The organism is Ensifer sp. M14, from assembly GCF_003355565.1.
Classification (GTDB): domain Bacteria; phylum Pseudomonadota; class Alphaproteobacteria; order Rhizobiales; family Rhizobiaceae; genus Ensifer.
This window is the reverse complement of the sequence record NZ_QJNR01000004.1, coordinates 3,357,137-3,470,453: the sequence shown is the minus strand read 5'-3', so window position 1 is coordinate 3,470,453 and position 113,317 is coordinate 3,357,137. Positions and strand designations below refer to the sequence as shown.

103 protein-coding genes, 4 tRNA genes, 1 pseudogene and 1 riboswitch (1 of these 109 only partly in view) are annotated in these 113,317 nt (G+C 61.1%); of the genes and pseudogenes, 65 read left to right on the top strand and 43 right to left on the bottom strand.

Features of this window, described 5'->3' with window-relative positions:
• Positions 1–1,169: the 5' portion of a glycosyltransferase family 4 protein gene (locus tag BLJAPNOD_RS16880; RefSeq protein WP_115420557.1), read on the bottom strand. 4 nt of this gene lie to the left of the window's left edge; 1,169 of the gene's 1,173 nt are visible here — the first part of the coding sequence; it begins with the start codon at positions 1,167–1,169; its stop codon lies beyond the left edge, outside the window.
• A 5-nt stretch (positions 1,170–1,174) separates the two neighbouring features.
• Positions 1,175–1,750: a polysaccharide biosynthesis/export family protein gene (locus BLJAPNOD_RS16875; protein ID WP_077498522.1), complete on the bottom strand. Its 576-nt coding sequence runs from the start codon at positions 1,748–1,750 to the stop codon at positions 1,175–1,177.
• Between the two features lie 207 nt (positions 1,751–1,957).
• Here BLJAPNOD_RS16875 and BLJAPNOD_RS16870 point away from each other — a divergent pair, with 207 nt between their 5' ends.
• A complete protein-coding gene (locus BLJAPNOD_RS16870) occupies positions 1,958–4,147 on the top strand; it encodes an exopolysaccharide transport family protein (RefSeq protein ID WP_115420556.1) in 2,190 nt (729 codons plus the stop codon).
• 55 nt (positions 4,148–4,202) lie between these two features.
• Here the strand turns inward: BLJAPNOD_RS16870 and BLJAPNOD_RS16865 are convergent, their stop codons facing one another.
• From BLJAPNOD_RS16865 to BLJAPNOD_RS16855, 3 genes are all read right to left on the bottom strand, one after another.
• Positions 4,203–5,486 carry a GNAT family N-acetyltransferase gene (locus BLJAPNOD_RS16865; protein WP_244610955.1) on the bottom strand — a complete coding sequence of 428 codons (1,284 nt, stop codon included), beginning with the start codon at positions 5,484–5,486 and terminating at the stop codon, positions 4,203–4,205.
• A 103-nt stretch (positions 5,487–5,589) separates the two neighbouring features.
• The gene (locus BLJAPNOD_RS16860; protein ID WP_115420555.1) at positions 5,590–6,333 is read right to left on the bottom strand and encodes a metallophosphoesterase family protein; all 744 of its coding nucleotides are present in this window, start codon (positions 6,331–6,333) and stop codon (positions 5,590–5,592) included.
• Between the two features lie 17 nt (positions 6,334–6,350).
• A complete protein-coding gene (locus BLJAPNOD_RS16855) occupies positions 6,351–6,563 on the bottom strand; it encodes a DUF2842 domain-containing protein (protein ID WP_115420554.1) in 213 nt (70 codons plus the stop codon).
• 164 nt (positions 6,564–6,727) lie between these two features.
• On the opposite strand from BLJAPNOD_RS16855, the gene BLJAPNOD_RS16850 reads away from it, so the two are divergent.
• On the top strand, positions 6,728–7,831 hold the full coding sequence (locus BLJAPNOD_RS16850) for a COX15/CtaA family protein (protein WP_115421326.1): 1,104 nt from the start codon (positions 6,728–6,730) through the stop codon (positions 7,829–7,831).
• 71 nt (positions 7,832–7,902) lie between these two features.
• Here BLJAPNOD_RS16850 and argC read toward each other — a convergent pair whose 3' ends face one another.
• Complete coding sequence (argC, locus tag BLJAPNOD_RS16845; RefSeq protein ID WP_115420553.1) at positions 7,903–8,835, bottom strand: N-acetyl-gamma-glutamyl-phosphate reductase; 933 nt, start codon at positions 8,833–8,835, stop codon at positions 7,903–7,905.
• Between the two features lie 302 nt (positions 8,836–9,137).
• Between argC and BLJAPNOD_RS16840 the strand changes: the two genes are divergently transcribed.
• Entirely contained in the window at positions 9,138–10,820 is a 1,683-nt protein-coding gene (locus BLJAPNOD_RS16840; RefSeq protein WP_115420552.1) for a sulfatase-like hydrolase/transferase, read from the top strand.
• An 11-nt stretch (positions 10,821–10,831) separates the two neighbouring features.
• Here BLJAPNOD_RS16840 and speB read toward each other — a convergent pair whose 3' ends face one another.
• Both speB and BLJAPNOD_RS16830 read right to left on the bottom strand, forming a co-directional pair.
• On the bottom strand, positions 10,832–11,794 hold the full coding sequence (gene speB / locus BLJAPNOD_RS16835; protein ID WP_077498516.1) for an agmatinase: 963 nt from the start codon (positions 11,792–11,794) through the stop codon (positions 10,832–10,834).
• Between the two features lie 183 nt (positions 11,795–11,977).
• On the bottom strand, positions 11,978–12,769 hold the full coding sequence (locus BLJAPNOD_RS16830) for a phenylalanine 4-monooxygenase (protein ID WP_077498515.1): 792 nt from the start codon (positions 12,767–12,769) through the stop codon (positions 11,978–11,980).
• 111 nt (positions 12,770–12,880) lie between these two features.
• On the opposite strand from BLJAPNOD_RS16830, the gene BLJAPNOD_RS16825 reads away from it, so the two are divergent.
• Positions 12,881–13,354: an Lrp/AsnC family transcriptional regulator gene (locus tag BLJAPNOD_RS16825; protein ID WP_077498514.1), complete on the top strand. Its 474-nt coding sequence runs from the start codon at positions 12,881–12,883 to the stop codon at positions 13,352–13,354.
• A 54-nt stretch (positions 13,355–13,408) separates the two neighbouring features.
• On the opposite strand, the gene rpsI is transcribed toward BLJAPNOD_RS16825, so the two are convergent.
• From rpsI to BLJAPNOD_RS16810, 3 genes are all read right to left on the bottom strand, one after another.
• Positions 13,409–13,876 carry a 30S ribosomal protein S9 gene (gene rpsI / locus BLJAPNOD_RS16820; protein ID WP_053247012.1) on the bottom strand — a complete coding sequence of 156 codons (468 nt, stop codon included), beginning with the start codon at positions 13,874–13,876 and terminating at the stop codon, positions 13,409–13,411.
• On the bottom strand, positions 13,876–14,340 hold the full coding sequence (rplM, locus tag BLJAPNOD_RS16815) for a 50S ribosomal protein L13 (RefSeq protein ID WP_115420551.1): 465 nt from the start codon (positions 14,338–14,340) through the stop codon (positions 13,876–13,878). The genes rpsI and rplM overlap by 1 nt, the downstream gene beginning before the upstream one ends.
• A gap of 225 nt (positions 14,341–14,565) precedes the next feature.
• The gene (locus tag BLJAPNOD_RS16810) at positions 14,566–14,997 is read right to left on the bottom strand and encodes a PaaI family thioesterase (protein WP_077498512.1); all 432 of its coding nucleotides are present in this window, start codon (positions 14,995–14,997) and stop codon (positions 14,566–14,568) included.
• A 171-nt stretch (positions 14,998–15,168) separates the two neighbouring features.
• Here BLJAPNOD_RS16810 and BLJAPNOD_RS16805 point away from each other — a divergent pair, with 171 nt between their 5' ends.
• Positions 15,169–15,990: an enoyl-CoA hydratase gene (locus tag BLJAPNOD_RS16805; RefSeq protein ID WP_115420550.1), complete on the top strand. Its 822-nt coding sequence runs from the start codon at positions 15,169–15,171 to the stop codon at positions 15,988–15,990.
• A 3-nt stretch (positions 15,991–15,993) separates the two neighbouring features.
• Here BLJAPNOD_RS16805 and BLJAPNOD_RS16800 read toward each other — a convergent pair whose 3' ends face one another.
• Entirely contained in the window at positions 15,994–16,830 is an 837-nt protein-coding gene (locus BLJAPNOD_RS16800) for a DMT family transporter (protein ID WP_115421325.1), read from the bottom strand.
• Between the two features lie 195 nt (positions 16,831–17,025).
• Between BLJAPNOD_RS16800 and BLJAPNOD_RS16795 the strand changes: the two genes are divergently transcribed.
• Together BLJAPNOD_RS16795 and BLJAPNOD_RS16790 are read left to right on the top strand one after the other, a co-directional pair.
• Positions 17,026–17,454: a CoA-binding protein gene (locus tag BLJAPNOD_RS16795; RefSeq protein WP_115420549.1), complete on the top strand. Its 429-nt coding sequence runs from the start codon at positions 17,026–17,028 to the stop codon at positions 17,452–17,454.
• A gap of 305 nt (positions 17,455–17,759) precedes the next feature.
• The gene (locus BLJAPNOD_RS16790; protein WP_147294555.1) at positions 17,760–17,990 is read left to right on the top strand and encodes a hypothetical protein; all 231 of its coding nucleotides are present in this window, start codon (positions 17,760–17,762) and stop codon (positions 17,988–17,990) included.
• A 402-nt stretch (positions 17,991–18,392) separates the two neighbouring features.
• Here the strand turns inward: BLJAPNOD_RS16790 and BLJAPNOD_RS16785 are convergent.
• A pseudogene (locus BLJAPNOD_RS16785) lies at positions 18,393–19,343 on the bottom strand (IS1595 family transposase); the annotation flags it as partial.
• A 255-nt stretch (positions 19,344–19,598) separates the two neighbouring features.
• On the opposite strand from BLJAPNOD_RS16785, the gene BLJAPNOD_RS16780 reads away from it, so the two are divergent.
• Complete coding sequence (locus tag BLJAPNOD_RS16780; protein ID WP_115420547.1) at positions 19,599–20,882, top strand: O-acetylhomoserine aminocarboxypropyltransferase; 1,284 nt, start codon at positions 19,599–19,601, stop codon at positions 20,880–20,882.
• Positions 20,883–20,941: 59 nt separating this feature from the next.
• Positions 20,942–21,286, top strand: a complete 345-nt coding sequence (locus BLJAPNOD_RS16775) for a cupin domain-containing protein (protein ID WP_115420546.1) — start codon at positions 20,942–20,944, stop codon at positions 21,284–21,286.
• Positions 21,287–21,294: 8 nt separating this feature from the next.
• Here BLJAPNOD_RS16775 and BLJAPNOD_RS16770 read toward each other — a convergent pair whose 3' ends face one another.
• Complete coding sequence (locus BLJAPNOD_RS16770; protein ID WP_115420545.1) at positions 21,295–21,780, bottom strand: MarR family winged helix-turn-helix transcriptional regulator; 486 nt, start codon at positions 21,778–21,780, stop codon at positions 21,295–21,297.
• A gap of 127 nt (positions 21,781–21,907) precedes the next feature.
• Here BLJAPNOD_RS16770 and BLJAPNOD_RS16765 point away from each other — a divergent pair, with 127 nt between their 5' ends.
• Complete coding sequence (locus BLJAPNOD_RS16765; protein WP_115420544.1) at positions 21,908–22,726, top strand: SDR family oxidoreductase; 819 nt, start codon at positions 21,908–21,910, stop codon at positions 22,724–22,726.
• A 95-nt stretch (positions 22,727–22,821) separates the two neighbouring features.
• On the opposite strand, the gene BLJAPNOD_RS16760 is transcribed toward BLJAPNOD_RS16765, so the two are convergent.
• The gene (locus tag BLJAPNOD_RS16760) at positions 22,822–24,069 is read right to left on the bottom strand and encodes a cytochrome P450 (protein ID WP_115421324.1); all 1,248 of its coding nucleotides are present in this window, start codon (positions 24,067–24,069) and stop codon (positions 22,822–22,824) included.
• Between the two features lie 258 nt (positions 24,070–24,327).
• Here BLJAPNOD_RS16760 and BLJAPNOD_RS16755 point away from each other — a divergent pair, with 258 nt between their 5' ends.
• The 9 genes from BLJAPNOD_RS16755 to BLJAPNOD_RS16715 all read left to right on the top strand — a co-directional run bounded on the left by BLJAPNOD_RS16755 (position 24,328) and on the right by BLJAPNOD_RS16715 (position 37,005).
• Positions 24,328–24,975 (top strand): VOC family protein, encoded by a 648-nt coding sequence (locus tag BLJAPNOD_RS16755; RefSeq protein ID WP_115420543.1) that lies wholly within the window; start codon positions 24,328–24,330, stop codon positions 24,973–24,975.
• A 249-nt stretch (positions 24,976–25,224) separates the two neighbouring features.
• Positions 25,225–26,082, top strand: coding sequence for an endonuclease/exonuclease/phosphatase family protein (locus tag BLJAPNOD_RS16750; protein ID WP_115421323.1), 858 nt, complete (start codon positions 25,225–25,227; stop codon positions 26,080–26,082).
• Positions 26,083–26,104: 22 nt separating this feature from the next.
• Positions 26,105–27,667, top strand: coding sequence for a phospholipase D family protein (locus tag BLJAPNOD_RS16745; protein ID WP_115420542.1), 1,563 nt, complete (start codon positions 26,105–26,107; stop codon positions 27,665–27,667).
• Between the two features lie 291 nt (positions 27,668–27,958).
• The gene (clpP, locus tag BLJAPNOD_RS16740; protein ID WP_025426569.1) at positions 27,959–28,591 is read left to right on the top strand and encodes an ATP-dependent Clp endopeptidase proteolytic subunit ClpP; all 633 of its coding nucleotides are present in this window, start codon (positions 27,959–27,961) and stop codon (positions 28,589–28,591) included.
• Between the two features lie 293 nt (positions 28,592–28,884).
• Entirely contained in the window at positions 28,885–30,162 is a 1,278-nt protein-coding gene (gene clpX, locus BLJAPNOD_RS16735; RefSeq protein ID WP_053247031.1) for an ATP-dependent Clp protease ATP-binding subunit ClpX, read from the top strand.
• A 377-nt stretch (positions 30,163–30,539) separates the two neighbouring features.
• Positions 30,540–32,960 carry an endopeptidase La gene (gene lon / locus BLJAPNOD_RS16730; protein WP_077498502.1) on the top strand — a complete coding sequence of 807 codons (2,421 nt, stop codon included), beginning with the start codon at positions 30,540–30,542 and terminating at the stop codon, positions 32,958–32,960.
• Between the two features lie 221 nt (positions 32,961–33,181).
• Entirely contained in the window at positions 33,182–33,457 is a 276-nt protein-coding gene (hupB, locus tag BLJAPNOD_RS16725) for a DNA-binding protein HupB (protein ID WP_034803616.1), read from the top strand.
• A 122-nt stretch (positions 33,458–33,579) separates the two neighbouring features.
• Positions 33,580–33,730, top strand: a riboswitch (FMN riboswitch).
• A 77-nt stretch (positions 33,731–33,807) separates the two neighbouring features.
• Positions 33,808–34,716 (top strand): DMT family transporter, encoded by a 909-nt coding sequence (locus tag BLJAPNOD_RS16720; RefSeq protein WP_115420541.1) that lies wholly within the window; start codon positions 33,808–33,810, stop codon positions 34,714–34,716.
• Positions 34,717–34,800: 84 nt separating this feature from the next.
• Positions 34,801–37,005 carry an esterase-like activity of phytase family protein gene (locus BLJAPNOD_RS16715; RefSeq protein ID WP_199565953.1) on the top strand — a complete coding sequence of 735 codons (2,205 nt, stop codon included), beginning with the start codon at positions 34,801–34,803 and terminating at the stop codon, positions 37,003–37,005.
• 95 nt (positions 37,006–37,100) lie between these two features.
• Here the strand turns inward: BLJAPNOD_RS16715 and BLJAPNOD_RS16710 are convergent, their stop codons facing one another.
• Together BLJAPNOD_RS16710 and BLJAPNOD_RS16705 are read right to left on the bottom strand one after the other, a co-directional pair.
• On the bottom strand, positions 37,101–37,574 hold the full coding sequence (locus tag BLJAPNOD_RS16710) for a MarR family transcriptional regulator (RefSeq protein ID WP_115421321.1): 474 nt from the start codon (positions 37,572–37,574) through the stop codon (positions 37,101–37,103).
• 183 nt (positions 37,575–37,757) lie between these two features.
• Positions 37,758–39,596 carry a HAMP domain-containing methyl-accepting chemotaxis protein gene (locus tag BLJAPNOD_RS16705; RefSeq protein WP_199565952.1) on the bottom strand — a complete coding sequence of 613 codons (1,839 nt, stop codon included), beginning with the start codon at positions 39,594–39,596 and terminating at the stop codon, positions 37,758–37,760.
• Between the two features lie 376 nt (positions 39,597–39,972).
• Between BLJAPNOD_RS16705 and BLJAPNOD_RS16700 the strand changes: the two genes are divergently transcribed.
• The 3 genes from BLJAPNOD_RS16700 (at position 39,973) to BLJAPNOD_RS16690 (ending at position 45,172) form a co-directional block, all read left to right on the top strand.
• A complete protein-coding gene (locus BLJAPNOD_RS16700; RefSeq protein ID WP_115420540.1) occupies positions 39,973–41,250 on the top strand; it encodes an exonuclease SbcCD subunit D in 1,278 nt (425 codons plus the stop codon).
• Positions 41,250–44,711, top strand: a complete 3,462-nt coding sequence (locus tag BLJAPNOD_RS16695; RefSeq protein WP_115420539.1) for an AAA family ATPase — start codon at positions 41,250–41,252, stop codon at positions 44,709–44,711. Before BLJAPNOD_RS16700 ends, BLJAPNOD_RS16695 begins: the two co-directional genes overlap by 1 nt.
• Before the next feature lie 62 nt (positions 44,712–44,773).
• Positions 44,774–45,172: a cupin domain-containing protein gene (locus BLJAPNOD_RS16690; RefSeq protein ID WP_115420538.1), complete on the top strand. Its 399-nt coding sequence runs from the start codon at positions 44,774–44,776 to the stop codon at positions 45,170–45,172.
• 284 nt (positions 45,173–45,456) lie between these two features.
• Here the strand turns inward: BLJAPNOD_RS16690 and BLJAPNOD_RS16685 are convergent.
• Positions 45,457–45,532 (bottom strand) — tRNA-Val (locus BLJAPNOD_RS16685).
• 724 nt (positions 45,533–46,256) lie between these two features.
• Here BLJAPNOD_RS16685 and BLJAPNOD_RS16680 point away from each other — a divergent pair.
• From BLJAPNOD_RS16680 to BLJAPNOD_RS16555, 26 genes are all read left to right on the top strand, one after another.
• A tRNA-Asp gene (locus BLJAPNOD_RS16680) sits at positions 46,257–46,333 on the top strand.
• Between the two features lie 75 nt (positions 46,334–46,408).
• A tRNA-Asp gene (locus tag BLJAPNOD_RS16675) sits at positions 46,409–46,485 on the top strand.
• A 75-nt stretch (positions 46,486–46,560) separates the two neighbouring features.
• Positions 46,561–46,637: transfer RNA gene (locus tag BLJAPNOD_RS16670), tRNA-Asp, on the top strand.
• 295 nt (positions 46,638–46,932) lie between these two features.
• On the top strand, positions 46,933–47,298 hold the full coding sequence (locus BLJAPNOD_RS16665) for an NADH-quinone oxidoreductase subunit A (protein WP_077498496.1): 366 nt from the start codon (positions 46,933–46,935) through the stop codon (positions 47,296–47,298).
• Positions 47,289–47,867: an NADH-quinone oxidoreductase subunit B gene (locus tag BLJAPNOD_RS16660; protein ID WP_077498495.1), complete on the top strand. Its 579-nt coding sequence runs from the start codon at positions 47,289–47,291 to the stop codon at positions 47,865–47,867. Before BLJAPNOD_RS16665 ends, BLJAPNOD_RS16660 begins: the two co-directional genes overlap by 10 nt.
• An 18-nt stretch (positions 47,868–47,885) precedes the next feature.
• Positions 47,886–48,491 carry an NADH-quinone oxidoreductase subunit C gene (locus tag BLJAPNOD_RS16655; RefSeq protein ID WP_115420537.1) on the top strand — a complete coding sequence of 202 codons (606 nt, stop codon included), beginning with the start codon at positions 47,886–47,888 and terminating at the stop codon, positions 48,489–48,491.
• Between the two features lie 57 nt (positions 48,492–48,548).
• Positions 48,549–49,739 (top strand): NADH-quinone oxidoreductase subunit D, encoded by a 1,191-nt coding sequence (locus tag BLJAPNOD_RS16650; RefSeq protein WP_077498493.1) that lies wholly within the window; start codon positions 48,549–48,551, stop codon positions 49,737–49,739.
• Positions 49,739–49,993 carry a hypothetical protein gene (locus BLJAPNOD_RS16645; RefSeq protein WP_115420536.1) on the top strand — a complete coding sequence of 85 codons (255 nt, stop codon included), beginning with the start codon at positions 49,739–49,741 and terminating at the stop codon, positions 49,991–49,993. Before BLJAPNOD_RS16650 ends, BLJAPNOD_RS16645 begins: the two co-directional genes overlap by 1 nt.
• Positions 49,994–50,009: 16 nt before the next feature.
• On the top strand, positions 50,010–51,137 hold the full coding sequence (locus BLJAPNOD_RS16640; protein ID WP_115420535.1) for an NADH-quinone oxidoreductase subunit E: 1,128 nt from the start codon (positions 50,010–50,012) through the stop codon (positions 51,135–51,137).
• Between the two features lie 11 nt (positions 51,138–51,148).
• The gene (nuoF, locus tag BLJAPNOD_RS16635) at positions 51,149–52,453 is read left to right on the top strand and encodes an NADH-quinone oxidoreductase subunit NuoF (RefSeq protein ID WP_077498490.1); all 1,305 of its coding nucleotides are present in this window, start codon (positions 51,149–51,151) and stop codon (positions 52,451–52,453) included.
• A 6-nt stretch (positions 52,454–52,459) separates the two neighbouring features.
• The gene (locus BLJAPNOD_RS16630; protein ID WP_115420534.1) at positions 52,460–53,134 is read left to right on the top strand and encodes an NADH:ubiquinone oxidoreductase; all 675 of its coding nucleotides are present in this window, start codon (positions 52,460–52,462) and stop codon (positions 53,132–53,134) included.
• A gap of 104 nt (positions 53,135–53,238) precedes the next feature.
• Positions 53,239–55,320 carry an NADH-quinone oxidoreductase subunit NuoG gene (gene nuoG, locus BLJAPNOD_RS16625; protein ID WP_115420533.1) on the top strand — a complete coding sequence of 694 codons (2,082 nt, stop codon included), beginning with the start codon at positions 53,239–53,241 and terminating at the stop codon, positions 55,318–55,320.
• 20 nt (positions 55,321–55,340) lie between these two features.
• Positions 55,341–56,384, top strand: coding sequence for an NADH-quinone oxidoreductase subunit NuoH (gene nuoH, locus BLJAPNOD_RS16620; RefSeq protein WP_077498487.1), 1,044 nt, complete (start codon positions 55,341–55,343; stop codon positions 56,382–56,384).
• A gap of 64 nt (positions 56,385–56,448) precedes the next feature.
• Entirely contained in the window at positions 56,449–56,940 is a 492-nt protein-coding gene (nuoI, locus tag BLJAPNOD_RS16615; RefSeq protein ID WP_115420532.1) for an NADH-quinone oxidoreductase subunit NuoI, read from the top strand.
• Between the two features lie 136 nt (positions 56,941–57,076).
• Positions 57,077–57,691, top strand: coding sequence for an NADH-quinone oxidoreductase subunit J (locus tag BLJAPNOD_RS16610; protein WP_077498485.1), 615 nt, complete (start codon positions 57,077–57,079; stop codon positions 57,689–57,691).
• 28 nt (positions 57,692–57,719) lie between these two features.
• The gene (gene nuoK, locus BLJAPNOD_RS16605; protein ID WP_025426592.1) at positions 57,720–58,028 is read left to right on the top strand and encodes an NADH-quinone oxidoreductase subunit NuoK; all 309 of its coding nucleotides are present in this window, start codon (positions 57,720–57,722) and stop codon (positions 58,026–58,028) included.
• 7 nt (positions 58,029–58,035) lie between these two features.
• Positions 58,036–60,030, top strand: a complete 1,995-nt coding sequence (nuoL, locus tag BLJAPNOD_RS16600) for an NADH-quinone oxidoreductase subunit L (protein ID WP_115420531.1) — start codon at positions 58,036–58,038, stop codon at positions 60,028–60,030.
• Positions 60,030–61,541, top strand: coding sequence for an NADH-quinone oxidoreductase subunit M (locus tag BLJAPNOD_RS16595; RefSeq protein ID WP_077498483.1), 1,512 nt, complete (start codon positions 60,030–60,032; stop codon positions 61,539–61,541). The genes nuoL and BLJAPNOD_RS16595 overlap by 1 nt, the downstream gene beginning before the upstream one ends.
• A 19-nt stretch (positions 61,542–61,560) precedes the next feature.
• Positions 61,561–63,006 (top strand): NADH-quinone oxidoreductase subunit NuoN, encoded by a 1,446-nt coding sequence (gene nuoN / locus BLJAPNOD_RS16590; RefSeq protein WP_077498482.1) that lies wholly within the window; start codon positions 61,561–61,563, stop codon positions 63,004–63,006.
• Complete coding sequence (locus BLJAPNOD_RS16585) at positions 63,006–63,770, top strand: biotin--[acetyl-CoA-carboxylase] ligase (protein WP_199566003.1); 765 nt, start codon at positions 63,006–63,008, stop codon at positions 63,768–63,770. Before nuoN ends, BLJAPNOD_RS16585 begins: the two co-directional genes overlap by 1 nt.
• A 23-nt stretch (positions 63,771–63,793) precedes the next feature.
• Positions 63,794–65,461, top strand: coding sequence for a ribonuclease J (locus BLJAPNOD_RS16580; protein WP_115420529.1), 1,668 nt, complete (start codon positions 63,794–63,796; stop codon positions 65,459–65,461).
• A gap of 69 nt (positions 65,462–65,530) precedes the next feature.
• Positions 65,531–65,935 (top strand): methylmalonyl-CoA epimerase, encoded by a 405-nt coding sequence (gene mce / locus BLJAPNOD_RS16575; protein WP_115420528.1) that lies wholly within the window; start codon positions 65,531–65,533, stop codon positions 65,933–65,935.
• Between the two features lie 128 nt (positions 65,936–66,063).
• Positions 66,064–66,333, top strand: a complete 270-nt coding sequence (locus tag BLJAPNOD_RS16570) for a DUF1467 family protein (protein WP_025426599.1) — start codon at positions 66,064–66,066, stop codon at positions 66,331–66,333.
• A gap of 779 nt (positions 66,334–67,112) precedes the next feature.
• Positions 67,113–68,441: a proline--tRNA ligase gene (gene proS, locus BLJAPNOD_RS16565; RefSeq protein WP_115420527.1), complete on the top strand. Its 1,329-nt coding sequence runs from the start codon at positions 67,113–67,115 to the stop codon at positions 68,439–68,441.
• Between the two features lie 20 nt (positions 68,442–68,461).
• A complete protein-coding gene (locus BLJAPNOD_RS16560; RefSeq protein WP_077498477.1) occupies positions 68,462–69,772 on the top strand; it encodes a lipoprotein-releasing ABC transporter permease subunit in 1,311 nt (436 codons plus the stop codon).
• Positions 69,773–69,788: 16 nt separating this feature from the next.
• Entirely contained in the window at positions 69,789–70,475 is a 687-nt protein-coding gene (locus BLJAPNOD_RS16555; RefSeq protein WP_077498476.1) for an ABC transporter ATP-binding protein, read from the top strand.
• Between the two features lie 259 nt (positions 70,476–70,734).
• On the opposite strand, the gene BLJAPNOD_RS16550 is transcribed toward BLJAPNOD_RS16555, so the two are convergent.
• On the bottom strand, positions 70,735–71,202 hold the full coding sequence (locus BLJAPNOD_RS16550) for a DUF5680 domain-containing protein (RefSeq protein WP_115420526.1): 468 nt from the start codon (positions 71,200–71,202) through the stop codon (positions 70,735–70,737).
• Between the two features lie 79 nt (positions 71,203–71,281).
• Positions 71,282–71,854, bottom strand: a complete 573-nt coding sequence (locus BLJAPNOD_RS16545) for a hypothetical protein (protein WP_115420525.1) — start codon at positions 71,852–71,854, stop codon at positions 71,282–71,284.
• Between the two features lie 447 nt (positions 71,855–72,301).
• Between BLJAPNOD_RS16545 and dnaE the strand changes: the two genes are divergently transcribed.
• Positions 72,302–75,799, top strand: a complete 3,498-nt coding sequence (gene dnaE / locus BLJAPNOD_RS16540) for a DNA polymerase III subunit alpha (protein ID WP_115420524.1) — start codon at positions 72,302–72,304, stop codon at positions 75,797–75,799.
• Positions 75,800–75,893: 94 nt separating this feature from the next.
• On the opposite strand, the gene BLJAPNOD_RS16535 is transcribed toward dnaE, so the two are convergent.
• The 4 genes from BLJAPNOD_RS16535 to BLJAPNOD_RS16520 all read right to left on the bottom strand — a co-directional run bounded on the left by BLJAPNOD_RS16535 (position 75,894) and on the right by BLJAPNOD_RS16520 (position 79,608).
• Positions 75,894–77,132, bottom strand: coding sequence for a L,D-transpeptidase family protein (locus tag BLJAPNOD_RS16535; protein WP_115420523.1), 1,239 nt, complete (start codon positions 77,130–77,132; stop codon positions 75,894–75,896).
• 104 nt (positions 77,133–77,236) lie between these two features.
• Positions 77,237–78,529, bottom strand: coding sequence for a DNA polymerase IV (locus BLJAPNOD_RS16530; RefSeq protein ID WP_115420522.1), 1,293 nt, complete (start codon positions 78,527–78,529; stop codon positions 77,237–77,239).
• A gap of 162 nt (positions 78,530–78,691) precedes the next feature.
• Positions 78,692–79,333 (bottom strand): hypothetical protein, encoded by a 642-nt coding sequence (locus BLJAPNOD_RS16525; protein WP_199565951.1) that lies wholly within the window; start codon positions 79,331–79,333, stop codon positions 78,692–78,694.
• Between the two features lie 2 nt (positions 79,334–79,335).
• Entirely contained in the window at positions 79,336–79,608 is a 273-nt protein-coding gene (locus BLJAPNOD_RS16520) for a DUF3572 domain-containing protein (RefSeq protein ID WP_115420521.1), read from the bottom strand.
• A 156-nt stretch (positions 79,609–79,764) separates the two neighbouring features.
• Here BLJAPNOD_RS16520 and BLJAPNOD_RS16515 point away from each other — a divergent pair, with 156 nt between their 5' ends.
• Together BLJAPNOD_RS16515 and BLJAPNOD_RS16510 are read left to right on the top strand one after the other, a co-directional pair.
• Positions 79,765–80,136: a response regulator gene (locus BLJAPNOD_RS16515; RefSeq protein ID WP_025426610.1), complete on the top strand. Its 372-nt coding sequence runs from the start codon at positions 79,765–79,767 to the stop codon at positions 80,134–80,136.
• A gap of 17 nt (positions 80,137–80,153) precedes the next feature.
• Positions 80,154–81,521: a PleD family two-component system response regulator gene (locus BLJAPNOD_RS16510; protein ID WP_115420520.1), complete on the top strand. Its 1,368-nt coding sequence runs from the start codon at positions 80,154–80,156 to the stop codon at positions 81,519–81,521.
• A gap of 546 nt (positions 81,522–82,067) precedes the next feature.
• Here the strand turns inward: BLJAPNOD_RS16510 and rpmG are convergent.
• The 10 genes from rpmG to BLJAPNOD_RS16460 form a co-directional block, all read right to left on the bottom strand.
• Positions 82,068–82,235, bottom strand: a complete 168-nt coding sequence (gene rpmG / locus BLJAPNOD_RS16505) for a 50S ribosomal protein L33 (protein WP_007626161.1) — start codon at positions 82,233–82,235, stop codon at positions 82,068–82,070.
• Between the two features lie 93 nt (positions 82,236–82,328).
• Entirely contained in the window at positions 82,329–83,513 is a 1,185-nt protein-coding gene (locus tag BLJAPNOD_RS16500; RefSeq protein WP_115420519.1) for an MFS transporter, read from the bottom strand.
• A gap of 13 nt (positions 83,514–83,526) precedes the next feature.
• On the bottom strand, positions 83,527–84,231 hold the full coding sequence (locus tag BLJAPNOD_RS16495) for an NUDIX hydrolase (RefSeq protein ID WP_115420518.1): 705 nt from the start codon (positions 84,229–84,231) through the stop codon (positions 83,527–83,529).
• On the bottom strand, positions 84,228–84,689 hold the full coding sequence (locus BLJAPNOD_RS16490) for a DUF983 domain-containing protein (protein WP_115420517.1): 462 nt from the start codon (positions 84,687–84,689) through the stop codon (positions 84,228–84,230). Before BLJAPNOD_RS16490 ends, BLJAPNOD_RS16495 begins: the two co-directional genes overlap by 4 nt.
• 32 nt (positions 84,690–84,721) lie before the next feature.
• Entirely contained in the window at positions 84,722–87,091 is a 2,370-nt protein-coding gene (gene rnr / locus BLJAPNOD_RS16485) for a ribonuclease R (RefSeq protein ID WP_115420516.1), read from the bottom strand.
• 2 nt (positions 87,092–87,093) lie between these two features.
• On the bottom strand, positions 87,094–89,757 hold the full coding sequence (topA, locus tag BLJAPNOD_RS16480; RefSeq protein ID WP_115420515.1) for a type I DNA topoisomerase: 2,664 nt from the start codon (positions 89,755–89,757) through the stop codon (positions 87,094–87,096).
• 266 nt (positions 89,758–90,023) lie between these two features.
• The gene (gene dprA, locus BLJAPNOD_RS16475) at positions 90,024–91,175 is read right to left on the bottom strand and encodes a DNA-processing protein DprA (RefSeq protein ID WP_115420514.1); all 1,152 of its coding nucleotides are present in this window, start codon (positions 91,173–91,175) and stop codon (positions 90,024–90,026) included.
• The gene (gene plsY / locus BLJAPNOD_RS16470) at positions 91,175–91,786 is read right to left on the bottom strand and encodes a glycerol-3-phosphate 1-O-acyltransferase PlsY (protein WP_115420513.1); all 612 of its coding nucleotides are present in this window, start codon (positions 91,784–91,786) and stop codon (positions 91,175–91,177) included. Before plsY ends, dprA begins: the two co-directional genes overlap by 1 nt.
• A 27-nt stretch (positions 91,787–91,813) precedes the next feature.
• Entirely contained in the window at positions 91,814–93,103 is a 1,290-nt protein-coding gene (locus tag BLJAPNOD_RS16465) for a dihydroorotase (protein WP_115420512.1), read from the bottom strand.
• Complete coding sequence (locus tag BLJAPNOD_RS16460; RefSeq protein WP_115420511.1) at positions 93,100–94,041, bottom strand: aspartate carbamoyltransferase catalytic subunit; 942 nt, start codon at positions 94,039–94,041, stop codon at positions 93,100–93,102. The genes BLJAPNOD_RS16465 and BLJAPNOD_RS16460 overlap by 4 nt, the downstream gene beginning before the upstream one ends.
• Before the next feature lie 157 nt (positions 94,042–94,198).
• Between BLJAPNOD_RS16460 and BLJAPNOD_RS16455 the strand changes: the two genes are divergently transcribed.
• The gene (locus tag BLJAPNOD_RS16455; protein WP_115420510.1) at positions 94,199–95,851 is read left to right on the top strand and encodes an acyl-CoA dehydrogenase family protein; all 1,653 of its coding nucleotides are present in this window, start codon (positions 94,199–94,201) and stop codon (positions 95,849–95,851) included.
• Here BLJAPNOD_RS16455 and BLJAPNOD_RS16450 read toward each other — a convergent pair.
• Positions 95,833–96,768, bottom strand: a complete 936-nt coding sequence (locus BLJAPNOD_RS16450) for an AEC family transporter (protein WP_077498459.1) — start codon at positions 96,766–96,768, stop codon at positions 95,833–95,835. The two genes, BLJAPNOD_RS16455 and BLJAPNOD_RS16450, sit on opposite strands and share 19 nt — an antisense overlap.
• A 253-nt stretch (positions 96,769–97,021) precedes the next feature.
• On the opposite strand from BLJAPNOD_RS16450, the gene BLJAPNOD_RS35400 reads away from it, so the two are divergent.
• Both BLJAPNOD_RS35400 and BLJAPNOD_RS16445 read left to right on the top strand, forming a co-directional pair.
• Complete coding sequence (locus tag BLJAPNOD_RS35400; RefSeq protein WP_158556133.1) at positions 97,022–97,177, top strand: hypothetical protein; 156 nt, start codon at positions 97,022–97,024, stop codon at positions 97,175–97,177.
• Complete coding sequence (locus BLJAPNOD_RS16445; RefSeq protein WP_115420509.1) at positions 97,174–97,512, top strand: DUF6105 family protein; 339 nt, start codon at positions 97,174–97,176, stop codon at positions 97,510–97,512. The genes BLJAPNOD_RS35400 and BLJAPNOD_RS16445 overlap by 4 nt, the downstream gene beginning before the upstream one ends.
• Here BLJAPNOD_RS16445 and ruvX read toward each other — a convergent pair.
• Positions 97,455–97,943, bottom strand: coding sequence for a Holliday junction resolvase RuvX (ruvX, locus tag BLJAPNOD_RS16440; protein ID WP_115420508.1), 489 nt, complete (start codon positions 97,941–97,943; stop codon positions 97,455–97,457). The genes BLJAPNOD_RS16445 and ruvX overlap by 58 nt on opposite strands.
• Before the next feature lie 82 nt (positions 97,944–98,025).
• On the opposite strand from ruvX, the gene BLJAPNOD_RS16435 reads away from it, so the two are divergent.
• From BLJAPNOD_RS16435 to BLJAPNOD_RS16415, 5 genes are all read left to right on the top strand, one after another.
• Entirely contained in the window at positions 98,026–98,730 is a 705-nt protein-coding gene (locus BLJAPNOD_RS16435) for a metal-dependent hydrolase (RefSeq protein WP_077498456.1), read from the top strand.
• A 111-nt stretch (positions 98,731–98,841) separates the two neighbouring features.
• Complete coding sequence (gatC, locus tag BLJAPNOD_RS16430) at positions 98,842–99,129, top strand: Asp-tRNA(Asn)/Glu-tRNA(Gln) amidotransferase subunit GatC (protein WP_053247080.1); 288 nt, start codon at positions 98,842–98,844, stop codon at positions 99,127–99,129.
• A 51-nt stretch (positions 99,130–99,180) separates the two neighbouring features.
• Positions 99,181–100,662, top strand: coding sequence for an Asp-tRNA(Asn)/Glu-tRNA(Gln) amidotransferase subunit GatA (gene gatA, locus BLJAPNOD_RS16425; protein ID WP_115420507.1), 1,482 nt, complete (start codon positions 99,181–99,183; stop codon positions 100,660–100,662).
• A gap of 103 nt (positions 100,663–100,765) precedes the next feature.
• Positions 100,766–101,269 carry a GNAT family N-acetyltransferase gene (locus tag BLJAPNOD_RS16420; protein WP_115420506.1) on the top strand — a complete coding sequence of 168 codons (504 nt, stop codon included), beginning with the start codon at positions 100,766–100,768 and terminating at the stop codon, positions 101,267–101,269.
• Positions 101,270–101,388: 119 nt separating this feature from the next.
• On the top strand, positions 101,389–102,873 hold the full coding sequence (locus BLJAPNOD_RS16415) for a GGDEF domain-containing protein (protein WP_115420505.1): 1,485 nt from the start codon (positions 101,389–101,391) through the stop codon (positions 102,871–102,873).
• A 111-nt stretch (positions 102,874–102,984) separates the two neighbouring features.
• Here BLJAPNOD_RS16415 and BLJAPNOD_RS16410 read toward each other — a convergent pair whose 3' ends face one another.
• Together BLJAPNOD_RS16410 and BLJAPNOD_RS16405 are read right to left on the bottom strand one after the other, a co-directional pair.
• Positions 102,985–103,239, bottom strand: coding sequence for a YjhX family toxin (locus BLJAPNOD_RS16410; RefSeq protein ID WP_077498452.1), 255 nt, complete (start codon positions 103,237–103,239; stop codon positions 102,985–102,987).
• Positions 103,240–103,415: 176 nt separating this feature from the next.
• Complete coding sequence (locus BLJAPNOD_RS16405) at positions 103,416–103,727, bottom strand: DUF1294 domain-containing protein (RefSeq protein ID WP_115420504.1); 312 nt, start codon at positions 103,725–103,727, stop codon at positions 103,416–103,418.
• 149 nt (positions 103,728–103,876) lie between these two features.
• On the opposite strand from BLJAPNOD_RS16405, the gene gatB reads away from it, so the two are divergent.
• From gatB to BLJAPNOD_RS16380, 5 genes are all read left to right on the top strand, one after another.
• On the top strand, positions 103,877–105,379 hold the full coding sequence (gene gatB / locus BLJAPNOD_RS16400) for an Asp-tRNA(Asn)/Glu-tRNA(Gln) amidotransferase subunit GatB (RefSeq protein WP_077498450.1): 1,503 nt from the start codon (positions 103,877–103,879) through the stop codon (positions 105,377–105,379).
• 3 nt (positions 105,380–105,382) lie between these two features.
• Positions 105,383–105,880: a GNAT family N-acetyltransferase gene (locus tag BLJAPNOD_RS16395; RefSeq protein WP_115420503.1), complete on the top strand. Its 498-nt coding sequence runs from the start codon at positions 105,383–105,385 to the stop codon at positions 105,878–105,880.
• A gap of 130 nt (positions 105,881–106,010) precedes the next feature.
• Positions 106,011–106,481, top strand: a complete 471-nt coding sequence (locus BLJAPNOD_RS16390) for a GNAT family N-acetyltransferase (RefSeq protein WP_199565950.1) — start codon at positions 106,011–106,013, stop codon at positions 106,479–106,481.
• 108 nt (positions 106,482–106,589) lie between these two features.
• Positions 106,590–106,985: an NADH:ubiquinone oxidoreductase subunit NDUFA12 gene (locus tag BLJAPNOD_RS16385; RefSeq protein ID WP_115420502.1), complete on the top strand. Its 396-nt coding sequence runs from the start codon at positions 106,590–106,592 to the stop codon at positions 106,983–106,985.
• 128 nt (positions 106,986–107,113) lie between these two features.
• Positions 107,114–107,566, top strand: a complete 453-nt coding sequence (locus BLJAPNOD_RS16380) for a DUF2155 domain-containing protein (protein WP_077498446.1) — start codon at positions 107,114–107,116, stop codon at positions 107,564–107,566.
• Positions 107,567–107,914: 348 nt separating this feature from the next.
• Here BLJAPNOD_RS16380 and aat read toward each other — a convergent pair whose 3' ends face one another.
• The 5 genes from aat to BLJAPNOD_RS16355 all read right to left on the bottom strand — a co-directional run bounded on the left by aat (position 107,915) and on the right by BLJAPNOD_RS16355 (position 111,715).
• Positions 107,915–108,529, bottom strand: a complete 615-nt coding sequence (gene aat / locus BLJAPNOD_RS16375; RefSeq protein ID WP_115420501.1) for a leucyl/phenylalanyl-tRNA--protein transferase — start codon at positions 108,527–108,529, stop codon at positions 107,915–107,917.
• 9 nt (positions 108,530–108,538) lie between these two features.
• Positions 108,539–109,882 carry an acetyl-CoA carboxylase biotin carboxylase subunit gene (gene accC, locus BLJAPNOD_RS16370; protein ID WP_077498444.1) on the bottom strand — a complete coding sequence of 448 codons (1,344 nt, stop codon included), beginning with the start codon at positions 109,880–109,882 and terminating at the stop codon, positions 108,539–108,541.
• Positions 109,883–109,894: 12 nt separating this feature from the next.
• Positions 109,895–110,359 (bottom strand): acetyl-CoA carboxylase biotin carboxyl carrier protein, encoded by a 465-nt coding sequence (accB, locus tag BLJAPNOD_RS16365; protein WP_115420500.1) that lies wholly within the window; start codon positions 110,357–110,359, stop codon positions 109,895–109,897.
• 23 nt (positions 110,360–110,382) lie between these two features.
• Positions 110,383–110,829 (bottom strand): type II 3-dehydroquinate dehydratase, encoded by a 447-nt coding sequence (gene aroQ, locus BLJAPNOD_RS16360; RefSeq protein ID WP_053247093.1) that lies wholly within the window; start codon positions 110,827–110,829, stop codon positions 110,383–110,385.
• Between the two features lie 118 nt (positions 110,830–110,947).
• On the bottom strand, positions 110,948–111,715 hold the full coding sequence (locus tag BLJAPNOD_RS16355; RefSeq protein ID WP_077498442.1) for a DsbA family protein: 768 nt from the start codon (positions 111,713–111,715) through the stop codon (positions 110,948–110,950).
• A gap of 255 nt (positions 111,716–111,970) precedes the next feature.
• Here BLJAPNOD_RS16355 and BLJAPNOD_RS16345 point away from each other — a divergent pair, with 255 nt between their 5' ends.
• Positions 111,971–113,128: a pyridoxal phosphate-dependent aminotransferase gene (locus BLJAPNOD_RS16345; protein WP_115420499.1), complete on the top strand. Its 1,158-nt coding sequence runs from the start codon at positions 111,971–111,973 to the stop codon at positions 113,126–113,128.
• Positions 113,129–113,317 lie beyond the last annotated feature (189 nt).

Below are 113,317 nucleotides of genomic sequence, written 5' to 3'. Positions count from 1 at the left end.
GTTGCAGCCTTCGGAGGGACCTGGGCCGATTGGTTTCGGCACAAATCCCTATAGAGCCGCAGCACCTCCGCCGTCATGACCGAGGCGGCGAACCGGGACTTGAATGTCTTTGGAGCAGGCATGACGCGGGCTGACCAGTCCTTATCGACGACTGCCGAAGCCATGATCGCAGCAAGTGACTGCGCGTCTGCCGGGTTCGCCAGGGCGGCGCTGTGCTCGCCGAGGATTTCCGGTATGCCGCCGACCCGACTGGCGATCACCGGCTTTTGCGCCGCCAATGCTTCGAGGACAATGTAGGGCATCGATTCCGCACGGGACGGAATGACGATGTTTCGCGCCAGCGCAAAGGCTTCGCGGGCGTTCATGGCAGGGCGCATGGCGATCCGTTTCCCCAGTCCCTGCTCAAGCGTCAAGTCGCGATACTTCTGCTGCTGTGGGCCATCGCCGACCATCAAGGCCGAAAGCGGGCGGCCGACGATCCGTTCGGTGCGGGCGAAGGCGTCCACAAACAGATCGGGACCCTTGAGGTCTCGCATCATGCCGATATAGAGAAAGTCGACCGCATCCGGTCGGGCATCCACGGCCTCGAACTCGCGGTCGTCAATGCCGTTATAGATCAGCTCATGGCGCTCTCGCGGCTCGCCGACCTTGGCAAAATAGGTTTGCCGCTCGAAATCGCAGACGAAGACCAGCGCGTCCGTCAGGCGCTCCTGAAAACGTTCCAGGGGGAAGACTACCCTCCCGGCAAATGATTTCGGGTTGTAGTGGAGGCTGCCTCCATGGGGCGAATAAAGGCGGGCTACGCGATACCTGTTGACCCGCAAGGCTGAACCGATGAGACGGGCGATGGCGCCACCCTTGGCGCCGTGCCCATGCAGCACATCCGGTTGCAAGCTTCTGATTTCCTTATAGCAGCGCCACAGCGCGGCAAAGTCCATTGGACCGATCGAACGATGGATCGGCATGCGCACGAGACCCAATGCCAGATAGGGCCGGATTTCGTCGAAAAGTGAATCCTCGTGGGCTCCACCGGTGGTGCTGTCGCAGAGGATGCCGACCTGATGTCCGGCCGCCGCATGCGCCTCCGCCAGATCACGCACATGGCGGAATATGCCGCCCACCGGCGATCTGAAGCAATGAATGATGCGCAAGGGACGCTGCGGCTGCATCGAGATCAGAACAGCCGTTCGCGAATGTAGATCGTGTCTCCCGCAAGTACGGCGTCGGTAATGGGCACGCGACCGGTAATGATCCGCCCGTTGATTTTGCGCGTGACGTCGGCGCTTGCCTGGTTGGCGCGCGGCGAGAAGCCGCCGGCAACCGCGATGGCGTTCTGCACCGTCATTCCCGGCACATAGGCATATTGCCCTGCCTGGCCGACTTCGCCCATGATGAAGACCGAACGATAGCGATCGACCTCGATGGTGACATCCGGATCGCGCAGATAGCCTTGCTTCAACTTTGCTGCGATCATGCCTTCGAGTTCGGGCAGTGTGTGGCCGCGGGAGGCGACTGTGCCGATCAGCGGGAAGGCAACGTAGCCCGCCTGATCGACCGTATAGGTACCGCTGAGGCCCGCCTGCTCGAAAACGTTGATGCGCAGCCGGTCGCCGCTGTCCAGCCGGTAGGGCTGGATCGTTGCCTCGCTGAACGCCTTGGGTGCCGGCTGATAGCTTGTGCAGCCGCCGAGCAATATCGACAGTGCTGCCACCGTAATAGCGCGGCCCGTCTTCATACCTGCGGTTGACATGCTGCTCTTGGGCTCCGGAAACGACCACCTCTTTCGTCGTTATCGATCCGTTAGGGTTAATAGCTGGTAAACTCGCGGTAGAATTTTCAGCGGGACCGCCTGGCTCGAAGGAGGGGGCCAATCGCCCAGAGGTTGAGCGACCATTAACCCTTGCGTTACCATGTTCATTTACCCTCCAGCGAGATTATAAGGTTCGGAGCCAGAAGCATGTCGGGAAACGGCAGCGGACAACAGGATGTGGATATCGATCTCGGCGGGCTGTTCCGCGCCGTGTGGGATCGACGCGTCAAGGTATTGCTCGCCACGGCGTGTGTTGCAGCGCTGGCCTTCGGCGCCGCAAAGATGATTGCGCCGGACTATCAGAGCGAAACACGTGTCCTTATCGAATCGCGCGAGCCAGAGTTCAGTGGATCCAACCAGAGCGCGCAGTCCGGGTCTGACCGCGTCTTCGACGAGTCCGGTATCCTGAGCCAGGTTCAGGTGTTTCGCTCCGCCGATCTGATTAAGCAGGTTGCGCGCAACATGAAGCTTTATGACTTGAAGGAGTTCGATCCTTCGTCGGATCCGTCGGCGGTTTCCGATTTGATGGTGATGCTGGGTTTGAAGAAGAACCCGCTGGAGATGCCGCCGGAAGAGCGCATTCTGAAGGAATTCAACTCGAAGCTACAGGTCTACCAGGTTGAAAAATCGCGCGTGATCGCGATCGGTTTTACCTCGAAAGACAGGCAATTGGCGGCCGCAATCCCGAATGAGATGGCCAAGGTTTTCCTGTCGCTGCAAAGTGGCGCCAAGCTCGATACCAACTCCGAAGCGAGCCGCTGGCTTGAGCCGGAAATCGCCAATCTGCGCGAGAAAGTAAGGGATGCCGAGGCCAAGGTCGCAGCCTATCGATCGTCGTCCGATCTGCTGCCGACCGGCGAGACCACGAATTTCGCCACCCGCCAGTTGACCGACATTTCGAGCGAGCTGACACGGGTGCGCGGCGAGCGGGCCAATGCCGAGGCCCGTGCCGAAGGCGTGCGCGCGGCGCTTTCCAGCGGGCGGGATGCGGACACTATCGCCGACGTCATCGGCTCGCAGACGATCCAGCGCCTGAAGGAGACTGAGGCAAATCTGCAGGGGCAGGTGGCCGATCTTTCCACCACGCTGCTTGACGGCCATCCGCGGCTGAAAGCGCTGAAGTCGCAGGTTGAAGGCATTCGTGCACAGATCCGTTCCGAGACGCGCAAGATTCTCAGCAGCCTTGAAAATGAAGCAAAGGTCGGCGAGCTGCGCGAGCAGCAGTTGATACAGCAACTCAATGCACTCAAAGCCAAATCCGCCCAGGCGGGCGAGGAGGAGGTGGGTCTGCGTGCACTCGAGCGCGAGGCGACTGCCCAGCGGCAATTGCTCGAGACCTACCTTGCGCGCTATCGCGAGGCGACCTCACGTACGGTTGACGCAACGCCGGCCGACGCGCGCATCATTTCGAACGCGGTCGTGCCGACCGGTGCCAGCTTCCCGAAGGTGATGCCGATCACCATCGTGGCGGCGCTTGCAACCTTCCTCTTGAGCTGCATCGTCATCATGCTCTCGGAACTCTTCAGCGGCCGCGCGTTGCGGCCGGTGTCGGCCGGCACCGAGCGGCCGGCGGTTCGCTCTCGACCGGCGATTGCCGCGGTCGCTGCCGCGCAGGGTGCCGATGAGAAGAAGGTTGAAATTTCGCCTGCATTGAACGACGCCATCGATCTGCCACCGCTGGCACCACTTGTCGCGGAAGAGGCGGACGAGGTCGCCGAGAATCCGAGCGGCGAGACGGCCGAACCGGACTTTTCGATCGAAGCGGTTGCCGACCACCTGCGCAAAAATGGAGTGCGGATCGCAATCTCGGTTTCACCAGGCGGCGACGAGGGATCGACGGCGACCGTCATGCTGGCGCGTCTGATCGCGGAAGAAGAGCGCAAGGTCGTGTTGATCGACCTGACGGGCTCTGCCTGCCCGACCCGTCTGATGGCACGCTCGGCGCAACTGCCTGGCATCACCAACCTGCTGGCGGGCGAGGTGCCGTTCACCGAAACCATCCATGCCGACCGGTTCTCCGACGCCCATATCATTCCGCAGGGGGATGCCGATCCGCGGATGGCGATGCGCGGTATCGAGCGGTTGCAGATGATCATCGATGCGTTGACCAATGCCTATGATCTGGTGTTGGTCGAATGCGGACCGGCCGACGAGGGAGCCGTCGACAAGATTGCCCGTCGTGGTGATGCTGAGATCATCCTGTCGGCTCCGGCTGTCAGCGACGAGAGGATCGTCGAAGTCCTGACCGGTTTCGGCGAGGCTGGATACCGCGACATCGTGCTGATGACTGGGCGCGGTGAACCAGGACCGGACTATACCGATCGCCATGCGGCGTGAGCGGGCATAGCGCCGCCTTCACGTTGCGATTTGAGCGTCACCCGATCGGTTCTGCTTAAGCGTTATCGGCCGCAGGAGTCTGCTGGCTGCTGTGCAGTTTGCGGCTGCGCGCGCGCTGGATGAATGCGTAGGCGGCTTTGTTCGCCTTGATCATCACCTTTGCCCGCACCACGGCCCGGTGATAGCGGGCAGCCAAGCGACCGCGCAGCGTTAGCGGGAGGACGATATCCCTGAGCGGAGTTTCAATGGTGCACCAGGAGCGCTTGTAGGGCTGGTCGCCGACCCCGAAGTCGAAGAGCGTCGCATCCTTTCCACAGAGCCTCTCGATCATTCTATAGAAAAGCAGCTCGCCGGGACTGGCATCGCCCGCCAGTTCCTCGTCGATCGAGCCGAATTGGCAGATGACATGGTCCGCCTTTCGCGAAAGGCCGGCGACAGCGACGATACGGCCACCATGTTCACCCTTGAGGCGGATGGCATTGAGCTCGAGCAGTCGGTCGTCGGCTACGCCGCGGCGGCCGGCGATCGCATGGAAGAACGCGCGTGTCCGATCGAAATGGAAAACGTCGGGAAGACCGAGAGCCGCAAACCGGATCGCCTTCTGACGGAAGAAGACGTCGAGCAATTCCCCCGCATCCTGCGGGCTCTCAGCAATGACGTAATCGTAGCCCCCGAGCGCCTCCAGCCGTCGCTCTGAAATCCGCATTTTCTTGCGCCGGCGCTTCGCATTGACCTGGGCGAGCGTTTTTTCAAAGCTCGAAAGCAATGGCAGCTGAAACGAGGCGTTCTGGTGCTTGACGCCGGGCAGACTTGCCAACGGGTTTGCGGTTCCGCGCCAGTCGTGCGGGGTCTTTTCAAGCGTCACGAGATCAACCTTGTGGCGCAGGTGATGATGGAGTGCATGCGTCAACAGGTCAGCAAACTCGGCCGAGGAGAAGGGCAGTGTGTCCGTTGCAAAAAGCCCGGTGTTGAGATTGCTGTGCGGTGCACCGATCAGCCGAGCCGTGTTGAACAGGCGGCCAGACACGACCTCCAGCGGCAGAATGAAGAGCAACTCGCCGTCGAAGGTGCCGCGAATGATCAGCAGTTCATTGTCATGGGATTGCGCCCAGGCGGCGCACCAGTCGTAGCTCTGATGTAGGGAATTGAGCGCATGGGCGTCGAGCGATCGCCAATCCTGCTCCAGCGATGCCACCTTATCATGGATGGAGATCTCGAGCCGGCTCACGGCGGCGTCGGCCGCGGACGCAGTCCGTGTGCCTCGCTGGCCCGATCGGCCTATGGTGAGTTCGGTGTTCATCATCGGCAAAGCCGTCCGGATGCGGGGTTCGGCTGCCATTGAACTGATAACTCCGCTACGATCCGCTTAATACCTCAAATATCGCCGTTGCCTACAGGCAACAACCGGCGAATGCAGTTAGCAAAGCATGAAGCCAGGGCGGCTATGCGCCGAGAAAGCCCGATGCAAGCACTTCTGCCCATTCCGGGCGGTCTCGCTGCGCAGCCAGCCTCGACATCGCCTGGTGGTCATAAGGGACCGTGCGGAACGTCGCGGCCCAATCATCGCCGGAACGCTCGATGATGGCATAGCGCGCATCCGGCGAACCGGCCTCGACCTTGTGGGCGACCGGATGATCGTCATCGTAGCCTGGGCAGCCGACACTGCCGGGGTTGAGCACCAGTCGGCCGTCCGCAAGGCGGATCGCCCGGGGAATGTGCGTGTGGCCGCAGAGAATGACCGGTTGCTTGATGCCTGTCGCGAAGGCTTCGATGGCGCTACGTGCTGCCTGATGGACGACGCCCTCCGCCGTCAACGCTTCGAGCCAGTACGCTTCGTCGCTTGCAGGCGTACCATGGCAAAGAAAGAGCGCGTCGCGATAGACGCGCATGGCCGGCAGTGTCGCCAGCCATTCGATATGCCGAGGCTGCAACTCCGCGTGGGCGGCGCGGTCGGACCGCCCCATGTCGGCGGGATCGAGCGTCAGCAGATATCGGTCGTGATTGCCTGATATCGATGGGATGTCTCGCGACATCAGGATATCGGCAGTGCGCGCGGCGTTGAGCGGTCCGCTCAAATGGTCGCCGAGATTGACGATATCGGCGATCCCCAGCGCGTCGATATCGGCAAGCACCGCCTCAAGGGCGAGGTCGTTGCCATGGATGTCGGAAATGATCGCAACCTTCATCGGGGGCTCCTTTGGCCTCAGCGATCCTTCGCCGACTTTTCCATCCACTTGATGATCAGCATCGCCGGCAGCACCCAGAGCAGGCCGGTGAAGAAGAAGTACATCAGGTGCACCCACCAGGGCGCGGCGCCCAAAAGCAGCGACGCAAAGGTGACGGCGGCAAGCGCATAGACGATGACGAGGATGATGATCAGGATCGTGCCGATCAGCTTTCTGAGACGTACGGGCATTTCATTTCTTTCAAACGGTGCCATATCCGGCCGCGACGGCATGCCGCAAAGGGTTCGGCCTTGTTTTGCATGCCGCTCTGGTGCAAATCAACGGCTTTCCGGCAGGCGCGGCGATCAACCGCCCGATCTCCTGCCGCCAACCCCGCGATACCAGAGGGAAAACCATGGCAGGCGTCGAATTGGCGACAGAACAGATGCTTCGAAGCGAGATCGGCAGGACTGATCGCAACCGCCGACAGATCCGCGGCTGGCTCGTCGTCGTTCTCTTCACGCTCTTCGCGCTAGTGCTTGTCGGCGGCGCGACACGCCTCACCGAATCCGGCCTTTCGATCACCGAATGGAAGCCGATCCACGGCGTCATCCCGCCGTTGACGGCCGCGGAATGGGAAGAAGAGTTTCAGCTCTACCAGCGCATTCCGCAATATCAGCAGATCAACAAGGGCATGACCGTCGGCGAGTTCAAGACGATCTTCTGGTGGGAATGGGCGCACCGGCTCTTGGCGCGCACCATCGGCGTGATCTTTGCGGTTCCGCTCGCCTTCTTCTGGTTCACCGGCCGGGTCGAACGCCGGTTGCGCTGGCCGTTGCTCGGCATTCTGGCGCTCGGCGGTTTCCAGGGGTTTATCGGCTGGTGGATGGTGTCTTCGGGCCTGGTGGAGCGGACCGACGTCAGCCAGTATCGCCTGGCAACTCATCTGGTCATCGCCTGTCTGATCTTTGCCGCCTGCATGTGGATCCAGCGCGGCCTTTGTCCGCATTCCGGTGATGCCGCGCCAACGGATCGCTCGCGCAAGATGGCGGCGATCATCGCCATCATGAGTCTGTTCCAGATCTACCTCGGTGCACTGGTTGCCGGCCTCGATGCGGGGTTCAGCTACAACACATGGCCGCTGATGGATGGCGCATGGATCCCGTCCGATCTCTTCCTGCAGCATCCCTGGTGGATCAATGTCTTCGAGAATCCGAAGACCGTGCAGTTCATCCACAGGATCGGCGCCTACGTGCTCTTCGCTATGGCGCTGATGCACGTGATCGCTTCGGTGAGGGCCGCGCCACAATCAACCCATGCGCGCCGTTCTGTCCTGCTGTTCGTGCTCGTTTTAGTCCAGGCGGCGATCGGCATCACCACGCTGTTGCTGCAGGTTCCTGTCGGCTGGGGCGTCCTTCATCAAGGTGGTGCGCTGGTGGTGCTCGGTTTTGCCATTGCCCATTGGCGGGGGTTCATCGGCGAGTATCCAAAGCCGACTGCAATCGAATTGCGCAGCTAAGAACTCGCGATCCTAATAAAAAACCCGGCGAACGGTTCGCCGGGTTTTTCGTTTGCGATGACTGCAATCGATCAGGCCGACAGCATCAAATCCATGTTCTGGACGGCAGCACCCGAGGCGCCCTTGCCGAGATTGTCGAGCAGGGCGACGAGGTTCACGTGGGTTCCGCCCGGCGTGCCGAACACGAACAGCTTCATCGTGTCCGCACCGGCAAGCTCGGTAGCATCGATGCGGCCGAGTTTTTCGCTGGCGGAAAGCGGGACGACTTCGACGATCGATTGACCGGCATAATGTTCGACGAGCGCTGCTTGAATGCTTTCGATCGTCGCGCTGGCAGCGAGATCGTCGAGATAGAGCGGAACCTGCACGATCATGCCTTGCGGAAACTTGCCGACCGAAGGGGCGAATACCGGCGCGCGGTCGAGAAGGCCGTGCATCTTCATCTCCGGCACATGCTTGTGCTTGAGCGTCAGACCGTAGAGGAAATGCGGCGCGCTGATATGTTCCGGGTTCGTCTCGTCTTCCATCTGCGCGATCATCTGCTTGCCGCCGCCGGTGTAGCCGGAAACGGCGTTGACCGTGACCGGATAGCCGTCGGGAAGAATGCCGGCCTCACGCAGCGGCCGGATCACGCCGATGGCGCCGGTCGGGTAGCAGCCGGGATTGGCGACATGGCGGGCATCGCGGATCTTGGAGGGCTGAGCCTTGTCCATCTCTGCAAAGCCATAGGCCCAATCCGGAGCGATCCGGTGTGCGGTCGAGGTGTCGATGATGCGCACCCGGTTGTTGCCGGCCACCATGGCGACGGCCTCGCGCGAAGCGTCGTCCGGCAGGCAGAGGATGGCGATGTCGGCATTGTTCAGAAGGTCTTCGCGCATAGCGGCGTTGCGTCGCTCGGCTTCCGGTATCGACAGGAGTTCGAGATCGCTGCGGCCGGCCATGCGGGTGCGGATCTGCAGCCCGGTGGTGCCGTGTTCGCCATCGATGAAGATCTTCGGTTTCATGATTTTCCCGTTCTTCCAAAAGGTTACGAGCTGACGCAGAATCAATCTGACACAGATTTGAATCAGTTTCTCAACACGGTCGTCAGTGCGGAAGAGATGCGGCCGACGACGTGGATGTGTTCATATATAAGCACCGGTGGGAGCCCGCAACCGGCAGGAGGCTGAAGGCTGCGGTTCGTTGGCGCGGTTGGCGGTCCTGCATAGTTAACCACAACTTAAGATTTGCAATTGGGCTGTTGCGTTGCGGCCCGCGATTCTGCATCTGATGGGTTGTCACAAACCTGTCATATTGGAGCTGCGAAGTGAAAATCCTGATCGAGCGGATCGGGGGCGTGCTTCGGCATCCGCTGTCTATTTCGCTAGCATTCCTGGCGCTGCTCCAGGCTCTGCATTATTTCGATACGCGCTGGCGGTTCGTGCCTTTCCTTGCAGTGGTGACGCTTGCGATCGCCGCCTTCTTCTTCCTGCTCTCGCGTCGCCCGAGCTTTTCGCTCTGGGCCGCAGGCACCATGGTATTGCTCATTGCGGCGATGTCGGAGGTCAAGTTTCGCCTCAAGGGATTTTCCCTTCACGTCTTCGATTTCGCCTTCACCGGCCTCGATCGATCGGCGCTTTCGTTTCTGGTCGGCTCCTATTTCCATGTGTTGATTGCGGGCGTGGCGGCCCTTGTGGCGGCCATCGTGTTCCTGGTCGTGGCCTTTCGCAGCGATCGCCGGTCGGGTCGCTCGTTCGGCGTGCGCGCCGGTCTGTTGCTTGTCATGGCAGTCGGCGTGGTCGTTCTCTATCCCGACAAGAAGGACGAGCCGGATTACGTCCACTACATCTCCGGTTACGATGCCTCGTCCTTCTTCGTCTCGATCGGCGATCTCGAATTTCCGCTCGGGCGTATCGTCCTTGCCGATCGGCTCGAAAATGTCGAGGCGAAGGGCAGTCTTCGCGACGATATCAGCTGCGGCGCTGCCGGCAATCCTGACCTTTTTGTCGTGCTGAGCGAGAGCCAGACCAGCCCCACCTATTTTCCGCAGGTGAACGTACCGCAATGGATGAGCGCGTCCTTTCAGTCGCAGGACGGACACGTGCATCCCCTGCAGGTCGAGACGTTCGGCGGCGGCACCTGGGTCACGAACTTTTCCGTCATGACCGGACTGTCCGGAGCGGATTTCGGCTGGCAAAGCCCCTATGTCACGCAAATTCTGGAGGGCAGGGTGAAGACGAGCCTGCCCAGTCTCCTGGCGCGCTGCGGCTATCGCACCGTCGCGGTGATGCCGATGCAGGCGAGCTTCGTCAACGAAGGGCCGTTCCTGCGCTCGATCGGCTTTCAGGAGATCGTCGATTTCGACGTGATGAAGCCGCAATCGCATTTCGTGCGCGACAGCTTCTATTTCGATGCTGTCGAGCGGATCGTTAGGGAGCATCGCGAGACGGATCGTCGTCCACTGTTCATCGCCATGCAGACGCTCTTTCCGCACGGTCCCTATGACATGAGCCTTGTGCCGAAGGACACATTGCCGGAAAAGGCTTTCGCCGCCGATGCCGAAGCCAACGAGTACCTGCGCCGTGTGGCGCTCGCCAAGCAGGACCTGCAGGATTTTCGCCGCAAGCGCCAGCAGGCACCCGGCCCCAATGGTACTGTCGTTCTCGATTTCGGCGATCACCAAGCGGTTGCCACCAAGGACTACCTGTTGGCCGACGCGCCTGCAGGCAATGTCTTTGCCGATCTCAGATCGCTTGCCTACAAGACCTACTATTCGGTCTATGCCTACGGACGCGACATCGATATGCGGCCCTTTGCCAAGCCGTTGGATGTCGGCTTCCTATCGGCAAGTCTGATCGAGGCGGCCGGCCTGCCGACATCGCCGACATTCGAGGCGTTGGCGCGCCTGCGTGACGCCTGCGACGGGCACTATCACACCTGCGCAGATCGTACGCTGGTCGATCAGCATCTTCGCCAGCGTCAGGATGCGGGGCTGCTCGATCTCGATTGATGATGTAACGATCAGCGCAGCGTCGAGCGCTCCGCCAGTTTTTCGGCATGCAGGCCCAGCATGTACATGGCGACGGTGGCGCCGGCGATCGCGGTGATATCGGCATGGTCATAGGCGGGAGCGACTTCGACGACATCGCTGCCGACGACCGTTAGCGCCCCGAGCTTGCGCAGAACCGAAAGTATCTTTGAGCTGGAAGGTCCGCCCGCCACGGGAGTGCCGGTGCCGGGCGCATAGGCCGGGTCAAGGCAATCGATGTCGAAGGTCAGATACGCCTTGCGTTCACCGACCTGCTGGATGATGGCGTCGGCAATCTCCGTAACGCTCATTTCCTCGACGTCGTAGCCGTAGAGAATGCGGATGCCGCAATCCTCGGGCGCGTGGGTACGGATGCCGATCTGGATCGATGCGTCGGTATCGATGAGGCCAGCGCGCGCCGCACGGCCGACGAAGGACCCATGATCGATGCGGCCGCGTTCGTCCGGCCAGGTGTCTTGATGTGCGTCGAACTGCACGAGGGCGAGGGGGCCGTGGATCGCCGCATGCGCCTTGAGGATCGGATAGGTAACGAAATGGTCGCCGCCGAGCGTCTGCAGATAGGCGCCGCTCTTCAGGATCTTTGCCGCTTCACGCTCGATCGTTGCCGGCGTCCTCGAGTGGTTGCCGTAATCGAGCAGGCAGTCGCCGTAGTCGATCGTCGCCATTTCGGCGAAGAGATCGCGCTCGAACGGATATTGCGGGTCGTTGTCGAAGATCGCCGACGCGCGGCGGATCGCCTGCGGCCCGAAGCGCGCGCCGGGACGGTTGGAGGTGGCTGCATCGAACGGGATACCCCAGACGACCGCATCGACGTCCTTCAACTGCTTTGAATATTTGCGTCGCATGAAGGAGAGAATACCGGCATGTGTCGGGTCCGATGCCGCCGATGTCAGTGAGCGCGCCGTCAGCGCGTGATCGATCGTCCTGTTCGCCATATCCCGCCTCCCGTGTATGGCGAGAGGTTGGACAATCGTCGCCGGCAAGGCAAGTCCCTGCCGGCGAATTCTCCTGCACAATTCCTTAAATCGATTCCGGTTCAACAATAGAAATATGCAGCAAGGTCAGCGTGTTACAGCGCCCTTCACGCATCATATCTGGCGAGCGGCGCTGCGATGCTGTCAGGACGCCTTGGCTTCGTAGGTCGGCGCGAAGTCGCCGAGCGCCTTGGCCTCGTTGATGCGTGCGCCGATGTCCTCCTCTATGATCGCCTCGAGCTGCGCGAAGCTGTCGATGACATAATAGATCGGCTGGACGATATCGATGCGGTACGGCGTGCGCAGCACGGTCATCAAGTCGAACGGGCGGAATTCGCTTGCGGACGGTTCCATCGCCGTGCGGGTTTCGTTCGGCGACGACACGATGCCCGCCCCGAAGCAGCGTCGGCCTTGCGGCGTGTTGATCAGGCCGAACTCGACGGTGAACCAGAAGATCCGGAACATGTGCCAGGAATAGCCCTTGCCGAGGGCGACGGCTTTTTCGCCGAAGCGGCGAACGAAATTGGCGTAGCTCTGGTTGGTCAAGAGCGGGCAGTGGCCGAAGACTTCGTGGAAGATATCGGGCTCTTCGATATAGTCTATGTGCTCGCGCCGGCGAATGAAGGTTGCGAGCGGAAACTTGCCTTCTGAGAGAAGCTCGTAAAACCGCGATGGCGGAATCAGTGCCGGCACGCCTTCGACGCCAAAGCCGGTGGTTTCCTGCAGGCGGCGGTTGACGTCCTGCAACTGCGGCACGCGGTCGGGGCCAAGGCCGAGTTTACGCGCACCTTCCAGATATTCGTCGCAGGCCTTGTCGGCGAGCAACTTCATCTGCCGCTGGTAAAGCTCGCCCCAGATCGCGTCCTCCTCGGGCGTGTAGTGATAGCTGCCATCCGGCTCGGGCAATTTTGCGGTGTAGCTGCTTTCCTTCGGCATGACGTCTCCTCTTCGCCAAGAAACCAAGTTGTTGCAATTGTATCGCGAATGGAGCGAGTATTTGTTTCACAGTTGCCGGTGGAGGGCGCTGTTGCGGGAGAAAATTTCGGAATGTCATCGGATTTGAAGGAAGTTTCCCAACCCTTGCGCAAGCTGCTGCGGCTGATTCAGGCCGATAGCGGTCAGTCCCTGTCGGAGCTCGCGGAAAGGGCGGGCATGTCGCAAAGCTCGACGTGGAGGCGGCTTCAGGAACTTGAAGCTGACGGCGTGATCCGCAAGCGGGTGGCGCTGCTCGATCCGGGCAAGCTGGATCTGAAGCTGTGTATCATTGCCCATGTGACGCTGGAGGATCATCACGACGAGGCGATTGCCGCCTTCTCTGCGGTGGTGCGCGACCGGCCGGAGATCATGGAGTGCTATGCGCTGTCGGGAACCTTCGACTACATGCTGAAGATCCGGGCAAACGACGTCGACAGCTACGACGCCTTCATGACGCGTTATCTCATGCGCAATCCGCATGTGCGCACGGTGGTGTCGAGTTTCGTGCTGCGGGAACTGAAGTCGACGACTGAGCTGCCGATTTGACACAAAAAAAGGCCGGGCGAACCCGGCCTTCCAAAATGCAGTGTCTTCCAGCGATTAACGCTTGGAGAACTGGAACGAACGACGGGCCTTGGCCTTGCCGTACTTCTTACGTTCAACGACACGGCTGTCGCGGGTCAGGAAGCCGCCCTTCTTCAGGACCGGACGCAGGCCCGGTTCGAAGTAGGTGAGCGCCTTGGAGATGCCGTGGCGAACGGCACCGGCCTGGCCGGAGAGACCGCCGCCGGCGACCGTCGCGTCGATGTCGAACTGGCCATCACGGGCAGCTGCGACGATCGGCTGCTGCAGGATCATCTGCAGAACCGGGCGAGCGAAGTAGTCGAGGTACGGCTTGCCGTTGATGGTGATCTTGCCCGAGCCGGGCTTGACCCATACGCGGGCTACAGCGTTCTTACGCTTGCCGGTCGCATAGGAGCGGCCCTGAGCGTCGACCTTCTTGACGTGAACCGGAGCTGCCGGTTCCGCAGTCGTGGCGATTTCCTTGAGAGCGGAAAGGTCGGCCATTAGGCGCTCCTTGTGTTCTTGCTGTTCAGCTTGGCGACGTCGAGGACGGCCGGCTGCTGTGCTTCATGCGGGTGGTTCGTGCCTGCGTAGACGCGCAGGTTCTTCATCTGGCGACGGCCGAGCGGGCCGCGCGGAACCATGCGCTCAACGGCCTTCTCGAGGACGCGCTCCGGGAAACGGCCTTCGATGATCTGGCGCGCGGTGCGCTCCTTGATGCCGCCGGGGTAGCCGGTGTGCCAGTAGTACTTCTTGTCGGTGTACTTCTTGCCCGTGAGCACGGCCTTCTCGGCGTTGATCACGATGACGTTGTCGCCATCGTCAACATGCGGCGTGAAGGTGGCTTTGTGCTTGCCGCGCAGGCGGTTCGCGATGATGGAAGCGAGGCGACCAACAACGAGGCCTTCGGCGTCGATGATGATCCACTTCTTCTCCACCTCTGCAGGCTTCTGAACGAAGGTTCCCATAACAAAACTCTCTCTTTGGACCCGAGCGGCGAACCGCTGGGCGTTTCTTGTTGCTTGGTTTTGACTGAATTTCAGCCAAAAGAAGAAAGCGGCCCGAGAGGGACCGCGATCTGAGGGTGCTTATACGCAGGCGCTAAACCGGCGTCAATAATGTCGATTTCGCAAGCTTGAAATAAAGATAAGCAAAAACAATGTGTTATGTATGTGGTATGTTGATACCTCAAATTAACGCGGTGGAATCGAATAGGTCGCCGTCGCATGGGCCACGAGATCGTCGCTGCCGACCATGGCGATCGACGCATCGAGAACCGCCAATCGCTTGCCGAGCTTGAGGATGCGGCAGGTGCATTCGAGCGGCTGCGGCTCCGGCTTGCGCAGGAAATTGATGTTGAGACTGGTGGTGACGGCCAGCGCCACCGGGCCGATATGGGCAATCAGCGCGATGTAGGCGGAAACGTCTGCAAGCGCAAAGAGCGTCGGGCCCGATACGGTGCCGCCCGGCCGGATATGGCGCTCGTTCGGATCGAGCCGCATTGTTGCAAATCCTGCGCCGGTGGCGGTGACATGGAAGACCTTGCCGTCCGTGTGGACCTGCGGGAAGTCCGTGTCGAGAAAACGGTTCAGCTCCTCGACTGTCATGATGGGCTGGATCGTCATCGGCACGTCTCCTTTGTGCGAGCTTTTGCGGCAAGTGAAGCCGGTATGCGCTTTTGCGCAAGGCGGAAAAAGGTCTTAGTCACCGCAGTTGCCACCGACTTGAAAGCAGGCAACAGGCGGCGTACCACGGGTACCCATTGATCGGATAAGACAAGACAGCAGGAGAAAAGCATGGCGGACGTTGTTTCATTCCAGAAGGAAGAACCGAGTGGATTGCTGGTGCGCGAGCTCTCGGGACCGGTCCTGCGGCTGACGCTCAACAACCCGCCCGCCAATGTGCTTTCGATCGAACTGATGGAGGCACTGCACGCGGCGCTCGACGCCGTTGCCCACTCCAAGGATATCAGGATCGTCGTGCTCTCGGCGTCCGGCAAGCTGTTTTCGGCGGGCCATGACCTCAAGGAAATGACCGCGCATCGGGCCGATGCCGATGGAGGCAGGGCGTTCTTCGAAACGACGATCCGCCTTGCCGCAGATTTGATGATGAAGATCACGCGGCTGCCGCAGGCGGTCATCGCCGAGATCGATGGTCTGGCGACGGCGGCCGGCTGCCAGCTTGTTGCCAGCTGCGATCTGGCGATCTGCACCGACAGTTCGACCTTCTGCACGCCGGGCGTCAATATCGGCCTGTTCTGCTCGACGCCAATGGTGGCGCTGTCGCGCGCATCCCACCGCAAGCAGGCGATGGAGATGCTTTTGACCGGCGAGACGATCGACGCTTCGACCGCCAAGGATTTCGGCCTGGTCAACCGCATCGTGCCGCAACAGTATCTTCGCCAGGTCGTCGACAAATATGCGGCGGTCATCGCCTCGAAATCGCCGCAGGCGCTGACGATCGGCAAGGAAGCCTTCTACCGCCAGGCTGAAATGAGCCTTCCCGAGGCTTACGATTATGCGGTCGGTGTCATGGTCGAAAACATGTTGGCCGGCGACGCCGAGAACGGCATCGGCGCCTTCCTCGACAAGCGCATGCCCGAGTGGGATGGGAAGTAGCCGTCAGGCCAGTTTCAGGAGGAGGGCGCCGAGCGCGATGACGCAGGCAGCAGCGATGCGCCAGATGCTGACGCGCTCTTTCAGGAATACGACCGAGATGACGACGGCAAATAGGATCGCGGTCTCGCGGAGCGCCGCGACGGAAGCGACCGGCGCCTTCGTCATCGCCCACAGTGCCAGACCGTAGGCACCAATGGAGCCGGCGCCGCCGATGAGACCGCGCCACCAGTTCTTGTAGACGTGGCGGGCGACCGGTTTGACTCCCCGCCGGGCAAAAGCCCAGGCAAACAGCAGGACCGGCGGAAGCAGCGCCATCCAGAGGGTGTAGGAGATGGCGTTACCCGAGACACGGGCGCCGATGCCGTCGACAAAGGTATAACAGGCGATCACGCAGGCATTGATGAGCGCGAGGATGATCGCGTGTTTACCGCCCTTTCGCGATTCAAACGCGAGCGTGAGAACGCCGACGCTAATCGTCAGCACGCCTGCCATGGCGCCGGTCGTCAAACGCTCACCGATGATGAGACTGCTGGTGGAGGCGACGATCAGCGGAGCGACGCCGCGCATCAGCGGGTAGACGAGACCGATATCGCCGGCGCGATAGGAGGCGGCGACCAGCTGGAAATAGGCAAACTGGAAGAGAGCCGACACCAGGATGTACGGCCAGGCTTCCGGCTGCGGCAATGGCATGAACGGCAGGAAGGGGATGGCAACGACCGCTGCACCGAGCGCGATCATCGCAGCATCGAGCGATTTTTCCGAACCCGCCTTGACTAGGGCATTCCAGGTCGCGTGCAACAACGCCCCGAAAAGGACGAGCGCAATGACATCAAGGGGCAAGATGAAACCTCGGACGATGGTGTAGGCCGTTGCCAGCCTTGTCGCGCCACTGTACGGGAAAAGCAACCGGAAACTGCCGGAAGGGTGGCGCAGACAGGGTCACCGCCGCTCGCCGCCGAAATCGCGCGTTCGATTGATACGCGCCGCCACCGTGCTGACGATACACGCGTTTAACAGATGAGTTCGGATCAGACCATGAACCACGATGCCTACCCGGATTACTACCTCGCCGACATCCTGCGTTCGACGAAGACGATTGCCCTCATCGGCGCATCGCCGAACGCCGAGCGGCCGAGCCAGCGGGTCATGGCCTTCCTTCTGCGCAAGGGCTATCGCGTCATCCCCATCAATCCCGGACATGTCGGCAAGACGATCCTTGATCAGCCTGTCGTGGGTAGGCTCGCCGACATCAAGGAGCCGATCGACATGGTCGATGTTTTTCGTGCGGCCGATGCCCTGCCGGCGCTCGTCGACGAAATCCTGGCGCTTGAGACCTTGCCGAAGGTCATCTGGGGGCAGTTGTCGGTGAGGCATGATGCTGCGGCTGCCAAGGCGGAGGCCGCCGGCATCAAGGTGGTCATGGATCGCTGTCCGGCAATGGAATACCCGCGCCTGATCGGTTGATGCGGTATCGGCTGCAGCGATGTTTCGCTCAACCGTCAGTTTTGAAAAAATCAAGGCTTATCCCTTTCGTACAGGTAGATACATCTTATAGTGTTTGATCATAGCGTGAAAAGCTGTCTTTGGCGGTGCGGGTTTCACAGAACTTCATCAAGCCAGATTCGGCGGGCCACGTCGCGTTGGATTGCAATGGGAGCGACTGTCTCACGCAGAATCTCGGTGCAAGCAGCAGGCGATAGACTGCGGTTGACCATCCAAAACTTTGAGGCAATCATCACTTCAGGCGCATTTAGCGGAAAGGAAATGCTGTGAAATCTACACTGAGGGAACTTCGGTATTGTTTGCCATACATGGCGTTGATGACCGTGGCAGCGGCATCGGTCTCCGTCCCTGGCTTTAGGGCGATGGCGGCAACTGCGGAGATCGACATTTCAGGTATCAATGCTCTGTTCTTTGCATTCGGCATCGCTGGAACAATTTTGGGTGTAATTGGCCTCAAGAAGACAATCGACATCGAGCCATCCGAACCGCAACTCTGATTAGAGCGCCGAATTCATCGTCTGCGTTTCAAGAGAAGGGTGTTTCCTTCTGGCTCCAGTAATCTTTGACCCGACTGGCACGTGGCGAAGATAGCCCTTTGCAATGTCATCCGGCGCTAAGCTCGGCGGGTGGACGTATCGACGCGTGCTTCGTTCTTCGCCAGCCCGCCTTGGTGGAAGAGCAGATCGCCTCGGCTTCCTTCGAACATATCGCCACCTTTTCTCCTGCCTTCTGACTTCATCAAGGGCATCGAAGATATCGCAACCGTGTTCCACGGCGTAGTCCTTGGCGCGGTCGAGCCTCTCGGGCCGGACCATGTCGCGAATCTGGTCCTCGTGTGCCGCCTTCCATTCCCGCGTGTCGCCGACGATGTCGCGCCAGGTCGTTCGGCCGATCCGTTGCCCAAGGCCGAGGATGGTGTCGACGTTGCTCTGGAAATGCCGCCTCCGGTTCCAGCGGAATACGAACTCGTTGGCGTAGATGTCGACGTGCTTGTCGCGGATGCCGTGATATGTCCCGTAGCTCCATCGCTTGAAATTGGCGAAGAGACGATGCACCCACGGCAGGACTTCATGCGCGGGTGGCGCGTCCACCGCGCTCAGGTTAATCGCCTGATGGCCGCGATCCGGCAAGCGCCTGTAGGCAGTGTTCCCATCAGTCACGAGCAAGCTGCCGACGGCCGTGTTATACCGGATGAAGGCGTGGAGGCTCTCGCGGTTGATGTTCACGATGCGCTGGAGGCGGCACCGCGCCGGATACTTCCCGTCCTGCACCTCGACCGCCCCGATCATGAAAATCTTGCCGATGGGACTGCGCCCCTGGCCGCCGCCTTCCGGCTCGTCCTTGCGGCGAAACGGCACGTTCGTCTCATCGATCTCGATCATGCCGCGTAGCGGACGCCTGTCCGGATCGACCATCGCCCGGCGGAGCTTATGAAGCAGAAGCCACGCCGTCTTATAACTGCCGAGGCCCAGCTTCGGCTGGAGCTGAAGGGCGGACATTCCGTTGGAATGGGTGGCGAGGAGGTAGGCGGCAAGGAACCAAGTTCGGAGCGGAAGATGCGTACCGTGCATCACGGTACCAGCGATCAGCGAGGTCTGATGCCGACACGCGGTTCTCGCCCGCGTTCCGCTATCATCGACGACGACACCCTGGCATTCCCAGACCCACGGTCTGGCTTCGAGCCGCCAGGCGCGATTGCCTCCGCACTTCGGACACCTGAAGCCACTTCGCCACCGTTTCCTCGCCAGATATTCCGCGCAGGCGTAGTCGTCTGGGAAGTCCGAGGTGAACTTCTCCAGCGATGGCGGCTTGTCGTTAGCCCAGCGTGTCGGAAACAGGCTCTCGCTCATGCCCTCCCTTTATCGCAGGAGGGGAGATGAGTCATTTTGCAACGCTAGATGTGGTTAACACCTGTGCGAACGGTATAAGCCTTAAAAAATCTTTCTTTGACCATGCGTGGCAGCTCTGGGATAGTGCCGCCGCTCCAGAGCACAGCGTCGAAAATCCGAGCGGATTTTCGACGCGCACTATGTCTGGAATCAAAGCGATAGGGTGCTTTTGGCGCCTCCATGGGAGGTGCGGCGCCCTGGTCATGGGAGGGATGAATGACGAAAGACAATCCTGGTTTCAGCACGCTCGCGATCCACGCCGGAGCGCAACCAGATCCGACGACGGGCGCCCGGGCGACGCCGATCTACCAGACGACCAGTTTCGTCTTCAACGACACCGATCATGCAGCCGCTCTCTTCGGCCTGCAGCAGTTCGGCAATATCTACACCCGCATCATGAACCCGACGCAGGCGGTGCTGGAAGAGCGCCTCGCAGCGCTCGAAGGCGGTACTGCGGCGCTGGCGGTTGCCTCCGGGCATGCGGCCCAGCTTCTCGTCTTCCACACGATCATGAGCCCTGGCGACAATTTCGTCGCCGCAAACCGGCTCTATGGCGGCTCGGTCAACCAGTTCGGCCATGCCTTCAAGTCCTTCGACTGGCATGTGCGCTGGGCGGATCCGAGCGACCCCACAAGCTTCGAGGCCAAGATCGATGCGCGCACCAAGGCGATCTTCATCGAAAGCCTCGCCAATCCGGGCGGTACCTTCGTTGATATCGCCGCGATTGCCGAGGTCGCCCACAAGCATGGCTTGCCGCTGATTGTCGACAACACCATGGCGACACCCTATCTGCTGCGCCCGCTCGAGCACGGTGCCGATCTCGTCGTGCATTCGCTGACCAAGTTTATCGGCGGTCACGGCAATTCGATGGGCGGCGTCATCGTCGATGGCGGCACCTTCGACTGGTCAAAGTCCGGCAAGTATCCGATGCTGTCGGAGCCGCGCCCGGAATATGCGGGCGTCGTGCTGCATCAGGTGTTCGGTAATTTTGCCTTTGCGATTGCCGCCCGTGTCCTCGGCCTTCGCGATTTCGGCCCGGCGATCTCGCCGTTCAATGCCTTCATGATCCTGACCGGCGTCGAGACGCTGCCGCTGCGCATGCAGCGCCATTGCGACAATGCGCTGGCCGTTGCCAAGTGGCTGAAGAGCCATGACAAGGTGTCCTGGGTCAACTATGCCGGGCTTGAGGACGATCCGAACAACGGGCTGCAGAAGCGCTATTCGCCGAAGGGCGCCGGCGCCGTCTTCACCTTCGGTCTTAAGGACGGGTATGAGGCCGGCAAGCGTTTCGTCGAGGGGCTCGAGATGTTCTCGCACCTCGCAAATATCGGCGACACCCGTTCGCTCGTCATTCACCCTGCCTCGACCACCCATCGTCAGTTGACACAAGAGCAACTGGTTGCAGCGGGCGCAGGCCCGGAAGTCGTGCGTCTGTCTGTTGGTATCGAGGACGTCTCCGACATCATCGCCGATCTCGAGCAATCGCTCGCAAAGGTCTGAGACTGAGATGAAAATGAGGGGGACGGGTTTCCCGTTCCCCCTTTAGGGAGCAGTGCCCGATGGTGAAGATGCAGAAATTCGACCTGACGACAGTCGAACCCGAAGTCGGCGAGCCTGCGGCCGACCGACTGATTGCCGGGACGCCCCGGTTTCGGACGTGGAATGTCGAGGAGGCCGATGGCGGGCTGTATGCCGGCGTCTGGGAATCCACGCCCGGAAAATGGCGCATCGTCTACGAGGAATGGGAGTACTTCCACATCCTGTCCGGCTACTCGGTCGTAACCGAGGACGGCGGCGCCGAGATACATCTGCGCGCCGGCGACAGCATGATCCTCAGGCCTGGTTTCAAGGGAACATGGGAGGTCGTCGAGACCACCCGCAAGGATTACGTCATCCGTCTCTGACCAGCCTGTTACGAGTTTGCGCCCGGCTCGGTGCCGTCCGACGCACGGGTAAACGCTTCGGCAAACGAGGCTTCCGAAATCCCGTTGAGCGCCTGCCGCAGCGCTTCAGCTTGCTGTTTGCCGAGGGCATTTTCGAAGCGCGCCTGCGCCTTGCGCCAGAGAACCGTCATCTCCTGCTGCTTCTTCAGGCCGAACGGCGTCAGCTGAACGCGCTTCACCCGCCTGTCCGACGCGTCGGGCACAAGCTCGACGTAACCATCGCGGATCAGCGGTTTCAGCGTGTGACCAAGCGCGGATAGATCCATCACCAACAGATCCGCGAGTGTGCGCAGCGAGGCATTTTTGCTGTGGGCGATCTGGCTCAGCAGCGAATATTGCGTGCCGCGCAATCCGCTCGGTGCGAGCACATCCTCATAGAGCTGACCCAATTGGCGCGAGGCGCGTTTCAATGCGCTGTTTGTGCAGAAGTCCCAGACCTTCGGCGTGTCGTCCATCGTTTTCTCCGTCGCGGCCGTGGCGCCCGCTTTCGACTTTGGTAGCGCCACTCTTGCGCAGCGTCCAGTTTGCTGTATATTTAGTGGCATATACCACTAAATTGAAATCGGAACAAGGAAACCGACAATGCGTGCAGTGGAAAAAAAAGGTAAGGCGCTGGTGACCGGCGCTTCTTCGGGCATCGGCGCGACCTATGCGGACCGGCTGGCACAGCGCGGCCTCGACCTGGTTCTGGTGGCGCGCGACGAAAAGCGTCTTTCCGATCTCGCCGCAAAATTGTCGGCACAATACGGCGTGACGGTCGATGTGCTGAAGGCGGACCTGACGCTACGGGATGACGTAAGGGTGGTCGAGAAGCGGCTGCGCGACGACGTGGCAATCGAACTCCTCGTCAACAACGCTGGGATCGGCCCGAAGGGACCGCTGCTCGCCGACGATCTGGACTATCTCGAAGCCATGATCGAGCTGAACGTCGTCGCCGTGAACCGGTTGGCGATTGCCGCCGCCCAGACATTCGCGGGACGCGGCAAGGGAGCGATCATCAACATTGCCTCCGTCGTGGCGCTGGTGCCCGAGCGGTTCAACGGCACTTACAATGCGAGCAAGGCCTTCGTGCTGAACCTGACGCAGTCGATCCATACGGAAGCTTCCGGCAAGGGCGTCAAGGTGCAGGCGGTGCTGCCCGGCCTGACCCGCACCGAAATCTTTGATCGGGCCGGCGGCTCGATCGACCGGCTCGATCCGTCGATGGTCATGGACGTCACCGATCTCGTCGATGCGGCGCTTGCCGGTTTCGACCAGGGAGAACTGGTCACGATTCCATCGCTGCCCGACGCTGCCGACTGGGAGACCTTCTCCAATGCGCGCCTGGTCCTGGCGCCCAATCTTTCCCACGACAGGCCGGCGGCACGCTACGGTGTCGAACGAGCGGCGGCCGCGGTCTGACGCTCAGGCGGGCTGGCTTCCCAAACTGGTTTCAAACGGCTTCGGCGGCGACGTCGGAGCCGTTTTGTGTTTTGCGAGCGGCGCAGGGCGAGCCGTCACCAGACGAGGTCCAGCCGCTCCAGTCCATGGAAATGGAAACTGTCCCTGACCTCCGGATCATGCTTCAGCCGCATCCCGGGCAACCGCTGAAACAGGATCGGCAGCGTCAGGTTAAGTTCGAGCCGGGCGAGTGGCGCTCCGATGCAAAAATGCAGGCCCGCACCGAACGAGACGTTGGCGCCCTCATCGCGCATGGGCTTGAAGCGGTGAGGGTCGCTGAACTTGCGGGGATCGACATTGGCAGCGCCAAGCAACAAACCGATCTTGTCTCCCTTGCGAAGCGAAATCCCGTCGTCGAGATCGATATCCGACAGCGCATAGCGCTGGAAGATATGCAGTGGCGCCGCAAATCGCAGGCATTCCTCGATCGCAAGCGCGGTCGTCGCTTCGGTTGCGAACAGATCTTTGGGCGCGTGGCCCGACTGCAGGATCGTTCTGACAGCGTTGCCGATCTGATGCACGGTTGCCTCGTGGCCGGCGTTGAGAAGCAACGCCGCCGTCGAAACCAGCTCTGCCTCGGACAATCGCTCTCCGTCCTTCTCCGACGTGATCATATGTGTCAAAAGATCGTCGCCCGGATTGCGCCGCTTCTCGGCGATGATCGCCTTCAGATAATTGGCGAAGTCGGCGGATGCCTGGTTGGCGTCGAGTTCGGTCTCGTGGCTTGGATTGAAGACGTACATGCGCACCATGCGATGCGACCAGTCGAGAAGGTCTGGCGCGGCTTCGACGGGGATGCCGAGCATGCGCGCGATGATCGTGACCGGAATTGTTTCCGCATAGGTTTTCAGCAGCTCGACCTGGCCGTCACGCTCGAAGCCATCGATTATCGCGTGCGAAAGCCGTTCGATATCCGGCCGAAGTTGCTCGATCTGCCGGGAGACAAAGGCGCGGTTGACAAGAGTGCGCAGCCGGGTGTGGGCCGGCGGCTCAAGCTCCAGCAGCGAATGCTCCTCCAGCGCATCGAAATCCTTCAGATGCGGCTTCGGTGCCGGCATGCCCAGTTCTTCGCGTGTCGCCACGTGCAGGATTTGCCGTCCAAAACGCCGGTCGCGCAGCAATGCGTTCACCTGGTCGTAGCCTGCGAAATACCATTGCTCGCGCTCGCTCCAGTAAAATGCCGGGCAATGCGCGTGGATCTCGGCGTAGGCCGACGATGGCGACCGATAGAATTCCGGGTTGTGTACGTCGATCGAAACGCGCCGCTCGGCACGGTCTATGGTGATGGCGGGTTTGGGCGGCATGGCGCTGGCTCTTTGCAAGGCGGGTACGACGATCATGTGTAAGGGGGCCAAGGTTCCTCCCGCAAGTGCGCAAGTTGCATCGGGCGGCGATCAAAAGCGCGGCCGGTCGGTTATTACTCCCAGGGTATTCGGGCCGCCGTGCCGGCGCGTTGACAAAATGGCGCGTGACGGGTCAATCTTGTGACGCTGCGTAGGGCGCATCGGTGCAAGGTCGAAAGGGCAACGCCCACCTACGGTAGATAGACCTTAGTTGCGCCCATGCCGAACCTCGAAAACCTCAGGAAGCAGGCCAAACAGTATCTGAGATGGCATCGCGATGGATATTTTCCGGTTGCGGCCGAGATCAGGGCTGCCTTGCCTCGCTTTAGCGAGCTGGACGATCGTGAGATCTTGAAGGTGGATTTCAAACTCGCTGACGCTCAGGAACTCGTCGCACGCCAGATGGGTTTTGACGGCTGGCAGGCGCTCAAATCAGGAGCCCTGACAATGACCACGCAAGCAAAACAACAAGCACCGCGCCCTGTTCTGCGATCGACTTCGGCGCAATTGTTCGTCGCCGAAATCAAGGCGTCTTGCGACTTCTTCACGGACAAGCTCGGCTTTGCCATCGACTTCACCTATGGCGACCCGCCCTTTTATGGTCAGGTGAAGCGCGACAATGCGCTGCTCGCCTTGCGCCTGGTCTGTGAGCCGGTCTTCGTCGGGGATATCCGGGCGCGGGAACACCTGCTTTCCGCTTCACTGACGGTCGCCACGACGGAGGAAATCAAGCGCCTGTTCCTCGATTGCCAGGCCGTCGGCGTGCAGTTTCACCAGACCCTGCGGACGGAGCCTTGGGGTGCACGAAACTTCATCATTCTTGATCCCGACGGCAATCTGATCCTGTTTGCCGGCCCGGCCGAGTGAAGACCGTGCGTCCGATGGAGGCCCGCCGCCATCGCCCGCGGATCAGTCCGAAACCGCTTCGATTTTTCCGTACTTGGCGCGTCTCCAAACGGCGCTGATGATACCAAGCGCGAGCGCAAGGCTGTCCGCGACGGCGAGCGAAAAGCACCGGTCCCGCCAATTCGGACGGAACAACTTTCCATCCGAAACCTTTTTCAGTGGCGTCTGGCGACCTATTTGCGCATGATGCGGCAGCAAGCAGGGAGCGGCATGGCAAAAAACCAGACCAGTCTATCGGCGGGCATCGTAGCGGCAATCCGCAAGCGGCGACCCACCGTCGTCAGCCGTGAAGCGGCGGTCAGCCGCGGTGACATCGTCATCGCTTCCTACAACATCCACAAATGCGTCGGCACCGATGGCCGCTTCGATCCGGGACGTACAGCCCAGGTTATCAGCGAGCTCGGCGCCGATATCGTCGCCCTTCAGGAAGCCGACCAGCGCTTCGGTGAACGTGCCGGGCTGCTTGACCTCGAGCATCTGCGACGCGAGGCGCATCTGGTGTCCGTCCCGATCTCCGGCTTTTCCACAAAAGGACATGGCTGGCACGGCAACGTGCTGCTTCTGCGTGAAGGTGCGGTTTCCGATGTCCAGCAACTGAAGCTGCCGGGCGTCGAGCCGCGCGGAGCGCTTGTGGTCGATTTGGATCTCAAGATGGGCCCCTTGCGCGTGATTGCGGCCCACCTCGGATTGTTGCGCCATTCCCGCGCCCAGCAGGCCGAGGCGATCATCGAGGCTGCATCCGACGCGGGCGGGCGACCGACCCTGTTGATCGGCGATCTCAACGAGTGGCGCATGGGCAAACGCTCGTCGCTATCCTTCCTCAGCCCCGTCTTTGACCCATCACATGCAACGGTCGCGAGCTTTCCTTCCCGTTTTCCGCTGTTGCCGCTCGATCGCGTTCTGGGTAATCCCCATAGCCTGGTGACGTCGGTCGCCGTGCACGATTCTCCACTCGCCCGCGTCGCTTCCGATCATTTGCCGGTCAAGGCATCGATCGATCTGAAGGTCGGCAAGCGGGAAGACCATAACAACGAACGGATTGAAGTGAGCCGGGCCGGATCGGTCTGAGACACTTTCTGGCGGGCAGGTGATGTTGTCCTTTGTCATTGTTGCCGTTGTCGCCATCGGCGGCGCGTTCGGCGCAGCGATCCTCTATGTCTATGGCCGCTTCGGTCGGCGTCCGCACGGAGACCCGTCTTCAGCGCTTCCCGTCGCCGAGGCCGAGACGGAACTGGACCGAGCCATCTTTCCCCTGCTCGGTACCCACGCCGGAACGAACGGCATATCGCTTGTCTCAGACAACATCGAAGCCTTCGTCGTCAGGGCGCATGCAGCGCGAAGGGCTGGGCGAAGCCTCGATTTGCAATACTACTATTGGAAGGACGACCTGACCGGTCTGCTGCTCACACGGGAAATCCTGGCGGCAGCGGATCGCGGCGTCCACGTCCGCTTGCTGCTCGACGACATCAATGCCGGCCTTCACGACCGGATGTGCATCGCGCTCGATGCCCATGCAAACATTGAAGTGAGGCTCTTCAATCCCAGCCGTGCCCGCACCGACCGTATCCGCCGCGGTTTCGAGATGGCCATACGCGCCTTCAGCGCCACGCGCCGGATGCACAACAAGCTGTGGGTTGCCGACGGGCGCGTGGCGATCGCTGGCGGCCGAAACATTGGTGATGCCTATTTCGATGCGTCAGAGCATTCAAACTTTCGTGACCTCGATATCTGGATGATCGGGCCGGTGGTCGAGCAGGCATCGGCAATGTTCGATCGCTATTGGAACAGTACGTCCGTGTTGCCCATAGGCAAGTTGCGCACGCCGCGCAAACAATACCTGCCGGGCTTCCGGGACGCACTCGACGCGCATGCGCGCACACCCGCCGCCCGTTTCTATCTGGAGCGCGTGGCCGACGTCATGGGGGAAGGGGCGTCCTGTTACAGCGGATCAAAGACGCTGCATTGGATCGACGACGTCCGCCTTGAAGCCGATCCGCCCGAGAAGGCCTTGATGCAGAAGCGGCAAAACTGGCTGCTGCGCGAACTCTTCCCCCTGATCCAGGCGACAAAAAGGGATCTCCGCATCATCTCGCCCTATTTTATTCCCGGCACCGCCGGAACACGCGAACTGACGGCCCTGGTGAAGAAGGGCGCGCGGGTCGCGGTGCTCACCAACTCGCTTGCCGCCACCGACGTGGCCGCAGTCCACGGCGGCTATGTGAAATACCGTCGAAGCCTCGTCCGTGCCGGCATCGAACTCTTCGAACTGAAAGAGCAGGGCGATGCCGTCGAAGGTCACCGCATGACCCTGTTCGGCCGGCGCAACGCCAGCCTTCACAGCAAGGCCTTTGTCGTCGACGGTCTAGACGGTTTCGTCGGTTCGATGAATTTCGATCCGCGGTCGGCATCGCTGAATACCGAAATGGGTGTGGTGTTTACGGATACCGCGCTTGCGCGTGAACTCGTCGAGATGTTCGAGGAGGAGACGGCACCTTCCGTCAGCTACCGGCTCGGCCTCGAAGGCGCGCGGCTGGTCTGGCACGACCGGTCCAATGGGACGGAGCGATTGTTGCGGGGCGAGCCGGATGCGAGCCTGCTGCGGCGCTTCATCGCCGGGTTCATTCGCATTCTGCCGATCGAATCTCAGCTCTGACGTCGCCTCACAGCGTGCACCGGTTTACCGTTCGTTTACCTAGCGGCGGCGAATGCTGTGCGGAAAGCGCAAAAGCCAAGGCGCCGGCGAAGGCGGTGGCGAAAAAATGTTCTATCAGCAATCACGTGTGGAGGACTTCTGTTCTTAGGCTGGAAGGGCGCCGCCGATTAAGGTTATCGGACGTTCGCGACTTGAAGTGAAGGGTGTTGACACTCTATGTAGGAGCAGAAGGCCAATCCTGTGATTCCCGGCTCGCAAAGGTTTTGCGGGCCCGATTGATGAAGGTTCGATATGAGAAATCCAGTTGATACCGCCATGGCGCTGGTGCCGATGGTTGTGGAGCAGACCAACCGCGGCGAACGTTCCTACGATATCTTTTCGCGCCTTCTGAAAGAGCGCATCATCTTCCTGACCGGTCCGGTCGAAGATCAGATGGCAACGCTCGTCTGCGCCCAGCTGCTTTTCCTCGAGGCGGAAAACCCGAAGAAGGAAATCGCGCTTTATATCAATTCGCCCGGCGGCGTTGTGACCGCCGGCATGGCGATCTACGACACCATGCAGTTCATCAAGCCGGCGGTTTCGACGCTGTGCATCGGCCAGGCTGCATCGATGGGTTCGCTGCTTCTGGCTGCCGGCCACAAGGACATGCGTTTCGCCACCCCGAATTCGCGCATCATGGTCCACCAGCCGTCCGGCGGCTTCCAGGGCCAGGCCTCCGACATCGAGCGCCACGCCAAGGACATCCTCAAGATGAAGCGTCGCCTGAACGAGGTTTACGTCAAGCATTGCGGCCGGACCTATGAAGAGGTTGAACAGACGCTCGATCGCGACCATTTCATGAGTTCCGACGAGGCGCTCGACTGGGGTCTGATCGACAAGGTCATCACGTCGCGCGAAGCGATCGAGGCTGCAGAGCAGGCGTGACAACGCGCTTTTGTGTCACGATAGATGCAATTGTGACACAATTGTAATAGTGAAAGGGCTTTATCGAGGGGGTAAAGCCGCTAAGATGAACCCTTAATGCTATGTTGAGCTGTGAAGGCATAGGGTTCAGAGTTAGGTGGGAGAGTCGTTGCGGCCGGATCTTGGGTGAAATGCCCTGATACGGTGGGTACTCCCGGAAGCCCTCTTAATGCAGCGCAGATCTTTGCGCGGGGCGAATTGAGTGGTCCGTGATATCTTTTCGAGGATATCCGGCGTGCTGGAAGGAAATGGAAATGAGCAAGGTCAGCGGTAGCAACGGCGGTGACTCGAAGAATACGCTTTATTGTTCGTTTTGCGGCAAGAGCCAGCACGAAGTCCGCAAGCTGATTGCCGGACCGACGGTTTTCATCTGCGATGAATGCGTCGAGCTCTGCATGGACATCATTCGCGAAGAGAACAAGACCTCGATGGTCAAGTCCCGCGATGGTGTTCCGACGCCCCAGGAAATCATCAAGGTCCTCGACGAATACGTCATCGGCCAGCAGCAGGCGAAGCGCATCCTGTCGGTCGCCGTGCACAACCACTACAAGCGCCTGGCCCACGCGGCCAAGGGCAGCGATGTGGAACTGGCGAAGTCGAACATCATGCTCGTCGGCCCGACCGGTTGCGGCAAGACCTACCTCGCGCAGACGCTTGCGCGCATCATCGACGTGCCCTTCACGATGGCTGATGCAACGACATTGACGGAAGCCGGCTATGTCGGTGAAGACGTCGAAAACATCATCCTGAAGCTGCTGCAGGCTGCCGACTACAACGTCGAGCGCGCCCAGCGTGGCATCGTCTACATCGACGAAGTCGACAAAATCTCGCGCAAGTCCGACAACCCGTCGATCACCCGTGACGTTTCGGGCGAGGGCGTGCAGCAGGCGCTGTTGAAGATCATGGAGGGCACCGTTGCCTCCGTGCCGCCACAGGGTGGCCGCAAGCATCCGCAGCAGGAATTCCTGCAGGTGGATACGACCAACATCCTGTTCATCTGCGGCGGTGCATTTGCCGGCCTCGACAAGATCATTTCCGCCCGTGGCGAGAAGACGTCGATCGGTTTTGGCGCAACGGTCCGTTCGCCTGAAGATCGCCGAGTCGGCGAGGTTCTGCGCGAACTGGAGCCGGAAGACCTGGTCAAGTTCGGTCTCATCCCGGAATTCATCGGCCGTCTGCCGGTTCTGGCGACGCTCGAAGACCTCGATGAAGACGCGCTGATCCAGATCCTGTCCGAGCCGAAGAACGCTCTGATCAAGCAGTACCAGCGGCTGTTCGAGATGGAAGACGTCGAGTTGACCTTCCACGAGGACGCGCTGCGCGAGATCGCCCGTCGCGCCATCGTGCGCAAGACCGGTGCCCGTGGCCTGCGCTCGATCATGGAAAAGATCCTGCTCGACACGATGTTCGAGTTGCCGACGCTCGAAGGCGTCCGCGAAGTCGTGATTTCCGACGAGGTCGTGAAGGGTGCGGCACGGCCGCTCTACATCTATTCCGAGCGCTCGGAAGAGAAGACCAACGTTTCGGCCTAAGCGCGAACCACAGATCAGATTTGAAAAAGCCCGCCTCGTGCGGGCTTTTTCATGACCCCACACTTAGTTGTTGAGATGGCTTCTACGGCGCGCGATTTAACAATTCGGTTGTTGCTAAAGTGTCTTAACAACGCAATGATGTGACGATTCAATAACGGGCCTCGGCCGTTGCATACCCTTGAAGCCTCGTTTTCCGTCGCAAGGTACGCAACAGCAATAAAGCGTAGTCAGAAGGATCCGGCCAATGATGGTGGATGTCGCGTCGAGCCTTGAAAAGGACTCTCTAGCACTCCACTTTCATGTGGAAAACATGACAACCGGGAGTGCCGCTGTGGCTCCCGGGAACGGGCCCGAAATCGGGACGGAAAGGAAATGACATGACGAGCAAAACGTCTCCGGCGACTGAAAGCGCGACCTATCCGGTCTTGCCGCTTCGCGACATCGTAGTCTTCCCGCACATGATCGTGCCGCTCTTCGTCGGCCGTGAAAAGTCCATCCGTGCGCTGGAAGAGGTCATGGGGACTGACAAGCAGATCATGCTTGCCACCCAGATCAACGCGACGGACGACGATCCGGAACCCTCTGCGATCTATCAGGTTGGCACGATTGCCAATGTTCTGCAGCTGCTGAAGCTGCCCGACGGCACCGTCAAGGTGCTGGTCGAAGGGCGCACGCGCGCCAAGATCGACAGCTACACGCCGCGCGAAGAATTCTACGAAGCGTCAGCACAGGCGCTCGACGAGCCGGAAGAAGATCCGGTCGAGATCGAGGCGCTCAGCCGCTCGGTCGTCTCCGAATTCGAAAGCTACGTGAAGCTCAACAAGAAAATCTCTCCTGAGGTCGTCGGCGTTGCGAGCCAGATCGAAGATTATTCGAAGCTTGCCGACACCGTCGCATCGCATCTCTCGATCAAGATCGTCGAAAAGCAGGAAATGCTGGAAACCACCAGCGTGAAGATGCGCCTCGAAAAGGCGCTGGGCTTCATGGAAGGTGAGATCTCCGTCCTGCAGGTGGAAAAGCGTATCCGCTCGCGCGTCAAGCGCCAGATGGAGAAGACCCAGCGCGAGTACTACCTCAACGAACAGATGAAGGCGATCCAGAAGGAACTCGGCGACGGCGAAGACGGCCGCGACGAGATGGCCGAAATCGAAGAGCGGATCGCCAAGACCAAGCTTTCCAAGGAAGCCCGTGAAAAGGCTGATGCGGAGCTGAAGAAGCTGCGCCAGATGAGCCCGATGTCGGCGGAAGCAACCGTCGTGCGTAACTATCTGGATTGGCTGCTGGGAATGCCCTGGGGCAAGAAGTCCAAGATCAAGACTGACCTGAACCATGCCGAGGAAGTGCTCAACGTCGATCACTTCGGCCTCGACAAGGTCAAGGAACGCATCGTCGAGTACCTAGCCGTTCAGGCGCGTTCGACCAAGATCAAGGGCCCGATCCTGTGCCTCGTCGGCCCTCCGGGCGTCGGCAAGACCTCGCTTGCCAAGTCGATCGCCAAGGCGACCGGCCGTGAATACGTGCGCATGGCTCTGGGCGGCGTTCGTGACGAAGCGGAAATCCGCGGTCACCGTCGCACCTACATCGGTTCGATGCCCGGCAAGGTCGTCCAGTCGATGAAGAAGGCGAAGAAGTCCAACCCGCTCTTCCTGTTCGACGAGATCGACAAGATGGGCCAGGACTTCCGTGGCGACCCGTCGTCGGCCCTGTTGGAGGTGCTGGATCCGGAACAGAACTCGACCTTCATGGATCACTACCTGGAAGTCGAATATGATCTGTCCAACGTGATGTTCATCACCACGGCGAACACGCTGAATATTCCGGCGCCGTTGATGGACCGCATGGAAGTGATCCGTATCGCCGGCTACACCGAAGAGGAAAAGCTTGAGATCGCCAAGCGGCACCTGCTGCCGAAGGCGATCCGCGATCATGCGCTGCAGCCGAAGGAGTTTTCGGTCACCGACGGTGCGCTGATGGCGATCATCCAGACCTACACGCGTGAAGCGGGCGTTCGCAACTTCGAGCGTGAACTGATGAAGCTCGCCCGCAAGGCGGTCACCGAGATCATCAAGGGCAAGGCCAAGTCAGTGGCCGTCACCGCTGAAAATATCCCGGATTACCTGGGTGTGCCGCGGTACCGTCACGGCGAAGCCGAGCGCGACGATCAGATCGGTGTGGTCACAGGACTTGCCTGGACAGAGGTCGGCGGCGAACTGCTGACGATCGAAGGTGTCATGATGCCCGGCAAGGGCCGCATGACCGTCACAGGCAACCTGCGCGATGTGATGAAGGAATCGATTTCTGCGGCGGCGTCCTACGTCCGTTCGCGCGCGATCGACTTCGGCATCGAGCCACCGCTGTTCGACAAGCGCGACATCCACGTGCACTTGCCGGAAGGCGCAACGCCCAAGGATGGTCCTTCGGCCGGTGTTGCCATGGCAACGGCGATCGTCTCTGTGATGACCGGTATTCCGATCTCCAAGGATGTGGCGATGACGGGTGAGATCACCCTTCGCGGCCGCGTGCTGCCGATCGGCGGTCTGAAGGAAAAACTGCTGGCGGCCGTCCGCGGTGGCATCAAGAAGGTGCTGATCCCCGAGGAGAATGCCAAGGATCTGGCCGAGATTCCGGATAACGTGAAGAACGTGCTGGAGATCATCCCGGTCTCGCGCATGGGTGAAGTGCTCGAACACGCTCTCATCCGCGTCCCGGAGCCGATCGAATGGGACCCGGCAAATGAGCCGGCAACCGTCGCCGCGGTTGATTCGCAGGACGAAGCGGGCGCTTCCATCGCCCACTGATCGACAGGGCCGGCGGGTGCAATTGTGCTCGTCTCAGGCTCATTTGGCAGAAAAACAAGGAAGACCGGCCCCTGGCCGGTCTTTTTTGTTGTAAAAGCATGCCGCAAGCCTTGCATTCCAAGGGATTAGGCGCAATTGGGAATGGCAAGACGCGGGCGATGCGCAAGCCGCCGCGGCTTAAAAACACAGTCGTTTCGAACCATTTTGAAAGGGGTGGAAACATGAACAAAAATGAGCTCGTGTCTGCCGTTGCTGAGAAGGCCGGACTTTCCAAGACCGACGCATCTTCCGCAGTTGATGCAGTTTTCGAGACCATCCAGGCTGAACTGAAGAACGGTGGCGACATTCGCCTCGTCGGTTTCGGCAATTTCTCCGTTTCGCGTCGCGAAGCCTCCAAGGGCCGCAACCCGTCCACGGGCGCTGAAGTTGACATCCCGGCACGTAACGTTCCGAAGTTCACGGCCGGCAAGGGCCTGAAGGATGCCGTTAACGGCTGATAAGTTTGCTTGACGGCCGGATACGAGGCCGGCAGTCCAAGTCTCGAAGGGTTCGGCTCACGCCGGACCCTTCTGCATTTTCGGGTGGCCTTGCAGCAGCGCAGTCTTTGGTCTACGGCTCAGCGTATTCTCAGGGCGGGGTGAAAGTCCCCACCGGCGGTAAGGGCTTCGGCCCAAGCCCGCGAGCACTTTCAACCTCTGTGGGCTGGAAGGATAGCAGATCCGGTGTAATTCCGGAGCCGACGGTCAAAGTCCGGATGAAAGAGAATGATCGTGGGTGCGAAGGGCGGGCCGTCCGTCGTCGTACCCTGCGCTCATGCGTCCTGATTTGTGTTGGTCCCTGTTTGTGGATGAAGGACATGAATCAGACTACCCAAATGCGTTTCACCTCCCGTGCCATTGCCGGTGCCGCCTGGATGGTACTGGCCGGCGTTGCCTTTGCCTTGCTGAATGTCGTCACGCAATGGATGACGATGCAGCTCGGCTTTTCCGCCACCTCGACCGCCTTCTGGCAATATGCATTCGCGCTTATCTTCTCCCTGCCGTTCCTGTTCCGGGTCGGCCTGTCGGCGATGCGCACCGACTATCCCTGGCGTCACGTCGTTCGTGTCGGCCTCGCAGCCCTGGGGGTCGGGGCCTGGGTTTCGGGCCTGGCCTCCGTCCCGATCTGGCAGGCGATCGCGCTGGTGATGACCTCGCCGTTCTTCATCATTCTCGGGGCACGCCTCTTCCTCGGCGAACGCGTCGGCGCGTCCCGTTGGGGCGCGGCGGCAGTTGGTTTTGCCGGTGCCGCGATCATCCTGCAGCCCTGGTCGGAGAGCTTCACCTGGGCAGCCTTGCTGCCGGTTCTCTCGGCGCTGCTCTGGGGTGCGTCGTCGCTGATCACGAAGAGCCTGACGGGCATCGAGCGCCCGGAGACGATTACCGTCTGGCTGCTCGTGCTTCTGACGCCGATCAACGGCGCCATGGCGCTGTCGGCAGGGTTTGTCGTGCCGAGCGGCGCCATGCTCGCGCTGCTGGCGCTGGCGGGGCTCCTGACCGTCGTGGCACAGTATCTCTTGACGCTGGCCTACACGGTCGCCGATGCCGCCTATGTGCAACCTTTCGACGATCTCAAGCTGCCGCTCAACGTTCTCGCCGGCTGGCTCGTCTTCGGTTATGCGCCGAGCGGCTATCTCTGGCTGGGAGCCGTACTGATCCTCGGCGCCTCGCTCTTCATCATGCGCAACGAGATGAAACGTGAGCGTGCGAGCGCGTAAGGCGCCGCTGCACAACAAAGCTGCGGGATTGTCATGCGCCTGTCATCGCCATCCCGCAGAACCCCCTTGTTTTGGATATTCGACATGGGGGATTTCATGACCATTTCATCATGCAGAACGGCGCTTGCCGCCATGCTTCTTGCGTCCGTTGCTTTTCCGGCTGCTGCCGAACCGGTGTTCAACCGTATTGCGTCCTTCGCCGTTGCCGACAATCTGGAAGGTGACGCCCGCAAGGAAGCGACATCTGCGGAAATCATCACCGCCACCGAAGACGGCAACACGCTGATCTATTCCGATAGCCCGGGCAAGCGCATCGGCCTCATCGACATCACCGACGCCAAGGCGCCGAAGGCCGCCGGCATCGTTTCGTTCGAAGGGGAGCCGACGTCGGTGACCGTTGCCGGTACCAAGGCGCTGGTTGCCGTCAACACGCGCGAAAGCTTTACCAAGCCTTCCGGCTTCCTCGCCACCGTCGACGTCGCCACCAAAAAGGTCGACGCGACCTGTGATCTCGGCGGTCAGCCGGACTCCGTCGCAGTCAACAAGGACCGCACCCTCGCTGCAATCGCCATCGAGAACGAGCGCGACGAAGAGGTCAACGACGGCAAGATCCCGCAGATGCCTGCCGGCGACCTGGTGATCCTGTCGCTGAAGGACGGCGCTGCCGATTGCACGACGATCAAGCATGTGACCCTGACGGGGCTTGCCGACGTTGCTGGCGACGATCCGGAGCCGGAATTCGTTTCCTTCAACGGCAAGGACGAGATCGCGCTGACACTGCAGGAGAACAACCACATCGTCATCATCGATGCCAAGGCGGCGGTGGTTAAGACGCATTTCTCCGCAGGCAGCGTCGACCTCAAGGACATCGACACCAAGCGCGACGGCACGATCGCCTTCAAGGACGAACAACCGGGCCGCAAGCGCGAGCCTGACGCTGTCAAGTGGCTCGACGACAGCCGCATCGTCGTTGCCAACGAAGGCGACTATGAGGGCGGTTCGCGCGGTTTCACCATCTTCGATACGACCGGCAAGGTCCTGTTCGAATCGGGCGCCAGCTTCGAGCAGGCGATCGCGTCGATCGGGCATTACCCGGAGAAGCGCTCGTCGGCCAAGGGCGTCGAGCCGGAGGGCCTCGAGGCCGCGAAATTCGGCGACGACAATCTGTTCTTCGTGCTTGCCGAACGCGCATCCGTTGTCGGCGTCTACAAGGACACCGGCGCCGAGCCGGAACTGCTGCAATTGCTGCCGTCGGGTATCTCGCCGGAAGGTGCCGTCGCGATCCCGTCGCGAAATCTGCTTGCGACCGCCAACGAGGTCGACCTCGGCGAGGACGGTGGCGCCCGCTCGCATGTGATGATCTATGAGCGCGGCGAAGGCGAAGCCGCCTATCCGCAGATCCGCTCGGCCGACAAGGATGGTCTGCCCGTCGGCTTCGGCGCACTTTCGGGCCTGGCAGCCGTTGCCGACAAGCCGGGCTTCCTGCGCGCCGTCAACGATTCGGTCTACGCATCCCAACCGACCATCTTCACCATCGACGCGACGCAGAAGCCGGCGCTGATCACCGAAACGCTTCGCATCACCCGCGATGGCGCGCCGGCACAGAAACTCGACATCGAAGGCATCGCCAATGATGGGGAAGGGGGCTTCTGGCTTGCTTCCGAAGGCAACGCCGACAAGCTCTATAGCCATGCACTGCTGCGCGTGAACAAGAAGGGCGAAATCAAGAAGGAGATCGCTCTTCCCGAGGCACTCCGTTCCGGCGAAACTCGCTTCGGCTTCGAAGGCGTGACGGTCGTCGGCGAAGGCGATGATCAGGTTCTCTGGATGGCCGTCCAGCGCGAATGGAAGGACGACGATAAGGGCTTCGTCAAGCTCGTCTCCTACAAGCCGTCAAGCGAGGAATGGGGTGCAGTCCGCTATCCGCTCGAAAAGGCAGATGGCGGCTGGGTCGGCCTCTCGGAAATCTCGGTGCACGGCGACTACGCCTACATCATCGAACGCGACAACCTGATCGGTCAGGCCGCCAAGCTCAAGAAGCTCTACCGTGTCGCGCTTGCCGAGTTGAAGCCGGCAGCGCTCGGCGACGCGCTTCCGGTCGTCAAGAAGGAAGAGGTTCGTGACCTCATTCCCGATCTGAAGGCTCTCAATGGCTACGTCGTCGACAAGGTAGAAGGGTTTACCGTCGATGCCGCCGGCAACGGCTATGTCGTCACCGACAATGACGGTGTCGACGATTCCTCCGGCGAAACGCTGTTCTTCTCCATCGGAGCCATCGACGCGATGTAAGCGTCAGGCCAGGAGAAAAACGGAAGAGGCCGGGACATGATGTCCCGGCCTCTTTCTGTTTTGGCTATCCGTAATTGTGCGGGGGAAGGGCGGACCTAGCGAGCGACCGCGATCTGGGCCGCTTCCGCCTCATCCTTGCGCTTGCGGATCTCGTCTGTCTTGTCGACGAGCTTGCCGACGATATCGAAGAGCTGGTCGAGCTCCTTGTCGTCGAGTGCCGAGAAGATTTCCTCGATCAGCTGTTTGCGCGGGTGTTCCGCTGCTTCCAGAATGATACGGCCTGTGTCGGTGATCGAGACGATCTTGGCGCGGCGGTCCTCGGGATCGGGCTTGCGCATGACCAGCCGGTCGCGCTCGAGGCCATCGATCGCTTCGGTGACGGTGCGCGGCGCGAAGTTCAGCGCGCAGGCGATATCCGTCGAACGACAGGGACCGAGCTTGCTCAGAAAAAACAGGAATTTGCTCCGCGCCAGCGAAACGCCTTCCTCCGTCATCGACTCGTTCACCAGCCGGTGAACGCGGTGATAAAGCTCAAACAGCCTGTCGGAAACTTCGAATGTCTTCTTCATGATCATCGTTGGAAAATTGTGAGGTGCCATGTCAAATGGCAGCAACATTATTGATAGTTACAATTGCTACATTTGTCGACTAAAACCTCTGCCGTTTCACGGTAACGCCCTTCGCAAACAAGAAACGGCCCCTGTCTTCGGAGGCCGTTTGACTTGTAGCGCCAAGAATTTCGCTCGTTCCGACTATGCCGCCCAGCGCGATGAACCGGCCGAAGGCGCGTAGCCGTGGCCGGAAGTCTCGGCGAGCGTGAAGCGGGCGATAAGCTCACGCAGACGACCTGCCTCCTGTGCCAGCGTCGCGCTTGCGGCATTCGCCTCTTCGACCATGGCGGCGTTCTGCTGGGTCACCTGATCCATCTGGTTGACAGCGGTGTTGACCTCGGAAAGTCCGGCAGACTGTTCCTGCGCCGAAACTGCGATCGCATCCATGTGCTGATTGATCGTCACGATGAAGCCTTCGATCGTTCGCAGCGCTTCGCCGGTCTCGCGCACCAGCTTGACGCCGCTCTGCACTTCGACGGCCGAATTGCGGATCAGGTCCTTGATCTCCTTGGCGGCATTGGCTGAGCGCTGGGCGAGTTCGCGCACTTCCTGGGCAACAACGGCAAAGCCCTTGCCGGCATCACCGGCGCGCGCCGCTTCCACGCCGGCATTGAGCGCCAGGAGGTTGGTCTGGAAGGCGATTTCGTCGATGACGCCGATGATGTTGGAGATCTGGCTCGACGAATGCTCAATACGGCCCATGGCGTCGACCGCACCGGAGACGATGGCGCCGGACTTGTGGGCGCTTTCGTTTGCCTGGCTGGCGATGGCGCGGGCTTCGTTGGTTCGCTTGGACGAACTGCCGACATTGACCGTGATCTGGTCAAGGGCGGCGGCCGTTTCTTCCAGCGAGGCGGCCTGCTGTTCGGTACGGCGCGACAGGTCGTCGGCGCTCTGGCTGACTTCGCGTGCGCCGCTGTCGATGCTGCCCGAGCTGGAGGAGACGGCAGCCAGCGTATCGGCCAGCTGGGCAACGGCCTGGTTGAGGTCGTGACGCAGCTGTTCGAAATCCGGCGCGAAAGGTTCGTTGAGCTGGAAGGCAAGATCGCCCGCCGCCAGGCGGCGAAGACCGGTTGCAAGACCCGCCGTCGCTTCCTGCAAGCGGATCTGCGCGGCGGCTTCCGCCTCTTCCGTCACACGTCGGCGCTCGGCCTCAGCCTGCGAACGCTGCACCTTGGCATCTTCCTCGAGCTGCAGATTGGAGATCGCTGCCTCACGGAAGACCTCGACGGCACGGGCCATCTCACCGATCTCATCCTTGCGCGCGCCATAGGGAATGGCGGTCGCGGTGTCGCCGTTTGCCAGACCTGCCATCGAGCGGGTGATGATCTGGATCGGACGAGCGATGCCGCGGATTGCGTAGAGGATGGCGCCGAGCACGATGAAGGCCGCAACCGCGATGACAGCCATTTCGATCGTGCGGATCTGGTCGTGCGTGGCGGAGCTTGCCGCAACGGCAGCGTCTGCGCCGGCAAGGTTAAGCGCGCGCATGTCCTTGATCGCCTGATCGACCAGTTGTTCTGTCTCGCGCATCTCGACCTTGAACACGCTTTGCGCCTTCATGTTTTCGAGGTTGTTGGAGAGTTTCACCATGCCGGCGGAGACGGAGAGATAGGCCTCGTAGGCGCTCTTTAACTTCTCGAGCGCCGCCTTGTCGGCGTCGGTGACCATGAGCGCGGCGTATTCGTCCGAAAGCTTGCCGAACCCGGCCACGGCTTCACCGATGACCTTCTCGGCTGCCTTCTTCTCGAAAGGCGTCAGCGAGATCAGATGCCGGGCAAACGACATGCGCGTGTCCGAAAGCTGTGTTTCCAGGGCGCGCGAAAGTGAGACGCGCGGCAACCAGGTGGTGGCGATCTCGTTGTTGCGTTCGTTCATCATCTTGATGCCGCCGAGCGAAGCGACCGCCAACACGGTGACGATGAGGCCAACCATCAGGAAAAGGGCAATAAGGGTGTGTGATATCTTTAGGTGCGACATGAATAACTCCGAAGGAACGGCGTCCGTAAAAGCTTGTGCATGAATAAGTCGTTCCGGCTCGTGATCGTCATGACGGAGCGGATGCCGAAGCAGGGAGTCATTCCTGTGCTTGACCGCACGCAAAATGCAGCCGCGCGAAACCTAGCCAACAAGGTATTACAAAAGCGCTAATCGATTAAAGTGAGTATAATCTGATATTTGCACATAGGAGCGCGAACCTTTTCGGGCGATCGTTCCATGGCGAAACTGCAGGCTGCACGTATTAGGACTGTCTTTACTTGGGCGGCCTGAAATAACCCTGTGCGATCGGCGCGTTCGCGTGGATGACGGTGCCGGGCGCATTGACGGGTGCTGCTGTCGCGGGCCATGGTCGCCCATGCCCTTCCGTTTCGTTCACACCGCCGACCTCCATCTTGATTCGCCGCTACGCAGCCTCGCGCTTCGAAATGCCGATCTTGCCGAAATCGTGCGCGGCGCCACCCGGCAGGCGCTCGTGCGGATTGTCGATCTCTGCCTTGCCGAAGAGGTCGATGCGCTGCTGATCGCGGGCGACCTCTATGACGGCAGCCAGACGTCCATGAACACCGCGCTGTTCCTCGCGGGCGAACTGCGCCGGCTGGACGAAGCCGGCATCCGTGTTTTCATCATCCGTGGCAACCACGATGCCCAATCGCAGGTGACGAACGAGTTGACGTTCTCGCCATCGACGCATGTCTTCAAGGGTCGCAGCAAGCCCGTTCTGGCGAAGACGCTGGAGAGTGGTCGTAATGTCTATATCCACGGCATGAGCTTCGCGAGCCCGCACGCGCCTGAAAGCCTGTTGCCGTCCTTTCAGATGCCCGCTGTCGATGCGATCAATATCGGCATGCTGCATACGAGCCTTGTTGGCTCTGCCGGCCACGATCTCTACGCGCCGTGCAGCGTGGCGGATCTCCAGGCGCATGGCTTCGACTATTGGGCGCTCGGCCACGTTCATCAACGTCAGGTGCATTCCAGCGAACCCTTTGTGGTCATGCCGGGCATGCCGCAGGGTCGCGACATCAATGAAGCCGGGGCCAAGGGCGTGACGCTGGTGACGGTTACCGACGAGGGGCATTTGTCGATCGAGGAGCGGTCGATCGGGCTTGCGACTTTCGAGCGGATGAGCCTTGGCCTTGCCGGTATTTCCGAGTGGGGCGATATGCTCGATGCGGTTCGAAACGCCTTCCTGCGGGCTCGCAATGCCACCGCCGCCGATCACGTGATCCTTCGGCTGACGTTGACCGGTGCGACACCGCTTGCCTGGCGGCTGCGCCGTGACGGCGATCTGCTCCAGGGCGAGATCGATAATGTGGCGGCCGGCATCGGCGGGTGCTGGGTCGAGAAGATCGAACTCGAATGCCGCAATCCCGATACCGAGACCGGGATAGTGATGGCCGATCCGGTCGACGAATTGGCGGCGCTTGTCTCAAGCGACGTCCTTCCAGCCCATGGATTTCGCCAGGAGGTGCGCGCCGCCGTCGAGGAGGTGCTGCAGCAACTGCCGCCGGAGTTGCGCCAGGCTCTGGCGCCGGATGAAGCGGCCGTCGAAAAACTGGCATTCGATGCCGGTGTCTCCGGTGCAGCGGAGGTGCTCGCGCATCTCCACGGCAACGCCGGCGAGGGGGCTCGCTGATGCGGCTACGGGAACTCGACCTGGTGCGGTACGGAAAATTCACCGAGCGCCGCCTTGATTTTGGTCCGGCGGCATCGGGCACGCCAGACTTGCATATCGTCTACGGACCGAACGAGGCCGGCAAGTCGACGCTGTTTTCCGGCTTCCTCGACCTGCTTTTCGGCATCGAGCATTACAGCTCCTACGGCTTTCTGCACCCCTATCCGACCATGCGGGTCGGCGGGACCGTCGAGGCAGCTGGTCGCACGCACCACGCGTTCCGGGTAAAACGCAAGACCAATACGCTGGTGGGCGCCGACGACCAGCCGCTGCCGGACAATCTGTTCTCCGCCTCGCTCGGCTCGATCGACCGTGCGACCTATCGCATGATGTTCTCGCTCGACGACGACAGCATCGAGCAGGGCGGGGAATCGATCCTGAAGAGTGAGGGCGAACTCGGCTCGCTGCTTTTTTCTGCCAGTTCCGGTCTGCCCGATAGCGCCGCGATCCTGTCCACCCTGCGCGGTGAGGCGGATGCCTTTTACCGACCCCAGGCGCGCAAGCATCAGCTTTCCGAATTGAAGGCCGAACTCGACGCGCTGAAGGTCGACCGCAGTCGGCTGGACGTCAATGCCCGCGAATACGCGGCGTTGCGCAAAACGCTTCTAGCGGCCCGTGAGCGTCACGACGAGGCCATGGCGCGACGTGTCGAGCTGCGCATGGAGCGTGATCGGCTGAAGGCTCAGATGGATGCCCTACCGCTCTTCAGGCGACTTGATGGTTTGCGAGCCGATCTGGCAAAGGCGCCGGCCTTGCCGCGAGCGCCGGCCGAGTGGACAGCGGATTTGGCGGCGCTGCGCCGACGCGACATCGAAATCGCGACCAGGCTGCGTCAGCTTGACGACGAAGTCCGGCGGCGGCAGGAAGAACTGGAAGATCTGCCGCGTGACGAGGCGGCCCTCGTCCAGATGGAGCGTTTGAACGTGCTGCAGGAGACCGCGCTCGATGCGCGGTATGTGACTGCGGCGCGCGACATGCCGGCACGGATCGACGAGTTGTCGCGGACGAAGACCGAAATTGCCGCCTGTCTTGTCCGGCTCGGCGAGCCCGGCGACAGGGATCCGGCGTCGCTGCTGTTGCCGGCGGCCACGAACGCCCGGCTGCAGGAACTTTCTCGGCAACATTCGGCGCTGCAGGAGCGTGTGGCATCGGCCCGACAGGAGGCCGATGCGGCAAGGCATGCGGAGCGGGAGACGGCCAGCGAGTTGGCGCGTCTACAGGCCGAAGGCGGTCCGGGTGTCGATCCGACCGTGCTTGCCGAGCGCCTTCGGCGCCTGCGGCAGGACGATTGCGGTCTGCGCCTGCAGGGCGCCAGACAGTCGCTGGAGCGCTTGGATGCCGAGCTTGCCGATAGGCTGGAGGCTTTGAAGCCGTATTCCGGCGGCGTCGATGATCTGCTCGGCCTGCCGGTGCCGGCCGCAGGCACGATCGAGGTCTGGCGAAGGGATCTCGCCGCACAGGACGAAAGGCGTCTGCGCCTTGCAGATCGCGTCGGCGGCGAGACCGAGCAACTGGCTGGAGAGGAGGCACGCCTCGACGCCCTGATGGCTTCGGGGGGTGCCATTGACGACAGCGCTTTCACCGAGCTTCGCCGACACCGACACCATGCCTGGGAGCAGCATAAGGCTCGGCTGGACGCGACGACGGCAGTGATCTTTGAAGATGCTCTGGGTCGCGACGACGATGCCACGGCGTTGCGGCTTGCAGAGGCGGCAAAGGTCGCGGATATGCGCTCGCTCGCTTTGTCGATCGCGGAGCGCCGGGCACGGCTCGATTCGCTTCGGGAACAGCAGGTTTCTGGCGCCGAGCATTGGTCCGTGTCGCTTCAGGCCGTTCATATGGCTGCCGCAGCCTGTGGATTACCCGACGTCATGCAACTGACTCAACTGGAGGCTTGGCTTGCGGCTCGGCTTGCCGCGCTCGAAGTCCGCGCACAGCAGCGCACTACACGGCTGGAGTTCGATCGTGCGCAGGCCGATGCGAACGACGCGCGTGAAACACTCAAGGGGTCACTTGCCGAGATCGGAGTGACGGAGCATCTGCCGCAGCGGCTCGATGATCTCATGGCGTTTGCCGAGAATGGCATCGCGCGGGCACAGGCGGCTTTCGCTGCCGGCAAGGCGGCGCGCGAGGCCGCTCGACGTGCCGGCGACGGTCTGGTGCAGCGGATGTCGACCCTGGCGCAGACGGAAGACGCCTTGTCCTCCTGGCAGGCGCAATGGGACGATCTGCTGTCAGCCACCTGGCTCGCCGGTCGACCGGAGCGGCCGCTGCCGGATCAGATTGCGCCCATGCTGGCCGTCTTGCAGGATCTCGACAAGCTGGTGCAGCGCAAGGCGGATCTCGATCACCGCGTCACCGGCATGCGCAAGGACCAAGTGGCCTTTGAGACGGCGATCGCAGACCTTACCGGCGCTACGGCCGCAGACGATACGCTTGCAACCTTCGCCGCTATGAAGGCGCGTATTGCTGACGCTGAAAAACACGAGGATCGGCGCGCGGCGCTGTTGGCGGAACTTGCCCGATTTGAGGAGGAGAAACGCAACGTCGCAGTCGAGCAGGAGCTTCACGTTGCCCGCAGGCGCGTCGTGCTCGAATTCTTCGACTGCGAGACATTGGATGAAGCAGGCTTGCGGCTTGACGCCTCCCGCGATCAGGAGAGGCTGTGCCAGCGCATCGCCGAAGCGGGGGCCGACCTGGCATCGCGCCTCGGCGTTATCAGCAGTGAAGATGCGCAGGCGTTGCTGGCCACGCTCGATGACGAGGCAGTACGGCTGGAACTGGTTCGCGTCGAGGCGCTTCTTGAGGAAAGAGACCGCGACGTCAGCGAGTTGCATGCTGACATGCGAACGAAAGAATCAGCGCTCGCAAACATTGCCGGCGACGACGCCGTTGCAGCCCTCGATCAGCGCCGCCGCACGCTGCTGCTGGAGATCGAGGCCAAGGCGCTCGGCTACCTCAAACTGAGGGCCGGCCTGATCGCTGCCGAACAGGCACTCCGGCTCTTTCGCGAGCGCCATCGCAGCGCCATGATGCGGCGCGCCTCGGAAACCTTCAGCCGCATCAGTGGCGGAGAATACACGGGCCTGGCGGCACAGGCCGACAAGGGCCAGGAGTTCCTGATTGCCAACGCCGCTGCCGGCGGATCCAAGCTGGCGCGCGATCTCTCCAAGGGCACACGCTTCCAGCTCTATCTGTCACTCAGGATCGCGGGCTACCATGAGGTTGCCGCAGCGCGCGAAACCTTGCCCTTCATCGCTGATGACATCATGGAGACGTTTGACGACGGTCGTGCCGGTCGTGCCTTCGAATTGATGGCGGATATGGCCCGTGTCGGGCAGGTGATCTACCTGACGCATCACGAGCATCTTTGCGATATCGCCCGAACGGCGTGCCGGCAGGCTACTATCCACAGGCTTTGACGCTTGCATAAATCGGCACGCTGTTGGCGAATGGGCGCCATGGAAACCTGGAGGAACGGCAGATGGAGATCATACTCAACGGTTCGCGACCCTCGACACGGCCTCCGGCCGAGTATTTTACCGGAGCGGTCAGGCAGGACCCGGTGATCGAGGCGGGAGAGCCGGCGCGTGTGCGGGCGGTGAACGTGACGTTCGAGCCTGGTGCACGCACAGCATGGCATACGCACCCACTGGGGCAGACGCTGGTGATCACATCGGGTCGCGGGCTGGCGCAGGTCTGGGGTGGACCGGTGCGCGAAATAAACACCGGAGACGTGGTCTGGTTTCCTCCTGGTGAAAAACATTGGCACGGTGCCGCGCCGGATACCGCCATGGCCCACCTCGCCATTCAGGAAGCACTCGACGGCAAGGCCGTCGATTGGCTCGAACATGTCAGCGACGAGCAGTATCGCGGCGCATAGTTCATTCTTTTTCTGTTTCGCGCGCTTGAGGTTGCGTGACGAATCGATTGTGTGGCGATCGCCTGCAAGGCGCTATGAGCATGAGGGCGCTCTCACCGGAATCAGTCCGCGGTGCGCTCGCGTCTCCGGTCGCGCTCTTGCTTTCGTGCAGCAGCGCCGACGCCACCGTGGCGTGGATACATGAAACGCACGATGCCGCGCCGTCGCCGCGAACCGTTCGATCATGGATCGCGTGAACGCGGACGTCTGCTCAGAGTGTTCTGTCGAAATTTTCTGGGGGGGAATGGTGGGCGATGAGAGACTCGAACTCCCGACATCCTCGGTGTAAACGAGGCGCTCTACCAACTGAGCTAATCGCCCTTCAGCGTTCGGACCGGATGTGTCCGCCGCGTCGGTGGCCGTGATCTAGGCGTAACCGAAAAAAACCGCAAGAGCATTTCCATCGTTTTTTCGATTTTTTTTGCACGAGGCGACAGAAGTGCAGGAGTTGTCGGGTTTTCGCGTTGTGGAAAAAAACGGAGAACGGCGACTGTGGAAAACGACGATTGGTCTCACGGCGACTTTCGCTCGAATCCGTCGATCAGTGACCGATATCAAGTCTCGATGATGGGAACCTATAGGATGGTTAATGGCTGGGCTCTGGCTAGGCGCGGTGCTGATGCATCGAGCAATCATCGCAACAACGCCAGAGTCCAGCCACGGATCACCTTCAGCCGGCTTCTCGGGCTTTCTGGCGGTGTCGAGATCCTTGACCGATGCGCGAGCATCGCTCCGCGAATCTCTCCTGGCCAGAAAGCCCGATCGAGCCCGTCCTATAGGTCCCTATCATCGAGACGTTGTATAACATCCGCGCACCGGCTCTCCTCATGGCGGGACGTCCGACCGCATAGGGAAGCGGGCTTCCTAATTGTAGGGGAGGGAAGAGCCGGCTTTGATCTTGCCTGTGGATCAAAATTGGCTCTGTCATGGATTTGTCTCCAAACACGCTTGACACCCAAATGCGAACCGCTTAGTTAGCCGCTCATCGAACGGGCAAGCCCGCTTCGGTGCCGGGGCGGAAACGTCCCAGCCACTTCAAGATGATGCGGGTGTAGCTCAGTCGGTTAGAGTGCCGGCCTGTCACGCCGGAGGTCGCGGGTTCGAGCCCCGTCACTCGCGCCATTCTTGACATGGTTTGACTTGAGGCATTTTCAGAAAATGCCGATGGTGGTAATACTGGCCCCTTGGGTCATATGCGCGGGTGTAGCTCAGTCGGTTAGAGTGCCGGCCTGTCACGCCGGAGGTCGCGGGTTCGAGCCCCGTCACTCGCGCCATTCTTGACATGGTTTGACTTGAGGCATTTTCAGAAAATGCCGATGGTGGTAATACTGGCCCCTTGGGTCATATGCGCGGGTGTAGCTCAGTCGGTTAGAGTGCCGGCCTGTCACGCCGGAGGTCGCGGGTTCGAGCCCCGTCACTCGCGCCATTTACCCCTTGATCCCTCCGATATAATATGACTGCGAATAGCCTCTTTTGCAGTGCGGCAATCTGTCCTTCAAGCTACGATTTTACCGTAAAGTCTGCCCATCCCTGCAAATCAGCGCTTTGCCGCGGCACGTCGTCCAATCCTGTGTCGCGAACCGGTTTAAATGCCCTTCGAAGGCTTGCGCGCAAGCGCGGGCTGCGCTAACCACTCTGGCGTTGCAACATATTTTTCGGCCTGCGAGATTTGTTGTTTGGCGCTCTCCCATGCGCCCTCCCGCAGGCAGGGACGGATAACAATGACTGAACTTCTCGGTTCCTATGTTCCGATCGCGATTTTCATTGGAATCGCACTTGTGATCGGTGTGGCACTTTTGGTTGCCCCTTTCGCCGTGGCGTTCAAGGCGCCTGATTCGGAAAAGCTGTCGGCCTACGAATGCGGTTTCAATGCGTTCGACGACGCTCGCATGAAGTTCGACATTCGTTTCTACCTTGTGTCGATCCTCTTCATCATCTTCGACCTGGAAGTCGCCTTCCTCTTCCCGTGGGCCGTTTCGTTCCACCAGCTGGGCTGGTTCGGATTCTGGTCCATGATGGTCTTCCTCGGTGTGCTGACGATCGGCTTTATTTATGAATGGAAGAAGGGAGCGCTGGAATGGAACTAGCATCCGGCACCACGCTCGTTGCGCCCAAGCCGAAGGGGATCATCGATCCCTCGACCGGCAAGCCGATCGGCAGCAATGATGCATTCTTCGGCGAGATCAACAACGAGCTCGCCGACAAGGGTTTTCTGGTCACCTCGACCGATGAGCTCATCACCTGGGCGCGCACCGGTTCGCTGATGTGGATGACCTTCGGTCTTGCCTGCTGCGCCGTCGAGATGATGCAGATGTCGATGCCGCGTTACGACGCCGAGCGCTTCGGCTTTGCGCCGCGCGCGTCACCGCGCCAGTCCGACGTGATGATCGTTGCCGGCACGCTGACCAACAAGATGGCGCCCGCGCTCCGCAAGGTCTACGACCAGATGCCGGAGCCGCGTTATGTGATCTCGATGGGTTCATGCGCCAATGGCGGCGGCTACTATCACTATTCCTATTCCGTCGTGCGTGGCTGCGACCGTGTCGTGCCCGTTGATATCTATGTGCCAGGCTGTCCTCCCACAGCAGAAGCGCTGCTTTACGGCGTGCTCCTGCTGCAGAAGAAGATCCGCCGGACCGGCACGATCGAACGCTAAGGGTAGGGGGTTCTGAACATGAGTGAAGCCCTGAACGAGCTTGCCTCCTATCTGCGCGAGACGCGCAGCCAGCTGATTTCGGACGCCGCGATCAACTACGGCGAACTGACGCTGACGACGACGGCTGCAAACCTGATCGAATTGTTGACGTTCCTGCGCGACGACGTGCAGTGCGCCTTCATCAACTTCGTCGATGTCTGCGGTGTCGACTGGCCGCAGCGGCCGGATCGTTTCGACGTCGTCTATCACCTGCTTTCGCCGCGCCAGAATCTGCGCGTGCGCATCAAGGTAGCGACCGGCGAAGGCGAGCCTGTGCCGTCCGCCACCGGCGTCTTTCCGGGCGCCGACTGGTTCGAGCGCGAAGCCTACGACATGTACGGCATCCTGTTTACCGGCCATCCGGACCTGCGTCGCATCCTGACGGACTACGGTTTCGAAGGGCATCCGCTGCGCAAGGACTTCCCGGTTACCGGGTTTGTCGAGGTTCGCTATGATGACGAAGCAAAGCGCGTCGTCTATGAGCCCGTCGAACTGAAGCAGGAATTCCGCAACTTCGACTTCCTCTCCCCGTGGGAAGGGACGGAATACGTCCTGCCCGGCGACGAGAAGGCGAAAGCACGGTGAGACTAAGTCGGCCCGCGGCGACCCTTTGAGGGCGCCGTTCGGCCTGGAGCAATCGGTATGACCGAACATAACGTCCGCAATTTCAACATCAACTTTGGTCCGCAGCATCCGGCGGCGCACGGCGTTCTGCGTCTGGTGCTCGAGCTTGATGGCGAAATCGTCGAGCGCGTCGACCCGCATATCGGCCTGCTGCATCGCGGCACCGAGAAGCTGATCGAAACCAAGACCTATCTGCAGGCTATTCCCTATTTCGATCGGCTCGACTACGTCGCGCCGATGAACCAGGAGCACGCCTTTGCGCTTGCCGTAGAAAAGCTGACTGGAACCGAAGTTCCGATCCGCGGCCAGCTGATCCGCGTTCTCTACTCGGAAATCGGCCGCATCCTGTCGCATCTTCTGAACGTGACGACCCAGGCCATGGACGTCGGCGCGCTGACGCCGCCGCTCTGGGGCTTCGAGGAACGCGAAAAGCTGATGGTGTTCTATGAGCGTGCCTGCGGCGCGCGCATGCACTCGGCCTATTTCCGTCCCGGCGGCGTGCATCAGGATCTGCCGCACGAACTGGTCGAAGACATCGGCAAGTGGATCGACCCGTTCCTGAAGACCGTCGACGATATCGATGAGCTTCTGACCGGCAACCGCATCTTCAAACAGCGCAACGTCGACATCGGCGTCGTCAAGCTGGAAGACGCCTGGGCCTGGGGTTTCTCGGGCGTGATGGTTCGCGGTTCCGGCGCTGCCTGGGACCTGCGTCGTTCGCAGCCCTACGAATGCTATTCGGATATGGAATTCGACATTCCGATCGGCAAGAACGGCGACTGCTTCGATCGTTATCTCATCCGCATGATCGAAATGCGCGAGTCGGCCAAGATCATGCGCCAATGCGTCAATCGCCTGCTCGGCGATGCCAAGGTCGGCCCGGTCTCGTCGATGGACGGCAAGATCGTTCCGCCGAAGCGCGGTGAGATGAAGCGCTCGATGGAAGCGCTGATCCACCACTTCAAGCTCTACACCGAAGGCTACCACGTGCCGGCGGGTGAGGTTTATGCAGCCGTCGAAGCGCCCAAGGGCGAATTCGGCGTCTACCTCGTCTCCGACGGTAGCAACAAGCCCTATCGCTGCAAGATCCGTGCCCCGGGCTACGCACATCTGCAGGCGATGGACTTCCTCTGTCGCGGACACCAGCTTGCCGACGTATCGGCTGTGCTGGGCTCCCTCGATATCGTGTTCGGTGAGGTGGATCGCTGATGCGTTTCGCGCCCCTGGCAATGGCAGGATTTCTTATGCTGGCAACGGCGGCATCCGCGCAGGATTCCACCAACAGCGAAGCGTCTGCCGGAATGCGTGGGGGCTCGATGGCCGACCTCGTGGCCAACGGCTACGAGATCAAGGCAGCCGTGGCCAACGGCACGCGCTACATCGTATTTTTACAAAAAGACCAGTCGGCCTATGCCTGCGAGTTCGTTTCGGTGACGAAGTCGCGGTGTGGATCGATTAACTGATAAGGTGTCGTGAAGAATGTCTGTTCGTCGACTAGCCGAAGACAATGTCCAGCCGGCCGCATTCGCGTTCAATCGCGAAAACGCCGCTTGGGCACAAAAGACAATCCAGAAGTATCCGAAAGGCCGCGAGCAGTCCGCGGTCATTCCGCTGTTGATGCGGGCGCAGGAGCAGGACGGCTGGGTAACGAAGGCCGCGATCGAATCGATCGCCGACATGCTCGGCATGGCTTATATCCGCGTGCTTGAAGTCGCGACCTTCTATACCCAGTTCCAGCTGAAGCCGGTCGGAACACGCGCCCACGTTCAGGTCTGCGGCACGACGCCGTGCATGCTGCGTGGCGCTGAAGATCTGATCCGGGTCTGCAAGAGCAAGATCGCCCATGATCCCTTCACGCTCAACGAGAGCGGCACGCTGTCGTGGGAAGAAGTGGAATGTCAGGGCGCCTGCGTGAACGCGCCGATGGTCATGATCTTCAAGGACACCTATGAAGACCTGACGCCCGAGCAGCTCGAGCAGATCATCGACCGCTTCGATGCAGGCAAGGGTGCCGAAGTCGCGACCGGTCCGCAGATTGACCGTGTGTTTTCAGCGCCGGAAGGTGGTCCGACCACACTGACGACGCCGGACGCATCGGTGAAGAAGGTTCCCGCGAGCGCAAATAACGTCAGCGACGCGCCTGTTGTCAGCGTTCCGCCGTCGAACGCAGCGCGCGTCAAGACCGACGCCAGCGAGACGAACGCTGCGGTAAAGACGCCGGCAACTGCGAAGGCGGCAGCGGCTGAAAACGCCAAGGTCGAAGGCGATACCGCCGACAAGTCGAAGCCCGCCAAGGCGGCCGAGGTTTCCGGCAAACCGTCGCTCGAAGACAAGAACCGTCCGGCGGGCATTGCCAAGCCTGATGCAGTCGACGATCTCAAGCTGATCTCCGGCGTTGGCCCGAAGATCGAAGGCACACTGCAGGAACTCGGCATCTACACGTTCGCGCAAGTCGCGTCGTGGAAGAAGGCCGAGCGCGAGTGGGTCGACGGCTATCTCAATTTCAAGGGCCGGATCGAACGTGACGATTGGGTCAAGCAGGCCAAGGCGCTCGCCAAGGGTGGCGAAGCCGAATACATCAAAGTTTTCGGCAAGAAGCCGCGGTAAAGAGGTGAACCATGCTCAGAGATGAAGATCGCATCTTTACCAATATCTACGGCCTCAAGGACAAGTCTCTCAAGGGCGCGATGAGCCGTGGCCATTGGGACGGCACCAAGCAGATCCTTGAAAAGGGTCGCGACTGGATCGTCAACGAGATGAAGGCCTCGGGTCTTCGCGGTCGTGGCGGCGCCGGCTTCCCGACCGGTCTCAAGTGGTCCTTCATGCCGAAGGAAAGCGACGGACGTCCGCACTATCTGGTCGTCAACGCCGACGAATCAGAGCCGGGCACCTGCAAGGACCGTGACATCATGCGTCACGATCCGCACACGCTGATCGAAGGCTGCGTCATCGCCAGCTTCGCCATGGGCGCACACACTGCCTATATCTATGTTCGCGGCGAATACATCCGCGAGCGCGAGGCGCTGCAGGCAGCAATCGACGAGTGCTACGACGCCGGCCTGCTCGGCAAGAACAACAAGCTCGGCTGGGACATGGACATTTATGTCCATCACGGCGCCGGCGCTTACATCTGCGGCGAAGAAACAGCACTTCTCGAAAGCCTTGAAGGCAAGAAGGGCCAACCGCGCCTGAAACCGCCGTTCCCGGCCAACATGGGCCTCTACGGCTGCCCGACGACCGTCAACAACGTCGAGTCGATTGCCGTTGCCCCGACGATCCTGCGCCGCGGCGCCGGTTGGTTCTCGGCGATCGGTCGCCCGAACAACGTCGGCACCAAGCTGTTCATGCTGTCAGGCCACGTCAACAAGCCGTGCACGGTCGAAGAATCGATGGGCATCACCTTCCGTGAGCTCGTCGACAAGCATGCCGGCGGCATTCGTGGCGGCTGGGACAATCTGCTCGCGGTCATTCCGGGCGGCGCATCGTGCCCGGTGGTCAAGGCGGAAGACATCATCGACTGCCCGATGGATTTCGACGGGCTTCGCGAAGTCAAGTCGTCCTTCGGTACGGCTGCTGCCATCGTCATGGATCGCTCCACCGATATCATCAAGGCGATCGCCCGCATCTCGGCCTTCTTCAAGCACGAGAGCTGCGGCCAGTGCACGCCGTGCCGCGAAGGCACTGGCTGGATGTGGCGCGTGATGGAGCGCATGGTCCAGGGCCGCGCCCAGAAGCGCGAAATCGACATGCTGTTCGACGTGACCAAGCAGATCGAAGGTCACACGATCTGTGCTCTGGGTGATGCGGCCGCTTGGCCGATCCAGGGTCTGATCCGCAATTTCCGTCCGGAGATCGAAAAGCGCATCGACGAATACACCCGCAACGCGTCCTCGCACGGCGCGGTGCTGGAAGCGGCGGAGTAACGGGCCATGGCCGGCGCACGCAAGGATGGACAGGTGAGGGGAGAGGCCGAAAGCGGCATTTCGTCCGCACGTCCGCTTGGCGCTGATCCGGCCGATCCGTTCGGCATGGCCGAATGGATGAAAGGCATGTCGCAGGTGCCACTGCATCCGCTGATGGCACATCCGGCAGGAGCCGTTGCCGCGGCGACGGCGCTTGGTTTCGGTCTGTCGAGCCATATCGCCGGCGTCATGCTCGGTGCGATGCAGGGCGCCGTCGAAGCGTTGCAGAAGGGCTCGGCTTTGGCTGACCAGCCGCAGGCAGGAGTGCCGGCCGAAGTCGTCCCGGCCAAGGCTGCTCCGGTTCAGGCGGAAGCAAGGCCGCAAGAGACCGTGAAGCCGGTTGCGGCGAAGAAGAGTGCGATATCGAAGCCGAAGGCTGAGAAGAAACCGGCAGAGTCCTTAAAGGCGCCGGCAGCTTCACGGTCAAAGGCTCGTGCCGCCGATGACCTCAAGCGGATTTCCGGCGTCGGCCCGAAGCTCGAGCAGGTGCTGAACGGCAAGGGCATTCGCCGGTTCGCGGATATCGCCGCGTGGAGCGACGCTGATGTTGCCCGCTTCGACGACGATCTGGGCTTTGGCGGACGTATTCTGCGCGACGACTGGGTAAAGCAGGCAAAGGCGCTGAAAGGCGCAAAAGAATAAGAGGCGGTGACCGGCAGAGGTCACCACCGGCAAGCAGCATGGCTGTGTTGGAATTGTCCGTCGCCTCGAAGGTGGACGGATGGAAGACAGGATTGAGTACGAAGATGGCAAAGCTGAAAGTCGACGGAAAAGAGATCGAGGTCCCGGATCATTTCACGCTGCTTCAGGCGTGCGAAGAGGCCGGCGCCGAGGTTCCGCGCTTCTGTTTCCATGAGCGGCTGTCGGTCGCCGGTAACTGCCGCATGTGTCTGATCGAGGTGAAGGGAGGGCCACCCAAGCCCGCCGCCTCCTGCGCCATGGGCGTGCGCGACCTTCGTCCGGGCCCGAACGGCGAGACGCCGGAAGTCTTCACGACCACGCCGATGGTCAAGAAGGCCCGTGAAGGCGTCATGGAATTCCTGCTGATCAACCACCCGCTCGATTGCCCGATCTGCGACCAGGGCGGCGAATGCGACCTGCAGGACCAGGCGATGGCCTTCGGCATCGACAGTTCGCGCTACCAGGAAAACAAGCGTGCCGTCGAAGACAAGTATATCGGCCCGCTGGTCAAGACGGTGATGAACCGCTGCATCCACTGCACGCGCTGCGTCCGTTTCACCACGGAAGTCGCCGGCATTGCCGAGCTCGGTCTGATCGGCCGCGGCGAAGACGCCGAGATCACCACCTATCTCGAGCAGGCGATGACCTCCGAACTGCAGGGCAACGTGGTCGACCTCTGCCCGGTCGGAGCACTGACATCGAAGCCGTTCGCCTTCACGGCGCGTCCGTGGGAACTGAACAAGACCGAATCCATCGACGTGATGGATGCGCTCGGTTCGGCCATCCGCGTCGACACCCGTGGCCGCGAAGTGATGCGCATCATGCCGCGGGTCAACGAGGACATCAACGAAGAGTGGATCTCCGACAAGAGCCGCTTCATCTGGGACGGCCTGAAGACCCAGCGTCTCGACCGCCCGTACGTCAAGAAGGATGGTCGCCTGCAGGCAGCCAGCTGGAGTGAGGCGTTCGAAGCCATCAAGGCCGCCGTTGCAGCGACCTCCGGCGACAAGATCGGCGCCATCGTCGGCGACCTCGCTTCCGTCGAAGAAATGTACGCGCTGAAGGAACTGCTGGCTTCGCTCGGCTCCGAAAACATCGACTGCCGCCAGGATGGCGCCGCACTCGATCCGTCGCTCGGCCGCGCCAGCTACATCTTCAACCCGACGATCCAGGGCATCGAAAGCGCCGACGCGCTGCTGATCATCGGCTCGAACCCGCGCTTCGAAGCCTCCGTTCTGAACGCACGCATCCGCAAGCGTTTCCGGATGGGCAATTTCCCGATCGCCGTCATCGGCGAGCCGGGTGAACTGCGCTACGAATACGAATATCTCGGTGCGGGCACCGAGACGCTGGCCGAGCTCGTGTCCGGCAAGGGCAAGTTTGCAGCGACCCTGAAGAAGGCGCAGCGCCCGATGATCATCATCGGTCAGGGTGCGGTTGCAGGGGAGGGCGGTCCTGCCGTTCTCGCGGCTGCTGCAAAGCTCGCAGGTGCCGTCGGTGCAGTGACCGCAGACTGGAACGGCTTTGCCGTTCTGCACACAGCCGCGTCGCGCGTCGGTGGTCTCGACCTCGGCTTCGTCCCGGGCAAGAACGGCAAGACGGCCGCCGAAATGGTGTCCGCCTCTGACGTTCTCTTCCTGCTCGGTGCTGACGAGATCGATCTTGCCGGTCGCAAGTCGGGCTTTACCGTCTATATCGGTTCGCATGGAGATAGCGGCGCGCATGCCGCCGACGTCATCCTGCCGGCCGCCACCTACACCGAAAAGTCCGGCACCTGGGTCAACACCGAAGGCCGCGTCCAGATCGGCAACCGTGCCGGCTTTGCTCCGGGCGACGCCCGCGAAGACTGGGCGATCATCCGTGCGCTTTCCGACGTTCTCGGCAAGAAGCTGCCCTTTGATTCGCTTGGTGAATTGCGCTCGAAGCTCTATGCGGCGCACCCGCATTTCGCCGATATCGACGCGATTGCCATCGGCAGTGGCGACGAAATTGCCGCACTTGCTCAAAAAGCGGGTGAGATGGGCAAATCCGTGTTTGCGTCTCCGGTCAAAGACTTCTATTTGACGAACCCGATAGCGCGCGCATCCGCCGTCATGGCCGAGTGCTCGGCTTTGGCACGCAACAACTTCAAAGCTGCGGCGGAATGAGCGCGAGGGAATAGAGTATCATGGACGCTTTCATTTCGACCTATGTCTGGCCTGCGATCATCATGGTCGCCCAGTCGCTGCTGCTGCTGGTCGCGCTGCTGCTTTTCATCGCCTACATTCTTTTGGCCGACCGCAAGATCTGGGCTGCTGTCCAGCTTCGCCGTGGTCCGAATGTGGTGGGCCCCTGGGGTCTTTTCCAGTCCTTCGCCGACCTTTTGAAGTTCGTCTTCAAGGAGCCGGTAATTCCGGCCGGCGCCAACAAGGCAATCTTCCTCTTGGCGCCGCTCGTCTCCGTGACGCTGGCGCTGGCGGCCTGGGCGGTGATCCCGCTCAATGCCGGCTGGGTGATCGCGAACATCAACGTCGGCATCCTCTTCGTGTTCGCCATATCTTCTCTTGAAGTTTATGGCATCATCATGGGCGGCTGGGCGTCGAACTCGAAATATCCCTTCCTCGGCGCGCTTCGTTCCGCGGCACAGATGGTTTCCTACGAAGTCTCGATCGGCTTCGTCATCGTCACCGTTCTGCTCTGCGTCGGTTCGCTGAACCTGACCGACATCGTCAACGCCCAGAGCAACGGCATTGGCACCAACCTGGGTCTGCCGGCATCGTTCCTCGACTGGCACTGGCTGGCGCTGTTCCCGATGTTCGTCGTGTTCTTCATTTCGGCTCTGGCTGAAACGAACCGCCCGCCCTTCGATCTGCCGGAAGCGGAATCCGAACTCGTCGCCGGCTTCATGGTTGAATACGGCTCCACGCCCTACATGATGTTCATGCTCGGCGAGTACGCTGCCATCTGCCTGATGTGCGCGCTGACGACCATTCTCTTCCTCGGCGGGTGGCTGCCTCCGGTCGACGTCTGGTTCCTCAACTGGGTCCCGGGCATCATCTGGTTCGTTCTCAAGGCGTCCTTCGTGTTCTTCATGTTCGCGATGGTGAAGGCATTCGTTCCGCGTTACCGCTACGACCAGCTGATGCGTCTCGGCTGGAAGGTCTTCTTGCCGATCTCGCTCGCAATGGTCGTGATCACTGCATTCGTTCTCAAGCTGACGGGAGCCGCATGATGCTGGCTTTCGCTTGGTTGCATACCGCTGGCCGCTCTGAGGCCAGCAAGTCTGGAGGTAAATGATGGCCGGTCTTTCGCAAGCGGTCAGCTCGCTGTTCCTCAAGGAATTCGTTGGCGCGTTCTTTCTGTCGATGCGCTACTTCTTCAAACCGAAGTCGACGTTGAACTATCCCTTCGAAAAGGGTCCGATCAGCCCGCGCTTCCGCGGCGAACACGCGCTCCGCCGTTATCCCAACGGAGAAGAGCGCTGCATCGCCTGCAAGCTCTGCGAGGCGATCTGTCCTGCCCAGGCGATCACCATCGAGGCTGGCCCGCGCCGCAACGACGGCACCCGCCGTACGGTGCGTTACGACATCGACATGGTGAAGTGCATCTATTGCGGTTTCTGCCAGGAAGCCTGTCCGGTCGACGCCATCGTCGAGGGCCCGAACTTCGAATTCGCCACCGAGACGCGTGAAGAGCTGTACTACGACAAGGACAAGCTCCTCGCCAATGGTGACCGTTGGGAACGGGAAATCGCACGCAACATCGCAATGGACTCGCCTTATCGCTGAGGCCGATGCGTGGTGCCGCCCTTCAAGGCGGCACATGTGAAACAGTTTGGGGCAAAGGCCGGACATCAGTCCGGCTTTGCCAGTGGAGTGGGGCTGCAAGAGCCTCACGCCGTGCAAGACGAAAAAGGCACCGATCATGGGTCTGCAGGTTCTTTTTTTCTATCTCTTTGCCTTCATCGCGGTGGCATCGGCATTTATGGTCATTGCGGCCAGGAACCCCGTTTATTCGGTGCTGTTCCTGATCCTGACCTTCTTCAATTCGGCGGGCCTGTTCCTGCTGGCTGGCGCCGAGTTCCTGGCGATGATCCTGCTCGTGGTCTATGTCGGCGCGGTTGCGGTGCTCTTCCTGTTCGTCGTCATGATGCTCGACATCGACTTCGCGGAACTCAGGGCCGGCGTGCTTGAATATGCCCCGGTCGGTGCGCTGATCGGTCTGATCCTGGCGGCCGAGTTGATCGTCGTCGTCGGCGGCGCGACCTTCTCGCCCGAGATCGCCAAGGGGATCTCGATGCCGATCCCGGCGATTGCCGATCGCACGAACACGGCCGCCCTCGGCGACGTGCTCTACACCCACTACGTCTACTTCTTCCAGATCGCGGGCCTCGTGCTGCTGGTTGCCATGATCGGCGCCATCGTCCTCACGCTGCGCCATCGCACGAACATCAAGCGCCAGAGCATTCCGCAGCAGGTTGCCCGCACGCCCGAGACCGCCGTCGAGGTGGTCACGGTCAAGCCCGGGCAGGGCATTTAATTCGGACGCGAGGTCGAGGAACTAAAAAATGGAAATCGGAATTTCCCACTATCTCACCGTCAGCGCCATCCTGTTCACGCTTGGTGTCTTCGGCATCTTCCTGAACCGGAAGAACGTCATCGTCATTCTGATGTCGGTCGAACTGATCCTGCTTGCGGTCAACATCAACATGGTCGCCTTCTCGTCGTTCCTGAACGACATCACGGGCCAGGTCTTCGCCTTGTTCATTCTGACCGTCGCGGCCGCGGAAGCCGCCATCGGGCTTGCAATTCTCGTCGTCTTCTATCGCAACCGCGGCTCGATCGCTGTTGAAGACGTCAACATGATGAAGGGCTGATTGGGCTATGGATACCATCATCAAGGCTATCGTCTTCCTGCCTTTGATCGGCTTTCTGGTCGCCGGCCTTTTCGGCAATTCGATCGGCGCCAAGGCTTCTGAATTTGTCACCAGCGGGTTGATGATCATCACCGCCGCGTTGTCGTGGTTCGTCTTCTTCGACATCGCGATGGGCGAGCAGGAACTGATCAAGGTTTCGGTGTTGCGCTGGATCCAGTCCGGCAGCTTCGACGTCGAATGGGCGTTCCGCGTCGATACGCTGACATCCGTCATGTTCGTGGTCGTCAACACGGTGTCGACGCTCGTGCATGTCTATTCGATCGGCTACATGCACCACGATCCGCATCGCCCGCGCTTCTTCGCCTATCTGTCGCTCTTCACCTTCGCGATGCTGATGCTCATCACGTCGGACAACCTGGTGCAGATGTTCTTTGGCTGGGAAGGCGTGGGTCTCGCGTCTTACCTCTTGATCGGCTTCTGGTATAAGAAGCCGTCGGCGAACGCTGCGGCCATGAAGGCCTTTATCGTCAACCGCGTCGGCGACTTCGGTTTTGCGCTCGGCATCTTCCTCGTCTTCGTGCTCTTCGGCTCGGTCAATTTCGAAACGATCTTTGCAGCAGCGAAGACCTACCTGCCGGCCGAAGGTGCCGCTGCAGGGGAGGCGGTCATCACGCTGTTCGGCATGCATCTCGACAAGGCCGATGCTATCACCGCCGCCTGCCTGCTGCTCTTCATGGGCGCGATGGGCAAGTCGGCGCAGTTCCTGCTGCACACCTGGTTGCCGGACGCGATGGAAGGCCCAACCCCGGTTTCGGCCCTCATTCACGCCGCAACGATGGTGACCGCCGGCGTGTTCCTCGTCGCTCGCATGTCGCCGCTGTTCGAACTGTCGCCGGATGCACTCACCGTCGTCACCCTGATCGGTGCGATCACGGCCTTCTTTGCCGCGACCGTCGGTCTCGTTCAGAACGACATCAAGCGGGTCATCGCCTATTCGACCTGCTCGCAGCTCGGCTACATGTTCGTGGCGCTTGGCGTCGGCGCCTATGGCGCTGCGATCTTCCACCTATTCACGCACGCCTTCTTCAAGGCTCTGTTGTTCTTGGGTGCGGGCTCCGTCATCCACGCCGTGGATGGCGAACAGGACATGCGCTACATGGGTGGCCTTCGGAAGCACATTCCGATCACCTACTGGACGATGTTCATTGGTACCATCGCGCTTACCGGCGTCGGCATCCCCGGCACGGTCATCGGCACGGCCGGCTTCTTCTCCAAGGACGCGATCATCGAATCGGCGTTCGCCGCCCATAGTGCAGTTTCCGGCTTCGCCTTCGCGATGCTCGTCATTGCGGCACTGTTCACCAGCTTCTATTCGTGGCGCCTGACCTTCATGACCTTCCACGGCAAGCCGCGCGCTTCCTCGGATGTCATGCATCACGTCCATGAATCGCCGCAGATCATGCTGGTGCCGCTCTACATTCTGGCCATCGGTGCACTGGTGGCAGGCTTCCTGTTCCACGACTATTTCTTCGGCCACCACTATGCCGAGTTCTGGCAGGGTGCCCTGTTCACCTCGGCCGAGAACGAGATCCTCGAGGAATTCCACCACGTTCCGACGTGGGTTAAGTGGAGCCCGTTCTGCGCCATGGCGCTCGGCCTGTTCACCGCCTGGTACATGTATATCCGCCGTCCTGATGTGCCGAAGTACCTGGCAGAGCAGCACCGCGGTCTCTACCAGTTCCTGCTCAACAAGTGGTACTTCGACGAGCTGTACGACTTCCTGTTCGTACGTTCGGCCAAGCGCCTCGGCGTCTTCCTGTGGAAGGAAGGCGACGGCCGGGTCATCGACGGCCTCGGCCCGAACGGGATTGCGGCACGCGTGCTTGATGTCACCGATCGTGTTGTCCGGCTGCAGACCGGTTACCTCTATCACTACGCGTTCGCCATGCTGATCGGCATCGCTGCGCTCGTTACATGGATGATGCTCGGGAGTTCCTTCTGATGACCGATTGGCCCGTACTTTCCGCGGTCACCTTCATGCCGCTCGTCGGCGTCCTGCTTCTCTTGCTGACAAGAGAAGACAGCGCCTACGGCCGCCGCAACATCCTCAATGTATCGCTGCTGACGACGCTCTTCACCTTCGCCGTCTCGGTCTACATCTGGTACCAGTTCGACAGCTCGAACCCAGGCTTCCAGATGACCGAGAAGCATGGATGGCTCGGCACCGGGATTTCCTATCATCTCGGCGTCGACGGCATCTCGGTGCTCTTCGTCGTACTCTCCGCGTTCCTCATGCCGTTCTGTGTGCTTGCAAGCTGGTTCTCGGTCGAAAAGCGCCTGAAGGAATACATGATCGCGTTCCTGATCCTGGAAACGTTCATGATCGGCGTGTTCGTATCGCTCGACATCGTGCTGTTCTACGTGTTCTTCGAAGCCGGCCTCATTCCGATGTTCATCATCATCGGCGTCTGGGGTGGCAAGGACCGCGTCTACGCCAGCTACAAGTTCTTCCTCTACACGCTGCTCGGCTCGGTGCTGATGCTGCTCGCCATCATGGCAATGTATTGGCAGGCTGGTACTACCGACATAACTGAACTGCTTGCCTATAACTTCCCGCGTGAAATGCAGACGTGGTTATGGCTGGCCTTCTTCGCCTCTTTCGCGGTGAAGATGCCGATGTGGCCGGTGCACACCTGGCTTCCCGACGCGCACGTTCAGGCGCCGACGGCAGGCTCCGTCATCCTGGCCGGCATTCTCCTCAAGCTCGGTGGCTACGGCTTCCTGCGCTTCTCGCTGCCGATGTTCCCGCTGGCCTCCGACTACTTTGCGCCGTTCGTCTTCACGCTGTCGGTCATCGCCATCGTCTACACCTCGCTGGTGGCGCTGATGCAGACCGACATCAAGAAGCTGATCGCCTATTCGTCGGTTGCCCACATGGGCTACGTGACGATGGGTATCTTCGCGGCCAACACGCAGGGCGTCCAGGGTGCGATTTTCCAGATGCTGTCGCACGGTATCGTGTCGGGCGCGCTCTTCCTTTGCGTCGGCGTCGTCTATGACCGTCTGCACACCCGCGAGATCTCGGCCTATGGCGGCCTTGTCAACAACATGCCGAAGTATGCCGTCGCCTTCATGGTCTTCACCATGGCGAACGTCGGTCTTCCCGGGACATCCGGCTTCGTCGGTGAAGTTCTGACCCTCGTCGGCGCCTTCCGCGCCAACACCTGGGTTGCGTTCTTTGCAACGAGCGGCGTGATCCTGTCGGCGGCCTATGCGCTCTGGCTCTACCGCCGCGTCGTCTTCGGCGCGCTGGAGAAGGAAAGTCTCAAGGCTCTGCTCGATCTTTCGGGCCGTGAGAAGGCGATCCTCTATCCGCTGGTGATCCTGACGATCTTCTTCGGTGTCTATCCGGCGCCGGTCTTCGATGCGACTGCAGCCTCCGTGGATCTGCTCGTCAATAACTACACCGCAGCCCTGCAGGCAGCGCAAAACGTTGCGCTTTCGGTGCAATGACCACAGGACGTGATTGGACATGACTGCTGAAACCCTCCTCGCTAGCCTGCAGCTCTCGATCCCCGAGTTGATCCTCGCCGTCGGTGCGATGGCGCTCTTGATGATCGGCGTGTTTGCCGGTGAAAAGTCGACGTCGACGGTCACCGGCCTTGCGGTTGCCCTTCTCATCATCGCCGGCCTCTGGCTCGTCCTGAAGACCGGAGAGGGCGAAGCTTATGGCGGCGCCTTCCTGTCCGATCCCTTCGCCAAGTTCATGAAGGTGCTGGCCCTGATCGGCTCGATCACCGCCATGGTGATGACGGTCGGCCATGCCCGCTCGTCGCAGATCGACCGTTTCGAGTTCCCGGTGCTTCTGGTGCTCGCCACGCTCGGCATGCTGCTGATGATTTCGGCCAACGACCTGATGTCGCTGTACCTGTCACTGGAACTGCAATCGCTGGCGCTCTACGTCGTGGCCGCGATCAACCGCGACAGCATCCGCTCGACGGAAGCCGGCCTGAAGTATTTCGTTCTCGGGGCGCTCTCCTCGGGCATGCTGCTCTACGGCATGTCGCTGGTCTACGGCTTCACCGGCCACACCGGCTTCGACGAGATTGCCGCTGCTCTGACCGCCACCGGCACGCCGTCGCTTGGCCTGATCTTCGGCCTGGTCTTCATCCTGGCCGGCCTTGCATTCAAGATCTCCGCCGTGCCGTTCCACATGTGGACACCGGACGTCTATGAAGGCGCGCCGACGCCGGTGACCGCGTTCTTTGCCGCTGCTCCGAAGGTTGCCGCCATGGCTATCTTCGTGCGCATCGTCATCAATGCGTTCGAGCCTGTTGTCGTGCAGTGGCAGCAGATCGTCGTCTTCATTTCGATCGCTTCGATGCTGCTCGGCGCCTTTGCGGCGATCGGTCAGAAGAACATCAAGCGCCTGATGGCCTATTCCTCGATCGGCCACATGGGCTACGCGCTCGTCGGTCTTGCGGCCGGCTCGATGGCGGGCGTGCGCGGCGTTCTGCTTTACATGCTCATCTACATGGTCATGACGCTCGGCACGTTCGCCTGCATTCTCGCCATGCGGCGCAAGGACGGCGAGAATGTCGAAAGCGTCGACGATCTCGCGGGCCTGTCGCAGACCAATCCCTTCATGGCCACCGTGCTCACCGTCCTGATGTTCTCGCTCGCCGGCATTCCGCCGATGGCAGGCTTCTTCGGGAAGTACTTCGTGTTCATGGCGGCGATCGAAGCGCATCTCTACGCGCTCGCGATCATCGGCGTGCTCGCATCGGTGGTTGGCGCCTATTACTACCTGCGCGTCATCAAGGTGATGTGGTTCGACGATGCCAAGGGCGAGTTTGCCCGCACGGCTGGCGAGCTTCGCTTGGTCTTTGGTCTCTCGGGCCTGTTTGTGCTTGGATACGTCCTGATCGGCGGTCCGCTCGGCGAAGCCGCTGAAGTCGCGGCTCGGACCTTCTTTTGATCGGCCTTGAAGGCGGCGGCCGGGGTTCGCTCGACGATTTCCGGCACGTCGCGCTGAATGAAGTCGGCTCTACAAACAGCGAATGCCTGACGCGGGCGCGCGAGGGAGACAGGGGAAACCTCTGGATCACCGCCGCCCGCCAGACAGGCGGACGTGGCCGACGTGGCCGGGCCTGGTTTTCAGAGCCCGGCAATCTCTATGCCTCACTCCTCTTGATTGAGCCGGCGCCCATCGAGTTGCTGCACTCGCTGCCGCTGGCCGTGGCGGTGGCGGTTCACAGGGCTATCCGCAAGGTGATGCCGCTTGCCGGCGCACCGGTCGAGATCAAGTGGCCGAACGATGTTCTCATCGACGGCAAGAAGACCTGCGGCATCCTGCTTGAAGGCGAGAGCCTGGCAGACGGCCGCCGCGCACTGGTTATCGGCTGCGGCATCAACATTGCCGTCACGCCGGACGAGGCGCTCTACCCGGTGACGTCGCTTCGCAACGAAGGCGCGTCGGTATCTCCGGACGAATTGTTCGCCCACCTCTTCCTGACTATGGCCGAAACGCTTTCCGTTTGGGACCAGGGCCGGGGTGTGGCAAACATCATAGACCAATGGCGGGCGGCAGCGCGCGGCATCGGCGAGACCATTACGGTGAACCTGCCGGACCGGTCGCTTTCCGGCCGCTTTGCCGGTATTGATCAGGACGGCCGGTTGATGCTCGATACGGGCTCGAACACGATGCAGACGATCGCCGCCGGCGACGTATTTTTCGGATAATCAAAACAAGGGCGCATCAAAACATGGCGCAAGAAGAAGAACTGGTGTTCTTGCCGCTCGGCGGCGTCGGCGAAATCGGGATGAACCTTGGCCTCTATGGCTATGGCAAACCCGGTCACCGACAGTGGATAATGGTGGATTGCGGCGTTACTTTCCCTGGACCGGAGCTTCCGGGCGTGGATCTGGTTCTCGCCGATATCAGCTTCCTGGCGGAAGAGCGCCGCAACCTCAAAGGCATCATCATCACCCATGCCCACGAGGATCACTATGGTGGCCTCAACGATCTATGGCCAGGGCTGAATGTGCCCGTCTATGCCTCGCCGTTTACGGCGGGCATGCTGGAAGCCAAGCGCGACTTCGAAAAGAGCCGTGGGGAAATCCCGATAACGATCTTCAAGCAGGGCGACCGCATCAATGTCGGTCCGTTCGAAATCGAAGCGGTCGGCGTCAACCACTCGATCCCCGAACCGATGTCGCTGATCATCCGCACGCCGCTGGGCGCGGTCGTGCATACCGGCGACTGGAAGATCGATCTTCAGCCATCGCTCGGCCCGCTCACCGACGAGCAGCGCTTCCGCAAGATCGGCGACGAAGGCGTGCTGGCGCTGGTCTGCGATTCGACCAATGCGCTTCGCGACGGCGTTTCGCCATCGGAGCAGGAGGTTTCCGCGAGCCTGACGGAGATCATCTCCAAGGCTGAAGGTCGCGTGGCGATCACCACATTTTCCTCGAATGTCGGGCGTATTCGGTCGATCGCGGAAGCTGCGGAAGAGGCGGGCAGGGACGTCCTGCTCCTTGGCAGCTCGATGAAGCGCGTCGTGGCTGTCGCCCGCGATCTCGGCCTGATGGAAGGCATCAAGCCGTTCCTCGCCGAAGACGAGTTTGGCTATGTGCCGCGCGACAAGGTCGTGGTCATCCTGACCGGCAGCCAGGGCGAACCGCGTGCCGCACTTGCCAAGATCGCCCGCGACGAGATGCGCAACGTAGCCTTCTCCGCCGGCGATACGGTTGTGTTTTCGTCGCGCACCATTCCCGGCAACGAGAAGGCGATCAACGATATCAAGAACGGCCTGATCGAGCAGGGCATCCACATCATCACCGACAGCGAAGCACTGGTGCACGTGTCAGGACATCCGCGCCGCAGCGAACTGCAGCAGATGTACCAGTGGGTCCGCCCGCAGATCCTTGTGCCTGTGCACGGCGAAGCGGCACACCTGACGGCGCATGGCGAACTTGGGCGTCAATCGGGTATCGCCAGCGTCCCGCGTCTTCGCAACGGCGAGATGCTGCGGCTGGCACCCGGTCCGGCCGAGGTCATTGACACCGTTCAGCATGGCCGAATTTACAAAGACGGCGCGCTGATCGGCGACTTCGAGGAGATGGGCATCGGCGAGCGCCGAAAGCTCTCCTTCGCCGGACATGTCTCCGTCAACGTCGTGCTCGACAATCGTTACGATTTCCTCGGCGATCCGGACCTTGTTGCCATCGGCCTGCCCGAGTTCGACGACGAGGGCGAGGACATGGAAGACACGCTCTATGACGCTGTGCTCGGTGCTGTCGAAAGCATCCCGCGCGCCAAGCGCAAGGATCTGGCCATGCTGCAGGAGGCGGTACGCCGCGCCGTGCGCAGCACGACCAACCAGATCTGGGGCAAGAAACCTGTGGTGACCGTGTTCGTCACCAAAGTCTGATTTTCTTCGAGCCCCCGACGCTATAGACGTGCGGGGGCTTGAAATTGGCGTGAAGGCTGGAGGATCGCGATGCTCGGACGTGTCAACCATGTGGCCATCGCCGTGCCGGATCTGGTATCGGCGACGGAGAGTTACCGCACGACGCTCGGCGCGACAGTAACCGAGCCTCAGGCCTTGCCGGAGCATGGCGTGACGGTTGTGTTCGTCACGTTACCCAACACCAAGATCGAACTGCTGGAACCGCTTGGTGACACCTCGCCGATTGCCGCTTTCCTCGCCAAAAATCCGTCCGGCGGCGTGCATCACATCTGCTACGAGGTCGAGGATATCCTTGCCGCCCGTGACACATTGAAAGCGTCTGGCGCACGCGTTCTCGGTGACGGCGAGCCGAAGATCGGTGCCCATGGCAAGCCGGTGCTCTTTCTGCATCCCAAAGATTTTCAAGGCACCTTGGTCGAACTTGAACAGGTGTGACAGTTGATCGCGCGATGCCGGTTTGTGTGATCGCATCCATGGCGTTATAAGCAGGTCAGAATGTCGAGAGGATTGTTCCGGAGAGGGCCAGTGTGCCCTTCGAGCGAGGTCCTCACCAGGAGCCGGAAATGCCGCTTTTTTCCACCTTTGCCATCTACTTCATTATCTGGTGGCTGACGCTGTTTGCCGTGCTGCCGCTTGGCGTGCGCACCCAGGCGGAGGAAAACGAAGTGGTTCCCGGCACCGTCGAAAGTGCACCGGCGCGGTTCCGTGCCAAGCGCGTTATCCTGCTGACGACTGCGATCGCGGCGGTCATCCAACTCGCCTGGTACATCGTTTCCGTGCGGCTCGGCTACGGCATTGACAGCATTCCGCGCTTCTATCCGAAGTTCTACTGAGGCGATCACCGGGACGTGCGCGGACGCTTGAGATCCGCGTTTTCCGGCCGATGCCGTCCGCTTGCGAATAATCCCCAGCTAAGTATCTGGATTTTTCGACTGCACGGGTCCTGTAAGGTCGCTCTGGCTGCGCGCCGCGGGAAACCAGGGCAATCCTACGATTGACCGCCCTGAAATTGACACAGTTCAAGAAAGTGGTGCTGCTTCGCTGCCGCCTCGCTTGGTGAAAGGCAAAAAAAAACAAGGCTTAAAGCCTTGTTTTTCAAGTATCGCGTGATCTCTAATCCGTTTCCGGCGGCAGCGACGAAGCGCGCCTAAGATCTTATCCTCCCAAGACTTGACCGCGAAAGTCGGCAAGAATTTAGACTTCATGCCTGTTTTGTGAGCCGAAATTAGCCCAAACATTGGGCGATGTCACTCTGTTTTTTTGCATTTCTGCTACAGTTGGATAAAATTTCTCCGTTGACAAGCATCGTCGCAATCCTGTTACTAGCGTGCTCTTTTGACGCAGCTTTTGGTCTGCCGTTCCTCCTTCAGATCTCTCTATCCGCTCTGTGCTATTCCCACCGCAAGCAGGGTTTTCATCCGGGCGCGAAGCGGTTATGAACGCAGGGCTCGGATAGGTTCCAGCCGATTTGTCGGTGACGGAAATTTGAGAGCCGACCCCAAGAAGCAATGGTCGCCTTTGCCTGTTTTGGTGAGACCGGCGTGCCTGAGCTCAACGTCATTTTGCCCGAATCCGTCGATAGTGCGACGTTCATCAAGTTTTGGAACCCGTCATGCGCCTGTCCCGCTTTTTCATGCCCATCTTGAAGGAAAATCCGAAGGAAGCGGAAATCGTTTCCCACCGTCTTATGCTCCGGACGGGCATGATCCGGCAGCAGTCCTCGGGTATTTATACCTGGCTGCCACTCGGAAAGCGGGTTCTCGACAAGGTCAATGCGATCGTCCGCGAGGAGCAGAACCGCACCGGCGCAAACGAGCTGCTGATGCCGACGCTGCAGTCCGCCGAGCTTTGGCAGGAAAGCGGCCGCTATGATGCCTACGGCAAGGAAATGCTGCGCATCAAGGACCGCCAGGACCGGCCGATGCTCTATGGGCCGACCAACGAGGAAATGATCACCGACGTCTTCCGTTCCTACGTGAAGTCCTATCGCAGTCTGCCGCTCAATCTCTACCATATTCAGCTGAAATTCCGCGACGAGATCCGCCCGCGTTTCGGTACCATGCGCTCGCGCGAATTCCTGATGAAGGACGCCTATTCCTTCGATCTCGACCGCGAAGGCGCCGAGCACGCCTATAACAAGATGTTTGCCGCCTACCTGCGCACCTTCTCGCGCATGGGATTGCGCGCCATTCCGATGCGCGCAGACACCGGCCCGATCGGCGGCAATCTCAGCCACGAATTCATCATTCTCGCCGAAACCGGTGAGTCCGAAGTGTTCTGCCACAAGGACTTCCTCGGCTTCGACATTCCCGGTGAAGATACCAATTTCGACGATGTCGCCGGCCTGAAGGCGATCTTCGACAAGTGGACGTCACGTTACGCCGCCACCTCGGAAATGCATGACGAGGCTGCGTTCAACGAAGTCGCCGAAGGCGACCGCGTGTCGGCACGCGGCATCGAAGTCGGCCATATCTTCTACTTCGGCACCAAGTATTCCGAAGCGATGGGCGCCAAGGTTCTCGGTCCTGATGGCAAGGAGCACACGGTCCACATGGGCTCCTACGGTATCGGCCCGACACGGCTGGTTCCGGCGATCATCGAGGCGTCGCATGACGACAACGGCATCATCTGGCCGAAGTCGATCTCGCCGTTTGATGGCGTGATCATCAACATGAAAGCGGGCGATGCCGCTTGCGACGCAGCCTGCGAGACGCTCTACTCGAAGCTCGGCGCTGCCGGATTCGACGCGCTGCTCGACGATACGGACGACCGCGCCGGCGCCAAGTTCGCGTCGGCCGATCTGATCGGCGTGCCGGTCCAGATCATCGTTGGGCCACGTTCGATCGCTAACGGCGAAGTCGAGCTCAAGGATCGCAAGACCGGTGAGCGCGAGACCATGACTGTCGAGGCGGCCCTCAACAAGCTGATCGCGACGAAGTAAGTGAGGCAAGGGGAGGCAGGATGACCGCCGTGACGGAAGATCAGGTGCAGGCTGCTGGCCAGTCCGCAAAGTCCGCCAGCCGCCCCTTTTCCGCCTTTGAGCGCATGGTCGCGTGGCGCTATCTGCGCTCGCGGCGTAAGGAAGCCTTCATTTCGGTGATCGCCGGCTTCTCTTTCATCGGCATCATGCTCGGCGTGGCGACGCTGATCATCGTCATGGCGGTGATGAACGGCTTCCGCACCGAACTCATCTCGCGCATCCTCGGCATCAACGGCCACATGATCGTGCAGCCGATCGATGGCCCGCTCAACAATTATGCCGAGCTTGCCACGCGCTTTTCCGGCGTGAAGGGCGTGACGATGGCGATCCCGCTCATCGAGGGGCAGGTTCTGGCGCAGGGCGTCAGCGACAGCTCGACCGGCGCTCTCGTGCGTGGCATCCGCGCCGACGACCTCGGCAAGATGAAGTCGGTCTCCGACCATATCCAGTCCGGCGATCTCGTCGGCTTTGCCGCCGGCACCGGCGTTGCGATCGGCTCGCGAATGGCCGATCAGCTCGGTATCCAGGTGGGCGGCACCATCACGCTGACATCGCCGAACGGCGACGTGACGCCCATGGGCATGAACCCGCGGGTCAAGGCGTATACGGTTTCGGCGATCTTCGAGATCGGCATGTCGGAATATGATTCGTCGATCATCTTCATGCCGCTGGAGGAATCACAGCTCTTTTTCAACGCAGAGGGGCTGGCGCAGCAAATCGAAATATTCGTCGAGCATCCCGATATGGTCGATGAATTGCGCAAGCCGGTCGAAGATGCCGCCGGGCGGCAGATCTTCATCACTGACTGGCGCGACCGCAACAAGACGTTCTTTTCCGCGCTCGAGGTCGAGCGCAACGTGATGTTCATGATCCTGACGCTGATCGTTCTGGTCGCGGCACTGAACATCATCTCCGGCCTGATCATGCTGGTGAAGGACAAGGGGAGCGACATCGCCATCCTTCGCACCATGGGGGCGACCTCCGGGTCGGTCATGCGCATCTTCTTCATGACCGGGGCTGCGATCGGTGCGGCGGGAACCGTAGCCGGTGTGCTGCTTGGCGTCGTCGTCTGCCTGAATATCGAGTCGATTCGCCAGTTCTTCTCCTGGATTTCAGGTACGACGCTGTTCAGCCCGGAACTCTATTTCCTGAGCCAGCTGCCGGCGGACATGAACGCCGATGAAACGATCCTCGTGGTCGTCATGGCCCTCAGCCTGTCGTTCCTTGCCACCATCTTTCCGGCATGGCGCGCCTCGCGTCTCGATCCCGTGCAGGCCCTGCGGTATGAATGACAAGGACAACAACTGAATGAATGCGCGCGTGGCACTGCAGCTTTCGGGCATCGAGCGTACTTACGGGCAGGGGGACACCTTCCTGTCGATCCTCAAAGGGGCGGACTTCACGCTGAAAAGCGGTGAAACCGTAGCACTGGTGGCACCGTCGGGCACCGGCAAGTCGACGCTGCTGCACGTTGCTGGCCTCTTGGAGCGCCCGGATGGCGGAAAGGTCGTCGTCAATGGCGTGACCTGCGACGGTCTCAACGATGACCGGCGGACGGCCATCCGCCGCAACGAGATCGGCTTCGTCTACCAGTTCCATCATCTGCTTCCGGAGTTTACCGCTCTCGAAAACATCATGATGCCGCAACTGATCGCCGGGCTCGGCAAGGCTGAGGCCGCCGAACGGGCAAGGGCGCTGCTCGATTATATGCGTATCGGTCATCGCGCCGATCATCGCCCGTCGGAGCTCTCGGGTGGCGAACAGCAGCGCGTGGCGATTGCCCGCGCCGTCGCCAACGCACCGCTGGTGTTGCTGGCCGACGAGCCGACCGGAAACCTTGATCCGGAAACTGCAGGCTATGTTTTCGAGGCACTCGAGGCCTTGGCGCGTCAGTCGGGTCTGGCAGCTCTGATCGCCACGCACAATCACGAGCTGGCATCGCTGATGGACCGGCGGGTGACGATCGAAGACGGAAAGGTCGTCGAGCTGAAGTAACGCTGAGCGCGTTTGCGGCTCAAACGGGTCCGTGCAAATGCTCCACCGCTCTGCCTCGACGCATTTCCTGACGAAGCCGTTTCGCAGTTTCTAGAGGGTGAAACAGACAAAGCCGGTGTTGAATGCGACGGCCGATATCGAGAACATCCCGCTTTGAAGCGTCTTCACTGAAGGCGGATCAGAGGTTCCAGAATCAAAGTGCTGGAGGGTCCTGAGTGCGTTCTTCCGAACGCCCGTGCCCAAGCGCCGGCTCCATTGCCTAAGGCACGATGAGACCGCCTCGATAGTCGAGTTCATAAGCCTCTTCGCCATCCACAAAGATAACCTCCCGTCCGGAAAAGTGCTCCGTATCTCCGCGGCTGTTGTCGATGTAAGTGCCGTAGGCGTGCCGATATTGCATTCCCCCGAGGAAATGCCGCTTTTCGCGATACATGGTTTCGAGCGCTGTCTTGATGACGATGCCGGCGCGCTCCGCATCGATCAGATCAGGCCTGACAACGTGACCGAAATAGTTCATGACCCAGCGGGTATCGTCCCCGAACCAAACGGTTTCCTGGCCGGCAAAATCCGTTCCACCGAAATAACTGTCTAGATACCGCCACCGGTCGCGCTGATAGCCGATATCGCGCGCCCCTGTGCGCGAAGGCGGCTGCGCGGTACCGCCACCGACATACGCCTTCGATTTGGCTTCCACGATGAAGTCCTTGAGCTCTTCGGTACTGGCCATGAGAACACCCTGTTTGTTCACACGCAGCATGCCGCGAGACGTCATTGATGCAAGAACAAAAACAGAACAAAAGATTCGATTACTGGATGCCGCAGGCGTGCTGTCCGCGGTCGTCGTTCCAGTCCTTGAGCAGCACCAATTCGCCCTTGACGCTGACGGGTTTGTCGTTGGATTTGCCCTTGCCGGTCAGCACATTCAGGTCACACTGCGACGTGTTGCTGGGATCAAGCGTGTCGTAGGAGGCGTAGGTGTAGCCGGCGACGACGAAGTCGAAATTGCGGTAGGCGATCGTCAGCTTCTGTTCCCATCGGTCACGGCCGACCGCATCATTGTGCGTGGTAATCACCAGCGAGCCGTTCGGGAGCGCACTGACCGTCGGCGCCTGGCCGACCATGTCGTACTGCCCCCAGATCTTGTTCGGAATGGCTGACTTGAGCGTCAGCGGGCCGTCTTCGCCAGCGAGATAGATGTAAATCGCATTGTCCTCGTCGATCTCCTTGCCAGGTTTCACCAGCAGCGCCAGATCACTCGTACCGTCCTTGTCCCAGTCGCCGGTCGCAGCCGACACGATGCGACCTGGGTCGATTGCCTCAGCCGCGAAGGTGAGGGACGGAAGCAGGGGGAAGAGGGTCAGGGTCAGGCGTGCAATCATGTCGCTGTTGCTCCGTGTGGTTGCTCTAGTCATAGGCGCGATGGGCGAAGTGCTCAAGCTTTCGGTTAATCACCGCGCACGACGATTGCCGACGCGATTAACCATGCGCGGTGGAAAGCGGGCGCTCCGCTCAACAGTGATTGACGCGAGAACAAAAATGGAACAAAGTAAAAACATAACGGAAAAGGAGCCATGTTATGACTGATTTTGTTCGTGACCTCGCCGCCTTCACATCGATGGGCCTGTTCGTCGCCAGCATTGCCTTCATCGCTCTCGGGCTTTGATCTGAGGATATGTTTTCGAAGCGGCGTGACCCTGGCGCGGGGTCGCGCGATACCATACCGGCACTGCACCGTTGAAAAGAACGCTGGCCCACGTTGCAAAAACTGGACATGGCGGGTGAGAAACGGGATATCCTGACGCCCTGACAGGAATCAGGGTGTAAAGATGGCGGATCAAGGCGGCGCGGAACGGAACGAACAGACGGCTGCGGATCCACAGTTCGTGCATCTTCGTGTCCACTCGGCATTTTCGCTGCTCGAAGGGGCGCTGCCGATCAAGAAGGTGATTGGCAAGGCCGTGGCCGACGCTCAGCCTGCAATTGGTATCGCCGACACCAACAATCTTTTCGCAGCGCTGGAATTTTCCCAAAAGGCGGCCGAGGACGGCCTGCAGCCGCTGACCGGTTGTCAGCTGTCGATCGACATGGAAGACGAGGCCGACGGCGACCGCCGCGGCCACGCGCAGCAGCTGGCCAAGCTGCCCGCCATCGTGCTGATCGCGGCCACCGACGACGGCTACACGCGATTGGTCGATCTGGTCAGCCGCGCCTATCTCGGAGGCGAAGGCAGCCAGGTCACGAGAATAACGCGGTCGTGGCTGGTGGAGGCCGGAACGGATGGGCTGATCGCGCTTTCCGGCGCAAGCGGCGGCCCGATCGATATGGCCGTGAAATCCGGCTCGACGGCTTTGGCGGAGGCGCGCCTGGAAGCATTGCAGGACCTCTTCGGCGATCGGCTCTACATCGAGTTGCAGCGGCACGGCAACTTCGATCGCCGGCATGAGAGCCGGATGATCGATCTGGCCTACAAGTTCGATGTACCTCTGGTCGCGACCAACGAGGCGTTCTTTCCGGCGCCATCCGATTATGATGCGCACGACGCGCTGATGGCGGTAGCCCATAACGCCATGGTTTCCGACGATAGCCGTTTCCGGCTGACACCGGATCACTATCTCAAGAGCCGAAAGGAAATGGCGGCGCTTTTCGCCGACCTGCCCGAGGCGCTCGAAAACACGATCGAGATCGCGCGCCGCTGCTCGTTCATGCTGAAGACGCGCGGGCCTATCCTGCCCCGCTTCACCGGCGCGTCCGATGATCCGGAAGAGGCCGAGCGCGCCGAGTCCGGCGAGCTGCGCCGACAGGCGGAGGAGGGGCTCGACGACCGCTTGCGCAAGCTCGGCATGGCGCCCGGCTATACCGAGGAAGAATACCGCGAGCGGCTGGCGTTCGAACTCAGCGTCATCGAGCGCATGAAGTTCCCCGGCTACTTCCTGATCGTTGCCGACTTTATCAAATGGGCCAAGCAGCACGATATCCCCGTCGGCCCGGGCCGTGGTTCCGGTGCAGGCTCGCTGGTTGCCTATGCGCTGACGATCACCGACGTCGATCCCATGCGTTTCTCACTGCTGTTCGAGCGCTTCCTCAATCCTGAGCGCGTGTCGATGCCCGACTTCGACATCGACTTCTGTCAGGATCGACGCGAAGAGGTCATTCGCTACGTTCAGGCGAAATATGGCCGTGAGCAGGTCGCCCAGATCATCACCTTCGGTTCGCTGCAGGCGCGTGCGGCACTGCGCGACGTTGGCCGTGTGCTTGAGATGCCTTACGGCCAGGTCGACAAGATCTGCAAGCTCGTACCCAACAACCCGGCAAACCCGACACCACTGTCAAAGGCTATCGAGGAAGAACCGCGCCTGCAGGAGGAGGCGGAGAAGGAGCCGGTGGTCGCTCGCCTGCTCGATATCGCGCAGAAGATCGAGGGCCTTTATCGCCATGCCTCGACCCACGCCGCCGGCATCGTCATCGGTGATCGGCCGCTGTCGAAGCTGGTGCCGATGTACCGCGATCCGCGTTCCGACATGCCGGTGACCCAGTTCAACATGAAGTGGGTCGAGCAGGCTGGCCTCGTAAAATTCGACTTCCTTGGCCTGAAGACGCTGACGGTGCTGAAGGTCGCCGTCGACTTCGTCAAATTGCGCGGCATCGAGGTCGACCTCGCCAGCATTCCGCTCGATGATGAAAAGACCTACGAGATGCTGTCGCGCGGCGAGACGGTCGGCGTGTTCCAGGTGGAAAGTGCCGGCATGCGCAAGGCGCTCATCGGCATGCGGCCAGACTGCATCGAGGACATCATCGCGCTGGTGGCGCTTTATCGCCCGGGCCCGATGGAGAACATTCCGGTCTACAACGCCCGCAAGCATGGTGAAGAAGAGATCGAATCCATCCATCCGAAGATCGATTATCTGCTCAAGGAAACGCAGGGCGTTATCGTTTACCAGGAACAGGTGATGCAGATCGCCCAGGTCCTGTCGGGCTATTCGCTCGGCGAAGCCGACCTTCTGCGTCGCGCCATGGGCAAGAAGATCAAGGAGGAAATGGACAAGCAGCGCGCCCGTTTCGTCGACGGTGCGGTCAAGAACGAGGTGTCGAAACCGCAGGCCGATCTGATCTTCGATCTCCTCGCCAAGTTCGCCAACTACGGCTTCAACAAGTCGCACGCCGCCGCCTACGCCATCGTCTCCTACCAGACCGCCTATATGAAGGCGCACTATCCGGTGGAGTTCCTGGCGGCGTCGATGACGCTCGACATGGCCAACACCGAAAAGGTCAACGACTTCCGGCAGGACGCCGGGCGTCTCGGCATCCAGGTGATCGCGCCGTCGGTCCAGTCCTCCTTCCGGCACTTCCAGACCGGCGACAAGCGCATCTATTACTCATTGGCGGCCATCAAGGGCGTCGGTGAATCGGCGGTCGAGCATATCGTTGCCGTTCGCGGCGACCGCGAATTCGCGAGCCTTGAAGATTTCTGCCTGAGGATCGACCCGAAGCTGCTCAACCGGCGTGTGTTCGAGAGCCTGATCGCGGCCGGTGCCTTCGACTGTTTCGGCTACGATCGCGCGGAGCTCGTCGGCGGACTTGATCGCATCCTCGGCTTTGCCCAGCGCGCTCAGGAAAACAAGACAAGCGGACAGGGCGATATATTCGGGGCAGGGGCTGCAACCGGGCCGGAGCGAATCTCTCTTCCCGCCTACACGCCGTGGCTTGCCTCGGAAAAATTGCACCGGGAATTCCAGGTGCTGGGCTTCTATCTCTCCGCCCATCCGCTCGACACCTACAATCCGTTGCTTGCCAAGATGCGCGTCCAGACGTTTGGTGATTTCGCCGGCGCCGTGAAGAAGGGCGCAACGGCCGGCCGTCTCGCCGGCACTGTCACCTCCAAACAGGAGCGCAAGACCCGGACCGGCAACAAGATGGGTATCATTGCCTTCTCGGATTCATCCGGCCAGTTCGAGGCCGTGCTGTTTTCGGAGATGTTGCACCAGTATCGCGACCTGCTCGAGCCCGGTAAATCGCTGGTCATGACGGTGCAGGCGGAGGAGCGGCCGGAAGGTATCGGTCTTCGCATCCAGACGCTGCGCTCGCTTGAGGAAGAATCGCTGCAGATGCAGAAGGCGCTGCGCGTCTATGTGCGCGATTCCGGACCGCTGAAGTCCATCGCCGCTCACTTGAACGCAAGAGGCGAGGGGCTCGTTTCCTTCATCGTCATCAAGGACAATGGCCAGCGCGAAATCGAGGTCGAGCTCAGCGAAAAATTCCGGATTTCACCGGAGATCGCAGCGGCTCTTCGCTCGGCCCCCGGAGTGGTCGACGTCGAACTCGTCTGATCCGCGCTCCAATACGGGTGCTTGACAGCGCGTTGCTTAAGGGAAGCCGCGCCCATTGGACGTGACGGCCGCGTCTGATGCTGCGCGCATCGGCTCAGCCCCGTGGCGACGCTCGCGTGATGGTGATGAAGTCGGTACCGTCGCCGGTTTCAAGCCCGCTTTCCATGTCTGAAATCGACAGCGAAGACCCGTCTGCAAGCAGGCCGCCGATGCGGCTGCGGACGTCGTCGGAGATGGTCAAGCGACCAAGCGTGCGCTGGATGGCGTTGAAGGCGGATGCGTCGGCGTCGGTGTCGATGCCGAGCCGCTTTTTTGTCGCTGACGGCAGATGGTTTTCGAGTGAAACGCCGTACCACTTGCCTTCGGCCTTTTCACCGTCAACCTCATGAAATTGCAGGAAATGTGTACCAAGCGCCTGCTCCGGCTTGCCGATGGTGACACCCGCCTCGAAAATCGGCTTGAAGCCTTGGCGGACCAGGATAACGCCATTGGCAGGAGTGTCGCGCCCCACCTTCTTGAAGATGGCGTCTGTCAGTTCTGGCGTCAGCTTCCCATCGACGACCGCCCCCTCGGCAGTCTGAAACGCGCTGATGGCGGCAGTCGTATCCGGGCCGATGTGGCCGTCCGGCACACCGGCGATATAGCCGAGTTGGTTCAGGGCCGACTGGACGTCGCGCCGGATATCACGCTCCCCACGCCGGGTGATCAGCATTCGGATCGGCTCGCGGCTTTCCTCGGCGATGGCTGACGGAATGGTCGATGTCTCCGTCATCGCCACTTCGATCGGCACGTTCTCGGCCTTACTTATCGCAGGGCGAAGTGGCACGTCCGACAGCGGCGCGGGATTGTCGCCCGGCGCCGGTTGACGCTGGAAGAGCATGGCACTCGATACTTCGGTGGGGCTGACCTGATGGTCAGTTATCAGGACGTGCATACCGCGCGACGTCATCTTGAAGAGGCTGGCGGCAAACTTGCTCGGCAGGCGCACACAGCCGTGGGAAGCGGGATAGGCCGGCACGTGATTGGAGCCGTGCAGTGCGATGCCGGACCAGGTCAGCCGCTGCATGAAGGGCATCGGCGCGTTCGAGTAGATGTTGGATTTATGCTGACGCCGCTTTTCGAGGATCGAGAAGATGCCCGTCGGTGTCGAATGTCCGGCCTTGCCCGTGGAGACCGCAGATGTTGCGATCACCGCGTCGCCGTCATAGACGACGAGCGATTGTTGGTTCTTGGAAACGATGATCTGCAGCGGTGCACCGCTGCCGGCAAAGCCGGCGGCAGGCGAAAACAGGAAGACGACAACGCTGGCCGTGAGAGCGAAACGCGATACCATACACTCATCCCAACACGTAAACTGGCCGACGAGCTTAGACTGCAATCTTTAAAGAATTCGTCCGGATCGAGCCGAGGCAACGTCAAGTCGGCGCCGATGACGCACTAGTGATCGCGCTTGCGGCTACCGAAGGTGTAGCCGGTTTCCACGCTTGCCTTGCCGAACTTGTCGCGCAGCTTGTTGATGGCGTCTTCGGCGGCAGCGCGGCGGGTCGCTGCGGGATCCACGAGATCGGGCGGGTCGGCGAGATCGGGGCTAGAAAGATCGCTGACGCCGATGCCGATCAGTCGGTACTTCGTGCCGTCGATTTCCTTCTCCAGCAGTTGCAGCCCCGTGCGGAAGATACGGTCCGCAAGCCGGGTCGGACTGTCGAGACGGCGGTTTCGCGTCCTGGTCTTGAAGTCGGCCGTCTTCAGTTTCAGGACGACGGTCTGGCCGGCCAGTTCGGATTTGCGCAGCCGATGCGCGACCTGTTCACTCAGCCGGCGCAGATGCGTGACGAGATCGTCGTAGCGGGCGAGATCGTCATTGAACGTCGTCTCGGACGACACGCTTTTCGCCTCGCCGTCAATCTCGACGGTTCTTTCGTCGAGGCCGCGCGACAGGCGGTAGAGCCTCTGACCCATGGTGCCGTAGCGGCGCATGAGGTCGGCTTCCTCCATGGTCTGGAGCTGGCCGATCATGCGGATGCCATCGCGCTCCAGCGTTGCGGCAAAGGCCTTGCCGACGCCCCAGATCAAGGTCACCGGCTTTTCTCTCAGGAATTCGAGGGCCTCAGCCTGGCCGATCACCGAGAAGCCGCGCGGCTTCTGCAGATCGGAGGCAACCTTGGCGAGGAACTTGCAGTAGGAAAGCCCGACAGAGACAGTAATACCGATCTCCTGTTCGACACGGCGGGCAAAGCGCGCGAGCGTTCGGGCAGGGGGATCGTGGTGCAGCCTCTGCGTGCCGCTCAGTTCCAGGAAGGCCTCGTCGATGGAGAGCGGCTGCACCAGAGGCGTCAGTTCCTGCATCAGCGTGCGGACCTCGCGACCGACGCGAACGTATTTTTCCATATTGGGCTTGATGACGACTGCCTGCGGACAGGCCTCGAGTGCCTTGAACATCGGCATGGCCGAGCGCACCCCGTGGATGCGGGCGATGTAGCAGGCGGTGGAGACCACGCCGCGCTTGCCGCCGCCGATAATAACTGCCTTGTCGGCAAGCTCCGGGTTGTCACGTTTTTCGACGGACGCGTAAAACGCATCGCAATCGATATGGGCCAGTGTCAGGTCGTAGAGTTCCGTATGCCGCATAAGCCGCGGACTACCGCAGGCAAGGCAGCGTCGCGCGGTCGCGGTCTGTTCCCTAAGGCAATCACGGCAGAAGCCTGGAGTTTGAGAACCACTGTCGAGCATATCTGGAACAAATGTTGAACATTGCGACTTTACGCTCTACGCTAGCGAGTCTCAAGGGAGGCCGCGTTGGAAATTGCCTTGCATGTCAGGTTGCCGACGCTAAGTCGCGGGTCGGGTTTCGAGTTCCGTCATGCGGGCCTCGCGCTGTCGGGCTGGGTGTTGCTACCGCTGGAAATGCGCGCGAATGGCACTGGCGGCATCAGCCCAGTCGGCAGCAATGTGCACGCACGTATCTGGCGCAGGCGCGAGCGCTCGAAACTCGGCATTCGCCATCAGGTTGATCAGCAGGCAGGACGGCGCGTGCTCCTGCACCGATTGCAGATTGCGGGCGATGTCGTCGATGAAAACGACGGGCAGTGCCCGTCCGGCATGCAGACGCTGCACGATCGGCCCTTTCGGGTCCTCGGAGGCGAGCAAAGGGTAAGGAAGATCAAGACGATCGAGCAGGGCACGGCGCGCGGCCGCATGACGCGGCGGCATGGCTGTCAGGAAGACGATGTCTGCCTGTTCGGACAATTGGCGAAGGGTCTCGACCACGCCGACAGCCGGCGTCTGCCAACGCTCCTGCGTGGCATAAAAAATCTCAAGCAGTTCCTTGACCGCGGCCTCGCTCGCCGCCTGTTGCGTTATCCGATGGACGATGTTGCCGGTCAGCCGGAACGAGCGCGGCAGGAGAACATGGTCGCAGCTTTCGAGAAAGGCCTGGAAGGGGTTCAGGAATTCGAGCACGACTTCGTCGATATCGCTGACGACAAGCGGGCGATCGCTGAGGCGGATGCTATCTTCGAAGATCGCGTCGTTCACGCTCAGCTATCCTGCAGGTCGGCGGCGCCGGAAAGTTTCTGGTGCGCGCGCACCACGTCCTGGGGGGCCGTATCCGTTGCCTCGCAAAAAGCGATCAGTGTTGGCTCATGGTCCATGAGAAAGGCGACGAGGCCGCCCATGAAGCCCGGCTCGCCAATCGCGTTGCGCAGGGAGGACGGATCCGTCCCCGTCAGCGCGAGAAATCGAGACAACAGGTCCGGCTCGCCGGCAAGCCAGGAAAGAATGTCGATGGCGATTTCGTCGGCTCTCTTCAATGTCTTGGCCTCCTACTGTTTTTACGCCCGGAATTACCTATTTTTCAACCAAATAGGTTTATCGTTGAACTCGAGGAAATGGGTCGAGTCGTTGGTTCTGCAACTTAGATGTCTTGATAAGACTTGCAAGAAGACGACGGACAGCAAGGGATCGACATGCCCAAACAGGTAATGATTGTTGAGGATAACGAGCTGAACATGAAGCTCTTCCGAGACCTGATTGAGGCTTCCGGCTACGCGACGATCCAGACGCGCAACGGGATGGAGGCGCTTGAGCTGGCGAGGAAGTACCGTCCCGATCTGATCCTGATGGACATTCAGCTGCCGGAGGTCTCCGGGCTCGAAGTCACGAAGTGGCTGAAGGAAGACGACGAGCTGCACGTCATACCGGTCATTGCCGTGACTGCCTTCGCCATGAAGGGCGACGAGGAGCGTATCCGCCAGGGCGGCTGCGAAGCCTATGTTTCAAAACCGATTTCTGTGCCAAAGTTCATTGAGACGATCAAGACCTACCTTGGCGATGCCTGAGCGGCGGGAAAATTGATATGACTGCGCGCATTCTTGTTGTCGACGACGTGCCTGCCAACGTTAAGCTGCTGGAAGCGCGTTTGCTCGCCGAGTACTTCGATGTGCTGACCGCCGGCGATGGTCATACGGCGCTGTCGCTCTGCGAGACGACGCCGGTTGACCTGGTGCTTCTCGACATCATGATGCCCGGCATTGACGGTTTCGAAGTCTGCGAGCGTCTGAAGGCAAATCCGCGTACCGCCCATATTCCCGTCGTCATGGTGACGGCGCTCGACCAGCCTTCCGACCGGGTTCGCGGATTGAAGGCCGGTGCCGACGATTTTCTCACGAAGCCGGTCAATGATCTGCAGCTGATGTCGCGGGTCAAGAGCCTCGTCCGCCTGAAGAACGTCAGCGACGAACTGCGGCTGCGGGCCCAGACGGCGCAGACCATCGGCCTGCAGGAACTGGCGCGCCAGGATCGCCCGGACGAGCCAGGCAATATCCTCCTGGTCGATGGCCGCGGGTCCTCTCAGGAGCGGCTGCAGCGTGCGCTAAAGCCGATTGCCGAGGTCTCCGTCATCTCCGATCCGCAGGCGGCTTTATTCGAAGCCGCCGAGAACAATTTCGACCTCGTCATCGTCAATGCCAACTTCGACGACTACGATCCCCTGCGGTTGTGCTCGCAGCTGCGGTCTCTGGAGCGCACGCGCTTCATCCCGATCCTGCTGATCACCGAGCAGGGCAATGACGAAATGATCGTGCGGGCCCTCGATCTGGGCGTTACCGACTACATCATCCGACCGGTCGATCCCAATGAACTCGTTGCCCGCTCGCTGACGCAGATCAGGCGCAAGCATTGCAACGACATGCTGAGAATGAGTGTGCAGCAGACGATCGAACTGGCGGTCACCGATGGCCTCACCGGTCTGCACAATCGTCGCTACCTCGACAATCATCTGAAGCTGCTGCTCGATCGTGCTGCAGCGCGCGGACGCCCGCTGTCGATCTGCATGACCGACATCGACCGGTTCAAGCAGGTCAACGACACCTATGGTCATGATGTCGGCGACGAGGTGCTGCGCGAGTTTGCCGGCCGCATCCGTGCGACGGTGCGCGGTGCTGATCTCGCCTGCCGCTTCGGCGGCGAAGAGTTCGTTGTCGTGATGCCTGACACGTCGCCGGAGATGGCAGCGACAGTTGCCGAACGGCTACGGCATATCATCGAGAGCCAACCGTTCTCAATACCGCATGCGGACGGCGCACTGGTCATCACCGCTTCCATGGGTATTGCTGGTCTCAAACTGGAAGGCGACACGACGGAAGCTCTGTTGAAGCGCGCAGATACGGCCCTGTATCAAGCGAAGAACGAAGGCCGAAACCGCGTGGTGGCAGCTGCAGCCTGACGACCGGAACCCACCGGCGGCTTCATCCGCTGCCGCTATGATGAAATTCCGGATCCCTCTTGCGATATGCCCTTAAAGTTGTATTGTTCGGCGCGCCGATGCTACCAAGGCGGTTGGTGGCGGCGGCGGCCACGAATTTACATGTATCAGGACGGTACGGAATTAACCATGCGCCGAGCAACACCGCTCCGCGCATTAAGAATTCGTTGATTTTTTTCTATATTCAGGTGATGCTGATAAACGAGGGGGCGTCGCTTCCATCCGTTTCGGTTACCCCATGATGCTCAGGTCCGCCGCATCTCCTGGGTCGTGGGGTCGGTCGGTTGGCTTTTGACACCTGCGGAATCCTCGTGCCGCGGTTAGAAGCCAGCCGACCCCCATTCAAAGCGCCGTTCCGTGAGGGGCGGCGCTTTTCGATTCGTGCCGCTGTGTTCTTGTCATTCGGGAGAGACGAAGGGGGAGGCGGGACGGCCGCTTCAGGGCACCAACGGAAAGGGGCGCCAAACCTTGCGGTTGGCGCCCCTTGATCCTACGAAACGTCAGATCTTACTTGATCTTGGTTTCCTTGAATTCGACGTGCTTCCTTGCGACCGGGTCATACTTGGTCTTGGTCATCTTGTCCGTCATCGTACGGCTGTTCTTGGTCGTGACGTAGAAGAAACCAGTGTCGGCTGTCGACAGCAACTTGATCTTGATGGTGGTGGCTTTTGCCATGGTCGTCCTGCCTTTATGAAATTGAACGCCGTGGAAAACCGGTTGCGGGCCACGGGCAAGGTTGGCGCGAAACTACAAATCGCGGCCGAAAAGTCAAGACCGTTTTGGATTCAAAACGATCCTTACAACCGAAAGCGCGACGTAAAGGCCGAAAAACCCTGCAATCGCCCAGGCAAAGCCGTTGTTGCCAGCCACATCCATCGATGCGCCGATCACCTGCGGCCCGGCAACGGTGCCCACCGCATAGGAGAAAACGAACGCGGCATTGGCGGCGGCAAGGTCGGAGCCTTGCAGGCGCGAGCCGAGATGGCTGAGGCCGACCGTGTATAGACCGGAGACGCAACCGCCCCAGAACAACAGGACGATGGCCATCAGGAACCAGCTTTCCACCAGCATTGGCAGACAAAGGGCGCCGATGAGGCCGATGACGGTCATGGCCGACAGCAGCGTGCGCTTGTCCTTGATCTGGTCTGACAGCATGCCGAGCGGAATCTGGAAGATGAAGTTGCCGACGCCCATCACGGTCAGCAGCAACGCTGCCTGTGATTCGGTGAACCCCGACCGTGTCCCGTAGACCGTAAAGAGCGACAACCCGCCCGATTCGACCGCGCCGAAGATGAAGACGGCGGCGGTCGCCGTCGGCACCAGGAAGATATAGCGCATGAAGTGACGGCCGGGCTTTTCGTCGATCACCGGGCTCTCGTCCCGCGCAATGAAGATCGGCACGGCGGCAAGCAGAATGACGCCGGCGCCGACCACGAAGGGCAAGACGCCCTCGCTGCCGAGGATCGAGAAGAGCAGCGGCCCGCTCAGGAAGCCGAGGGATAGAACCGTTCCGTAGATACCGAGCACGAAGCCCCGTTTCGCTGGCGGTGCGGTGGCGTTGATCCAGAACTCGGAGAGGATGAAGAGCACGGTAATGGCGCCGTGGAAGACGACGCGCAGCGGAAACCAGAGCCAGAAGTTGGTGATGTAATAAAAGCCGAAGGCGCTGATTGCGGAGAGCAGCACGGCCCAGAGCATCGTCGGCGCCACGCCGTGACGGTGGGCGAACTTGGTCGTGAAGGAAGCCGCGACCATGGAGGCCACGCCGGCCATCGCAGAATTGAGACCTATCAGCGTCGACGAGATGCCGCGCTTCTCCATGATGCTCGAAAGCAGCGGAAGGCCGAGGCCGATGGCGATGCCGACGGCGCTGATGGCGGAGACCGCCGCAATCAGCGACGGCCAGTGAATTTCCTCAACCGGTGCTGGGCACCCGGGCGTCGGCTGTGACATGCGACGGTGGTCCTTAGAGAAGCGTGCGGATGAACCGCCCACGGCGCGCGAAATAGAAGGGCACGGAGCGCTCATAGGGCAGCGTCGGGTCCGTGTTAAGGCCGCTTCTCAAATCCGAAAGGATGATAGCGGTTATCTCCGGTATCCGGAGCGAGGGCAGGTCGTTGACATCGATCCACTGCAAATCCTGGAGCTCCCGGCTTTCCAGAACCCGCGATGTATCGATTTCGGCTTCGTCCGCGAAGATCGCGAAGAAGCGGGTATCGAACCGCCTCGAGTGTCCCGGAGGAGTAATGGCCCGAGCCATATAGCGCAAGTTTGCGAGTTCTGGAAGAAAGGGCAGTGGCGCTTGCGCCTTTGCATGCAGCGTGCCCAAGGGAACGCCGGCTTCTTCGTAGAGTTCCCGAAGTGCCGCCAGCGCCAGTGCTCTCGCGCGAGCGTCGCTGACGGGTGCCCCCCCGACGCTTTTCAACGCCTGAAGAACTGCGGGATTGAGGTCGGTGGAGAAGGCAAGACGATGGTCCGTCGGGTCGCAGCGCCCACCGGGAAAGACGTAGAGGTCGGGCATGAAGACATGCGCACTGCTGCGTCGGCCCATCAGCACGCGCACGCTGCCGCCGGCGCGGTCAAGCAGCATGATCGATGCTGCGTCACGCGGCCTTACGCGCCGCTCGGGGCTGGCGGGAGCCAGGACGACGCTTTCGCGCCCTGACGTCATGCGGAGGGATCTCGCGCAGGCAGCACGTCCTCGGGCGCATCCTCCTGTCCGCCGAAGCCATGCATCCTCAGTGCCCATTGCAGGCCGATGACGGCACCCTTGATCGGCTGCAGCAGTGCCAGCGAACTGATCAGCGTAATCGGTGTCCAGATGGCAAGGTGCTGCCACGAGTTCAGTGGCAGGATCATGTCGGTCATCATGTAGCCGGCGAGCACCAGATGGCCGACGATGGTGACGACGATATAGGGCGGAAAGTCGTCGGCACGCTGGTGATCCATGCGCTCGCCGCAGGCGGCGCAGGCATCGACGGCCTTGACGTAGCTGCGGAAGAGCTTGCCACTGCCGCAGGCCGGGCAGGTGCCGAAAAACCCGCGCCGCATCGACCGGCCGACGGGACGTTCCTCAGTGGCATGGCCCCCGAGATGAAGCGTTTCCTTGTCCGTTGCCGTCATCTGCATTCTCTCCTTGTCGAAGCCGCTTGCCGCGTGGCCTAGCGCTTGCTGCGCGGCGGTCGGGTTCCCGGCGTCTTGCGCGGGCCCGAGCGATCACGACGCCCCGACTTGTGGAAGGAGCGCGTGGCGGTCGGCATCTTGCGCCCTTCGCTGATCATCTCGTAGCGAAGCGCGCCGGCAAGCGGCACCGCTTCGACCAGTTTGACCTGCACCTGATCGCCGAGACGGAAGCCGAGTCCGGTCTTTTCGCCGGAAAGGGCCTGATGTGCCTCATCATAGATGAAGTAGTCTCGACCGAGCGTAGATATAGGTACGAACCCGTTGGCGCCATAGGCCGGCAGGGTGACAAAAAGTCCCGCCTTGGTCACGCCGGCAACGCGGCCTTCGAATTCCTCGCCGATGCGGCCGTTCAGGTGATGGGCGATCAGCCGGTCGACGGTGTCGCGCTCGGCGGCCATGGCACGGCGCTCGAAGGTTGAGATTTCCGCGGCGATATCGTCGAGAACGGCTTCTTCCGGCGGCGTCAGCCCGCCTTCGCCGAGCCCGAGCGAAGCGACCAGCGCCCGGTGAACGATCAGATCGGCGTAGCGCCGGATCGGCGAGGTGAAGTGCGCATATTTCAAGAGATTGAGGCCGAAATGGCCGATATTCTCGGGGCTGTAGATCGCCTGGCTCTGGGAGCGCAGCACCATCTCGTTGACCATGGTTTCGAACGGCTTGCCTTCGGCCTTCGTCAGGATGCCGTTGAAATGGTTCGAGCGCATGTTGCCGCCCTTGACCAGCGCGATGTCGAGCGTAGCGAGGAACTCGCGCAGGCTCTCCTGCTTGGCCAGCGACGGCTGGTCGTGCACCCGGTAGATCAGCACCTGGCGCTTCTGCTCGAGCGTCTCTGCGGCAGCGACGTTCGCCTGGATCATCATTTCTTCGATCAGCTTGTGCGCGTCGAGGCGATCGGGCACGAAAACGCGATCGACGGTGCCGTCCGGCTTCAGGATGATCTTGCGCTCGGGCATGTTCAGTTCGAGCGGCTGGCGGCGGTCACGCCCACGGGTGAGGATGCGGTATCCCTCCCAGAGCGGCTTCAGGATCGTCTCGAGGATCGGGCCGGTCTTGTCGTCAGGATTGCCGTCGATGGCGGCCTGGGCCTGTTGGTAGGACAGTTTGGCGGCGCTCTTCATCATGATGCGGTGGAAGGTGTGTCCGGCCTTGCGGCCCTCCTTGGAAAAGCGCATGCGCACGGCGAGTGCCGGCCGGTCGACGCCTTCCTTGAGCGAGCAGAGGTCGTTGGAGATCCGCTCGGGGAGCATCGGCACGACGCGATCGGGGAAGTAGACCGAATTGCCGCGCTTCAGCGCTTCGAGGTCGAGCGCCGACTTCGGCCGAACGTACCAGGAAACATCGGCAATCGCGACCGTGACGATGACGCCACCCGGATTGTCTTCCGATGGATCAGGCTCGGCGTAGACAGCGTCGTCGTGGTCCTTCGCATCGGCCGGATCGATGGTGATCAGCGGCAGCGAACGCCAGTCTTCCCGATGCGCCATGGTGGCGGGGCCGGCGTCCTCGGCCTCCTTCATGACGCGTTCGGGGAACACATGCGGTATGCCGTGGGCATAGATAGCGATCATCGAGATCGCCTTTTCCGAGGCGACCGAGCCGACGACGTTTTGAACCTGGGCACGCGGCAGGCCGTAGCGGCCAAGGCGTGTCAGCTGGACCTCGATGAGGTCGCCGTCCTTGGCATCGCCGACGAAATCGGGATCGACGAGAATTTCCTCGCCGCGTTTCTCGATCGGCATCAGCCTTCCGCCACCGCCGGGCGTCGCGCGGAAAACGCCGAGAACGGCGTCCTTGCGCTTGTCGAGCACCTTGATGATGCGAGCGGTATAGGCAGGTCCGCCACGGTCCTTGGCCGGGAAGATCTTGGCAAGCACGCGGTCGCCGAGGCCGCCGACCGGCGCCTTGCCCTTGTCCCTGCCGACAGACGACTGCTTGATCAGCACCGCCGGTGCGACGCCATCGTCGTCCAGCCACTCGGCCGGACGGCCGATCAGTTCGCCATCGACGTCACGCATGGTGATATCGAGCACGGTCACCGGGGGAAGGGCGCCAGGGCGCACGAGCGACTTGCGCTTCTTTTCGACCAGTCCGTCTGCTTCAAGTGAACGCAGCAAAGCCTTGAGTTCGATGCGCGTGTCGCCCTTGAGGCCGAAGGCCTTGGCGATTTCGCGCTTGGAGGCGCGATCCGGATTTTCGGCGATGAAACGCATCAGCACGTCGCGTGGAGGAACCGCGCCATGGATGATCGCGGTTTTCTCCGGTGCCGGCGCGGCCTTTGCCGCGCGGCCCTCTTTCCTGCCGGAGCCTTTTCCGGATCTTTGGGTCGGGTCGCGCGGTATTCTGGTCAAGATCAGTCCTTCTTGGCCTTCGCGGCCGTCTTTGCTTTTGTCTTGGCAGGCGCCTTGGCCTTGGTGGTCTTCTTGGCGGCGCCGTCTGTCGCGGCTTTCGGCTTCGTTGTCTTCGCTTTCGTCGCCTTGCCCTTGCCGGTGCCGCTCTTGGCGGCTCGCTCGGCGATGAGCGCGAGCGCTTCCTCTACGGTCACCGACTGCGGATCCTTGCCCTGCGGCAGGGTCGCGTTGATCTTGCCCCAGTTGACGTAGGGGCCATAGCGGCCGTCACGGACGGTGATCGCGCCACCTTCGGCGTGGTCGCCCAGTTCTTTCAGCGCGACCGCGGCGGCGCGGCCACGGCCGCCTGCCTTGGATTGCTTGTCGGCAATCACCGAAACGGCACGGTTCAGGCCGATCGAGAAAACGTCTTCGATCGATTCGACGTTCGCATAGGTGCCGTCATGCAGCACGAAAGGACCGTAGCGGCCAAGGCCCGACGAGATCATCTTGCCGGTCTCGGGGTGTGGACCGATATCGCGCGGCAGCGAGAGCAGGGCGACAGCCTTCTCATGGTCGATGGTGGAGGGCGTCCAGCCCTTGGGCAGGCTCGAACGCTTGGCTTCCTTGCCGTCGCCGCGCTGGACATAGGGGCCGAACCGGCCGCTGCGCAGGGTGATTTCCTCGCCGGTATGCGGATCCTTACCGAGCGCCTGCGGTTCGTTCGAGACAGAAGCCTCGGCGTCGCTGTTGCCGTCGGAGGAAAGCTGGCGGGTGAAGTTGCACTCCGGGTAGTTCGAGCAGCCGACGAAGGCGCCGTACTTGCCGAGCTTCAGCGACAGCTTGCCGTTGCCGCAGACCTGGCAGATACGCGGGTCGCTGCCGTCTTCGCGCTTGGGGAAGACCAGCGGTGCCAGTTCTTCGTTCAGAGCGTCGAGCACGTTGGTAACGCGCAGTTCCTTGGTTTCCTCGATCTGCGCGAAGAAGTCCTTCCAGAAGTCGCGAAGGACGTCCTTCCAGTTGACCTCGCCGGCCGAGACCTGGTCGAGCTTTTCTTCGAGCGACGCGGTGAAGTCGTAGCCGATATAGCGCGTGAAGAAGCTTTCCAGAAATGCCGTGACGAGGCGGCCCTTGGCCTGGGGCACGAGCTTGCGCTTGTCGTTGGTGATGTAGTCGCGATCGAGAAGCGTCGTTACCGTCGCCGCATAGGTGGACGGACGGCCGATGCCGAGCTCTTCCATCTTCTTGATCAGCGTTGCTTCCGAGTAGCGCGGCGGCGGCTCGGTGAAATGCTGCGAGGCTTTGATCTTCTGCTTTGCCAAGCTTTCACGGGCGTTGATTTCCGGCAGGCGGCCGTCCTCGTCGCCATCGTCGGTCTGTTCGCCGTCTTCCTTGGCGTCGGTATAGGCGGCAATGAAGCCGTCGAAACGAATGACGGAGCCTGTAGCGCGCAGGCCAGCCTTGTTGCCGGCGTTGTCGGCGGTGATCTCGGCGGTCGTGCGTTCGATCTCGGCGGACGCCATCTGGCTGGCGATGCCGCGCTTCCAGACAAGATCGTAGAGCTTCAGCATGTCGCCGTCGATGAAGCGGCGGACCTGATCCGGCGTCCTGTTGAAGTCGGTCGGACGAATGGCTTCGTGCGCTTCCTGGGCGTTTTTTGCCTTGGTGGAATAGAAACGTGGCTTTTCCGGAAGGTAGCGGTTGCCGAACTGGCTGCCGATCGCCTCGCGGGCGGCCTCGATCGATTCCGGCGCCATCTGCACGCCGTCGGTACGCATATAGGTAATGAGACCGACGGTTTCGCCGCCGATATCAACGCCTTCATAGAGCTTCTGTGCGACCTGCATGGTGCGTGATGCGGAGAAGCCGAGCTTCGACGAGGCAGCCTGCTGCAGGGTCGATGTGGTGAACGGCGGCGAGGGGTTCCGCTTGACCGGCTTTGCCTCAATGCTGTCGACGACATAGGTCGCGCCGTCGAGCAGGGTCTTCAGCCGGTTGGCTTCTTCGCCGTTGCCGACCGCGCGCGGTGCCAGACGCTTTCCGTCAGCCGAAACGAGGCGTGCCTCGAACTCATCGCCACGCGGCGTCTTCAGAAGCGCCGAGAGATTCCAGTATTCTTCGGAGATGAACCGTTCGATTTCCGATTCGCGATCGCAGACCAGCCGCAGCGTCACCGACTGGACGCGGCCCGCAGACCGCGCGCCGGGCAGCTTGCGCCACAGCACAGGCGACAGGTTGAAGCCGACGAGATAGTCGAGAGCGCGGCGCGCCAGATAGGCATCGACCAAGGGGATGTCGAGTTCGCGCGGATGGGCAATCGCGTCGAGCACGGCCTTCTTGGTGATGGCGTTGAAGGCCACCCGCTTGACGGGCTTGTCGCCGAGCACCTTCTTCTTGCGCAGAAGATCGAGCACATGCCAGGAAATCGCTTCGCCTTCGCGATCCGGGTCGGTCGCGAGGATGAGGCCGTCCGATTCCTTTACGGCATCGGCAATATCCTTCATGCGCTTGGCCGACGCGGCATCGACCTCCCAGGACATCTCAAAATCTTCGTCAGGACGGACCGAGCCGTCCTTGGCAGGCAGATCCCGCACATGGCCGAACGAGGCAAGAACCTTGTAGCCGGGGCCGAGGTACTTGTTGATCGTCTTTGCCTTCGAAGGCGATTCCACCACTACAACATTCATAGTCATTTTTCTGAGACAACCGGGTTTGGTCCTGCGTCAGCACTGTTCGCACCGAGCGTCGCCGAATATCGATGCCCCGAAATGGACAGGGATTCGAGCGCGGTCAAGGGGTTTCATTCAAAATAGCGACAGCGCTGCGTTATGCAGCCACTGCGAGAATGGATAATTATATCTCTTTCCGATTGAGTTGGTCGTGTTTTCTTCGTATCTGCGAATATTCTTTTGTGTGGCCGGTTGCCGACAGGATCGTGCGCAAACAAGACGTTTTATTGCTCGACGTTGAGCGACACGAGCCCCGACGGATGGCGGTTGAGGCGTCCGGCGAGGTCAAGCTCTATTAGCGCGAGGTAAACTTCGGCCGCGGGCAATCCGGTGTGGCGGATGACGTCGTCGATATCGACAGGCGTTGGGCCGAGCGCATCCGTAATCGTTGCGCGGTCGCCGTCGGCGAGTGGCGACGGTCGTCTCGACAGGGTCTCCTGCGCCGGTTCGTCTGCCCCTGCAGAAAAAGGTAACGTATGCTGGCTGAGCGGCGCAAGGGCGTCGAGTACATCGTCCGATGTCGTCGTGACGATCGCGCCCTGTTTCAGCAGGTCGTTGGTTCCATGGCAGCGCGGATCGAGCGGCGAGCCGGGGACGGCGAAGACCAGGCGGCCGAAATCGGCGGCATAGCGCGCCGTGATGAGGGAGCCGGAGCGGTTGGCTGCCTCGACGATCGCCACGCCGAGGCTGATGCCGGCGATCAGACGGTTGCGTCTCGGGAAATCGCGCGCGCGCGGCTCCCAGCCGAAGGGCATCTCGCTGACCGCCAGGCCCTGGCCTGCCATGATGTCGTTGAGCAGTCCGATATTCTCAGGCGGATACGGCCGGTCGATACCACCCGCAAGCACGGCGATCGTACCATGCTCCAGGCTTGCCCGATGGGCGGCGGTGTCGATGCCGCGGGCAAGGCCTGACGTGATGACGTAGCCGGCACGACCGGCGTCGCGCGCAATCATGGCTGCAAACTTTGCGCCGCTGACCGAGGCGTTGCGCGAACCGACGATGCCGAGCGACGATCGCGTGGCGGCGTTGAGGTCGCCTTTGACGGCGAGGAGGGGAGGAGCGCCATCGATCTGGCGAAGGGCGAAGGGATAGCTTGGCTCACCGACGCCGACGAAGGTAGCGCCGAGGCGGTTTGCGATCTCAAGCTCCCGCTCCGCTTCCGCTGCAGTGGCGACACGGAACGTCCGAGCACCGGCGCCGCGCCGGGAGAGTTCGGGCAAGGCATCAAGTGCCGCTTCGGCGGTGCCGAAATGGTTGATGAGATCGCGGAATGTTACGGGGCCGACATTGTCGCTGCGGATCAGCCGCAGCCAGGAAATCTTCTGTCGTTCGGTCAGTGCAACTCCGGTTCGCTTTGCACTGACGTTCAACATTATCCCTTGTCTCCGATCCTGCTCTCGGTGCCTGCGATGAGCCGCTGGATGTTGGCGCGATGTTTCACCCAGGTGATCAGGGTCATGACCGCAAACAGCAGAGCGACTTTCTCGTGTCCCGTGGCATAGAGTACAACCGGAATGACTGCGGTTGCAACCAGTGCCGACAGGGAGGAGTAACGGCTGATTTTCGCTATCGCCAGCCAGACCGCCGCAAACACGAGAACCATCCACGGCACGAGGCCGAGCAGCACGCCGATATAGGTTGCAACACCCTTGCCGCCCTTGAAGCCGAGCCAGACCGGGTAGAGGTGACCGAGGAAGGCGGCAAGGCCTGCCGCGATGCCAGCTTCCACGCCCCAAAGCGACGCGATCGCAGCAGCGGCAGTCCCTTTCAGGGCGTCAAGCAGCAGGGTTGCCGCGGCAAGCTTCTTGTTGCCGGTCCGCAGAACGTTGGTGGCGCCGATGTTGCCGGAGCCGATCTTGCGAACGTCTCCAAGGCCGGCCATACGCGTCAGGATCAGCCCGAAGGGGATCGAGCCGAGCAGGTAGCCGAAGGCAAGACTCAGGGCCGTTGAAGGCAGCCCGAGCTGCCAGGAAAAAAGATCCACCGAAACCTCCCGCGCGACCGCTGTCGCTTATGCCGAATGCACAAGCTTGCCGGCAACATAGGTTTGCACAACCCGTCCGGTAAAGCGCGCATTTTCGAACGGCGTATTCTTGGAGCGCGAAACGATCGCTTCCTTGTAGAGAACCCACGGCTCTTCGAGGTCGATGATGGTGATGTCGGCCTTGGCGCCCGGCTTCAACGTGCCGGCATCGAGCCCGAAGATCGTCGCCGGGCGCGTCGACATCGCATCGATGAGCCGCATCAGCGAAACCTGGTCACTGTTGTGCAGGCGCAGTGCTGCAGCAAGCATCGTTTCGAGCCCGATCGCGCCGTTCTCGGCGTCGGAGAACGGCAGGCGCTTGGTGTCGACGTCCTGCGGATCATGTGAGGAAACGATGATGTCGATCGTGCCGTTGGCAAGGGCTTCGGCCATTGCGACGCGATCGTCCTCGCGGCGCAGCGGCGGCGACAGCTTGAAGAATGTCCGGTACTCGCCGATGTCGTTCTCGTTGAGCGTCAGATGATTGATCGAGATGCCGCAGGTGACGTTGGCGCCGCGGTTGCGAGCAGTCAGAACGGCTTCGGCCGATTCGGGAACGGAGATCTTGGCGGCGTGGTAGGCGGCCCTGGTGAGGCCGGCGATCCGCAGGTCACGCTCGAGCGGGATGATTTCCGCCTCGCGCGGCACACCGGCAAGGCCGAGCCAGCTGGCAAGCAGACCTTCGTTCATCACGCCGTTACCGAGATGCTTGTCGCGGGTTTCGAGCGCGATCACTGCGCCGAACTCGCGGGCATAGGTCATCGCGCGGCGCAGCATCAGCGTGTCGTGGATCGCACGGCGTCCGTTGGTAAAGCAGACGGCGCCCGCTTCGCGCAGCAGGCCGAACTCGGTCATCTCCTCGCCGGCAAGACCCTTGGTCATGGCGGCTGCCGGATAGACATTGACGAGCGCCTTGTCGCGCGCCGTCTTCTGCATGAACTCGACCAGCGCGATGTCGTCGATGACAGGATCCGTGTCCGGCATCGAGATGAAGGAGGTGACGCCGCCGACGGCTGCCGCGCGCGAGGCCGATTCGATCGTCTCGCGGTGTTCGGCGCCCGGCTCGCCGACGAAGACCCGCGCGTCTACGAGGCCCGGAACGGCCGTCAGCCCGTCGCAATCCTTGACGAAGGCGCCGTCTGGCGTGCCCTGGTTGAGAGCATCCTTGCCTGCAGCGAGGATGCGTCCATCGTCGCCGACGATGATCGTGCCGGTCTCGTCGAGGTTGCGCGACGGGTCGACGATGCGAAGGTTTCTAAGAACGAGCGGTCTGGTCATACGCGCGGCCCCTGGTTCTGGGAAAGAAGAAGCGTTTCCATCACCGCCATGCGCACGGCGACACCCATTTCGACCTGCTGCTCGATCACGCTCTGCGGCCCGTCTGCGATTTCAGATGCGATCTCAACGCCGCGGTTCATCGGGCCCGGATGCATGACGAGCGCATCGTCCTTGGCCACCTTCAGCTTTTCGGCATCGAGGCCGTAATAGTGGAAGTATTCGCGCACCGAAGGCACGAAGGAGCCGGCCATGCGCTCGCGCTGCAGGCGCAGCATCATCACCACATCCGCATCCTTCAGTCCCTCGGCCATCGAGTGGTAGACCTCGACGCCCATGTCGGCGATGCCCGAAGGCAGCAGGGTCGCCGGTGCGACGACGCGCACCCGCGCGCCCATCTGGTTGAGCAGAAGGATGTTGGAGCGGGCGACGCGTGAATGCAGCACGTCGCCGCAGATCGCCACGATGATGCGCGAGAGCTTGCCCTTGATACGGCGGATCGTCAGCGCGTCGAGCAGCGCCTGGGTCGGGTGCTCGTGCTGGCCGTCGCCAGCATTGACCACCGAGCAGGACACTTTCTGCGCCAGAAGAGCCGCAGCGCCCGCCGACGAGTGGCGCACGACCAGCACGTCGGGGTGCATGGCGTTCAGCGTCATCGCCGTATCGATGAGCGTTTCGCCCTTCTTCACCGAGGAATTGCCGACCGACATGTTCATCACGTCGGCACCAAGCCGCTTTCCGGCGAGCTCGAAGGAGGATTGCGTCCTTGTCGACGCTTCGAAAAAGAGATTGATCTGCGTCAGCCCGCGAAGGGTGGACGTCTTCTTCTCTCTCTGACGGGAGATCTTGACGGCTTCATCGGCACGATCGAGCAGGTAGGTGATATCCTGCTCCGTAAGACCTTTGATGCCGAGCAGGTGGCGATGCGGGAAAGTGGTCATGGGCCGCCCTTGCGCTCTGGAATGTGGCTCGCTCTATAAGACGTGCCCCCTTGCACGGCAAGCGGTGCGCAAGCCCTTCCGCAGAAAACTTGGGTGCGGCATCCTATCTTTCCCTGGCCCCGTTTCGTGGTCGACAAACTTGCGCTAGAACCGGCCCATGAATCAGATGAACCGGACCGAACAGAAACTCGCCGAGCTGAACCAGCCCAAGCCCTGGTCCGGCATCAATGCCTATCGCTCCGATCCGCTGGTCGTGGACATTACCTCGGGCATGACGAAGGCGCTCCGCGACGAGTTCGATACGCTTGGCCGCTACGTGACCTCGCCGGAGGCGCAGGAACTGGCGCGCATGGCGAACGAAGGTGCGCCGAAGCTGAAGACCCACGGACCCCGCGGCGAGCGCCTCGACGTCGTCGAGTTTCATCCGGCATGGCATGCCCTGATGCGTCGCTCCATGACCTCGGGCCTGCACGCATCCGCCTGGGAAAACCTGCCCGACGAGCGCAATCAGTCGCACAAGACGCGCGCGATCCGTTTTTACCTGACGGCTCAGCTGGAATGCGGCCATCTTTGCCCGCTGACAATGACGAGTGCCTCGCTTGCGGCAATCACCGCGTCGCCTGCCGTCCAGAAGGAATGGGCGCCAAAAATCCTGTCGCGCAAATACGATTCGTCGAACAAGCCGTGGATGCAGAAGTCTGCCGTCACCGTCGGCATGGGCATGACGGAAAAGCAGGGCGGCACCGACGTGCGCGCCAATACCTCGACTGCCGAGCGCGTGGGCGAGGGCATCTATCGTCTCAACGGTCACAAGTGGTTCATGTCGGCGCCGATGAGCGACGCCTTCGTGATGCTCGCGCAGACCCGCGACGGCCTCGGCTGCTTCCTCGTGCCGCGGCTGCTTGAAGACGGTGCCGCCAACGGCCTGCGCTTCCAGCGTCTGAAGGACAAGCTCGGCAACCGCTCCAACGCATCGGCCGAAGTCGAGTTTTCCGATACGTTCGGTTTCGTGCTCGGCGCTCCCGATGCCGGCATCCGCACCATTCTCGACATGGTGACGCTGACGCGTCTCGATTGCGCCCTTGCGTCCGCGGGCATCATGCGGGCCTCGCTTGCCGAAGCCGTCCACCACACGCGCGGCCGCAAGGTCTTCGGCAAGCCGCTCGTCAGCCAGCCGATGATGACGCGGGTCCTCGCCGACATGGCGCTCGACGTCGCAGCCGCCAGCGCCCTGTCGTTCCGCCTCGCCGACGCCTTCGACAAGGCCCACGGCAGTGCCGAAGAGGCCGCCTACGCCCGCATCATGACACCGGTCGCAAAGTACTGGTGCTGCAAGATCGCGCCGGCGCTGATCTATGAGGCGATGGAATGCCTCGGCGGCAACGGCTATGTCGAAGAGCGGGCGCTGGCGCGGCATTACCGCGAGGCCCCGGTCAATGCCATCTGGGAAGGCTCCGGCAACGTCATGGCCCTGGATGTCTTGCGGGTGCTGCTCAAGCGCAAGGATCTGTTCGAACAGTTGTTTGCGGTGCTGAGCCGTGATCTCGGGCCTGCCGGCCGCAAGACAATCGACGTGCTGCGCGCGGCGATGTCGCTCTGCGAGCGCGATGAAGGGGCGGCCCGCATGCTGGTCGAACAACTGGCTCTGGCTGCTGCTGCCGCCGAACTCTATCGGCTTGGTGCCGGCCGTATCGCCGATGCCTTCCTCGAATCGCGCCTGGCCGCCGGCTGGCGGTCGACCTACGGCATGCTCGATTCGCGCTTCGATTCCGCCTACATCCTCGATCTGCTCTATCCAGCCGCCACGTAAGCGGCCACGGACAGCACCAGCGGTATCGTGAAGAAGGAGACGACGGTCTGGACCGTCGCCACCGCCGCATAAAGCTCGGCGTCGCCGCCCATCTGCTTGGCAAGCAGATAGCCGTTCATCGCGGTCGGCACGGCCGCGCCGAGCGCAATGACGCACAATGCGTCACCGCGGATGCCGAGCAGGAAGCTGGCGCCCACCATGAACACCGGCATGACGATCAGCTTCAGGAACACCGCGAGTATCGCCGACCCGCTCGGCTTCAGTGCGTCGGACACCCGCAGTCCGGCGCCGACCATCACTAGGCCGAGGCTGAGCGAGGCGCTTGCCAGCATGTCGATGGTGGTCATCAGCGGCCCATAGACCTTGATGCCGGCCAGGTTGAACAGGATCCCGAACACCGATGCGACGATTAACGGATTGGTGACGATCTTGGCAAAGAAACGCCGGAAATCCCGGTTGCCGCCACCGAACCAAACCAGCACGCCGACGTTGTAGAGATTGATCGGGATGATCACGAGCGTCATCACCAGAGCCGTCAGCGTCAGCCCGATCGGCCCATAAAGCTTTTGGGCGATCGCCAATGCCATGAAGCCGTTCCAGCGTGTGGCCGTCTGGAAGACCGATGTGAAGGACGCGCCTGAAACCTCTCTGTTTCGCAACAATGGCCAGAGCAATAGAACGAAGATCGACATCAGGCTGACGCTGCCGATCGTGGCAATCGCCGTCGCGTCCGCCTTCATGCCGGAAAAATCGGCCTGGGCCAGCGTCGAAAACAACAGGGCGGGGAAGAGGATGTAATAGCCAAACTGTTCGAGGCCGAGCCACAGATTCTGATCGACCAGCGTCGTGCGTTTCAGCCACGCGCCGAGCAGCACCAGAAGGAAGATGGGAAGGATGCTTTCAAAGACGATGATCATGGCCGGGCCTGCGCGGGAAGAGGGCTCACCGTTACTGCATAATTTCTCGGACCGGAATCGATTTAAGACGAAATCATGCGGTGGGTTTCAAGTCCTGCAGCGCTTTGTGGGAGCCATTTGTGGGAGCCATCTCGACTGCAGCCGGACAGGGGCCTGTGAAAATTAACCTTAACAAATGGTTTACGTTGCGCGAGCGTCGCCGAGCGTGGACAGTGGCTGGGTAACGCAAAGAAATCCGGAATGGAGCGGTTCGGTGAGAACTGGTCTTTTGATCATCATGATGATGTTTTTCGCCGGACTGGCGCTCGATATCGTGGTCCCCGCGACGGTTCTGCTTGCCTTGGTGCTTGCAGACCGCGCGCTCTATCCACTGCTGTATCGGCGCCTATCGGAAAGGGGGGCCGCATGAAGTGGTTTCTGATCCTGTGGGCATGCCCCGTCATGCTTTTGGCCGGCTGGTACGGCCTTTCCTATTACGACATGAGCTTCGGCTTCTTCATGCTGACGCGCCAGACCCATGACCTGGTCTTCCAGATCTATGGCAACGTGCTTGGCATTCCCCCCGAAAGCATTCCGCCGCTCGTTGCGCGCGCCATGATCGTCGACAGCTTCATCGTTCTCGGCATCATTGCCTACCGCAAGCGCCGCGAGCTTGGAGCCTGGTACCGCCGCCGCTTCGGTGCCGCTCAGTCGGCCGAGGCGCCGTCCCTGGCAAGCGACGCCAGCCTGTCCAGCGCGCCCTGAAGAATGAAGGATGCGGCGGCCGAATCGATGCGCTCGGCCCGCTTCTTGCGCGACACATCCATTTCGATCAGCACCCTTTCAGCCGCGACGGTGGAAAGTCGTTCATCCCAATAGATGAAGGGCAGGGGCGTCTTCTCGACCATGTTGCGCACGAAAGCGCGGGTCGCCTGACAGCGGGGTCCTTCACTGCCGTCCATGTTGACCGGCAGGCCGATGACGAAAGCCGCGACCCTTTCCTTCTCCGCGACGGCGAGAAGCGTCACCGCATCGATGCCGAACTTGACCCGCTTGATCACCTCGCGCGGCGTCGCGATCCGACGCCCGAGATCCGACATGGAAATGCCGATCGTCTTGGTGCCGAGATCGAGGCCGGCGATGGCCTGGTTGGGCTGAAGCTGGCTCGCGAGCTCTTCGATGGTCAGAATTGTCATTTGATTTGCCGATTCGATCTTTGCAGGTGTTCGTCTCGTTCCATATAGCTGGTCCAAAGCACAAATCATCCGGGAGAATGTCATGAAGATCAAATGGCTCGGCCATTCCGCCTTTCACATCGAAACGGCAACGTCGAAGATCCTGATCGATCCCTTCTTTACCGGCAATCCCGCGTTCCTCGACAGTGAGCGCAAGGACGTGACGGCAGGGCTTACCCACATTCTCCTGACCCACGGTCATGGCGATCATGTCGGTGATACCGTCGCGATTGCCAAGGAAACCGGCGCCGTGGTTGTTGCTAATTTCGATCTGTGCATGTGGCTCGGCCGCCAGGGCGTCTCGGTGATGGAGCCCGGCAATACCGGCGGCACAATCCATCTTGCCGGTTTTTCGGCGACGTTCGTCAACGCGCTGCATTCATCGGCACAGATTACCGAAGACGGCGTTTCGCATTCGCTCGGCAATGCCAACGGTCTCGTCCTGCATTTTGAGGACGAACCGACGCTCTATCATATGGGCGATACCGACATCTTCTCGGATATGGCGCTGATCGAGGAGTTGCACCAGCCAGAGATCGGCCTTGTGCCGATCGGCGACCGCTTCACCATGGGCGGTGCCGTCGCAGCACTCGCCTGCCAGCGCTATTTCAAGTTTTCAACCGCCATTCCCTGCCACTACGGATCCTTCCCGATCATCGACCAGACGCCGGAAAATTTCGTCGTCGGCATGGACAGCGCCTCGACCAAAGTCGCGACACCGGCCGTTGGCGGCGTTGTGACCGTCTAAGGGCAAAGTCGGTCAGCAATCGCGGCAGGCGGGCGATCGGGCGATTCCCCCGTTGCGCGCCTCGCCGCGCACCATTATAGCGGGGGAAAGTTCCAGAGACCGGAGACGACCATGTCCGTAGACCTTGCCACCGTGAAGCGCGTCGCGCGCCTCGCCCGCATCGCCGTCAGTGAAGATGAAGCCACGCGGATGGTGGGCGAAATCAACGGCATCCTTGGTTTCGTCGAGCAGCTCTCGGAAGTGAATGTCGATGGCGTCGAACCCATGACGTCGGTGACGCCGATGGAGATGAAGAAGCGTCTGGACGTCGTGTCCGACGGCAGCAAGGCCGACGATATCGTCGCCAACGCTCCCAATACCGATCGCAACTTCTTCCTCGTCCCGAAGGTCGTCGAATAATCCGACCGCTGCCGCCCCGACGTACCCGATTTGCGAAAGCCCGATTTCACCATGACCGAACTCACCAGCCTGACGATCGCCGAAGCCCGCACCAAGCTTGCCGGCAAGGAAATTACCGCCGTTGAACTGACCGACGCTTATATCGCAGCGATCGATAGCGCCAACGAAGCGATCAATGCCTATATTGCCGTCACGCCCGACAAGGCGCGCGAAATGGCCAAGGCTTCGGATGTGCGCATCGCCGCCGGCAAGGCCGGCGCGCTCGAAGGCATTCCGCTGGGCATCAAGGATCTCTTCGGCACCGAAGGCGTGCACACCCAGGCCTGCAGCCATATTCTTGATGGTTTCGCTCCGCGCTACGAATCGACCGTGACCCAGAACCTCTGGAACGACGGTGCCGTGATGCTCGGCAAGCTCAACATGGACGAGTTCGCCATGGGCTCCTCCAACGAGACCTCCTACTACGGCGCCGTGAAGAACCCCTGGCGCGCCAAGGGCTCCAACCTCGATCTGGTTCCGGGTGGTTCATCGGGCGGTTCGGCCGCGGCCGTGGCTGCGCATCTGTGCGCTGGTGCGACGGCAACCGACACCGGTGGCTCCATCCGTCAGCCGGCGGCCTTTACCGGCACCGTTGGCATCAAACCGACCTACGGCCGCTGCTCGCGCTGGGGCGTCGTCGCCTTCGCCTCGTCGCTCGACCAGGCCGGCCCGATTGCCCGTGACGTGCGCGATGCCGCGATCCTTCTGAAGTCGATGGCAAGTGTCGACGCCAAGGACACGACCTCGGTCGATCTGCCGGTGCCGAACTACGAAGCCTCGATCGGCCAGTCGATTAAGGGCATGAAGATCGGCATTCCCCGCGAGTACCGCGTCGGGGGTATGCCGGAAGAGATCGAGGCGCTCTGGCAGCAGGGTATCGCCTGGCTCAAGGACGCCGGTGCCGAGATCGTGGACATCACGCTTCCGCACACCAAATATGCGCTGCCGGCCTATTACATCGTCGCTCCTGCCGAAGCGTCCTCGAACCTTGCCCGCTACGATGGCGTTCGCTACGGCCTGCGCGTCGACGGCAAGGACATCGTCGACATGTACGAAAAGACCCGTGCCGCCGGCTTCGGCCAGGAGGTCAAGCGCCGCATCATGATCGGCACCTACGTGCTTTCCGCCGGCTATTACGACGCCTACTACCTGCGCGCCCAGAAGGTGCGCACGCTGATCAAGCGTGACTTCGAACTGGCCTTCCACGCTGGTGTCGATGCGATCCTGACGCCTGCCACTCCGTCTTCTGCCTTCGGTATCGCCGACGAGGATCTGGCATCCGATCCGGTGAAGATGTACCTCAACGACATCTTCACGGTGACGGTTAACATGGCCGGCCTGCCGGGCATCGCCGTTCCCGGCGGCGTCGACCACAAGGGTCTGCCGCTTGGTCTGCAATTGATCGGCAAGCCGTTCGAGGAAGAGACCCTGTTCAAGACCGCCCATGTCATCGAACAGGCGGCCGGTCGTTTCACACCCACCAAGTGGTGGTAAAGTGTTGAAGGCGTAGCACGGTTAAGCCTGCTACGCCCCAATCGCCGGGACTGGCCTGTCAGCCAGCGGCGTGGTTTAGTGGCGCCGAGAGGGGAGCCGCGCCATGCCTTTGATCCGCCATGCTCGTCACGATGAGGTCGGTACTCTCACAGCCATCGGCCTTCGCGCCTGGGAAGGGGCGACAAGCGGACTTGTCGATGTCGCTTCGATGAGGCGTCTGGCGGAAAACGCCTTTGCCGACTTTCTCACCAATAACTGGCTCTCTGTATCGTTGATCGAGGTCGATGGCAGGCCACGTGGCTGGGCTGCTCGTGAGAACTTCGACGAGAATATCTCCGACCTTTGGATCGATCCGGATGTCCAGGCGCAGGGCTTCGGCGGTCGTTTGCTCGCTGACATCGAGCTTCGTATTTCGAACGACGGCTTCGAGACGGCGAAAACCAAGACGCACGCCCAGAATGCTGCGGCCATCGGCTTCTTCCGTAAACACGGCTACGGGGTCAGTTGGCTGTCGACCGCCTATGCCCCAAAGCTCGACCGTGATGTCGAGTTCATCGGGTTGAGCAAGCCGCTCGCAGAAGCGGATACTGAGCTCTACGGTCGCTGACCGGATGAGCATGACGTTTTCGTGAGGTGTGGCTCCCCGGCCGAATATTCACCTCGCATTCATTCGACCCATGAAATATTAGGGGTATTGAAATTACGTGGCGGCGCAGGGGACGTTCGTTGCAGATATTCGAGAATACGATCCAGCAATCGGTGTTTTTCAGATCGTCCATTCGCCCGCTATGGATAGGCGGTCTCTGCCTGACGGTCTTTGCCGCCTGCCTGCTCGGTATTTTCAGCCGACCTTTCGGCATGCTCGCATCGGTCTGGCCTGCCAATGCAATCCTGCTCGGTCTGTTTGTGCGGCATCCGTCTCTAAGCACGCCCGCGGCGTGGGTTTGTGCAGCGCTGGCTTATGTCCTGGCGGACCTGCTGACAGGCTCGAGCCTTGGCGCTGCAGTCGCCCTCAATGGTGCCAACCTCATCGGCGTCGGTGTTGGCTACGCCCTTTTCATGCGCCTTTCCACCGAGCACCGTCATCTGCGCCGGCCCCTTGCCGTGCTTTACATGTTTTCGATCTCGGCTTTCGCCGGCGGCAGCGCGTCGATTGCCGGCTCGCTCGCGGTCGCGCACTATTTCGGTGAGCCGATCACACGTGCCTTCGTCGCGTGGCTGACGACCGAGCTGGTCAACTACGTCGTGATCCTGCCGGTTTTTCTGGCAATGCCGGCGTTTGCCGAAAGAGAACGGGTCGTGTCGGTGGCGACGACTGCGTCTGCGGCGAGCGTCAATCCCTGGCCGATCGTATCCCTGGTGGTGTCCTGCGTAGCGGCGCTGCTGATCGGCGGGCCGGGGGCGATTGCCTTTCCGGTGCCGTCGTTGCTTTGGTGCGCCTTGACCTACCGTCTGTTTGCCGTGGCCGTGCTGATGGCGATCGTCTGTATGCTGGCTCAGGTCGCCGTAGCCTCGGGCATTCTGCACCTTGGGGTCGACCGTCTCGCCGAGGCGACACTGATATCCACGCGTCTTGGCATCACGCTTCTGGCGCTCGGGCCCCTGACCGTGGCAAGCATCGATGCCGCGCGCCGAACCCTGATCGCCCGGCTTTCCCATGCGGTGGACTATGATTTCCTGACGCAATGCCTTGCCCGTGCGGCCTTTATGGTCCGTGCTTCGGCATTGATCGAGGCCGATAACCGTAAGACACCGATCTTCGCCCTGATGCTGGATATCGACCGCTTTAAGGTCATCAACGATACCCACGGTCACGCGGCAGGCGATCGCGTGTTGCAGGCCGTGGCCGTGACAATCCGGATGACGTTGCGCCCCGACGATCTTCTTGGCAGGCTCGGTGGCGAAGAGTTCGCGATCCTTCTCGTCCGGCAGACGCCAGCGAATGCGGCCCGTGTCGCCGAGCGGGTCCTGGCGGCCATCCGTGCGCTCGATGTCGCGCTTGACAATGGCGAGAAGCTGTCGGTGACTGCCAGCATCGGCATTGCCGAACTGCTGCCGGCGAGCGCTGGTCTGGAGGGGCTGCTGTCCCAGGCGGACAAGGCCCTCTACGCCGCCAAGGCGGAGGGGCGAGACCGTATCCATGTATTTGCCGATGGTACGCCTGAAGTCGGCGCCATGGTCGGTCGGCACGGAGCCGCGCGTCAAATCTGACGCGCAAGGACGCTGTGCCGGACCTAGCTCGATTTGGTCAAGGTGTCATACACCAAGGTGCAGTTGGAGATGCCAGGCGATCATGCCTGGCATCTCCAGTGGTTTCCCGGGTTACCGATTGTTGAGTTCGGACCGGACCAGGCGCAGTCCCTGCTCGGTGATGCGATAGGGTTTTCCGGCCGATGACGAAATCGCCTTCTTCCGCTTCAGCTTGCGGAAGAGTTCGAGGCTGAAGCCCGGATAGACCCATCCGTCGCGCGTGAAGCATCGGATATCGATGATCGTCTTTTCGTCGCGGGTGATTTCGATACGGCCGCCCTGGGCCAAATGATGGAGAATGCGCTGTTCAGCGCGTGAGATATCCATTTCTGAATGTTCCGGAATAGCGTTCGTAAGAACGCAAAAAAACGGTCCGCAAATCTTAGGAAAAGCGGGGTTACGTTTCCGGCCCGTGCGCGCAGTCTCTTAGAAGAAAGCGGGCAAGGGCCCTTACCGGGACTCAGACGATGTGAACATCAAAACTCCATTCGAACGGAAGCTTCCTAGAAGAGACCGGCGAAAGCGTCAAGATATCCGCTCGCAAGGATTGCGCAGGCGACCGCCACAATCCCCTGGAACAGGACGATCAGCATCAGATGTGTTCGAAACGGTTCCTTGCGTGTCTTGTGCCTGAAGACCTGGCGGCCGGTCATCGCACCGATGCTGCCACCGAAAAAGGCCGTTTCCAGCAACGTCCGCTCGCGGATGCGGCGCCAGCCCGATCGCGCCGCGTGCTTGTCGTACCAGAACTGACAGAAGCTCGCGACGTTGATCGCGACAAGGAAACACAGAAGGCTGGTAGCGGCGAAGGGCATATCCGCCTTTTGCCACAGCAGTCGCTAAGCGGCTGTTAAACGGCGTGCCATGTCATCGCGAGGCAGCTGATCGCGCCTAACAACTTGCACCATTGCGGCAATTGCTCTACCGAGAAACCAAGAATTCAGGCTTCAAAGAAGAGCATGATATGAGCATTGTCGACGTCCGCACTCCCGATTCCAAACGCTTCATCCCTGGCGCCACCGGCGACTGGGAGGTCATCATCGGCATGGAGGTCCATGCCCAGGTGCTTTCCAATTCGAAGCTGTTCTCGGGTGCCTCGACCGAGTTCGGCAAGCCGGCGAACGCCAACGTGTCGCTGGTCGACGCGGCCATGCCCGGCATGTTGCCCGTCATCAACGAGGAATGCGTCAAGCAGGCGGTTCGCACCGGTCTCGGCCTCAAGGCCGTGATCAACAACCGTTCGATCTTCGACCGCAAGAACTACTTCTACCCCGACCTGCCGCAGGGCTATCAGATCTCGCAGTTCAAGGATCCGATCGTCGGCGAAGGCCAGATCGTCATTTCCGTCGGGCCGGATCGCCAGGGCCAGTTCGAGGATGTCGAGATTGGCATCGAGCGCCTGCACCTCGAGCAGGATGCCGGCAAGTCGATGCACGACCAGCACCCGTCGATGTCCTATGTCGACCTCAACCGCTCCGGCGTGGCGCTGATGGAGATCGTCTCCAAGCCTGACATGCGCTCGTCCGACGAAGCCAAGGCCTACATGACCAAGCTGCGCTCGATCGTGCGTTACCTCGGCACCTGCGACGGCAACATGGACGAAGGCTCGATGCGCGCCGACGTCAACGTCTCGGTCCGCCGCCCGGGCGAAGGTTTTGGCACGCGCTGCGAAATCAAGAACGTCAACTCTATCCGTTTCATCGGTCAGGCGATCGAATACGAAGCGCGTCGCCAGATCGGCATTCTGGAAGACGGCGGTTCCATCGATCAGGAGACCCGCCTCTTCGACCCGAACAAGGGCGAGACGCGCTCCATGCGCTCCAAGGAAGATGCGCACGACTATCGCTACTTCCCGGATCCGGATCTGCTGCCGCTCGAATTCGACCAGGCCTTTGTCGATGCGCTGAAAGCCGACCTGCCGGAACTGCCCGACGACAAGAAGGAACGCTTCGTCAGCGCCATGGGCCTGTCGATCTATGACGCCTCGGTGCTCGTGTCCGAAAAGTCGATCGCTGACTATTTCGAAGCCGTGGCCGAAGGTCGTGACGGAAAGATCGCCGCAAACTGGGTGATCAACGACCTGCTCGGCGCCTTGAACAAAGCCGGCAAAGCCATTGAAGAGACTCCGGTTTCGCCCGCCCAGCTCGGCGGCATTATCGACCTCATCAAGGCCGAGACGATCTCCGGCAAGATCGCCAAGGATCTCTTCGAAATCGTCTGGAACGAGGGTGGAAATCCCGCCGAGATCGTCGAAGCACGCGGCATGAAGCAGGTGACGGATACCGGCGCCATCGAGAAGGCAGTCGATGAGATCATTGCCGCCAACCCGGATCAGGTCGCCAAGGTGCAGGCGAAGCCTTCGCTGGCCGGCTGGTTCGTCGGCCAGGTGATGAAGTCGACCGGTGGCAAGGCCAACCCGCAGGCCGTCCAGGCCTTGGTCAAGGCCAAGCTCGGCATCGAGGAATAAGCCATGTACTTCGTCCGCACGGCGAGCGAGCGCGATCTGGAAAAGGTTCGCGCGCTGCTCGTCGAGACGTGGCACGCGACCTACGACACCTTCTATGGCGTCGAGAAGGTCAATGAGCTCACAGGGCGCTGGCATTCGCTGCCGGCGCTGAAGGCTCGGCTGGAGCGCAAGAACGCGGAGTTCCTCGTGGCCGACGACGGTCGCGACATCGGCGGCATGGGGTATGCGTCCATGTCCGATACGTTGAAGAAAACCGTGATGCTCCACCAGCTTTACGTCCTGCCGAAACTCCAGGGGCAGGGCATCGGTCGCGACATTTTCGCCGAACTCGAGACCTGCTTCCCGGATGCCGAACGCATGCGGGTCGAAGTCGAACCACAGAACCTTCACGCCCTCGCATTCTACCGGGCTCACGGCTTTTCCGAAGTCGGCCAGACCAGCAATTGCGGCGACGACCAATCGGGGCTTGCCGCCCTCATCCTCGAAAAACCGTTGGTCTGACGCAGTCGTTCTCTGAGGTCAGCGGCCGTCGCTTTCCTCTGTGGAAAATGGCTCGGCTCAGGGGGGCGTCGCGAAACCGTAGCCTTCTGATAATTGGTGCTCGGCACTGATCGTCACGTCCGGAGGAAACATGCACGCGATGACAGACCTGGATATCCGCAAGGCTGAGCGGGCTGATTTGCCCGCGATCATCGCGCTCTTTGCCGCCGACGACGTTGGCGCGCATGATGATACGGTGGAGCCGGAGGCTTTCGGCGACTATCTCGCGGCGTTCGTGCGCATCGAGGCGTCGCCGCTGCAAACTCTTTATGTCGCTTGCCGCGGCCAAGGCGTGGTTGGCACCTTCCAGACGACATTGTTGACCTCGCTCCCTGGCCGCGGGCGGCCAAGACTGCTGATCGAGGCCGTGCAAACCCGCACCGATATGCGCGGCCGCGGCATTGGCGAGCGGATGATGCGCCACGCAATCGAGCGCGCACGCGAGGAGGGGGCTGTAAAGGTCCAGCTCTCCTCGAATGCGGCACGCAGCGACGCGCATCGCTTCTACGAGCGTCTCGGTTTTGTGCGCAGCCATTTCGGTTTCCACATGCCGCTGAAATGACCGGGTTTGCCTCGGAATCACTGGACAAGGCTGGAGTGGCGGGGCATAAGCGGGGACATAGTTTTGGTATCCGGCCGCCTTCCCAACGGTCGGTTGAGGACGGCATCCATGAAGCTCCTGCTGCAGATTTTCACCTGGTGGAACGAACAGACGATCGGAACGCGGTTTCACACCTGGCGTAACGGTCAACGTGTCGGCGAAGACGAACTCGGCAACGTCTATTATCAGGGCGGCAAGGACTCCGAAGGCCGCACGCGCCGTTGGGTGATCTACAGCGGTTATGCTGATGCTTCGGCGATTCCTTCCGGCTGGCACGGCTGGATGCATCACCGCACCAATGTTTCGCCGGCGGACGAAAAATACGTCGCTCGCGAGTGGCAGAAGCCGCACCGCCCGAATCCGACCGGCACGGCCAACGCCTACCGGCCGCAGGGTTCGATCGCCGGCACCGGTGCACGTCCGCGTGTGACAGGCGACTACGACGCCTGGACTCCGGGTTCCTGAGACACTTGTCGTCGGACAAGGCGCGCCGCTCCGCGAAATGGTCCAGTGACCACGGGGCGGCCACATTTCATGTTTAGCGCCTGATATCCATCAACGGTGAATGCAAGGCGCGCGGGAGACAGGCGGGAATGGCGGGTTCTTATCTGCGGAAGACAATCGGTCAGATGTCGAGCCGGATCTGTGTTGCTGCGCTTGTCGCGCTGCCGATGCTTTCCTCGACCGGCACCGCCGAGGCCGCGCGGATCAACAACGCCGTCGCCGTGTTTTCCGGGATCGACAAGATTACCGGCCGTATCACCACCTTCGACGTCTATATCGGCGAGACCGTCCAGTTCGGCGCCCTGCAGGTGACACCGCGCGTCTGCTACAACAGGGACGATACCGAAGCGCAGAAGATCACGACCTTCGTCGAGGTCGACGAGATCACGCTCGACCGCAAGATCAGGCGGATCTTTACCGGCTGGATGTTCGCCGACAGCCCCGGCCTCAATGCCGTTGAGCACCCGGTCTATGACGTCTGGCTGCAATCGTGCAAGGCGACGTCGGACCTGCCACCGCCAGATACGGCTTCCAAGAAATAGTCTTGTCTGCCGGACGCCGTTGAACGCGGCTGCGAGATCTCCTCACATTGTCTATGCCCACCCGTCCTTCCGTGCGCCGGCAAAGCCGCGGCCGTCGACAGCCCGTGGCGGCACAGCTTGGCGGGCGTCCGTGCCGGCGGCGCAATGTCCACCCATCCGCAGTATCTTGGGCCTGCCGCGGGACGACGTCCGCGAAGAAAGATGTCAAAACAAAGCGATGGAGCGTTTGCACGACTCTTTTTGTGAACGGATGACGCTCTGGCAGGCATATCGCTGCCATGCGCTTGGAAGGGGCTGAGACGGGGTAGAGAGGGGCGTACGCACCAGGGGCTCAGCTGGGCGATGAACTCAAAACGATAGATCGGGCGCGTTCATCGCATTGGCGAGCATGATCTCGTATTCGGCCTTCGGCACGTCGATGGCGCCGAAGGATTTCAGGTGTTCAGTGGTGAACTGCGTGTCGAGCAGCTCAAAGCCTCTTGATCGCAGGCGCTCCACCAGATGCACGAGACAGATCTTGGACGCGTTCGTGCGCCGGGAAAACATGCTCTCACCGAAGAATGCCGAACCGAGGGAGACGCCGTAGAGGCCGCCGACCAGCACATCGCCCTCCCAGGCTTCGACGCTGTGTGCGTATCCCATGGAGTGAAGCGTGGCGTAGAGGGCGCGGATCTTGTTGTTGATCCAGGTCGTCGGCCGATCGGGTGCCGGCGCGGCACACCCTTCCATGACGGCCTCGAAGGCGGTGTTGAAGCGGATGTCGAACTGGCTCTTGCGGATTGTCTTTGCGAGGCTGCGCGAGACGTGAAAGTCATCCAGAGGAATGACGCCGCGGATTTCCGGCTCGACCCAGAAAAGCTCCGGATCGTCTGCCGAATCGGCCATCGGAAACAGGCCTATCGAATAGGCGCGCAGCAGCATGTCCGGTGTTACGTCGGGTTGCTTGCTGCGCGTCCCTTTCAATGCACAGTCCTATTCGGACGTCGTGGCCAGATGATGCTCCAGCCAATGGATGTCGTAATCGCCGTTCGCGATGTCCTGATTGTTGATCAGGTCCTGGAACAGCGGCAGCGTCGTCTTGATGCCGTCGATGACAAACTCATCCAGCACGCGACGAAGGCGCATCATGCATTCGACGCGCGTGCGGCCATGAACGATCAGCTTGCCGATCAGGCTGTCGTAGTAGGGCGGGATCCGGTAGCCCTGATAGGCACCCGAATCGACGCGAACGCCGAGACCGCCCGGTGCGTGGAAATGCGTGATCGTGCCCGGCGAGGGGACGAAGGTCCGGGGGTCCTCGGCATTGATCCGGCACTCGATCGCGTGGCCGGAAAACACGATGTCTTCCTGCTTGACCGAAAGCCCGCCACCCGACGCAACGCGGATCTGCTCATGCACAAGGTCGATGCCGGTGATTGCCTCGGTGATCGGATGCTCCACCTGCAGACGGGTGTTCATTTCGATGAAATAGAACTCGCCATTCTCGTAGAGGAACTCGATCGTGCCTGCGCCGCGATACTTCAACTTCCGCATGGCATCGGCGCAAACTTCGCCGATCTTCATACGCTGTTCGACGTTGAGGGCAGGGGAATTCGCTTCTTCCCAGACCTTCTGGTGACGACGCTGCAAGGAGCAGTCGCGCTCGCCGAGATGGATCGCATTGCCTTCGCCGTCGCCGACGATCTGGATTTCGATGTGGCGCGGCTTGCCGAGATATTTCTCCATGTAAACCGCGTCATTGCCGAAGGCGGCAAGCGCCTCGGAACGCGCTGTTGACACGGCTTCTTCGAGTTCGGCCTCGGTCTTTGCGACCTTCATGCCGCGGCCGCCGCCGCCGGCGGTCGCCTTGATCAGAACCGGAAAGCCGATCTTGCGTGCGACTTCGATCGCATTTTCCGGCTTCACTTCGCCATCGGAGCCCGGAACCACGGGGATGCCAAGTTCCTGCGCCGTCTTCTTGGCGGTGATCTTGTCGCCCATGATGCGGATATGTTCCGCCGTCGGACCGATGAAGGTGATGTCGTGCGCTTCGAGGATTTCGGCGAACTTGGCATTTTCCGACAGGAAGCCGTAGCCCGGGTGCACGGCGTCAGCGCCGGTGATTTCGCAGGCCGCGACGATCTGGTGAATGTTCAGATAGCTATCGCGCGACGGCGGAGGACCGATGCAGACGCTTTCGTCGGCGAGACGCACGTGCATGGCGTCGCTGTCGGCCGTGGAATGGACGGCCACCGTCGCGATGCCGAGCTCCTTACAGGCGCGCAGCACGCGAAGGGCGATTTCGCCGCGATTGGCAATGAGAATTTTCGAGATCATCGCAGCGCCGCCTTATTCGATTACGATCAGCGGCTCGCCATATTCGACGGGGGCTGCGTCCTGGACGAAGATTTCGGTCACCTTGCCCGAACGCGGGGCAGGGATCTGGTTCATGGTCTTCATCGCTTCGATGATCAGGACCGTCTGGCCTTCCTTGACCACGGTGCCGACCTCGATGAACGGGCGGGCGCCCGGAGCCGGTGCCAGATAAGCCGTGCCGACCATTGGCGCCGTTACGGCGTTCTTGGAGGTGCGGCTGGTCTCGGCCGGAGCGACAGCGGCGGCCGGCTGCGCAGCGTGGACCGCCGGCTGGGCCTGGTAGGTCGGCATCGACATGGCGACCGGGGTGCCGGCGCGCGATACGCGGATGCGGAGGTCTTCCTGTTCCACTTCGATCTCGGTGAGATCCGTGTCGTTCAGGATATTGGCGAGATCGCGGATCAGCGCCTGGTCGATACCGGGTTTCTTGTCAGCCATGGGATATGAGCCTCGTGTTCTTTTTATTTCGACGTTTCTGTCAGGTTCTTTAGCGCATGCAGCGCCAGAATGTAACTCTGCGCGCCGAAACCGCAGATGACGCCTTTGACCGCCGGAGCAATCATCGACTTGTGGCGGAATTCTTCACGCGCGTGGATGTTGGAAAGATGCAGTTCGACCACCGGGATGCCGATCGCGCGGATGGCATCGTGCAGCGCGATCGACGTATGGCCGTAGGCCGCGGGATTGATCGCGACACCAGCAGCCTTTTCGCCCGCTTCGTGCAGCCAGTCGACCAGCGTGCCTTCATGGTTGGATTGTCGAAAATCGACCTCCAACCCTAATGCCTTGCCTTCCGTGGTGCACATCGCCTCGATGTCGGCGAGTGTCTGGCCGCCATAGATCCCCGGTTCGCGCTTGCCGAGCGCATTCAGGTTGGGGCCGTTCAGCACGAAAATTTTGGTGGGCATGCGGGATTCCGGTCCAGTGATAGAGGGTTACCTATAGACTGATGGTCCCGCGAGGAAAAGCCCTTTGGGTCCTCGCGGGATTTGTCCACAGTTGGGACAGGCCGTGCAATGCACGTGGTCAGCAGGCCGTCTTGCCGCAGCTGCGCATGTTGGCCACCTTGGTGCCGATTTCCTCGGCACCGACGGCGCCAAACACCGCTTCGTTGCCGATCACGTAGGAGGGCGTGCCGGTGATGCCGAGGTCGTTGGCAAGGGTGTAGGCCTCGCGCACCGCCGCGTCATGCGGCTCCTTCTCCATCTTGGCACGCAGCTGCTTTTCGGTGACGCCGAGCTTGCCGGCAACGGCAATCGCCGTTTCCTCGGTTGCGCGGTCTTCGCCACCGAGCAAGGCCCGATGGAACTCGCCAAACTTTTCGGGCGCGACCAGCCGGAATGCGGCGCTGACCTTATGGGCGGCCAGCGAATCTGGGCCAAGGATCGGCAGTTCCTTCAGCACGAAGCGGACGTTCTTGTCCTTGGCGAGGATGTCTTCCATGTCCGTCAGCGCGCGTTTGCAGTAGCCGCAGTTGTAGTCGTAGAACTCGACGACCGTGACGTCGCCATCAGGGTTGCCAAGCACCATGTCGTACTTGGAGTTGAAGATTGCCTTCTTGTTTTCGGAGATCGCGCCTTCGGCCGCTTCCTGCTGCTTTGCGCGCTGCTTGGTAGCGAGCGCCTCCTGGACCTCAAGCATGATCTCCGGATTGGCGAGCAGGTATTCCTTGATGAAGGCGCCAAACTCGTCCTTCTGTTTCTGGTCGAGCGCAAGCGCGTTTTGCGGCAAGCTGACCCCTGCCATGAACGCGGCGAGCGCCCCGGCGGCAATCATTTTCGTGCTGAAATTCATTTTTACCTCGTTGTCTCTACCTGCCCTGTCTGTCGTCCATGTCTCGATACGGCGTCAATGCGCGCTTGTAAAAGACAACAGGAATCTCCAATACCGCAACACGCGGGCAGCATAGGGTGGGGCCCGGTGAAACGAAACGGCAAAATCGGCGGAAATACGGCGCTCGCGGACTTGTGAAGCTTTTGACGATCGGGCAAACGGGCCGAATGGAGTATCAGCGCAGGTTGATACACGCCGCTTGTTGAGGATATTGCCTTGGTAGAACTGTCGAACCGCAGCGCCGTCGAACCCTTTCACGCCATGGACGTGCTGGCGGAGGCGACGCGCCGCCGCGACGCCGGGCACCCGGTGATTTCGATGGCCGTCGGCCAACCGGCGCACCCTGCGCCAAAGGCGACCCTGGATGCGGCGCGCAAGGCGCTAGAGCATGGCCGACTTGGCTACACCGATGCGCTCGGCACCTTGTCTCTCAGAGCCGCGATCGCACGGCATTATCAGAGGCGTCACGGTCTCGCGCTCGACCCGCAACGCATCGCGGTGACGACGGGCTCGTCGGCCGGGTTCAATCTTGCCTTTCTCGCGCTTTTTGATCCCGGCGATTGCGTGGCGATCGCGCGGCCCGGCTACCCTGCCTACCGCAACATTCTCGCAGCACTTGGCCTGACGGTCGTGGAGGTGGAAGCCAATGCCGAGAGCGGCTTTACGCTGACGCCGGAAAATCTGGCGCGTGCTGCCGCTAAGATCGGGCGACCGTTGAAGGGCGTGCTGCTGGCAAGCCCGGCCAATCCGACCGGAACGGTGACGGGCAGGGCGGGGCTGAAGGCGCTCGCCGACTATTGCCGCATCGAGAACATCGCCTTCATCTCCGATGAAATTTATCACGGGCTGACATTTGCCGGCGAGGAGGCGAGCGCTCTGGAGGTGACCGACGACGTCGTCGTCATCAATTCCTTCTCCAAATACTACTGCATGACCGGATGGCGTATCGGGTGGATGGTGCTGCCGGAGAAGCAGGTCCGCGGCTTCGAGCGCATCGCCCAGAGCCTTTACATCTCGCCGCCGGAACTGTCGCAGATCGCGGCCGAGGCAGCGCTTGGTGCCCAGACGGAGCTCGACGGTTACAAGGCGGCTTACGCGGCCAACCGCGAAATGCTGTTGAAGCGCCTGCCGGAGATCGGCTTTTCCATTGCGTCGCCGATGGATGGCGCTTTCTATGCCTATGCGGATGTCTCTCGTTTCACCAATGACAGCATGGCGTTTGCCCGCCGGATGTTGGCGGAAATCAACGTGGCGGCGACGCCGGGTTTCGATTTCGATCCGCTTGAAGGGCATCGTACGATGCGGTTTTCCTATGCCGGGTCGATGGCCGACATGAACGAAGCGATGGACCGGATTGCCCGCTGGATTGCTTGATCTTCAATTGTTTCAGCAGCTTGCGGCCGTTGCCGGATTCATGTCGAGAGGCCCTTGAATCAAACTCTTAGCTGAGCAGGCGCTTACGATTTCGTCGAAACGGAAACGAAAAAGCCCGGACCAAGGTCCGGGCTCAGACTGCTGACAAACCCCTGGCGAGAGCTGGGGGTTTGTGATTCACTGGGATAT

Bases quoted from the DNA above. Each gene is read 5' to 3' on its own strand.
- BLJAPNOD_RS16460 (WP_115420511.1), bottom strand. From the start codon at position 94,041: ATGACCACTTTCCCGCATCGCCACCTGCTCGGCATCAAAGGTCTTACG.
- accB (WP_115420500.1), bottom strand. From the start codon at position 110,359: ATGGCTGACAAGAAACCCGGTATCGACCAGGCGCTGATCCGCGATCTC.
- rplM (WP_115420551.1), bottom strand. From the start codon at position 14,340: ATGGGAACCTTCGTTCAGAAGCCTGCAGAGGTGGAGAAGAAGTGGATC.
- rpsI (WP_053247012.1), bottom strand. From the start codon at position 13,876: ATGGCCGACCTTTCCGCTCTCAAGGAAATCGCCACGACTGCGGAACCG.
- BLJAPNOD_RS16660 (WP_077498495.1), top strand. From the start codon at position 47,289: ATGGAACTAGCATCCGGCACCACGCTCGTTGCGCCCAAGCCGAAGGGG.
- BLJAPNOD_RS16720 (WP_115420541.1), top strand. From the start codon at position 33,808: ATGAAGGACATGAATCAGACTACCCAAATGCGTTTCACCTCCCGTGCC.
- BLJAPNOD_RS16780 (WP_115420547.1), top strand. From the start codon at position 19,599: ATGACGAAAGACAATCCTGGTTTCAGCACGCTCGCGATCCACGCCGGA.
- BLJAPNOD_RS16595 (WP_077498483.1), top strand. From the start codon at position 60,030: ATGACCGATTGGCCCGTACTTTCCGCGGTCACCTTCATGCCGCTCGTC.
- BLJAPNOD_RS16390 (WP_199565950.1), top strand. From the start codon at position 106,011: ATGCACGCGATGACAGACCTGGATATCCGCAAGGCTGAGCGGGCTGAT.
- BLJAPNOD_RS16650 (WP_077498493.1), top strand. From the start codon at position 48,549: ATGACCGAACATAACGTCCGCAATTTCAACATCAACTTTGGTCCGCAG.
- BLJAPNOD_RS16855 (WP_115420554.1), bottom strand. From the start codon at position 6,563: ATGCCCGTACGTCTCAGAAAGCTGATCGGCACGATCCTGATCATCATC.
- proS (WP_115420527.1), top strand. From the start codon at position 67,113: ATGCGCCTGTCCCGCTTTTTCATGCCCATCTTGAAGGAAAATCCGAAG.
- BLJAPNOD_RS16795 (WP_115420549.1), top strand. From the start codon at position 17,026: ATGAACCACGATGCCTACCCGGATTACTACCTCGCCGACATCCTGCGT.
- BLJAPNOD_RS16765 (WP_115420544.1), top strand. From the start codon at position 21,908: ATGCGTGCAGTGGAAAAAAAAGGTAAGGCGCTGGTGACCGGCGCTTCT.
- BLJAPNOD_RS16380 (WP_077498446.1), top strand. From the start codon at position 107,114: ATGGCGGGTTCTTATCTGCGGAAGACAATCGGTCAGATGTCGAGCCGG.
- BLJAPNOD_RS16850 (WP_115421326.1), top strand. From the start codon at position 6,728: ATGGCAGGCGTCGAATTGGCGACAGAACAGATGCTTCGAAGCGAGATC.
- nuoN (WP_077498482.1), top strand. From the start codon at position 61,561: ATGACTGCTGAAACCCTCCTCGCTAGCCTGCAGCTCTCGATCCCCGAG.
- BLJAPNOD_RS16770 (WP_115420545.1), bottom strand. From the start codon at position 21,780: ATGGACGACACGCCGAAGGTCTGGGACTTCTGCACAAACAGCGCATTG.
- BLJAPNOD_RS16655 (WP_115420537.1), top strand. From the start codon at position 47,886: ATGAGTGAAGCCCTGAACGAGCTTGCCTCCTATCTGCGCGAGACGCGC.
- BLJAPNOD_RS16420 (WP_115420506.1), top strand. From the start codon at position 100,766: ATGCCTTTGATCCGCCATGCTCGTCACGATGAGGTCGGTACTCTCACA.
- BLJAPNOD_RS16355 (WP_077498442.1), bottom strand. From the start codon at position 111,715: ATGAATTTCAGCACGAAAATGATTGCCGCCGGGGCGCTCGCCGCGTTC.
- dnaE (WP_115420524.1), top strand. From the start codon at position 72,302: ATGGCGGATCAAGGCGGCGCGGAACGGAACGAACAGACGGCTGCGGAT.
- ruvX (WP_115420508.1), bottom strand. From the start codon at position 97,943: ATGACAATTCTGACCATCGAAGAGCTCGCGAGCCAGCTTCAGCCCAAC.
- BLJAPNOD_RS16490 (WP_115420517.1), bottom strand. From the start codon at position 84,689: ATGCAGATGACGGCAACGGACAAGGAAACGCTTCATCTCGGGGGCCAT.
- BLJAPNOD_RS16715 (WP_199565953.1), top strand. From the start codon at position 34,801: ATGGGGGATTTCATGACCATTTCATCATGCAGAACGGCGCTTGCCGCC.
- BLJAPNOD_RS16690 (WP_115420538.1), top strand. From the start codon at position 44,774: ATGGAGATCATACTCAACGGTTCGCGACCCTCGACACGGCCTCCGGCC.
- BLJAPNOD_RS16830 (WP_077498515.1), bottom strand. From the start codon at position 12,769: ATGCCGAAGGAAAGCAGCTACACCGCAAAATTGCCCGAGCCGGATGGC.
- BLJAPNOD_RS16455 (WP_115420510.1), top strand. From the start codon at position 94,199: ATGAATCAGATGAACCGGACCGAACAGAAACTCGCCGAGCTGAACCAG.
- BLJAPNOD_RS16550 (WP_115420526.1), bottom strand. From the start codon at position 71,202: ATGGCCAGTACCGAAGAGCTCAAGGACTTCATCGTGGAAGCCAAATCG.
- clpP (WP_025426569.1), top strand. From the start codon at position 27,959: ATGAGAAATCCAGTTGATACCGCCATGGCGCTGGTGCCGATGGTTGTG.
- BLJAPNOD_RS16570 (WP_025426599.1), top strand. From the start codon at position 66,064: ATGCCGCTTTTTTCCACCTTTGCCATCTACTTCATTATCTGGTGGCTG.
- nuoI (WP_115420532.1), top strand. From the start codon at position 56,449: ATGGCCGGTCTTTCGCAAGCGGTCAGCTCGCTGTTCCTCAAGGAATTC.
- BLJAPNOD_RS16405 (WP_115420504.1), bottom strand. From the start codon at position 103,727: ATGCCCTTCGCCGCTACCAGCCTTCTGTGTTTCCTTGTCGCGATCAAC.
- BLJAPNOD_RS16515 (WP_025426610.1), top strand. From the start codon at position 79,765: ATGCCCAAACAGGTAATGATTGTTGAGGATAACGAGCTGAACATGAAG.
- gatC (WP_053247080.1), top strand. From the start codon at position 98,842: ATGTCCGTAGACCTTGCCACCGTGAAGCGCGTCGCGCGCCTCGCCCGC.
- BLJAPNOD_RS16710 (WP_115421321.1), bottom strand. From the start codon at position 37,574: ATGAAGAAGACATTCGAAGTTTCCGACAGGCTGTTTGAGCTTTATCAC.
- hupB (WP_034803616.1), top strand. From the start codon at position 33,182: ATGAACAAAAATGAGCTCGTGTCTGCCGTTGCTGAGAAGGCCGGACTT.
- BLJAPNOD_RS16755 (WP_115420543.1), top strand. From the start codon at position 24,328: ATGCCGAACCTCGAAAACCTCAGGAAGCAGGCCAAACAGTATCTGAGA.
- BLJAPNOD_RS16860 (WP_115420555.1), bottom strand. From the start codon at position 6,333: ATGAAGGTTGCGATCATTTCCGACATCCATGGCAACGACCTCGCCCTT.
- BLJAPNOD_RS16535 (WP_115420523.1), bottom strand. From the start codon at position 77,132: ATGGTATCGCGTTTCGCTCTCACGGCCAGCGTTGTCGTCTTCCTGTTT.
- BLJAPNOD_RS16865 (WP_244610955.1), bottom strand. From the start codon at position 5,486: ATGGCAGCCGAACCCCGCATCCGGACGGCTTTGCCGATGATGAACACC.
- nuoF (WP_077498490.1), top strand. From the start codon at position 51,149: ATGCTCAGAGATGAAGATCGCATCTTTACCAATATCTACGGCCTCAAG.
- BLJAPNOD_RS16825 (WP_077498514.1), top strand. From the start codon at position 12,881: ATGTCATCGGATTTGAAGGAAGTTTCCCAACCCTTGCGCAAGCTGCTG.
- BLJAPNOD_RS16645 (WP_115420536.1), top strand. From the start codon at position 49,739: ATGCGTTTCGCGCCCCTGGCAATGGCAGGATTTCTTATGCTGGCAACG.
- BLJAPNOD_RS16395 (WP_115420503.1), top strand. From the start codon at position 105,383: ATGTACTTCGTCCGCACGGCGAGCGAGCGCGATCTGGAAAAGGTTCGC.
- BLJAPNOD_RS16510 (WP_115420520.1), top strand. From the start codon at position 80,154: ATGACTGCGCGCATTCTTGTTGTCGACGACGTGCCTGCCAACGTTAAG.
- BLJAPNOD_RS16705 (WP_199565952.1), bottom strand. From the start codon at position 39,596: ATGTCGCACCTAAAGATATCACACACCCTTATTGCCCTTTTCCTGATG.
- rpmG (WP_007626161.1), bottom strand. From the start codon at position 82,235: ATGGCAAAAGCCACCACCATCAAGATCAAGTTGCTGTCGACAGCCGAC.
- BLJAPNOD_RS16870 (WP_115420556.1), top strand. From the start codon at position 1,958: ATGTCGGGAAACGGCAGCGGACAACAGGATGTGGATATCGATCTCGGC.
- BLJAPNOD_RS16555 (WP_077498476.1), top strand. From the start codon at position 69,789: ATGAATGCGCGCGTGGCACTGCAGCTTTCGGGCATCGAGCGTACTTAC.
- BLJAPNOD_RS16750 (WP_115421323.1), top strand. From the start codon at position 25,225: ATGGCAAAAAACCAGACCAGTCTATCGGCGGGCATCGTAGCGGCAATC.
- BLJAPNOD_RS16580 (WP_115420529.1), top strand. From the start codon at position 63,794: ATGGCGCAAGAAGAAGAACTGGTGTTCTTGCCGCTCGGCGGCGTCGGC.
- BLJAPNOD_RS16530 (WP_115420522.1), bottom strand. From the start codon at position 78,529: ATGCTCGACAGTGGTTCTCAAACTCCAGGCTTCTGCCGTGATTGCCTT.
- BLJAPNOD_RS16500 (WP_115420519.1), bottom strand. From the start codon at position 83,513: ATGTCACAGCCGACGCCCGGGTGCCCAGCACCGGTTGAGGAAATTCAC.
- accC (WP_077498444.1), bottom strand. From the start codon at position 109,882: ATGATCTCGAAAATTCTCATTGCCAATCGCGGCGAAATCGCCCTTCGC.
- BLJAPNOD_RS16435 (WP_077498456.1), top strand. From the start codon at position 98,026: ATGAAGATCAAATGGCTCGGCCATTCCGCCTTTCACATCGAAACGGCA.
- mce (WP_115420528.1), top strand. From the start codon at position 65,531: ATGCTCGGACGTGTCAACCATGTGGCCATCGCCGTGCCGGATCTGGTA.
- lon (WP_077498502.1), top strand. From the start codon at position 30,540: ATGACGAGCAAAACGTCTCCGGCGACTGAAAGCGCGACCTATCCGGTC.
- BLJAPNOD_RS16700 (WP_115420540.1), top strand. From the start codon at position 39,973: ATGCCCTTCCGTTTCGTTCACACCGCCGACCTCCATCTTGATTCGCCG.
- BLJAPNOD_RS16745 (WP_115420542.1), top strand. From the start codon at position 26,105: ATGTTGTCCTTTGTCATTGTTGCCGTTGTCGCCATCGGCGGCGCGTTC.
- speB (WP_077498516.1), bottom strand. From the start codon at position 11,794: ATGGCGAACAGGACGATCGATCACGCGCTGACGGCGCGCTCACTGACA.
- BLJAPNOD_RS16640 (WP_115420535.1), top strand. From the start codon at position 50,010: ATGTCTGTTCGTCGACTAGCCGAAGACAATGTCCAGCCGGCCGCATTC.
- BLJAPNOD_RS16665 (WP_077498496.1), top strand. From the start codon at position 46,933: ATGACTGAACTTCTCGGTTCCTATGTTCCGATCGCGATTTTCATTGGA.
- gatB (WP_077498450.1), top strand. From the start codon at position 103,877: ATGAGCATTGTCGACGTCCGCACTCCCGATTCCAAACGCTTCATCCCT.
- aroQ (WP_053247093.1), bottom strand. From the start codon at position 110,829: ATGCCCACCAAAATTTTCGTGCTGAACGGCCCCAACCTGAATGCGCTC.
- BLJAPNOD_RS16545 (WP_115420525.1), bottom strand. From the start codon at position 71,854: ATGATTGCACGCCTGACCCTGACCCTCTTCCCCCTGCTTCCGTCCCTC.
- BLJAPNOD_RS16610 (WP_077498485.1), top strand. From the start codon at position 57,077: ATGGGTCTGCAGGTTCTTTTTTTCTATCTCTTTGCCTTCATCGCGGTG.
- argC (WP_115420553.1), bottom strand. From the start codon at position 8,835: ATGAAACCGAAGATCTTCATCGATGGCGAACACGGCACCACCGGGCTG.
- nuoK (WP_025426592.1), top strand. From the start codon at position 57,720: ATGGAAATCGGAATTTCCCACTATCTCACCGTCAGCGCCATCCTGTTC.
- BLJAPNOD_RS16810 (WP_077498512.1), bottom strand. From the start codon at position 14,997: ATGACGATCCAGCCCATCATGACAGTCGAGGAGCTGAACCGTTTTCTC.
- BLJAPNOD_RS16875 (WP_077498522.1), bottom strand. From the start codon at position 1,750: ATGTCAACCGCAGGTATGAAGACGGGCCGCGCTATTACGGTGGCAGCA.
- gatA (WP_115420507.1), top strand. From the start codon at position 99,181: ATGACCGAACTCACCAGCCTGACGATCGCCGAAGCCCGCACCAAGCTT.
- BLJAPNOD_RS16465 (WP_115420512.1), bottom strand. From the start codon at position 93,103: ATGACCAGACCGCTCGTTCTTAGAAACCTTCGCATCGTCGACCCGTCG.
- nuoG (WP_115420533.1), top strand. From the start codon at position 53,239: ATGGCAAAGCTGAAAGTCGACGGAAAAGAGATCGAGGTCCCGGATCAT.
- BLJAPNOD_RS16695 (WP_115420539.1), top strand. From the start codon at position 41,250: ATGCGGCTACGGGAACTCGACCTGGTGCGGTACGGAAAATTCACCGAG.
- BLJAPNOD_RS16805 (WP_115420550.1), top strand. From the start codon at position 15,169: ATGGCGGACGTTGTTTCATTCCAGAAGGAAGAACCGAGTGGATTGCTG.
- BLJAPNOD_RS16410 (WP_077498452.1), bottom strand. From the start codon at position 103,239: ATGGATATCTCACGCGCTGAACAGCGCATTCTCCATCATTTGGCCCAG.
- BLJAPNOD_RS16450 (WP_077498459.1), bottom strand. From the start codon at position 96,768: ATGATCATCGTCTTTGAAAGCATCCTTCCCATCTTCCTTCTGGTGCTG.
- nuoL (WP_115420531.1), top strand. From the start codon at position 58,036: ATGGATACCATCATCAAGGCTATCGTCTTCCTGCCTTTGATCGGCTTT.
- BLJAPNOD_RS16385 (WP_115420502.1), top strand. From the start codon at position 106,590: ATGAAGCTCCTGCTGCAGATTTTCACCTGGTGGAACGAACAGACGATC.
- nuoH (WP_077498487.1), top strand. From the start codon at position 55,341: ATGGACGCTTTCATTTCGACCTATGTCTGGCCTGCGATCATCATGGTC.
- BLJAPNOD_RS16760 (WP_115421324.1), bottom strand. From the start codon at position 24,069: ATGCCGCCCAAACCCGCCATCACCATAGACCGTGCCGAGCGGCGCGTT.
- BLJAPNOD_RS16630 (WP_115420534.1), top strand. From the start codon at position 52,460: ATGGCCGGCGCACGCAAGGATGGACAGGTGAGGGGAGAGGCCGAAAGC.
- BLJAPNOD_RS16560 (WP_077498477.1), top strand. From the start codon at position 68,462: ATGACCGCCGTGACGGAAGATCAGGTGCAGGCTGCTGGCCAGTCCGCA.
- BLJAPNOD_RS16445 (WP_115420509.1), top strand. From the start codon at position 97,174: ATGAAGTGGTTTCTGATCCTGTGGGCATGCCCCGTCATGCTTTTGGCC.
- dprA (WP_115420514.1), bottom strand. From the start codon at position 91,175: ATGTTGAACGTCAGTGCAAAGCGAACCGGAGTTGCACTGACCGAACGA.
- BLJAPNOD_RS16775 (WP_115420546.1), top strand. From the start codon at position 20,942: ATGGTGAAGATGCAGAAATTCGACCTGACGACAGTCGAACCCGAAGTC.
- BLJAPNOD_RS16495 (WP_115420518.1), bottom strand. From the start codon at position 84,231: ATGACGTCAGGGCGCGAAAGCGTCGTCCTGGCTCCCGCCAGCCCCGAG.
- clpX (WP_053247031.1), top strand. From the start codon at position 28,885: ATGAGCAAGGTCAGCGGTAGCAACGGCGGTGACTCGAAGAATACGCTT.
- topA (WP_115420515.1), bottom strand. From the start codon at position 89,757: ATGAATGTTGTAGTGGTGGAATCGCCTTCGAAGGCAAAGACGATCAAC.